This window comes from Chitinophaga sp. MM2321, from assembly GCF_964033635.1.
Classification (GTDB): Bacteria; Bacteroidota; Bacteroidia; order Chitinophagales; family Chitinophagaceae; genus Chitinophaga.
In genome coordinates this window covers 4,152,339-4,267,681 of record NZ_OZ035533.1, presented here as the reverse complement: position 1 = coordinate 4,267,681, position 115,343 = coordinate 4,152,339, and the positions used below count along the sequence as shown (strand labels likewise).

Here is a 115,343-nt window from a genome sequence, read left to right as displayed (position 1 = left end):
GCTGTCATGGTGGCGACCGGGAGGGAATGGGAGCTGCTCCGGCGCTGAAAAATTTATCGCTGAAATATAAACAGGCGGATATTGTAAAGATCATCAAAACAGGCCGACCCGGTATGCCGGCTTTTACACAGATTCCGGAAGATGATGTACAAGCCATCGCTGCTTATCTGCTGGATACTAAAAATACAACGGCGAAAACAATACGGGAAAAAATACCTGTTTTTCAGTCCACCGGTTACATCAAATTCCTGGATGAACAAGGCTATCCTGCCACCGCGCCGCCATGGGGTACACTGAATGCACTGGATTTGACCACCGGCAAAATAAAATGGAAAGTACCACTGGGCGAATACGAAGAACTAACCCGCAAAGGGATTCCTCAAACCGGTACAGAAAACTTTGGCGGATCAATTGTAACCGGCGGGGGATTGGTATTCATCGCAGCAGCGCGCGACCTGAAATTCAGGGCGTTTGATAAGGATTCCGGTAAGGTGTTGTGGGAAGCGCCACTTCCTTATGGCGGCAATGCCGTTCCCAGCACCTACATGGTAAATGGTAAACAATATGTGGTGATACCTGCCACTGGTGGCGGCAAACTGGGTACACCCAACGGTGACGCCTATGTGGCATTTGCATTACCTGATCAGCATTAATCGTACACAAACAAAAAGAAAAATATGAATCTTCTTCGTGCAAAAAAAAGGAATAAGATTTTTACCGGCATAACCGGGATAGCACTGCTATTCGTGTTATGTATCCACGTTTCGCCTGTTAAAGCGCAAAAACGTTCCGGTGGTGATATCTATTCAAGAAACAATCTTGTTGCCTGGTGCATCGTTCCATTCGACAGCAAAAACAGGGGCCCTGAAGAACGCGCACAGATGCTGAAAAAACTCGGCATTACAAAGCTGGCGTACGACTGGCGCGAAAAACATATTCCTTCTTTCGATGAAGAACTGGATATGCTGAAGAAATATAACATCAAACTGGAAGGCTTCTGGTTTGCTTCCGGTCCCCACCCTGAAGACGATAAAAACTTACAGATCATAATTGACCTGCTGAAAAGACATGGTGTAAAAACACAGTTATGGTGCATGTTTGGCGGTATTCCTGCATTTGATAATATGACACAGGAAGAAAAAGTACGCGCTATGGCAAAACCAGTAGCTTATATCGCAAAAAAGCTGGATGAAATCGGCTGTAAACTGGGGCTTTATAATCATGGGGGATGGTTTGGTGAACCCGAAAATCAATTAGCCGTAATAGACTATTTAAAAATGCCCAACATCGGAATTGTATATAATTTACATCATGCAGAAGGAGATCTCAACAGTTTCCCGGTATTCTTCCCTAAGATCCTGCCGCATCTGCTGGCATTTAATATTGCCGGTCTTATAAAAGGCGACCCGGTAAAAGTTGTTCCGGTAGGACAGGGAGATGCAGAGGCAGCCATCATGCGTATGGTGTGGAAAAGTTCCTATCGGGGCCCTGTTGGCATTATTAATGAATCTTTTGCCCCGGATGCCGAAGTGGGATTACAACTCAATATAGATGGATTGAAAAAGGTGCTGGCAGAGATAGGGGATAAAGCCGCACTGAAAACTTACCGGTAGATAATATTATTTAAAATGCGCCGGGGATATGTGTTACAGCATATTCCCGGCGCTTTTTTATTGCATTAAACGGGCATCACATCATCTCCTTTAAATCATATTAATCCTATTTATCCTGGTCTTATTTGCTTACTTACTGATAAGTAAGTATTTTTGCAGCAGTCAACAACAACACATGTCTGAAACAAAAGAAAAAATTGTGGCAATGGCGGATCAGCTGATCCGGGTGAAAGGGTTCAATGCGTTCAGCTATAAAGATATCTCCGATCCGCTGTCGGTAAAGAATGCAGCCATTCACTACCATTTCCCGGTAAAGGCTGATCTGGGCATCAGCGTAATAGATAAAGAGCTGGAGAAGTTTGCTGCACATACCCACAGATGGAAAAATTTGCCGGAAGATGAACAACTGGTAAAATTGTTCGACGTATTCCGTAAGCACAGCCAGGCGCACAATATTTGTTTAATGGGATCGCTGGCGCCGGATTACGGAACACTATCGCCGGATATGCAGCAAAAAGTACAGGAAATGGCAACCGGTATCCTTACCTGGTTAACCCATTGCCTCGAACAGGGACGGAGAAAAAAATTACTTCACTTTAAAGGGGATGCCGGTGATCGTGCGTTACTGGTGATATCAAATCTTCAGGCATCTTTGTTGTTATCAAGAGTATTGGGAGGGGGAATCTGTAACCGGATCACCAAACGCCTCCTGGAAGACTTACGCTAAAAAATAAACTTCATTATGAAAAGAGTTGTCATCACCGGCCTTGGCGCTGTAACACCGATTGGTAATAATGTAACATCATTCTGGGATAGCCTGGTTGCCGGCAAAAATGGCGCAGCAACCATCACCCGTTTTAATGCCAGCCGTTTCAGAACAAAGTTTGCCTGTGAACTGAAAGATTTCAATGCAGCCGATGTACTGGATAAAAATGAGATCCGGAAAACAGACCCCTTCACGCAGTATGCACTATCTGCCGCAGCGGAAGCCATCACAGATGCGGGGCTGGATTTCAGCACCATGGACCCTTTTGATACGGGTGTGATCTGGGGCTCCGGGCAGGGTGGTATGCAAACATTTGAAGAACAGGTAACAGAATATGTAAAGGGAGATTATAATCCGCGGTTCAGTCCTTATTTCGTTCCCAGGCTGATCTCCAATATGGCTTCAGGTATGATTTCCATCAGGTATGGTCTCATGGGCATCAATTATACCACTGTTTCTGCCTGTGCTACCTCTAATACAGCTATCATGGATGCGCTTACCTACATCCGTATAGGAAAGGCCAAGGTAATGATCACGGGAGGCTCGGAAGCGCCCATCACAGCGGCTTCCGTAGGTGGCTTCTGTGCCATGAAGGCGATGTCTGTCAGGAATGACGACCCTGCCACTGCTTCACGTCCTTTTGATACCGAGCGTGATGGCTTTGTGATGGGAGAAGGCGCCGGTGCTTTGGTACTGGAAGAATATGAGCACGCCAAAGCAAGAGGCGCCACCATATATGCAGAAGTGGCCGGTGCTGCCATGACAGCCGATGCCTATCACATGACCGCCACACATCCAGAAGGGCTGGGAGCATACCAGGCTATGAAGTTTGCACTGGAAGATGCCGGTCTGACAATAGAAAAGGTGGATTACCTGAATGCACACGCTACTTCTACGCCTGTGGGTGATTTGAGTGAGATAGCCGCCATCGTAAAATTATTCGGTACACAACCTGCACAGCTGCACATCAGTGCTACCAAATCAATGACGGGCCACCTGTTGGGCGCCGCAGGCGCGATAGAAGCCATTGCCAGCATCCTGAGCATTAAAACAGGTATTATACCCCCCACCATTAATACCATAACACTGGACCCCACCATTCCGGCAGGATTGCAGATTGTACGGAACACCGCCCATCAGAAAGAGGTGAATGTGGCCATGAGCAATACTTTCGGTTTTGGTGGTCATAATGGTATTGTAGTGTTCAGAAAAATATAATTCCGGATAAACAGGTACAGGTAATGGATGCAAATAGTATCTTGGCAGATAATAACCATATAGATGAATAAGATGACGGAACAAATGCCGGTCATCTTGCTAAAACTATAAGCTGAACATGAGAAAATTATTTTTGTGTATGGTGATGTTGATCATTTGCCAATACACGATAGCCCAACAAGCCTGCCCGGTCATTCCTTTACCCGATCAGTACAGCAAAGTGGAGCATGAATTTGTGATCGGTAATCATACTGCATTGGTGGTAAAAGATGCCTCACTGCGCCCGATCGCTGTGTATCTGCAGCAGGAATTACAACGCAGGTACCAGATTCATGTGAATATCCTGTCAAAAAGTAGGGGACCTGCTATTGTATTACAACGTAGTAAACCCGGTACAAACGCAGACGCCTATACGCTGACAATGAATAAAGAAGGGGTATTGGTGAGTGCCCGTCATAACGAAGGTATCTTCAACGGTATTATCACGTTGCTGCAATTAACTACCGGTAGTACCGTAAACAATGCATCACTGGCGGTTGCCTGCTGGAATATTACCGATGCACCCCGTTATCATTGGCGCGGACTAATGCTGGATGAATCCCGCTTTTTCTATGGAAAAGAAAAAGTAAAATCCATTCTCGACTGGATGGCGTTTTATAAACTAAACCGCTTCCACTGGCACCTCACAGATGCACCCGGCTGGCGGCTGGAAATAAAAAAATATCCCCTGTTAACAACTGTCGGTGGTATCGGCAATTTCAAGAACCCAAATGCACCTGCCGCCTATTACACCCAGGATGATATCAAAGAAATAGTGGCTTATGCACAGGAACGGTTTATCACCATCATCCCCGAAATAGATATGCCTGGTCATGCCAGTGCGGCAAACAGGGCATATCCTGCATTTAACGGTGGCGGTACTGAAAAATATCCTGACTTTACTTTTAACCCCGGCAGGGAAGGCACCTATCAATACCTGACGGATATCCTGAAGGAAACGGATGCACTTTTTCCTTCGCAACTGATTCACCTCGGTGGTGATGAAGTCTCCTCTGGCAACGCAGCCTGGGATGCGGATAGCGGGATCGCAAGACTAATGCAAACGCATAAACTGACCTCCCGAAAACAGGTAGAAGATTATTTTATTCAGCGTATGGCCGACACCGTATTGAAAATGAATAATAAGGTAATGGCCTGGGATGAAATAGCCACGGCCACACTGCCCGCCAATAAAACAATTGTATGCTGGTGGAGAATGGAAAAACCGGAAACACTGGAAATGTCGTTGCAGAAAGGGTATTCCGTGATCCTGTGCCCCCGTTTACCGTTTTATTTAGATTTTGTGCAGGACAGCTCCCATAAGATAGGCCGGAGATGGAAGAATGGGGAGTTTAATGAACTGAAATCGGTATACACATTTTCCAGTGAGCAACTGCCCGCCACACACGGGAAGGATAGCCTGATCCTGGGCATACAGGGCTGTTTGTGGACCGAAACCATCCCTGATGGACGCCGGCTTGATTTCATGTTGTATCCCCGCATTTCCGCATTGGCGGAAGCTGCATGGACACAACCAGCCAAACGGGATTTTGACAAATTCACCGCACGGCTAAAACCGCAGATGAAATTATTTGAACAGGCTGGCCTGTATTATTTCGATTTCTTTTCTCCACGCAAACATGTGGAAACAGGCGATGCCTCAGATGAGAAACATTATATTGACTAGCAGAAGCCTTCGTTTAGTAGGCTTCTACAGCCTTTGCAACCTTACGGTATACATAGGAGAAATAAACATGCCGGCGGCAGAACCTTCCGGGTGCATCTGAGTTAATCAGCTTTGTGTAGATGTTTTTGGGTACATCAAAGTACTCATAACTACTACCATCCATGAAATGCAGCTGCAGCGTTTGCTTGGAGTAGGAGAAATTCTCGATAGTGGAAACAGACACCGTTTCAGTATAAGCCGGCAATGCCTGCTCAATCGTTTCCGGTGCTATACTCACTAAAAAATGGTATGCTTCAATCAGTTCTTTGCTTTTCTCTTCTGCTTCGAGTTTCTTTTCGTCTTCTTCCTGGAACTTATCGGGGTGCCATTCTTTCATTAAATTGCGGTAAATGGTCTTTAATTCCTTTACCTCAGTGCCTTTGCTCACGCCTAAAAGCTTCCTGTAATCAACTATTTTACTCATAATGTATTTATTCTCAATATAAACAGGCTGATCACTATGAGCAGGCTACCATTTATTATACCTGAAAAACCGGCAAAGGTAAGTTATTTCGGGATCAGGGCAAGCATTTATTAATTTGTCGCAAATGGCCCTTAACAATGTCGTGTTTACACAGCTTTAATAATAATTAATCCGGGTAAGTTTGTACTGTTAATCAAACAAGCCAAAAATATAGTATTTTATGGAAGCTCAACACAACGTTATGTCAAAAAAAACACGGGCAAATAAATCCATCTGGACCGGGCGTATCATCTCCGCCTTGTGCGTCCTTTTTTTACTGGTGGATGCCATTATGAAAGTGGTAAAGGCTGCACCTTCTGTAGAAGGATCTGTTAAATTGCAATGGCCGGCCGAAATGGTGCAGGGAATCGGCACTGTTTTACTGATAGCTACCATTCTCTATAGTATACCGCGTACCGCTCTTCTCGGCGCTATCTTCGTTAGCTGCTACCTCGGCGGCGCAGTAGCCGTTATGGCCCGTGTACATGAACCTTATTATTTCCCCATTGTTTTCGGTGTACTGGTATGGATTGGGTTGTTCTTACGCGATCCCGCTTTACATACCGTTTTCCCTTTACGCAGGGAAGAAGCATAAAGGAAACTATGCTGTAGTAATTATTTAATAACGATAAAAAATAAAATGATGGCAACAAAAATATTTGTCAACCTACCGGTAAAGGATCTCAAAAAATCAATGGATTTTTTTACTGCCATGGGATATACTTTCAATAAACAGTTTACCGATGATAATGCCGCCTGCCTCGTGATATCTGAAGAAATTTATGCGATGCTCCTGGTTGAACCTTTCTTTAAAGGATTTACCAGCCAGGATATCGCCGATACTTCAAAAGTAAATGAAGTGATCCTCGCCCTCTCTGCCGATAGCAAAGAAGAGGTAGATGGATCGGTAGACAAAGCTGTAAAGGCTGGCGCAAAGGAGCCGAAACCAGCGCAGGATCTGGGTTTTATGTATTCAAGGAGCTTCAGTGACCTGGATGGTCACTTATGGGAAGTGGTGTACATGGACCCCACTGCCATTAATCAGTAATATCGGGGATCATCCCTTTATAAAAAAGAGGCCGGAAGCAATTCCGGCCTTTTTGTGTCTGCTCCGTATTCCATTTATCAAAAAAAACGAATACGCTGATTTTGAATGTTTATTTTCATGCGATTATAGTATATATGAATAAGAGAATAGTTGTCTGGCCCATTTTAGTATCGTTATTATTTGTTTGGCAATTTACGTATGCACAGGAGCGTAGTGCAGATACTTCGCAGCCCGAACTGAAACAATTGCAGACAATCGAGATTTCAGGCAGTAAACCTGTCATACAGAAATCTGATGATAAAACCACTTATAACCTCACTAACAGCGTATCTGCCGCTGGTACCAACATCCTCGATGCTATTGGTAAAATACCGGGCGTCCGTGTGAATAATGGTGAGATCAGTCTCGTAGGAAAAGGAGCGGTTAAGGTGATGATCAACAATCGCCTGGTGCAATTATCCGGAAATGATCTGCTCCGTTACCTCCAGTCTATTGCAGCTAACCAGGTATTAAAAGTAGAAGTGATTTCCAATCCTTCCGCCCGATACGAAACGGAAGGCAACGCCGGTCTGGTAAATATTATATTGAAACACGACAAACAACAAGGCTATTCCGGTAGTTGGCAACTGGCTTCCAAGTTATATGCCCCCGGCGAACCGGAAGTATATGGTATCCAGAATTTTGGTGAGCTTGCCCTGAATGGTAATATCAATTATAACAAGGGACGATGGTCGGCTTATGGAAGTTTAAACCTGACAAAAGACAGGCACCTGGAAGGATTTGGTATTGATATGGACTATCCCGATAAAACATGGAAACAAACCGATACAGGGTTGTATAAGTTCAATAACCTGAGCCTGGTGGCTGGCGTGGATTACAAGTTGAGTAATACAGCTACCATCGGTGCGTCGTATATCGGCGGAAAAAATAATTATGATGGCTCGGATCATGTATTGAATCCCGTTTATGATAAAAAGGGAGATATGATGGAGGTGATGCGAACCTATGCAGATTATTATCCCATCGCCAATTCACATGCGTTTAATTTGCATGCCGACATCCTCCTCGATACCACCGGCAAGAAATTATTGCTGGATGCAGATTATTTCAATTACTACAGAACAGACCGCTCTGATTTTGAAAGCAATCGTTATAAAGCGGATGGCAGCCTGTTCCCCGATGGCCGCACCCGCTATTACGACGATAATGTGCAACATATTGATGTGTACACTTTAAAGGCGGATGCCGTACTACCTTCTCCTATAGCAAAGTTTAATGTGGGCGCGAAGCTTAGTTTTATCAATACCTACAGCAATGCCTTTTATTATGATAAAGCCGACGATAATTCGCTGACATTGAATAAAAGACTCAGCAACGAATTTGACTATAAGGAAAACACACAGTCAGTGTACGGTACCGCTGAAAAGGATTTTGAAAAGTGGAAACTAATGGCCGGTGTAAGGGCGGAGGTCACCCAAACTAACGGCTACTCTTATACGTTGCAACAAAAAACGCCGTATAACTATCTCAAAATTTATCCTTCCCTGCAAATAGGATTTGATCCCGGCGAGGACCACCATTTTGCATTGATGGTCAACAAACGGGTGAACCGGCCAACATTCTGGAATCTCAATCCGTTTAAGTCACTCACTACTGCGGAGAGTTATCTCGAAGGAAATCCTTACTTGCAACCGGCATACACGACCAACTTCGAACTCTCGCATGTATTCCGGGGACACTTTACCACCGCTGTTTTCGCGAACATCACAAGCAACGGATTTACAAATGTAACGCTGGGGCATATCCTCAGTGATACGATCATTACCACACCACTCAACTTCCTCGGTACTTTCCGTATAGGCGTTTCCGAGAATATCGCCTGGCAGCCTACTGACTGGTGGACAAGCAATCAACAGGTTTTAATATACCACACCAGCACCCGTTCATCTTTGGCTAATATCCGCGAGATAGCCGGTTATGGTGCATATCTTGCTACCAACAATGATATTTATTTTAATAAGAAGAAAACATTTGCGGGCACTGCAAATTTCTGGTATCAATTCCCCGAAATAAACCAGCTGGGTAAATCCAATGCCTATTACAAACTGGACCTGGGCGTAAAAGCATCCATCTTACAGAAAAAAGTAGAAGTGGCACTCACTGCCAATGATCTCCTGCGGTCAAGTGCTGTAAAGGTTTCTAGTGTAGTAAATGATATCCCGCAAACATTTTATGGCTTTCAGATCAATCGTTTTTATCAGCTGAGTATCAGCTATAAATTTGGTAATACCGCCGAGAAATTGCGGAGGGAAGCAGGGAATAGTGAAGAACGGAAGCGGTTGTAGGGAGATGGTTGCAGCCCCAAAATAAAACTAACCAAACAGTGTTTAAACTGGATTTAGCCAGAATTTCCCCTGCAAAATACCCACTTGTGATTATTGCAGGAACCTCTTTGCCGCTTTAACTTTGCCAGAATCTGAGCAATAAGAATAAATACTCAGGCTGTAGTAGTAAAATCCAATCACAAAATTGGCTACAGAACTATATACCTATATTTTGATGAAAATAAGTTCGGCTATGAAAACTTTTGCAAAGGCCATTAATAATGGTTTCTTTCTCCAAATTCTGCTGTCATTTCTCCTTATCGTAGTATTTCTCCCTTTCAGTTATAGCCAGGGGAAAGTTTCAATAAAAGGTAAATCTTTTTCGGGAGCACTGTCGCTTTTGCCTAATACTAAATTGGCGGAAGGGCTTCCAAAAATAAGATCTCCCTATCCAGGTCAAACCGATCCGCTCGCAGATCCTGATAAATGGCATGGAAAGGAAGGTGCTATGGCGAGAGGAATGTTGGGCGATGCAGTATTGTGTTTTGAGTGGTGGACTACAGGTGAGACGCCCTTAGAACGGTATAAATTCGACTGGACAAGTTCAGGCTATTTTGAAGTATTATATGCTAACGATAACGGTCTGAATACCTTAAAAAGAATCAATAGGAATGATCTCAAGAAGTACCCGAACTTATTACAGCGATTTGATAATATCACGCCCTTAAGTGTTGATTTTGAATTTAATTTTAATACAGGAGATAAGCCGGAGCAAGAATACTATGATTTCAGAAAGAGATATAATATTATGGAAGATCTGGGTAGTGCCGGATATGCCATAGATTATACAAGAACGCTTAGTGGGACTAGTATTTTGTACAAATTTAGCCGTGATAAGCAGGACTGGACCTCACCAAGTATTGTATACAGTTGGTACGACTTTATCAATATTCCGGAAAACCTGAGCGACAAGAAATCGAGATTTGTAGAGTTGTTTAAAATGGGGAGGTCATTATCGATAACATCTTTCAAAATTGCCCGAATTGAATGGAAGGTGGATGAAATGATTGAGATTGCCCAGAAGTATACCAACTATGAAAATGGAAAAGAAAAGCCTTCCGTATTTGATCAGGTTAAAGAGGGAAAGAATGAAACTAAATCGGGAGGCGGATTTTGGGATGAAACGGATATGGTGGATGCTGATACAGAATCTTTTTATGATAGTAACACCAGACTATATGGAATTAAAACAAGCAAAGGTAGAGTACTTAAAACCCCGGCTTTTGATCACATCGTTAAAAGCACAAAGCAGAAATACTACCTGGCGAGAAAAGGAAATGAAATTTTTTTACTGAATAATATGGGCGCGCAGCTATATGCTAAAATATTGCCGAGTGAACCTTCAATAGGTGCCTGCCCGAATGGACAATTAACAGCCGAGTTCACCACTGAAAAAATTAGTCTTGATGAGCATGATTATAATTTTACTGCGGGAGAATCCCTTGAGTTTGAATCCGGATCATATAAACATACCAGTAAATGGTATTTCGGATCTTCAATTCCAAGGTATTCGTTGGTAGTATCTAATGGAAACGATCAGCGTTCATCTGCTCAAATTGAAGCGGATGATAGGAGGAGAGAGGAAAGACTGGCCCGGGAAGCTAAAGAACTTAGAGGGTTGATCGCACAGGAGGAGTCGAACTTTAAATCAAAAGGGTATAAACCGCGGAAAGAAGTGTACTGCAAATAAATTTAACATGTCAATTTTTTAATATTATGCCATTAAAGTTAATGCTACATCATATTCTATCAAACTTTCAAGGTTTACAAAAGGCGATCTTTTTAGCGATATTTTGTTTTACAGGTTTGACGGTAGTTGCGCAAGATCCAGCAGCATTATATGGATCTGCAAAAAAAGAATTGGAAAACGGAAATGCCTCCTTAGCGTTGCACTATTTAGAAAGTTGCCAAAAGGCATTAAATGGGAGCAATGCTAAAATTGAATCTTTAAAATGCCAGGCACTGATGCTGAATGCCGATTGGGTTAATGCTGCTATTGCCTGTCAAAATTACGAAAACTTGATTCCAGCTGCTGCCCAAAACGGCGAAGCTTATAAGATGATGCTGGATTTTAAAAGTGATATCTGGAAGAATTTAGAATTGCTGGAGAAAGAGAAAAAGGAAAAGGAAGAAAGAGAAAAGAAGGAAGATTTAGAAGCAGCACTGCGAGCAAAAAAAGCAATGGAGGAAAGTGTAGAAAAGAAAGAGGCTTCCATTAATGTAAATAATGAAAAGAAACTATTTGAGACCGCACTAAAATCGAAAGATAAAGATCTGTTGGAACTCTACAAGGAGGTCGGGAAATCTTCTGCTAACCTGAAGACGATTGAAGTTGAAATGGATAAGCAGAAAAACCCTAATAACTATGTTGTACAGGCAGTAGAAGATGGGGGATTGAATGAATTAAGTTATCTGATACAAATAGGAGCGGATAAAAACAGCAGGAATAGCCAGGGTGAAAGGCTGATCCATATTAGTATGCGAAAAAAGCAATCGGCTATTGCAGATTATCTGATACAATCAGGAGCAGATCTGGAAGTTAAAAATAATGCAGGAGAAACTCCGCTACATGTAGCTATTAAAAATGATTTCTATGCTGGTGCCGAAAAACTGGTTTTTAAGCATGCAAATCTTACATCAGTAAATAAAGTAGGCTACTCTCCAGTATATTATTGCCTGTTGCACAACCAACCCAATATACTAAATCTACTCGCAAAGAAAGCAGATATCAATGCACCGCTACAGGTGGCTGAAGGTACCGTAACGCCTTTGTTTTATGCTGTTCATTATATGAAAAGTTTGGAAATGATAACTGTTCTTTTGAAGAATAATGCAGAAGCGAATGCACTTAGTAATACCAATTGGACACCATTAATGGCAGCGGTTTATAATTCCGATAAAAGCGCCATCCAGATATTAATTCAAAACAAGGCAGATGTAAATGTAAAAGGGCCAAATGGTTGGACAGCTTTGCATTTTGCTGTTCGTAACAGAAATGTTGAAATCATTCAGTTATTGTTATCAAATGGCGCCAGTAAAAATATAGAAGATCAGTGGAAGAGAACCCCCACGAAAGTAGCGAAAGAGCGTAGATATAATGAAGTAATTAAAGCATTAAAGACGATTTAATTCAATATAATGAAGAGTATATTAAAACTTTTTGCGTTTTCGTTTGCAGCAATTTTGTTTTTAAATGCCTGTGCCAAAACTGATCTTGAAAATGAAGCGTTGCTGAAAGTTGTGCCAGGTGGTAATGTGAGTTTTAGCTTATCGAATTATACCATAGGCTCGTTTCAAGTAACAAACAATGCTGCATCCACGTACGGGTGTTATGAAGACAAGGGTTCATCAGAAAGTGAGGGTAGTCATTTTCATATTCGGTTTTCAGGTGCCAACAATGGAGATTTATACTATTTCCATGCCGAGGGGCTTGTATCTGGCGCACAGTTGGAGTCGATAAAATCTAATCCGGCTCAGGCATTTTCAATACAAAATTTAAGAGTAGAAATAGATATTATGAAAGGACCAGCCAACTATTTTACTACCAGAAATACAACTAAGGCAAGTGTGCCTGGAACTATGACTATCAGTAATTATGGGCAATCCGGAGACAATGTTCGCGTAAATTTTAATTTTCAAACCAGCATACAAGCTGGCTTTTCTGATATGAACGGAACTGTAGATACCAGATATGTAATCTATAAATTTTAATTCTCTATGAGATTTCTATATACATTATTTATTATTCTTTCCAGCTCATCGCTGCTGGCACAGGATTTTCCTAAAAGTGACTATTTCAGTCCTTATAAATATCCGGCAGCTTATTCGTTTGATGGGGCCTATAATATTTTGGAGATTTATGGCCATATACCTGACGATAAAGGTTATGGGGGAGGAATGATGATTGATTTTAAAAGTTTCAAATTAGGCACGCCCGCAGTAAGACTAAACCTGGGATTTGGCTTGGGCTACCAAACTGTAACCAATAAAATCACTTTTCCCGGCACACCACTCCTGAACGATGGGATTGGGGAGAATTTTCTGAAAGATGACTATCAAATACCACATTTTCAGCTCTACCCAAGATTATGGATCAGGCTACTGAACCCGCTAAATATCAGCCTTGCAGGCGGACCGGCAGCAGGATATATTACAAATGTAACAACCGGCCATTTTTCAGTGCACGATAATAGTGTATGGGAAAACCAGGTACACGTATTGGAACCTGAAGCTAAAAGTTCAACATTCGAAATAGGTTATTTCTATGAGGCAAAACTAATGTTGAACATTAAAAACTGGGGTGTCAGCGCAGGTGTTGGCGCCAATTCTTTAAGAAAGAATACGGGGATGATACCATCAGTCGGTATTTGGTTTGGATTAAATAAACCCTCAGCAGTAAATAATTAAGCGTTGTATCAAATAGTTAAGTGCTATATCAAATTGAAAGTTTGGGCGAACTTAGTGATGTCGTAATTTGACTTTGCATTTAACTTTTGTTTAATATTTCGCCGGTGAGTTTTAACAGTATTCTCTGCTATGTTTAATGCTTTACTTATTTTAAGAGAACTGTCTCCCAATGCGGTATACTTTAATATAAATTTTTCCCGGGCGGTTAATGCTGCGAATATATGGGCGCTTTCTCTGAGCAAAATATTTTCTTCCATTAACCGTTCTACCTTCGCCGTTACATGAAGGTGAACATTTATTGGCATAGCCATGGTTATTGATAACAAGGGTAATCCATTTTCATCTCGCATAAATATCTTTGCACCACTTAAATACCATTCAAAATTTCCATCTTCTCCGGTTCTGACTTGCTGGAAAAAAGTAATTATTTCATCTGAATTATTTTCAGACATCGCTTTAAACTTAGGAAGATAGTTTTCTACATCTTCAATATTGAAAAATTTGATAAAATATTCATCTGAATATCCTCTTAACTCCTCCTGCGTTATTTTTAATTTTTCTAATCCTAGTTTCGACATATAAATCAGCGAAAAGTCGCGCATGTCGTGAATTATAAATACCATAGGTAAGGCATCTTCCAAGGATTCCAGGGTGCTGATTTTATGTAGAATTTGTTTGTAGATGTTGGATTGACAGTTAAAACTTTTTGGCAGTAGCTCTGATGGAAGGGTCATTACTAGAGTTAGTTTTTTAAATCTTAAGGATTGTTATGTAATTAGAATTTTAAACTCAGAGAAGGAATTGAGAATAAATTACTATTGTGCGGGTAAAGTTTAAGAAAAACTTGATCCATTCCGAAGAATCACATGAGTGGCTTTTAGATGATATAATTAAGAAAGGGTAATGCTTTTAAACATTACCCTTCCAAGTGCCCAGAACTGGATTCGAACCAGCACATCCTTGCGAACGCTGCGACCTGAACACAGTGCGTCTACCAATTTCGCCATCTGGGCATCTCCCGTAAAACGGATTGCAAAGGTAAGCGGATTTTTAAATTCTCCAAATTTTTTTGCTGCTATTTTAAGGGAATGAACAAAGAAAGCAATTTGCTGCTTCGTTCTTTCCCTTAAAAACTATACGGCTACATTAAATTCACGGAGGGTGTCGTTCAGGCTGGTCTTCAGGTCTGTAGAGGCTTTGCGCTGACCAATGATCAATGCACAGGAAACCTGGTATTCGCCTGCCGGGAACTTCTTGGTATAAGTACCTGGTATTACTACGCTGCGGGCAGGTACACGGCCTTTGTATTCGATAGGCTCGCTGCCGCTTACGTCAATGATTTTTGTAGACTGCGTCAATACTACGTTGGCGCCTAATACGGCTTCTTTTTCTACATGTACGCCTTCTACCACAATACAACGGGAGCCGATGAAGCAGCCGTCTTCAATGATCACGGGGCTGGCCTGTAATGGCTCCAGTACGCCGCCGATACCAACACCACCGCTCAGGTGTACGTGTTTGCCTATCTGTGCGCAGGAACCAACGGTAGCCCAGGTGTCCACCATGGTACCTTCATCCACATACGCACCGATGTTTACATAGGATGGCATCAGGATACAACCTTTGGCAATGAAAGCGCCGTAACGGGCAATCGCATGCGGAACTACACGCACACCCAGGTCTTTATAATTACTCTTCAGCTTCATTTTATCATAAAACTCAAACGGAGCCAGCGACATCGTTTCCATAGGCTGAATAGTAAAATATAGGAGGATAGCCTGTTTTACCCATTCATTCACTACCCAACCACTTTCTGTTGGCGCCGCAACTCTCAGATTACCCTTATCTACCGCCTCTATTACTTCTTTCACAGCATCTGTGTACTGCGTTTCCTGTAAAAGGCTACGATCAGCCCAGGCAGCGAGTATTTGTTGTTGTAATTCCATCTTTTGCTATTTTTTGCAAACATAATACAAAACATTTAGGGATTTTTTGATTTATGTATTTAGAGATGTGTTCCTGTGGTACATCTTTATCTAAAACAAAATATCCAAATATCCAAATACATACATCCCTAAATGTTTTCTTGTATTTTTGACATATGAAGATTGGTTTTGATGCCAAGCGCGCTTTTCAGAATGATACAGGGTTGGGCAACTATAGCCGTACCCTGATAACTTCTCTGGTAGCGGGTTTCCCGGAGCATGAATATTATTTATTTGCTCCCAGAAAAACGGATATGTTTAAAATGGAAGATCCTGCGGCGCTTCCCGTGGTGGTGCCTGAAAAGACGCTGCATCGTTGGTTGAAGTCTGCCTGGCGCAGCCGCTATGTGGTACTGGATCTGCAACGCTACGGTATTGATCTGTATCATGGCCTCAGCCACGAAATCCCTTTCGGGATACATCACTCCGGTATAAAGTCTGTCGTGACCATGCATGACCTTATTTTTGAGAGATACCCTCGCCAGTACAATCCTATTGATGTGCTGACTTACCGCCGGAAGGCTCGTTATGCCTGCCGTTATGCGGATAAAGTAGTGGCTATCAGTGAACAAACCCGGCAGGACCTGATCACTTATTATCATACGCCTGCAGATAAAATAGCAGTGGTGTACCAGAGCTGTGACCCCGCTTTCGCGGTAACGCACAGCGAAACAGACATCGCCGCAATGCGCGCAAAATACCAGCTGCCCCCGCAATATTTCCTGTATGTCGGCTCTGTAATAGAACGTAAAAATTTATTGGGCATCGTAACGGCCATGCATACACTAAAAGGCGCAGTGGATGTACCGCTGGTGGTGTTGGGTAGCGGAAGCGACTATAAGAAAAAGGTGAAGGCCTACCTGGAAGCCAACGGTCTTTCACAACAGGTGATATGGCTCAATGAGCGGGCCAGGCTGTCACATACCGAGTTGCCGCTGCTCTACCAGGGCGCTGTGGCATTGCTGTATCCTTCTTTATTTGAGGGCTTCGGCATTCCTATCCTGGAGGCGCTGTGGAGTCGCACACCGGTGATCACCTCGCAGGGTTCCTGTTTTGGAGAAACCGCGGGCAACGCCGCATTATATGTAGACCCGCTGAATCCCGCTACCATAGCCGCCGCCATGCAGCGGGTGGTGAGCGATGCTGCATTGGTACAGGATATGCAGCAAAAAGGCTGGCAACATGCGCAGCTGTTCACCCCTGAAAAGTGTGCCGCAGCGATGATGAACGTTTATAACAGCCTGAATAGCTGAATAACAATATAAAAAATCACAAAATTTCCATGATTTTTGAAGATGATATTACAGCAGCTTTGCCGGTACTTCGCAGTGGTGGCCTGATCCTGTATCCTACAGATACTATCTGGGGCATCGGCTGTGATGCTACCAATGAAGCTGCTGTGCATAAAGTATTTGCACTCAAACAACGCAGTGAAAGCAAAAGCCTGGTGGTGCTGCTGGCCGATCTGCGCGACCTGTTGCACTATGTCGCCAATCCCCGCCCGGATATGAGCGATATTATTGCAGGCTTTACCCGTCCTACTACGGTCATTTATGAAGGCGCATTAGGATTGGCGCCCAATGTGATCGGCGAAGATGGGAGCGTGGCTATCCGTATTGTACAGGACCCTTTTTGCCGCCATTTGTTGAAACGACTGCGCAAACCGTTGGTGTCCACTTCTGCCAATGTTAGCGGAGAACCTTCACCAGCGCAGTTTAGCGGGGTATCGCCGCTTATCGTCAATGGGGTGGACTATGTAGTAAAATACCGGCAGCAGGAAGCTGCCAATACGCAGGCTTCCCGGATTATCCGGATCGGAAAGGATGGTTCAATAGCGATAATCCGGGATTAAAAATGTTTATTTATTACATTTGCGCCCTGGTTTCAGAGAAAGGAATAAAATTGAACAGGAATTTATTAATATGATCAGCAGCAAGCCATTGGACATTCCCTGCTCCCTGCAGGAACGGAAAGTGTTGGAAAAGATAGCGATCGCTGCCCGCGACCTGGGCGTGCCCGCCTATCTGATAGGTGGCTTTGTGCGCGATAAACTGTTGGGAAGAAGAACAAAAGATATGGATATTGTGTGTGTGGGAGATGGTATTGCCCTGGCACATAAGGTGGCAGAACGTTTGGGCGACAATATCACCGTAAATTATTTCAAAACATACGGCACTGCACAGATAAAGTGGAATGACCTCGAAATGGAATTTGTAGGCGCCCGCAAAGAAAGCTACCGGCAGGACTCCCGTAATCCTGAAGTAATGGCGGGTACTTTGCAGGATGATCAGAACCGCCGCGATTTTACCATCAACGCATTGGCGATCAGCCTGAATGATGCTGACTACGGCACCCTGCTTGATCCTTTCGATGGCCTCGCAGACCTGGATAAAAAGATCATCCGTACACCCCTGGAGCCCGCGCAAACATTCAGCGATGACCCGCTTCGCATGATGCGCGCCATCCGCTTTGCATCACAGTTACAGTTTACAATTGAAGAAAGCGCCTTTAATGCGATCCGGGAAAATGCAGAACGCATCCGTATTATTTCACAGGAGAGAATTACAGACGAATTTAATAAGATAATGCTGTCGGCCAAACCTTCGGTAGGACTGGATTTGCTGTACAAAGCCGGATTGCTGAAGATCATCTTCCCGCAAATGATCGATATGGTAGGCGTGGAGATGTATGAAGGAAAGGGGCATAAAGATAATTTTTATCATACCTTGCAGGTAGTAGATAATATCTCGGAAAATACCCGCGATCTCTGGCTGCGATGGGCTGCACTGCTGCACGATATCGGCAAGCCGGCTACTAAAAAATTTGAACCCGGCCACGGCTGGACTTTTCACGGTCACGATGCGGTAGGTGGTAAAATGGTCACCCGTATCTTTACCCGGTTCAAATTACCATTACATGAAAAAATGAAGCTGGTAAAGAAGCTGGTGGAACTACACCTGCGGCCTATCAGCCTTACAAAAGAGAATATAACGGATTCGGCTATCCGCAGATTATTATTTGATGCCGGAGATGATCTGGATAGCTTAATGATGCTGTGTGAGGCGGATATAACCTCTAAAAACAAAGCAAAAGTAAAACGTTACCTCGAAAATTTTGAACTGGTCCGTCAGCGTTTAAAAGAAGTGGAAGAAAATGATCGCATCCGTAACTGGCAACCTCCGGTAACCGGCGAAATGATCATGGAAACATTCGGCCTGAAACCGGGAAGGATCGTAGGGGATCTGAAAAGCGCCATTAGGGAAGCTATTCTCGATGGAGAAATCCAAAACACGTACGAAGCAGCATATGCATTTATGTTGAAAAAAGCGATCGCATTTGATCTCACCCCAGTTAAATAAAATTGGTAATTTTACGGAGTCGGAATTATTATTGTAGTATCAGACAGCGCCCTTGACTAAGTGCTGGAATTTTATATATTTATCTAACTTTTAACCAAATTGTCATGCCGGTTTTGAAATTCAGAGTTTACTGGGAAGAAGATGAAAGTGTTTACAGAGACATTTCCATCAAGCCGAATCAGACGTTTTTATTATTTCATCAGGCAATATTGCTGGCATTCGAATTCGATTCTAAACATAAAGCTACCTTCTTCCGCAGCAATGATAACTGGCAACGTGGCCGTGAAATCATCCTGGAAATGGATAAACAGCCGCGTAAGGCAGAGCCCCTGCTCATGTCTGACACGCCTATTGCTGCTGCTGTAAAGGATCCTAATCAGAAATTTATCTATCTCTACGATTTTGCCAAAAACTGGTCGTTCCTGGTAGAACTGATCGGTGTGTCCAAAGACGAAAACAGCAAGATCACCTACCCGGTATGTGTACGCAAAGAAGGTCTCGCCCCCAGCCAATACGGCACCAAAGGCCTGGTTGGCGATAAGCTCGTGGAAATGGAAGAAAAATATGACCTCAATAAAGAAGGGATGGATGCTGATGGCTATGGCGAAGAAGGTGAAGAAGACGCTTTAGGCAGCGATAGCGATGGCGCCGACGAATTTGGCGGCACCGCGGAAGAAGAGAATAGTTTCTAAAGTCAATGCAGAAAACCATTATCATTATAGCCGGTCCTACAGCTTCCGGTAAAACGGCATTGGCTATACGAATAGCACAGCTGTTCAATACGGCTGTTATCTCTGCTGATTCCCGGCAATGCTATCGTGAAATCAGTATCGGTACGGCAAAACCGTCTGCTTCGGAACTGGCTGCTGTACCGCATTATTTCATCAACTCGCATACTATCCGGGAAGAAGTAAATGCCGGCATCTACGAAAAACTGGCGCTGCAATATGCACAGGAAATATTTGCACAAAACGATGTAGCAGTGATGTGTGGAGGTACTGGCCTCTATATAAGGGCTTTCTGCGAAGGAATCGATGAAATGCCTGCCATTCCTGCCGGTATCCGGGAAGCGTTGAATGCGCAATACACACAGCATGGATTACCATGGCTCCAGGAACAGTTGCAACGGCGTGATCCCATATTCTATGCTACCGCAGAAACAAAAAATCCACAACGATTGATCCGCGCACTGGAAGTATTGGAAGCCACCGGGCTTTCTATCACTACTTTCCGCACCGCCCATCGCACACAGCGGGATTTCAGGATCATTAAAATAGGCATTACCTTACCCAAAGAATTATTGCACCAGCATATTCATCATCGTGTAGACCTGATGATGGAAGCCGGTTTGGTGGAAGAAGTAAAGGCGGTACTACCTTACCGCGAACATAATGCACTGCGCACTGTAGGCTACCAGGAAATATTTGATTATCTCGATGGACAACTCTCCCTGGAACAGGCAGTAACAGACATAAAAACGCATACCCGGCAGTATGCAAAACGCCAGCTCACCTGGTTTAGAAAGGATCCCGCATTTGAATGGTTTGATCCCCGTAATAGTGAGGATATCCTGACTCGCATTAAACTAGCCTTTGACTAGCCTTTAACCAGGAGTAAACCGGACCAGGATTAGCAGGATAAAAAAAGATTAAAAGGATGGGCGTTCTGTTTAATAACAAAACACCCATCCTTTTAATCTTTTTTTATCCCTTTAATCCTGGTCAGAATTTGAATCCCATCGTTAAAATAATATTGCTGCGGGTGTAATCCAGTGTGGCAGCATCCGGTGTCAGACCTTCTGTGGTGCTGGTATACAACCGGTACCGGTCATTGCCCTGTGTATAACTGTAAGTGAGATCAGCATACAATCCTTTATTACGGAAACCGAAACCACCACTGTATACTTTGCGGGAAGCATTTACACCTGCATTGTAGCTATCGGTGCTATACGGGTTACCATAAGCTGCAAAACCCGCCCTTACTGCATAAAGGGTGGCGAACTTCAGTTCTGCCCCCACTTTTACATTGGAAACAGACTTGTATATCGCGCCGATATTTGTGTTCAGGTCGCCTTCAAAATTACGGTCATTGCTCATTTTGAATTTGCCGGACGACTGGTTTACATATTCATAATCAGCTGTGATAAAGCCCTGTGTATTGCTTACATGGGTGATGTCGCCAAAAAAGTAGGATACGCCACCCATTACACGCATGGGTGTAACATAATTGTAGTCATTTTCCACTGGGTATCCTTCTGTTACATCGTCAGAATGCGCATACCGGGTGCCGCCATAACTTTCTGTGTTGGCCGTCAGATCAGCGGTGTAGCTGTCATGCAGGCTATAAAAGGTAGGGGTATGGAAAGCGCCGCCTATCCGGAAGCGATCAGATATTTTATAGAGTACACCTACTTTAGCGCCAATACCAAGCCCAGTGCGTCTGAGAAACTGACGATAATCGAAGTAACCAAAATCATTGTTGCCATTATTGCTGGCATCATCTTCCATTACGGTAAAATCTTCCCGGTAGTTTACATTGGGAACATTTACGCTACCACCTATATACAAGCGGTTTCCGTAGTTACCACCCACGGCAAAGGCAAATTCATCCAGTCCGCCACGTGTTTCCAGGATGCCGCGCTGTTGTATCCCATCGGTGAGGCCGCCGGTTCTCCGGTCAGGAGAGGCATTGCTCATGGGTTCAAAGGAGCCATCCGTATTCTGGTAGCGGTCAATTAAGAAGGTCCTGTAGCCCAGGCTGCCTCCTAATGGATAATTATTTTCAATACCAGCGGAATCCGCGGACCACATCTGGTCTACCCAGGTATCTGTATAGGAAGACGCCAGGTTACGACCCGCTACTACAATCTTGTTATTATAATTTGCCAGGCGGTTAACGCCCAGGGAGAAGGTAATATTATTCCAGGAGCTGCTGCCGGTACCTTTGTTGGTAGCAAAGATAACCCCTATGTTAGGGAGCTGGAAGTTGGTTTTATTGCCTTTGTTATCAAGACTGTTATTACCCAGGTAAGAAGAAGTATTGTTGTTGATGTTTACGCCGGCAGAAAAAAGGAATTCGCCGGTTTTAAACATACCAATACCCGCCGGGTTAGTATGGGCGGATGAATAATCTCCTCCAAGGCCAACACCTGCGCCGCCGAGTGCCTGGTTTCTTGCTGTTCCGAAAGGTTGGTTGGGCGAATAAAGCAGCGCGTCTGTTGAGCTTTGCGCCATGGCCGAAACGGATAAAAAGAGGCCTCCTAAAAGAGGGCAAATTCTTTTAATCATAATACTATATACTTAGAATTGAAATGCTGTTCTGCAGGTCGGGCTATGATTGTGCTGACGTGTTCTGCAATAATAGCTATAACGTTGTCAATAGGGCAAAACTTGTGCAATAAAAAAAGATAAGCGTAGTTTTTATGCTACGCTTATCTAGTAAGATCTTTTTATTAACGGCCTCCTCTTGCTGGACGACTGTAGCCGCCACCGCCACTACTACCGCCACTGTTTACGCGGCTACCACCTGAAGGTGCTGAGTAGGTTGGAGCAGGAGTAGAGGGTCTTGAGTATTCTACTCTCTGCGGACGTGAATAGTTGCTATTCTGTTGACTGCTGTTATTTGAAGGTCTGGTGACTGGTCTTTCAGAGTTGGACTGCTGGAAAACCCTGCGTGGGCGCTGTGAAGTAGAAGAAGGATTCACGAATCCACCAGTGTTTCTGCCGCCATTAACAGGCTGAATGTTGCTGCCTCTTGCTGGACGGGAGTAACTGTTGCCGGTAGTACCGCCACTGTTGGTGAAATTTCTGTTTACCACTCTTTCGTTACCACCTCTTACAGGACCGTAAGAGTTAGCCGGACGGCTGGTGTAATACCTGTTGCCGTGGCCATAATATCCACCGCCATAGTATCCGCCACCGTAGTAAGGGGAGTAGTGACCATAGTAAGGATATCCCCAGCCACCACCGTAGTAACCACGGCTCCATGGACTGTAATATCCACCACCAAAGCCCCAACCCAGGCCAATGCTCAGAGAAGGACCCCACATGCTGCCGTAGAAAGGACTGTAACCGAAGCTGCTGTATGGGCTCATCATACCAAAGCCGTAATAATTATTTACATATAGGTTAGAAGCCGCATTGTAGCCATCCCAGTAACCACCACTGTAGCCACTGTTACTACCAAAACGGTTTAAACGGCGTTGGTAATCTCCCTGATCCTCATCCTGGTAAGTTACATAAGTGCCTTCATCTTCATCGGCAGCTTGTGCATAATTAGCGTTCTCATCCTGCACAGAATTGCCATTAGAGCCATCTGTGCCGGTCGTGGATGCATAAGTACGGGCCTGCTGACGCGGCGAATAATATACATCGTCCGGTGTCTGCGCCGCTTTGTATGTACTGGAGCAGGCGCCCAGTGCGAGCGATCCAGCCAGTGCGATATATAATATAGGTTTCATTTGAAATACATTTTTAGCGTGATCTGTATAGTAAATTTACACTTTTTAAACGGATTAATAAGGGATAAAGTTACAATAACAATGGTTGCTTATTTTATTTTAGACCAACTATTTGCACCTTTACTATTTTCATGTACGTTTGTGGCATTTTCTTCTTTAATATGATGACAAAAACTAAGCCAATCTGTCCGGTGTCAGACTTGTCCTGACTTTTATTCAAATGCGACAAATTGACCGTTTAGTCATTAAAAAACAAAGGAATATAAATCAGCTATTTTATTTATGAGTAAAGAGATTACAGCCCGCTCGGAAGATTACGCAAAATGGTATAACGACCTGGTGCTGAAAGGCGGTCTGGCAGATTATTCCGCCGTACGCGGATGCATGGTGATAAAACCATATGGTTTTGCACTGTGGGAAGCTATGCGTGACGTGCTCGACAGCAAATTCAAAGAAACCGGTCACCAGAATGCATATTTCCCGCTGTTCATCCCTAAAAGCTTTTTGAGCAAAGAAGCTGCCCACGTGGAAGGGTTCGCAAAAGAATGTGCAGTTGTTACCCATTACCGCCTGAAAAACGACCCCAACGGCGGCGGCGTAATAGTAGACCCGGAAGCAAAACTGGAAGAAGAACTCATCGTTCGCCCAACCTCTGAAACAATTATCTGGAATACTTATAAAGATTGGATCCAGTCATACCGCGATCTGCCTCTGCTGATTAACCAGTGGGCAAACGTAGTACGCTGGGAAATGCGCACCCGCCTGTTTCTCCGTACCACCGAATTCCTCTGGCAGGAAGGACATACCGCCCACGCTACTTCTGAAGAAGCCATCGCTGAAACAGAACAGATGCTCGGTATTTATGCCGACTTCGCGGAAAATTATATGGCTGTACCCGTAATCCGTGGGGTGAAATCTGAAAGCGAAAGATTTGCCGGCGCAGTAAATACTTATTGCGTGGAAGCCCTCATGCAGGACGGTAAAGCCCTGCAGGCAGGTACTTCTCATTACCTCGGACAAAATTTCGCCAAAGCATTTGATGTACAGTTTTCCAACAGGGAAAACAAACTGGAATATGTATGGGCTACCTCCTGGGGCGTATCTACCCGGCTCATTGGTGCATTGATCATGGTGCACAGCGATGACCAGGGACTTGTTATGCCACCCCGTATAGCACCCATCCAGGTGGTGATCGTGCCTATTTATAAAGGCCCCGATCAGAAAGCTGCCCTCGATGAAAAAGTAAATGTGATCGTTGCCGAACTGAAGCGTGCCGGCATCCGTGTTAAATACGACGATACGGACAATAACCGCCCAGGCTGGAAGTTTGCAGAATATGAATTGAAAGGGGTACCTGTCCGCATCGCTATCGGCGCCAGAGATCTGGAAAATAATGTGGCTGAAGTAGCCCGCCGCGATACGAAAGAAAAAATGAGTCTGTCACTCGATGGTTTATCAGGCCGCATCCAGGACCTCCTGGAAGAAATCCAGCAAAACCTCTTCGATAAAGCAAAAAGTTATCGTGATACACATATTACCCGTGTAGATACTTTTGAAGAGTTTGAAAAAGTGCTGGACGAAAAAGGTGGATTCGTATTAGCGCATTGGGACGGTACCGCCGAAACAGAAGAACAGATCAAAGACCGCACTAAAGCCACTATCCGCTGTATTCCGCTGGACAATCCACAGGAAGCGGGTATTTGTATCCTGAGTGGTAAGCCGTCTAAAGAGCGGGTTTTATTTGCGAGAGCATATTAATACTATTACAGATTACGGAGTGATGAGGAGATAATAATAATTAATCTTCCTTATCTGCTCACCATTCCGTAATTTATAGTTCAGCACCAATCATAGCAATAAACCACTAACTTTATCAGATGCCCTTTATCCGTTATATACTCTTGTGGTTACTGGTCATCTTTTGCACAGGCACAACTACGCTGGCCCAGGGCCTGATGATCCGTAACTATAATGTGAAAGATGGTCTTGCTAATGCTACAGTATATGCTGCTGTGCAGGACAAAGATGGGTTTATATGGTTTGCTACCCCTACCGGCGTCAGTAAGTTTGATGGAAAACGCTTTCGCAATTATGCTAAAAAGGACGGCCTGACTGATAACGATGTCGTGAAACTGGCCGCCGACTCCAAAGGCCGCCTGTGGTTCTTTACCCTCAATGGCAAGCCTTCCTTCTATGCCAATTCCGTTATTCATAACGAAGAGAATGATACCTCACTCGCCTTCAATAGCCGCAGCCACTATATGCAGTACGCTTTTGAAGGGAAAGGCGGCTACATCTGGTTCCTGAATACCAACAACCGCATCGTTCAATACAATGGTAAAAAAACAACCTACGACAAGCTGGGCGCCTCTGGTACCGATCTTTTCTTTTTGATCAGGAACGACAGCATCTTTCATCCCTTACAGAATTCCTTTCATGTTGATAACCTGAAAGATCCCAATAATCCTTCCCAGAAAATATTTCCCGTATGTCCGTACCCGTTGGATGATACCGCGTTGGTAGCGCGCATACGTCAGAACTCTATCGTAGTTCTCCGCAACACGCTGTATTCCTATAAAGCAAAGGATGCGATCTGTTTTTTTAATGGCGCAGACTGGGGCATTACAGACGAGATCAGTAATATGTGCATTGATGATGATAACCTCTGGGTAGGTACGCAGCGTGCATTATTTTTTATGAAAGGTTTTTTCAAGGGAGAGAAAAAAGTGATCAAACTCCTGGATAACCACTACATCACCTCCCTGCTAAAAGACAGGGACGGTAATATCTGGATTACCACTTTTGGTGATGGTGTTTATAATATCCCCTACAAAAATTTCTATTTCAGCTATCTCGATAATACCAACGGGCTGTATTCCCACTCTATCTTTAGTATTTTTAAAGATAAAAAAACGGATTTGCTCCTGATAGGGCAAAACGCCGGTATCCTTAATACGATAGATCATGCCGGGCGTATCCGTCAGTTTACGCTGGATACCCTCAGTGGCCGGAACAGTATCCTGACTATTCTGCCATACCGCGATCGTACGGTACTCATTGGTACAGACAACGGCGTGGTACAGTTTAATACGGCCACACAAAAAGCCTCCCGCCTGAGAGCCGTGAAAATGCTGAAGGATATTGATATCTCACCATCCGGCAAAATAAGGATAGCTGCTAAAAACCAGGTGATCGCATTGGATGATTATGTGATCAACGACCTGGATATGCTGGTTACTTCCATCGCCTGTATCAACGACTCTGCCTATTACGTAGGCACCAATACCGGGTTGTATTATTGTACAGACGGGAAAAGGATACTGATACCTACCGGTGCAGCCAACTTCCGCAAGATGAGTATCAAAGACCTGAAATGGGTCAACGGGCACCTGTGGGTGGGCACCAGCGATCAGGGAATTTACGTGTTGCAGGGAGATACTGTGGTGAAACACTTGTCTACCGCCAACAACCTCGCCAGCGATATTTGTCAGCAGTTATACTACGATGGCGACAATGGCATGTATGTGGCGACCAACAAAGGAGTTTCCATTATTAATGTCAACGACCAGACCCTCATACGTAACATTACTTCCAATGATGGCCTCATGTCTGACGATATCAGGGGTGTTTATAACGATAACGGCCTGCTGTACATCGCTACTTCCAATGGGCTCTGTTACTTTAAAGGCGACAAGCTTCCGGTAGATACCGTGCCACCGGTAACCTACCTGAGCAATATCCGCTATGGCGACAGTACTTTCCTGCCGGCATCATCGTTTGTGCATCTCTACAAACGCAAAGCCTCTTTCGAAGCAGAATTTGGCGCCATTGTTTTTGATCTGCCGGAAATGGTAGAATACCAGTACAACTTTTCCGGTGATACTACCAATGGCTGGGTAACCACCATGTCCAATATTATTCCTTTTCCGGATCTGCAACCAGGCCAGTATAGGCTGCTGGTGCGGGCACGTAAATATAAAAGCAACTGGTCGCATCCCATCAGCATGGAAGTGAACATTTTGCCGCAATGGTACCAGGAATGGTGGGCGAGGGGCGTTCTCCTGCTGGCTGCACTGCTGCTGATCCTGTTTGTGCTGCGCTATATTGTAAGACGAATCAAACAGGCGGAGAAAAGAAAAACGGAATATAACCGCCGTATTGCTGAATTGGAAGCCAAGGCGCTCACCAATCAGATGAATCCGCATTTCATTTTCAACTCGCTAAACTCTGTACAGCACCTGATTCTGGAAAAAGAAGAGAAGCAGGCGCTGAATTTTCTGGCTGACTTTGCTACATTGATGCGTCAGATGTTGAACAATTCCCGTAAGTCTTATATATCTTTGGAAGAAGAAATCGCTTTTCTGACACGTTACCTGGAGTTGGAAAAGATCCGGTTTGCACATTCCTTTACCTATCATTTCGTTATAGAAGATGAACTGAAGGACTATACTGTGTATATTCCTCCCATGATCATTCAACCTATTGTGGAGAATGCCATCAAACATGGCCTGGCTCCAAAAAACAGTAGTGGCTACCTGGAGATAAGATTGGAAATGGTGGATGATCTTCTTTATTGTTCTGTAGATGATGACGGAATAGGTTGGGACAAGTCCAATAGCATAAAGAGTTCCAGACTGATAAAACACGAATCCACTGCTTTAAGTGTGATTAGAGAACGCTTGCAGATTATAAAATCTTTTAATGGAAGTGTTGGAAAGTTGGAAATTATTGATAAATTTAAATCTGGTTTCGGCAATAAGGAAGGTACCTTAGTTGAAATTCTGATTCCCATTGTTAAGATGTTATGAGTAATATAAAAGCTGCCATTGTAGACGATGAAGTCCGCAACATTCATATTTTGCGCAACATATTGGAAAACTACTGCAAAGATGTGACAGTAGTAGGTGAAGCACAAAATATCAATGAGGCGGCAGAAATGATTAAAAACAACCCCATTGATGTACTGTTCCTCGATATTGAGATGCCGCCGCATAATGGGTTTCAGCTACTGGAAATGTTTCCGGTACTGAACTTTGAAGTCATTTTTATCACCGCATTCCAGGAATATGCATTGCAGGCCATTAAGTTTGCCGCTTTGGACTATCTGCTCAAACCTATCAAGGTGAGCGAAGTGGAAGACGCATTGGAAAAAGTGAAGAAAAGTAAGAAAGGAAGACTCAATGAACTGGCCTCTATTCTGAAAGACTACGTAAAGAATAACGACAACGCATTCTCCAAAATAGTTATTCCCGTAAATGACGGTTATAATGTTATTGATCTGAAAGACATCATTTACTGCGAAGCATTTGATAGCTATACCAAAATTCAATTAATCAACAATGTTTCCCATCTCATTTCAAAGTCATTGAAAGAATATGAGGAAATGCTGTCTGATAAAGGATTCTACAGGGTGCATAAATCTTTCCTTATCAATATCCATCACATCGTAAAAATCATCAAAGGTCTGGGTACAGCCGTGGTGATGAGCGATCAGAAAAATATTCCTATCTCCTCCCGTAAGAAAGACGAGTTCTTTACTCAATTAAAGGGAGTTATAAATCTTTAAATATTTTGGGATTTTTTGATTTACGAATTTAGGGATTTAAAATGCAGCGAAGGTCTACGTGAAAATCTTCGCTGCATTTTAAATCCCTAAATTCGTAAATCAAAAAATCCCAAAATATTTACAGGTTCTCTGCGTTTCCGCTACCTGTATTGATGTTGTAATAGTAGATGTTTCCGCCACGTTGTGGGTAGAAGCCTACCAGTTGTACACTTTTCTGTTTATCCAGGACGAGGCTGAGGGCATCTACCGAGTTGACGGTGGTGTTACCGGCTTTAAGGATTACAAATCCCGGCGCCATACTGGTTTGCTTTTTCAGGATTCCGTTACCGATATCCGTTACTTTCACACCACCGCTAACGCCTATACGCGCAGCTTCTTCTTTATTAAGGTCGGATAATTCAGCACCCAGGCGATCCAGGGTGGTGATCTTTACCAGGTCTGTATTACCCTGGAGGTTCCGGAGCATTACATTATCGGCAGTGATTTCTTTATTATCACGGAGATAGGTAACGCTGATTTTGTCTCCTGGTTTGTAACGGGCCACCTGTTCACTCATCTGGGAGGGGCCCGGAACGTTTACACCATTAATTTTGGTGATGATATCCCCGGAGCGCAGACCCGCTAAACCAGCAGAGCTGTTGTCTATTACTTCAGTGATCTGTACCCCGTTTACATCTCTCCGGATACCAATTTCTTTCAGCTGATCATCGCTCATAGAAGCAATGGCAGCGGGGGAAGCATATCTGACACCGAGGTAAGCCCGTTGTACATTACCATATTTCAGGAGATCATTAACCACCTTTTTAATCAGGTTTACAGGAATTGCGTAGGAATAACCCGCGTAAGATCCAGTAGGCGAAGCGATAGCAGAGTTGATCCCTACCAGTTCACCGGCAGTGTTTACCAGTGCGCCGCCGCTGTTACCCTGATTTACCGCAGCATCCGTCTGAATAAATGATTCGATGGCATTGTTTAATCTGCCTACGCCTTTATTGATACCTATAGAGCGGGATTTTGCGCTCACGATACCGGCTGTTACGGTAGCGTCAAGGTTCAGGGGATAACCTACTGCGAGCACCCATTGACCTATTTCTACGTTGTCTGAGTTACCATACATGAGGTAAGGGAGGCCTTTGGCTTCGATCTTTACCACGGCGAGGTCTGTACTGGGGTCAGCACCTATCAGTTTAGCTTTGTAAGTTTTGTTATCGTTGCTGAGACTGACACTGATTTCATCTGCATCCGCGATCACGTGGTTGTTGGTCACGATGTACCCATCGCCAGAAATCAATACGCCGGAACCAGAGGCCATCTGGCCGGGAATGTAGTATTTACGGCCATCTCCACCACCATTGAATTCGTCTCCGAAGAATTCATCTCCGAAAAGATCCTGCAGGATACTGCGTTTCCGCTGAAGGTTATTACCATTCAGTACCTGGCGGGGATTGATTTTTGTTTTGATGTGTACTACACCGGGAACGGCTGCCTTGGCTGCCGAAACAAAATCTGAAGGAGGAACTGCGTTGGCACTCCCGCCTGTTCCGGGCATGTACCTTGCATAATTTACAGGAACTACACTGGAATCATTCTGAAAAACGCCTGCTGGTCCGGATTGAAAATATTTGCCGTACACGAATATGGCGGCAACGGCAGTTACAGCACTGATAAGAACAGTAGTAACAATTTGCTTGAATTTCATATTATAGTGTGTTTAGCGTTGTGTGACTAAATTAATTCTATATGTCCGAATATGATCAATTTGCATGCCCTGCCTACAAATTTAATAGCGGTGGAGCCTGAAATGAATACCTGGCATTTACTTTAACAGATTTTTATGGCAATCGTTAAAGATGGTTTAAAGGCAACAGGTTATGCACCTGCCAGGATAGCATCCGGTACTGTCAATATAACAAAGTAGTGCGACAAAAAGTTACCAGGGTAAAACAGGATATATAATATAAGAGACGAAAAAAGCGGAAAACGTCCTTATCCGCTTTCCGCTTTTTTATCTCTTCAGATCATCAGCATCATAGTGTTGTAAGGAAAGCCATGGTGTCCACACCATCGGCATAGTCCATCAGGGAAGGTTGTTGTGCGTAGCCGAAAGGGGTATAGGACTGGCCTACCAGGCATTGGAGCACTTCCTCTCCTGCGAGGTCCTGCTGCAGCTGGTTTATATCTTTATAATAACCATAGTTCAATACACTGATCGGTGAAAACAGGGATGCTGCTTCATGCAGGAGAATACTGCCGTTGGTCAGGTAAGGGCTGCTGTTCAGCAGGAGCAGGGCCAGGTTATAATCGTAGTTATTCTTGTATTTGTGGTGATCGGCCAGGTGGTCGTATTTCCGGAGGGCGTTCAGTAACGGATCAAAGTTATAGCCTTCCGGTACCAGTATCTTCGTTACATTGCGACAGCCAAGGCCGAAGTACATCATTACATCATCGGCCAGGGCATCCAGTTGTTCCGGTGTTTCTGTGCCGGTGAGTACGGCGGCGGAAGTACGGTTATGACGGATGATATTGGGATATTTTGAAAAATAGTAGGTAAAGTAGCGGGCGGAATTGTTGCTGCCGGTAGCAATATAGGCATCACAATTCTTTAGCATATCCTGCACCTGGGTTTGATTTGCCTGGTCCGGATACCATTCGGCTATCTTTTCCAGGATGTGTTTCATCAGGATTTCATCTTTGGAAGAAAGTTTCAGTTTTACGTGATGACCGCTGATAAATCCGCAAAGCCAGTCGTGGAAGCCTACCATGGGAATATTACCGGCAGCCACGATGCCTACTTTTTTGGGTTCCCAGTCGTTGCCGGCAGCGGGATATTGCTGCAACCACTGATGCAGGGCAGCCGGTTCCAGGAAATATTGGCAGATATTTTCCAGTGCTTTGTCAATAAATGCAGGAATAAACCATCCGTTTGCGATAAAAGCACGTTCTTTTACTGCTGTCAATTCCGGGCTGTTACCCGCCAGGTACTGGCCCAGGCGTACCAGCGCGACTTCTTTTTCTGCTATGTTCATGAAACTATATAAATATTTGACTTAATTAAAGCTGGAAAATTTTTATTTTTGTGTACGAAATTACGGCTTACTACTTAAACAAAAAGTTTACTCTATGGCAATTAAGATAACAGACGAATGTATAAACTGTGGCGCCTGCGAACCAGAATGCCCAAATAATGCAATATATGAAGGCGGTGTAGAATGGGCACTTGCTGATGGAACGACCGTTAAAGGCACCTATACTTTGATGGATGGTTCAGTAATGGACGCCGATCAGCGTAATGCACCTATCAGCGTTGATGCCTACTATATTGTGCCCAACAAATGTACAGAATGCCAGGGATTTCATGAAGAACCACAATGCGCAGCCGTTTGTCCGGTTGATTGCTGTGTACCTGATGAAATGTACCAGGAAACTGTGGATGACCTGATGGAAAAGAAAGCCAGACTGCACATTTAATATATTGAAAAAAAACATCTTTTAAACCGTCCGGGCGTAGCCGGGACGGTTTTTTTATGTAATTTGATGAATAACAAACACAATAAACCTTTAACTTTACCCGCTTATTGTAAAATATCGTATGAAGAAGAATATAGCTTTGGTAGCCGGCGGATATTCCGGAGAATATGTGATATCCGTACAAAGTGCTGTAACCATTGAGAAAAACCTGGATAGCAGCAAATATGCAGTTTACAAGATCATTATAACAAAGGAAGGCTGGCATTATACCGGAGCTGATGGCAGCGTACAGGAAATCGATAAGAATGATTTTTCCCTGACGCTCGCCGGCAAAAAGATAAAATTTGATGCCGTATTCATCGGCATCCATGGCACACCCGGTGAAGATGGCCGTTTACAGGGTTATTTCGAAATGCTGGACATTCCTTTCACCAGTTGCGGCATGGTTACCTCCGCCTTAACCTTTAATAAAAGCTATTGCAACAAGGTAGTAACGGCCTTCGGGAATGTAAATGTGTCAAAATCAGTACATGTGTTCCGGGAGCAGTCGCACGATACGGCACAGATTCTGCAACAACTGCGTTTGCCGGTATTTGTTAAGCCGGCGGAAGGCGGCAGCAGCATCGGCATGTCAAAGGTGAAAACAGCAGAAGAACTACCGGCTGCCATCGAAAAAGCCTTTAAAGAAGACAGCCAGGTGCTGATAGAAGAGTTTATTAAAGGACGGGAACTCACCATCGGCCTGTATCGTGCCAACGGTAATATTACCGTACTGCCTATTACAGAAGTGGTGAGTAGTAAAGAGTTTTTTGACTACGAAGCTAAATATACACCCGGTGTATCCAACGAAATAACGCCGGCCCCGGTAGCTGATGATATTACCAAGCTGGTACAGCAAACAGCTGCAGCATTATATGATAAACTAAACTGCAAGGGTATTGTGCGGATAGATTTTATTTATGAAGAAGCCAGCAGCAAATTATATTTCCTGGAAGTAAATACAATGCCGGGGCAGTCAGAGAACAGCCTCGTGCCGCAACAGGTAAGAGCTGCCGGGAAAACGTTGCAGGAATTTTATGGTGTTCTGCTGGAAGAATGCATGAAGTAACAAATTACGGATTGCAAATTATCACACTTAATACATACATCGTGCTCGATTTTATTACCAAGCGTTCATTCGGATTTAACCTGTTGATTGTTATTGCCTTCTTTTTTTTACTGGCGTTGTTATTTTTCTCCCTGCTGGGTACTATTACCAAGCACGGTCAACAGCTGACAGTGCCTGATGTGCGTGGGAAAAATGTAAAAGAAGCTATTGCCACACTGGAAAAAATGGGTTTTGAGGCGGATGTGAGAGATTCTATTTATATAGACTCCATTCCTCCGCTGGCGGTATGGGTACAAACACCCGACCGGGGCGCACAGGTAAAGGTGGGCAGAACTATTTACCTCACGGTAAATAAAACGGTAGCTCCTATGGTGAAGATGCCTGACCTGGAAGGACTTACTTTCCGCAGTGCTGAAATGATGCTGAAAAGCATGCGCCTGAATGTAGGAGATACTATCTACCGGCCAGACTTTGCCACCAATACGGTTTTACAGCAATTGCTGAATGGCAAAAGGATTAAGCCGGGCACCCCCTTACCGGAAGGTAGTAACCTGACCCTGATCCTGAGCAGTGGCACCGGCAGCATCGAAAACCCGGTTCCTGATTTCGTAGGACTTACCTATGCGGAAGCAAGGGAAATGTTGAGCGCCAGCAATCTCGGTCCGGGTACCATTATTATAGACCCCAGTGTATCGGATACCCTGAATGCTTATATCATCAAACAGGTACCCTCCCGTAAAAATGAGATTGGTGATTTTAATATGGTACGTGCCGGTGAAAGTGTGGATCTGTGGTTGTCTGCCCTCAAGCCTGTAAAGGATTCAGTGGTACATCAGCCAGCAACGCAGGAATAACCGAAAATGATGTAATTTGATTTTAAATACTTTTAACTATGCAAAATATAACAGTAGAAGAACTGAAACAAAGAATAGATAGCGGTGAAGAACTGCATATAGTAGATGTACGGGAGCCACATGAAAGAGCTGAATTCAATATCGGCGGTGTACATATTCCCCTTGGGCATGTACAGGCCATGCAGGTAGATGAGCTGGAAGAGTGGAAAGATGAAGAAGTGATTATATACTGCCGTAGCGGCAACCGCAGTGGTCAGGCTTGCATGCTTCTGGAAACCATGGGCTTTACCAATGTGAAGAACCTGGTAGGTGGAATGCTGAAGTGGCAGGAACCCAGTAAATGATTTTTTGATTTACGATTTTGAGATTTAGCGATTTGGTTTCAGGATAACAACTACCTGAAACCAAATCGCTAAATCTCAAAATCAAAAAATCGTAAATCAAAAAATTCCTACATATTTTCCCCCTTGCAAATAGCCGTGGCTTCTATTTCCACCAGGTAGCGGGGATCAATCAGTTTACTCACTTCCACCATGGTGGTAGCTGGTTTTATGCTTTTGAAAAATTCCCCATGTGCTCTCCCATATTCTTCCCATCTGGAAATATCTGTTACAAACATGCGGGTACGCACTACATCGTGCAGGTTGGCGCCCGCGCTGATGAGGGCTGATTCTATCTTTGCCAGCACAAACTTCGTTTGTTCATAGGCGTTACCTTCTGCTACTACCTTATCATTATCTACGGCCACAGTACCGGATATTTCAATCACATTGCCCACTCTTACCGCACGGGAATAGCCGACTTTATTTTCCCAGATAGCGCCGGAGGCGTAATTGGTACGTTTCATATGGAAAATGTTGAGGAGGTGATAGGATCACCGAATTTACTACATCTTCCTCATTCCGTAGCTGAAGTTGTATCAGTAGGGGGTACAGACCTGAATTTTACCAGTTTTCCCAACAGATCAAACCAGAAAGGCGCACCCAGGGAGATAGCCAGGGCTGTCATTATCCAGCCTGCCAGTATGAGCCAGCCGTTTTGCTGAAAGGGATGGGTAAATCCGCAGCGGATCGTGCGGGTTCCACCGGTTGTATCTGTAACACACTGCCGGCTGATACCCAGCACATTTTTTGCGTCGCCGGCATCCTCGCGTAACATGGCATATACACCGATCAGGGAAGTATCGTTTACGAATACACGCAACGACGTATCCTGCCGGAAAAAGGCGCTGTCTTTGTGGAGTACGTTTTTTCGTATAAGTGTATCCGTTATAGCGGTAAAGGCAGGCGTACGGCTGGCTGCCAGCTGCACCATCTGCTCCCGCACATTTTTATCTTTCATGAGGATGCGCGCGATGGCAATGGAATCCACATTAAATAAAGCTGCAATGCCGATACCGATGACCAGCAGCCAGGTTTGTGTTTGTTTGCGGTACCAGCCGCTTGCACGGGCCATGGTTTCATTGAACCAGGCTTCCATGTTAATACGGAACTTCGTTACATCATGTCGGGCATCTTCAAAAAGGTTCCGTAAATGAGTCAGCGTATCGGGCGCCAGGTGCAGGCGGTTTTCTGACAGGGATTCCCGGATGGCGGCGGCATCTGTAAGATGGTGTTGCTGATCGTTGCCCCGCAGGAGATGCACCATGGTTTGTGAAAAAATAGGCGGACTGATATATGCCGGTTTTGCTGCTGCACTGTTTTCACCCAGACAACGGATAGATGGCGACTGATAGAATTTCCGGAGAAAAGGGCTCTTTCTGAAAGGTGCAAAAAAATACACCACGCTCCAGCCCAATTCATAAAACCAGTTGAAAAAAGTAAATCTCCCAAAAAACCCAAGATCGGTATGATGGTCAGCGTTTTCCAGCATTCTGCGCAACCCTTTGGTGAGTATCCGCGCACGGGAATTAAACATCCGGGCAATCAGTTCCTGTACAATGGAGGCCAGCAGGCTGTACAACAGATAGATGAAAATAAGGCCCAAAGCTACGTCTATGGCTAGGTTACTAAACATAAGGAATCATATTATATTGACATATAAACATAAATGTAAATATTATTGTCAAGATAATAACGGGATACGCAGCCTATTTGTCTTCTGTAAAAAATTATTCTGCTGATTCAAAAAAACAGCAGCTACCGCCTACCCAGGTTTCTTTGTCATTGAATCCTACGCCGATCATCTTTCCTTTACTGATGCGGGCGAGGTTGTGTACAAGAATAGGACGCGCAGTGTCATCCGGCCAGATATACATCATCCTGATTTCGCAGATGGCCGGGCCGGTGGGAGTTTGAATAGCCGGGGCATATTTCACTTTATGCTGGAGGATCCAGTTTTCGGGATCTTTGATCTGATCAATATCTTCGGGTGTTACATCTATCAGCACACCTTTACCGGCAAAAGAAAAGAGGGGCTTCAATACATAATTTTCCAGGTCTGCGGGAATAACAGGCAGCTCATGCAGGAACCAGCTCTTTGGTACAAATTCACTGTGAATAAAGGGCAGCGTGTATTTGCTGATGCGGTAAAACCAATTGGGGTGCGTAATCCATTCTACATCCAGGTCCTGGAACAGGTTTACATGCGGCGCCAGCGAAGCGGCTTGCTTTTGCAGGTCGTCGAAAATGATGCGGTTATAGATGCGCTGGATGGGTGTTTTAATACCATCCTGTTCATAAAACAATTTTTTTCCTTCCTGGATCAATTGGGTGATACACACCGTTTTGATACCGATATATTTCTCTGTACTGTAAAAGTCTATCCGGGTCTTTTGCTCTTCTGGCTTCACTTCCAGCAGGACCACTTCTTCAGGCGGAAGATCGCCGATAATCATTTTACGCAACAGCTGGTAGTAAGATGTTTCATCGAGTCCGTTAAAGAAATTATGTAGTTGTCCGGGAATGTCGAAATGTGTTTTGAATTGCCGGGCCATCACGTCCTGGAAGGCATACATGGAGGGAAAGCCCTGTAGCTCTATGAGCTGGGGCCCCAGTGAACCATCTTCCTGCTCACATACGGCAAAGTCGATCACTATAAAGTGGGGATGATCATTCTCGTGCGGTACTTTCAGTTCCGGTGGAATGGCTTCCCTGGTAATGGTTTTGAAGTCGGGCCGCAGGATCACGTTCACAATTTCCTCACAGGCCTGTACCAGTTTTGCCGTGAGGGCAGCGGGTACAAACACGGGTGTTTCTGCTACACGGAAGGAGGGCGCAATGCCCGCATCCTGTGCGATGCCCTTTAAAAAATCCTGGTATTGGGCGGTAGTAAACTGTTGATTATAGGATGTTCTGACAGCAGGAATCATAATGTTGAAAAATTACAAATGACGCATGAAGATGAAGATTAGAAATACGTGTTTTCATCATCATTATGGACGGGCACTTCCACTAAATGTTTAATCGCCGCCAGTCTTTCAGACAGCGCCCCGTATATAGCATAATCCAGGAAGGCCGTAATAAACCGGTCGTGGGTGAGCATGATCTTATCGGGGCTTGTCAGTTGTTGCAGCATGCTGTGGTATTTTTCAGGGCCATGGTTATCCACTACCTGTTTTTTCTTTTCGTCCTGCAGGAGGTACATGTGCATTCCATCGGCATCCGCTTCCGGATGAAATTGTGTGCCGATGAAGTGTTCATTAAACCGGATGGCCATGGTAGCGCGTTCCAACGGAACATGCGGCCTTTCTTTTTCGAGGGCCAGTACGTGTCCGCCCATGGCTTGCAGGTTTTCGTAGTTCAGTTCTATCACCTGCCAGTTGCGGCTGTCTACAATATAAAACGGATCGGGGAGGGCGCTGAAAACCTGTTCCCGCATACCTGCCGCTGTTTTATGTACGGGGAAAACGCCAAATGCGGGTGACTTCCGCCTGCACACATTGCCGAGTTGGTAATAGCGACACATGATCTGGTAGGAGTGACAGATAAAAAACACCGGTTTTTTCTGTTCCTGGGTGCGGTTCCATTCCAAGAGGTCTTCTACCAGGGAGAAATAAGCGCGTTCCCAATCACTGCCTTCACTGTCTACCGGGCTGCCTGGGCCGCCCGTTGAAATATAAATATCGTAAGAAGTATCCGGCAATTGTTGATGTTGCCGCACCTCAAATTCATCAAATTGTAAGTCCAGCGCATGCATGTCCGCATATTGAGACAAAATTTCCCGGATACAACGCATACCTTCATTTGGTACGCCTTCATACATATCCAGCACTGCCACCTTCCAGTTGTTTTTAATTGGATGCATAGTGCAAAATTAAAACAATTGACCAAGATTAAAGGATTTTAGGATTTAAAAGGATGGGTGTTTTGTTGAATGATTTTATATTTATGATATAATAAGCCTTTCGACAAAATCTTTCAACAAAACACCCATCCTATAAATCTTTTAATCCTTTTAATCCTGGTCAATCCTGGTCACAGCCCTTTAGAAATTGCCCCTGAATAAAATCCGTCACTGCCACGAGGTCGTTGGTTTCCTCAAATTTTTTGAGTTGCCGGTCTGCCCCGGTACCTTTTTCCAGGATATTGGTGGTGGACTGGATTACTTCGCGGCTGCCCAGATCATCCACCACATCATCTACGAAATCGAGTAATTCGTATATGAGTGCCCGTGTGTTCACTTCCATCTCCTTACCAAAGTCTATGAGGTTACCATCAATACCATAGCGGGATGCGCGCCATTTGTTTTCGTTTACCAGCGCGCGGTTGTAGATGATGAAGTTGAGGTTCTGCATGCGCAGCTTGTAAATCTTTGCACATACCGCCTGGAAAAGACCCGCGATTGTGATCGTATCATCGAGTGACATGGGCACATCGCAAATGCGGAATTCCACCGTGTTGAAGAATGGATGTACCCGCAGATCCCACCATACTTTTTTGGCATTATCTATACAATTTGTTTTTACCAGCAGCTTGATGTAGTTATCATATTCTTCAATGCTGGCAAAATAATCGGGGATGCCGGTACGGGGAAATTTGTCAAAAACCTTGGTACGGAAGGATTTGAAGCCGGTGTTACGACCTTCCCAGAAAGGGGAGTTGGTACTGAGCGCAAAAATATGCGGTAAGAAGTATCTAACGGAGTTGGCTATATGAAGTGCCATCTCCCGGTTTTCCATGCCTACATGCACGTGCAGTCCGAAAATCAGGTTAGAGCGGGCGGCATCCTGCATTTCATTTACGATTTCGAAATAGCGGGGATGATCGGTGATCAGTTGCTTTTCCCACTTGCTGAAGGGGTGTGTACCCGATGCGCCGATGCTGAAACCAAGATCGCCGGCTATTTGTGCGATGGTACGGCGTAAGAAGGCCACATCTTTCCGGGCTTCATGTATGTTGGCACAGATCTGTGTACCCACTTCCACTACGGCCTGATGAAATTCTGCTTTCACCTGGTCGTTGATCACTTTATGCGCCTGTTCTACGATCTTTTGTTCGTGTGACCGTAGCTCCCGGGTGCGGGGGTCCATCACCATGTATTCTTCTTCTATACCCAGCGTAAACGCCCTGAACATATTGATAGTTTTTACGTAATAAGGTAAAATTACGTATGAATAACGGAGTTGCGGAGATAAAAGATTTATTTTTCTTTTGACTGTTTTTTAGCGGTAATTTTTTTGGGAGATGTGATCGCTTTCTTTGCGGTTGTTTTGGTTGCTTTCTTTGGTTTAGGCACGGTTTCCTTTTTGGGTTTGGGAGCTGCTTCTTTCCTGGCTCTGGGCGGTGTGCGTTGTACAAATTTGCCCCAGGTAAGATTGTCTTTCCCCGGTTTTTGGGCAATGGCCCTTTCAATGGCATAATGGGCGCTGGTTTCCACCACCCATTCAAAATTTTCTTCTCCAACAGACGGTAGGTCTGCATCGGGTGCGGGATTGCAGAAGTCAATAGCGTAGGGTACTTCACTGCGTACGGCTATTTCCACCGTATTGAAATCATAACCCAGGTACTGATTCAGCGTAAGCACCTGTTCGGTGATCTGTTCCATTAGTGCCGAACTACCTTTAAAATCCGCCTGGTAGCGGAGATTAGGGGTATTCCTTGGATTGTAAGGCATAATGCGTACTTCTTTTCCGCCAATGCAGTAGCAGCGGTAATACTGGCTGAAATCAATTTCTTCCTGCAACATCATCACCAGTTGCCCGGTTTCGCTGTGTTTACGGAAGAAGTCTTCTTTGTCATCTAACTGATAAACATGCTTCCAGCCACCGCCTGCATAGGGCTTCATATAAGCCGGAAACCCGATGTAATCGAAAATGGTGTTCCAGTCGAATGGGTAAACGAGGTTGCGGAAAGATTTATCGGTGGTATTATCGGGTAATGCGTTGGAAGGCAGCAGTACGGTGCGGGGTACATTTACGCCTATTTTTTGTGCCAGTGCATTGTTAAAGAATTTATCATCAGCACTCCACCAGAAAGGGTTGTTGATCACTGCAGTGCCGGCGGCGGCCGCATTTTTCAGGAAGGCGCGGTAAAAGGGTACATCCTGTGAAATACGGTCCAGGATTACGGCGTAGCCGCAATCGGCGCCCTGCAACACTTTATCGATGGTTACAAATTCTGCGAAAATGCCGGGTGGATTGATGCGGTTAACACGATCCACAAATGCCTGTGGGAAGGTGTCTTCCTGTCCGAAAAGAATGCCTATTTTTTTCATAGTCCTTACTTGATGAGTGATAGATAATGCGGCAGCATTTCGCGCCATACGGGCCAGTCGTGCAGGGTATGCGGACGTACGTCCAGCCAGTGGGTGATGTTTTTTGCTGCCAGGATACCCGACATCTGCTCATTTTGCGGGCGGGTTACATCGGTATCTGCTACGCCTAATACGATGCCCATCCGCCATAGGTCTGCCTGTTGATTATCCGTCATAAAGTCTGCCGGATTATTGAAATATACGTTATCGTCGTAATAGCCGTCCATCCGTGGTTTGATGTCGAAAATACCGCTGAGACTAAACAGGTACGATACTTTTTCCGGATGACGGAAAGCAAAATTGGCTGCATGGAAACCGCCGAAACTACATCCGGTGGCCACGATGCGGTTCATACCGGTTTCTGCTTCCATACGGGGAAGAATTTCTTCCAGCAGGAGTTTGTCATAACAGGTATGGTTATACGCTCTGTATTGCGGGGCAATACTTTTGTTGTACCAGCTGCTGGCATCAATACTATCGGGGCAATATACTTTCACGCGGCCTTCCTCAATAAACCAGCTGATAGCATCTATCAGGCCACGGTCTTTACTTTCATAGTAGCGACCCATGGAGGTAGGGAAGAGGAGTAATGGAAACCCGCTGTCACCGAACACCAGCATCTCGAATTCCTTTCCCAGATTGGGCGAATGCCATTTGTAATAGTTTTCTGTCAAGGGAAAGTGTTTAGTTAAATTTAAAAAAGATTATTGGTTTATTGGTAAATTGTTGAGATGAAGATCTTCCATCAACGTTTGTTTTCCAGGTTTATCCTGCGGGAAGTGACTATGGACGTGTATCACCCTGGAATAAGCCAGTTACCGCTGCTATTGGTGAATGACGGGCAGGACCTGCCTGAAATGCTGGAACAGGGGATGCCTGCTGTGTTTATCGTGGCTATCCACGCGGGTCCCAAGCGGCGTCTGGAGTATGGCACCGCTGCGGAGGCGGATTACCTGGGGCAGGGCAACAGGGCTGCGGATTACACCCGTTTTATTATGGAGGAGCTGCTGCCTTTCCTGGAAAAGGAATACAGTAATGTAACCTTTACCCGGCGTGCCTTTGCGGGCTTTTCGCTCGGTGGGTTGTCTGCACTTGATATTGTATGGCAGCATCCCGGTATTTTTAGTATGGCCGGTGTACTTTCCGGTGCATTGTGGTGGCGTAGCCATGAGCTGAATGAAGATTACAACGATCATGACCACCGGATCATGCATCGCCTGATCCGCGAAGGGGATTATCATCCAGGGTTGCAGTTCTTTTTTCAATGTGGTACCGCCGACGAAACGGATGACCGCAACAACAACGGCATTATCGACAGTATTGACGATACGCAGGACCTGATGCAGGAGCTGCAACAGAAAGGGTACCGCATGGATACGGATATTCATTACCTGGAAATAGCAGGTGGTCGTCATGATACTGCTACCTGGAAAACAGCTTTCAATACCTTTTTGCGGTTATCTTATTTTAGTTAATTTTTTTTCGGGAGATAATAGAGCACGATTTCTACTCTCCGGTTTTTTCTTCTCCCTTCAACGGTATTATTGTCTGCCACCGGCATAGATTCTCCCATACCATTCACCTCACTGATGACAGCCCCCGGTTTTTTATTCCGGATATAATCTGCTACAGTGCCCGCTCTGCGCATAGACAGCTCCTGGTTGTATTCACCGGTACCTGTATTGTCGGTGTGGCCGGTAACGGAAACGGCTATACTATCATTTACCGGTATTTTGCTTATCAGGCTGTCCATGGACAGGAGCATATGGACATTAAGTTCGCTGCTGTTTACTTTAAAGAGCAGGTCGGGAATAATCAGGGTATCTGTTCGTATGTCCGGTACCGTTACTTCGGGAGCAGGCTGGCAGCTGACCAGCATGACCAGTTCGCTGGTGTCTCCGTCGGGTGCAGTGCCATCTGCACCGGCAATGGTAAAATCGTCGAAGCTGTATCCCTGCTGATAAACAAAGTATTTGGCTACTTCATTGGCCCGGTCCTGTGCAATGATCTCGTTGTATTTTTTATTCGCCGACCGGTGTGCATAACCGGTGAGCCCTATTTTATTACGTACGTCGTTGTGTGCTACTTTCAACATTTTATCCAGTTGGCCTACATAAGAGGGGTTGATGTTTTTACTATGCGGCAGGAAGAAATCACTTTTCAGCAATAAAGTATCGCATTGGCCACTGCGCTGAAACACCGCCTGTGGTAACGGTGCGCGGGCCGGCATCCGGGTATATGCTTCTTCGGTGGGGCTACTTGTCAGGTAAAAGGAGTGCCGGTTATGGTAGGCATATAGTTGCGCTTTGATGGAATCTGCATCGGCACATATCTTACCGGATAACGGGGTGATGGTAACACTGTCCAGGTAGAGGTAAGATTCACCTTTCGCCGGGTGCGTTTTTCTTTGAAAATTGCCTATGATAAGATGTGTAGCGTTTTTGTCTGCTACGAATGTTTTCTCCAGGATGGTCCAGTTATGGTATTGTCCGGCAATGTTCTTTGAAGTGAGTTGCAGGGAAGGCTTCAGGTTCAGCATACTGGTAGCGTTGCGGAACACGGCAGCGGTATCAAATCGTATATCCGTGAGTGGTAGCTCGTCGTGGTTGTTCCTGGTGTACATGCGCAGCGTATAGGTTTGGCCCTGCTGCAGCGGGCATAGCAGTGTTGTCTGGCAATACGACCGGAAATCCGGGTTAATCCTGCTTTGTGTGGTGAGGGTGAGGTAGTGTTGCCCTTTGTCTTCTTTATAAATTATTTTGCTGATATGCGGTGCTGTTGACTCCCAGGCGCTGGGGGCACAGGGTGCATGGTATTCTGTACAGATATTCACATCCTCAAAGCCCGGATTGGGAACAATGTTCTGTGCAGTACTTTTTATAAAAGGGATCATGCACGTAAAGAACTGCATGGTAAAGCGGATATAGGACAAGGGTTTGGATTTGAAATATAACGGGGAGGGGCATGGTTTTATTGTAAAAAAGAAGCCGCCCCATAATTATGGGACGGCTTCTTCAAAAAAGATATTTAATTACATTAGAAGCTGTAGCGAAGACCGAGCTGGCCTCTCCAGCGGGCAGTAAAGTTGTTAATATAGTAAGGCGTTTCTTCACCATAACCATTTACAACCCTTCTTCTGTCATATTGGAATAACGGGCCGTTAGCATCAGATTTCCTGTATGTGAGCGGAGTAGATGCGTTGTTGGCAATGAAATAGGTTTTACCCCAGTCGCTGTTCAACAGGTTGCCTACGTTCAGGATATCAAAAGTAATTTCTACTTTATGTTTTTTGTAGATAGGTAATACCTGCGCTACTTTGAAGTCGAAGATATTTTCGAACGGCGTACGAATAGCATTTTTAGCGGCATTTTCACCACGATGTTTGCTCAGGTAGCTATCGTTGCTAACCAGGCGTTCGAAGTCTTGTCTCTGTTCAGCTTCGGAACGGGTGTAGATAACTGCACCGGCAGAGTTCCGCTGAGTAATAGGATCAAAGCGCATGGTGCTTATTTCCGTAGCCTTGGGGATATAGATCAGGTCATTGTTACCACTGCTACCCAGGTCATCACCGGTTGGGTCAACACTGTTGAAATATACCCAGGAGTAAGGTATGCCTGACTGACCATTATAGAACAGGGAAACAGAAGTACGGAATTGTTTTTCTTTACCATAGGTAAAGGCTTTGGAAACCACTGCAAGTACGCGACTACCCATACTATAGTTGGAGCGTGCCATTTCAAGGTTATTCAAACCATTGATGTTTGGTCCAAAGCGCCAGTTGGAGGCAGCGGTAGAAGAAGTACCATCATTCACGGAGTAAGAATCACCATAAGAGTAACCTACCTTGAAAAACAGACCGTTGGATGTTACTTTGGTCAGCTCACCGGAAATATTGTAGGTATAACCTTCGTTGGTATTTTTTAACAACAGGATCTGGTCACCGGCGTTAGGATCTTTTTTCTTCCATAATGGTCTATTCACATTACCACCCAGTGCAATACTGTCTCCTGTTTCATATACGTTCAGGTTATTCCAGATAACGTTGTTGATAGTTTTGGTAAAGTTACCTTCCAGTGTAGCGTGCATACCCCATGGCAGTTGTCTTTCAATAGCCAGGTTGGTTTTGAACATCTGCGGGAACTTAAAGTTCTTATCAGACAGGTTGATGTTGGAAGGTCTGCTGCCTACGTTTGCGCCCATTGCAGTGAGGTTGGCCGCAGAGTACTGACCGTAGAAAGGGCTGTTTCCGTCGTAGTTGAAACGGAATGCATCGGGTAATCCGGCGCCGCTCAGGTTCACGTTTGTATATACGTTACCCGTGTTAGCGTACTGGTTGGAAATCCATACAAAAGGTACACGGCCGGTGAAAATACCTACACCACCACGGATAATTGTTTTACCGTCATTCGTTACGTCCCATGAAAAACCAACACGTGGTGCCACCAATAGTCTTGACTTAGGAATGGTGGTGGTGGAATATCCGGCAAAGTTTGGATTTTTGGAGAATGATTCGTTATCAGGTGGTGTGGTTGGGAAGATGGGCATATCTATTCTCACACCATAAGTCAGGGTGAAATTTCTTCTGATATTCCATTCGTCCTGTGCATAAATGCCGATCTGCGCAGCTTTGAAGCCTACACCTTCTCTCAGGGTAGAATCTGCGGTGGTATAGTTGATCTGATACTGTCTGGGTTTCAGGTCATTGATGAATCCTGCGATAGAATCATATACATAAGCACCGAAAGCTGCCTGGATAAAGGTGTTTTTGATTTTATAAATTTCAGCATTGGCGCCAACTGTGATAGTGTGTTTGCCACGGTACATGGTCAGGTTATCTGTGATAGTCCAGATACTCTGATCCAGGGCGTTGGCGGTAGAAGAAAACTCACTGCCTATGTTAATAGTACGACCATTATCGTTAATCGTAACATTGGGGAATGGTTGGCCGTTATATATCCTCCGGTCTTTCACATTATTATATCCTACCCTTAACTCATTACTCAGCTTATTGGAGAAGTTAGAGTTTAATTCAATCACGCTTGAATTACTTTTTGAAGGAAAGGTATAGTAGCTATTAAAGAAAGCAGCGGAGGTATTGGTTCTGCTGTAAACCAGATCGCTGGCATTCAGGTAGTTATGACGCAGGGTCAGTTTATGCACGCTGTTGATATTCCAGTCAATACGACCAAACAGGGTAGTAGCCGGTTTTTCACGTTGCTGATCCGTGTAGCCGCCAAGATCAACATTATACTTGGTTTTTACGAAATCATACACACTTTTCATTTCATCAACCGTTACGTTTGAAGCACCTGCTCCGGGGTTAAAGTCGATGGGATTATGTCTGACAGATCTTTCCGCATTTGCGAAGAAGAACAGTTTATTTTTGATGATCGGACCGCCGAGGCTGGCACCGAAAATTTTATTATTGAAGCTGCCGTAACCCATTCTTGTAGAGTCCGGTGCTTTACCTACCAGGCCCTGGTCCTGGTAATATAAATAGGCGGCGCCGTGTAATTCGTTCGTACCACTTTTAGTGATCGCATTGATACCACCGCCGGTGAAGCCGCTTTGTTTAACATCGTATGGATTCAGTACTACCTGTAACTGATCTATTGTTTCGATGGAAATCGGGTTAGCTCCTGCCTGGCCGCCATTGGTGCCGGAAGCAGATAAGCCGAATACGTCGTTGGTGACTGCACCATCTACCGCAAACTGGTTGTATTTGTTACTTTGGCCACCAAAGGAGATACCCATAGGGGAACCATCTTTACCGTTGGTAGAAACCGCTGCCTGTGGACTCATTTTTACGAAATCCTGTACACTTCTGTTTACCGTAGGGATGTTGTCTATTTGCGTACGGGAGATGTTGAGTGCCGTACCGCCATTACCCTGGGCAATGTTTTTGGTAGCGGTGATGCTTACTTCTTTCAGGCTGGTAGTGCCTTCAGTTAGTTTTACATTCATTTTCAATGGTGTACCCAGGCTTAGGAAGATGTCGTTGTAAGTTTCAGTAGAATAACTGATATAGGATACTTCCAGTTTATAAGGTCCGCCAACACGAACGTTGGGGATTGTAAACTCACCGGCATTCCGGGTGGTAGTACCATATATTGTTCCGGTAGGTGTGTGGGTGGCTTTAACGGTAGCCCCGATCAAACCCTCGCCTTTGGCATCTGTTACAACACCGGTGATGCTACTGGTTGTAACCTGTGCATAAGTAAGGAAGGTTGACAATAACAATGAAAATGTAAAGAGTAATTTTCTAAATCCCATGATGAGAGAAGTTTGTTTTATGCCGCAAAGGTGCCAAAAAATCCTGGTTAAAATTTAACGCCAAATTAACAAATTGTTAAGCCGTGAAAGATAACACAACACTTGATAAAATGTTTTGACATAACAGGGTGGAAACGTGTATTCACAATGCGTTTATTCAATAATTTCTTTAAAAATTATGATCCGTCAAATTTATGTTATTGTTAATGCATGAAACCTTTGTCCACATTGAACTTTTTGCCTGCTGAAGTGTATAATACCGAATTAATATAGATATAACATTATATGTTAAAATTTGTCTGTATAATTAACATATTGCCAGGGTTTTTTTAACGGGAAAAGGTCGGAGTTTAACGTATCATTTAACACCTATATGTCGTAACTTTGCGCAATTCAACATTTCTGACCCGGAGGGAATATAATATGTTAGATAAAATAGAAGCAGCAATAGAAGATATAAAAAACGGCAAGCTAGTAATCGTAGTGGATGATGAAGACCGTGAGAATGAAGGCGACTTTGTTACTGCCGCCCGTAATGTAACACCGGAGATCATCAACTTTATGAGTACATACGGCCGTGGCCTGATCTGTGCACCGCTGGTAGAAGAACGCTGCGATGAACTGGGACTGGAGCTGATGGTACGTGATAATACGGCTTTGCACCAGACACCTTTCACCGTTTCCGTTGATCTGCTGGGACATGGCTGTACTACAGGCATCTCTGCCCATGACAGGGCGAAAACCGTACAGGCGCTGATAGATCCGAACACCCGCTCGGAACACCTCGGTAAGCCCGGACACATTTTTCCGCTGAAAGCCAAAACCGGCGGCGTATTACGCCGTTCCGGCCACACAGAAGCCACCATAGACCTGGCCCGCCTGGCTGGTTTTGAACCTGCCGGCGTACTCGTGGAAATTATGAACGAAGACGGCTCCATGGCCCGTTTGCCACAGCTACGTGAAATTGCCGACAAATTCGACCTGAAACTCATTTCCATACAAGACCTGATCGCTTATCTCCTCAGCACAGAAACGCTGATAGAAGAAGGTGTAAGGGTACAGATGCCTACCCAATACGGCAACTTTGAACTCGTAGCCTTTAAACAGGTAAACTCCGGCGAAATACATATGGCGCTGAAGAAAGGAGAATGGACCAAAGACGAACCCGTACTGGTACGCGTACACTCTTCCTGTGTAACCGGCGATATCCTGCACTCCCTGCGTTGCGACTGTGGTGAACAGCTCCACGCCGCCATGCAAATGGTGGAAAAGGAAGGCAAGGGCCTTATCTTATATATGAACCAGGAAGGCCGCGGTATTGGTTTGATGAATAAACTGAAAGCCTACAAGCTTCAGGAAGAAGGACTGGATACCGTAGAAGCAAACCTGGAACTGGGCTTTAAAATGGATGAACGTGATTATGGCGTAGGCGCACAGATCCTCCGTCATCTTAACATCACCAAATTACGCCTCATCACCAATAATCCACGGAAAAGAGCCGGATTAAGCGGCTATGGCCTGGAAGTAGTGGAAAATGTTCCCATCGAAATACATTCTAACCCCCACAATGAAAATTATCTCCGTACCAAAAGAGATAAGCTGGGGCATGAGATTATGAAAGGCTGACCAGGATTTAAAGATTATAGGATTAAGAGGATGGGTGTTTTGTTGTTTAATATTAAACAGCAAAACACCCATCTTATTAATCCTATAAATCCTGCTTATCCTGGTCCTTTTTATCCTGTTCCTTTAGGGCTGCTGCCCGACGGAGGGAATCTAATAACGGCGTGCGGCTTCTGCGCCTGTTAAATAATTCATTGAAGCGGTTGTATTCCCGGATATAAGAGATGCCTACGCCGGATTTCGTCCGGTTGTTGAGGTTGTACACATCATAATCAGATTTACTGAAGGCATTGATACGGAAGCGCCCATCCGGGGTGAGGAGGTATTCTATGCGGAAGTCGCCGGCAAAACGGTTGGCGTTGGCGGACGTGGAGGTTTTACCCCAGTCGTAGTCGCCACCGGCGTATAGCCTGAACCGGTTATTGAATAAGGTGCTGGTAATGCCGGCGCTCACCTGGTTGCGGTCTACAGAAGAATTGTCCTGCACACCGGGGCCGCCTACATTGTATGCGCGGTAGTTTACGTTTACACCGATACCGCTACCTTTCAGCAGGGCGCCGGTAATATTGTTCAGGATGGCCGATGCCTGCGCGGAGAGTGCCTGTCCTACACTGTTTTTGCCGGTAATACCCACATTGGCTGCTGCATTGGTGGCGGCATCGTCCGGGAGGAACTGGTTAAAGAGTAGTAGTCCATATACCTGTAGCAATGCTTTATTCTGATCGTTGTTGATCTCTTTGAGTTTAGCGGCCACACCACTTTCATAGGAGAGACTCCCTACTTCGGGCAACTCAATGGTATAAGATATATCCGGCTTCAGGAGTGCACCGCGGAGATTAATCAATACATCCACTTTTTCTGTACGGGTGGCCAGTTTATCGTTGGCAGCCATGGTGGCGGCCTGTCCCAGCAGGTTGTAGAGGCTCACCTTTGGTAATGAATATTTGGCCGTGATATTTACTTTTGCTTCCTGCGGGTCGCCATTCCAGGTGATGGTGCTGTTTTTTTCTATATCAAACTTCCAGCTGGTGAGGCGTTGAAACGTAAAGTTGTAGGAACCGTTGTTGATCTCATAGTTACCGAATATGTTGAAATCGCCTTGCGTATTCACAGTGATCTGAAGGTTTCCGGTACCGTTGGCAGAAATAATATCGCCGGTGGTGGCGTCCAGGATCACATCTATCTGTGCATCCGGATTGGCGGCGATGTCCAGTTTAACGGTCAGTTTGGTATTATCTTTTTTCTTTTTGGTATCCTTTATTTCTGTGCCGTATGATTTGAAAGTGATGTAGTCATATTTACCAATATCCTTGCTGTCGGACATGGGCAGATAGAAATGGGTTCCTTTGATAGGACGCGCAACGATGTGCATCTGCATATCATTGAGCGGTCCGGAAAAATATACTTTACCATCTGCAATAACATCTCCATAAAACAAATCGTTATCGGCAGCACTGGTGTTGAGGAAGAGGAATTTTCTTCCTGTTACATCAAAATCAAAATTCAGTTTATCAAAGTGATCATGGCTGATATAACCGCTGGCAGTGCCTGCGGTATTGTATTTATCAACGATGGTGAAGTTGCCGAATTCGATCAGGTTATCATCGATGTTTACATTCAGTTTGGGTATTTTATACCGGGTGCCCAGGTAATCGACGGTAACGGCTACGGTATCCAGTTCCAGGTTGCCTTTTACGCTTGGCTGGTTTGTAGTGCCGGTGATGTTTACTTTACCGCTGACCGCACCAGTGAGATCGGATACATATCCCGTCAGGTACTTACTGAGCAGGCTGATGGAAGTGCCGTTCAGGTCTATGCTGGCGTCGATATCCTTATTGCTGGCAGACAAACCTATTTTACCCTGCGCCAGGAAATTCTTTCCTTCGTTGTCAGACTTCACGGCAAAGGTGGCGGTGCCAGTATTGTGCCGGTAGGTGCCGTCGAAATTCAGTACACCGATAGAGTCATTGTCAATACGCAGTTCCCGCGTTCTCAGGGCGGTATTGATATCGAGGTCCTGGGTAGGATCTGTAATATGAATAGTGCCATCTGTAATACCTTCCACGCGGGTGGCTATGAGCTGCGCCGGTATTACATCTGCAAGGTTCAGGCTTTTGAGTGTGACAATAAATTTGGACTCGTCGGGATTAAATTCATTGGTTTCTACGGTAATGCTTTGATCGTTGCGGGTAACGCGCAGATTCTTTACCGTGAGAAAATGTTTGCTCCAGTATATTTCGTTGCCCGGTGTAACATTCCACTGGCGCTCGTTTACGCTAAAGGCGCTGTTGAGGAAGTTTACTTTTACGCCTTCCGGTACCGTGATTACGCGGGCATAAAATCCATCGAGTGAAGAGGTATCCTGTGCCTGGAGATCTACTTTTACAAAAGAGGTGTCATGCCCTGAACTGGCCAGTATCAGCGGGTTTTGCAGGATAACATGGCTGCCGGACAATACTTTGCCGATGCTGGTACTGATATTTACTTTATTGAAATTGCCGTCTCCTTTTACCTGCAGGTCCTGCACATGATAATTGAGGTAAGCCGCTTCGGGAATGTTGATGTTCAGCGCCAGGTTGCCACCATTCATGGTATTGAGTGCGCCCTGGACGGTTGTGTTATCAAAGCCGGAGAACTGCCTGGTAAAGCCACTTAGCAGCTTTGCCACTTCTCCCAGCTGAAAGGCGAAGGTAAAGTCCTGTTGTATATTGATATTGGGCGGTGCCGTAAAGTAGCTGGGATAATATTTATTCAGCAACAGTTTAAACGCATCCGGGAGGTCCAGGAAGCTGTAGGTACCTTTTACATAACCGCTTACTTCGCTGCCTTCCACGCTCAATACTTTTACCTGGTCCTGGAAGTGGGTGGATACTGTGAGGGAGTCGAACTCGAGCCGCCGGTTGTCTTTGAAGGCGGACACCTCGTACATACGGGCCACCCCATCAAAGTTATCTATGTTGTTTCCGGCGAAGTTCAGGTCCAGCTTGGCTTGCAGGGTAATGGAATCTTCTGTGATATGGAGTGATTTCAGATCAGCCTTCCTGATCTCGGAGTTAAACCTGAAGATGGGGAGGGCTTCGTTAAAATCGATGGTCCCGGCAAAGTCCATATCAAGGTTAGGGTCGTTGGCTGTTAAAGAACCGTTGAAGAATTTACGGCTCATTTCACCTTTTGTTTTGATCTGCTGATAATTGTAGCCAAACAGTCCTATACTTTGTATATCTGCATCTACGCTGGCTTTCAGGGTTTTGAAGTTAAATCCTGCGCCATCTACTTTAGCGTTGAGTGATACATTATTGATATTACTGTTATCGAATAAAGCGCCTGCGTCAAAGTCGGTGGTGGTTAAGCTCCCTGAGTATACGGGTATATCGCGGCTGGTTTTGAAGTTGAGATCCGAGCTGAGGTTTCCCAGGTTGGTCTGGAACTGGCCATAGGCTACAAAGTCATTCACAAAGCCGGTGTAACTTCCCTGGAAGCGGATGGCGTTGAGGCGATCCATCCTGATGGCGTTCACCTCTTTTACAATGGGCAGGATCTGCATTACATCCGCGCCGGTTGTAACCAGTTCTTCCGCGTGGAAGTCGATAAAGGTTTCGTAGATATCAGGGAGGCCGCGCATTTCCAGGCTTCCTTTCAGCCGGGTGGTACTGCCTGCCTGCAATTCTATTTCGGATGCTTTCAGGTTGCTCACAGGGCCACGGGCTTTACCGCTGAGGGTAATTGCCTTTTTCCAGGAGGAGAGTGGCGGCGCAAAAAAAGCAATATCGTCTGATGACAGCTGACAGTTTTTAAAGCGGGCCTGCATGAAAACATCGTTCACATAGTCGCTCATATCGCTGATATCGGAATATTGCATGGTATAATAGTCACCGATGTGGCTGCGGTTTGTTTCCAGGTCGAGATGAGAGAACTCCATTTCCACGGGCGACATTTTAAAACGGCTGGTGAGTTTTTTCACCTCGAAGCCGGAGCGTTCTTTGGTGGTCAGGCTAAGATCCCCTATCACACTGTCTTTCACCAGGCTGGTATTGGTCAGCGACAGGTTGATGCTACCGAAGCGGATATGATGAGGTGCAAAATAACCAGCTACTATTTTGGTGGAATCATCCGGCTGATCTACACCAAAGAGGCCATCATTGATCACCAGCTCTTTTACCAGCAGTTTCCAGTTGCCATAGTTCCAGCGTAGCTCCTGGGAGCGGGTGGTGTCCGGAACAGGGATACCGGTAGCGGCTATACGTCTTTTGGGCCGGAGGGGGGAAGCAGAATAGCTGCGGAGGATAAAGGAAGGTTTATCAATGGTCAGCTCCTGGATATCAATATTGTGTTTTTGGAGGTCCAGGTTTTTGGCATCCAGGTAAATGCGTTTGGCCGATCCGGTCATGTCTTCACCTACCCAGGCATCCACCTGGTTGATGCTGATATTGCGGAGGTCTATTTTTTTCAGGTCCAGTGAAATGCCTTTCGACGGTGTTTTACTGGGTGTTGCCGGTTGGGTGGGGGCAAAGGCTTCTTCCAGGAAATGATAGTTCCAGACAGAGTCGTTGCGTGGCCGGAGCAGGTTTACCCGGGCGTTTTCCAGCCCGATGAATTTGATGATCGGTTTATCCTGAAAGAAGAACCAGTCGGTAATGCGCACATCAAGTTTGCCCGCGTACAGGAGTGTATCTTTATGCTGATCTTCGATAAGCGTGCCTTCCAGCTGCATGCTGTTGAAAAGGCGAAAGTTCACCCGATCAATATCCACACGGGTATTGAGTTGCTCAGACAGCCGGCTGGCCACCTCATGTACGAGGAGGTTCTGCACCACAGGGATGTTTACGAGTATCCCTATCAATATGATCAGGCCTAACAAACACAGTAAAACGACAGATAATATTTTCCGTACTTTTTTCAGGCGCCAAAGTTTATCCGGCAAAAATAATTAATAGTTGGCAGTCAATGCTATTTACCGCAGATAAAAGACAAATAAGGCATTATTTCCATGAAATTGATTTTGAACCAGGGTTTAATCGGTGTCTGTATAGCTGATTTTATAATTATCATGATATTGTAAATGACAGGAATGAGATATTATATTAAATGATTATTTTGTAATACTATTTTAATATTCCTGTTTGATGTAATTTTTATGTAAACCCTTTCCTACAAGACAACTTATTTGTTGGGGCTGCTGTTTTTTCAGCTATCGCTGTTGGAACATTTTTCTTTTTTTCTACATGTCATTTTATTGTCGCAATTAATTTTATTTCTTTTCCTCTTCCTTTAACCTGTCTATTTTTCTGCGGTAGAACAATGAAGTGTATGCAGAAAATGCCATATCGTTAAAAAGATAGAATCTGTTATCAGTGAGCAAACAAAGTGAACAATCGTTAAGCATCAACCAAAATTTAATGATCCAAAAAAGGAATGGTAGTAATGACCAGTTGATCAACCTGAACATTCCAGCTTAAATTTCTAAACCAGAATCTATGAACAAAAAGTTGCTATTACTAGCACTCATGGGATTGCTATGCCTGCAGGTATGGGCCCAGGAACAAAAAATTTCCGGTATTGTAAAAGATGAAAAAGGAAGCGGCTTGCCTGGTGTGTCTATCAAAGAGGTAGGCACCAGTAATGGCGTTGCCACCACACCGGATGGTAAATTCAACCTGGTGTTGAAAGGCGCTTCGCATAAACTGAACATCTCTTTTATCGGGTACGAAACACAAACGGTTACTGTATCAGACAATGGTAATTATAATATTACCATGAAGCCGGATGCTAAAAGTCTGAAAGATGTTGTGGTGATCGGATACCAGGAAGTAAAGCGTAAAACCGTAACGGCAGCGGTATCCAGCGTAAAGGGAAAGGAAATTGAAAACCTGCCTTCCCCTAGTTTTGATCAGCTATTGCAGGGACGGGCTGCGGGATTGAACGTGCAGAACTTTACCGGGGAGCCGGGTGTACGCGGATCATTTGTGATCAGGGGTAGTACCAATATCAGTCGTAATGTAGACAATGCAAGGGCTTTAAGTGCTCCTTTATTTGTGATTGATGGAATCCCCATTTCACTGGACGATGCCGCAGCGTTTGACAATACCGGTACCAATTATATTGCCGGTCTGAACCCAAATGATATTGAATCCATCGACATCCTGAAAGATGCTTCTGCGGCAGCAATCTACGGTTCCCGTGGTGCAAACGGCGTAGTGATCATCAAAACCAGGCGTGGTAAGCCCGGCAAGCCACAGCTCAATTTTTCTTCTTATGCCGGGATGACACAAAAACCAAAATTTGAACAATTTTATGGTGGTGCGGAAGAAAGACAGTTTAAAATGAATTACCTGCAAAATCACCTGGGTTACGGGTTGATGAAAATTGTTCCGCCCATGTTGCTCACAGATAGTTTGAATCCTGCTTTTACAGGCGCACTCGACTGGCAGGATCTTTTTTACCGCAATGGTATTGTGCAGAACTATGATCTGTCTGTTGCCGGTGCCAATGACCTGGTGAATTACCGGGTAAGCGGTAACTACTATGATGAAGATGGTATCATCAGAGGAACCGGTTTTAAAAGATATACACTTTCTGCGGCGATGGGGATGCAGATGTCGTCTAAACTGAGTGTGGATGCGCTCTTCAGGCTGAGCCGGGGTGACCGGTCCCGCGGTCGCGGACAAGCGCCCGGTGAAGATGCGATTCCCTTGTACAGCGGACAGTATCTTTCTTCTCTCTTTAATTTATCAGACATAGAAAGAAAGAATTATACCGGCGACCTGAGCTCCGGCCGGGATAAGAATATCAACGATGATATAACGGCCAGCCTTACACTGAATTATGATATTGTGAAGAACCTGCGTTTCTCTTCTGTCGGATCTATCCAGTCGAGTGTCAACTCCCGCGATATTTTCAGGCCGGGGGAACTCAATATGGCCGGTCTTTCCTATGCACAAAGCAGTAAAAGTCGCTATGAAAATGTAAACCTGGATAATACCCTGAACTATACCACCCATATCCTCAGCCAGGATCATCACCTGAATGTATTATTGGGTAATACGATTAATAATGTAAGAAATGAATATACCGGTATCGGCAGCGGCGCCCTTACCAACGATAACGTGAAAGTAGTGCAGGGATTCAATTTAAATTACCTGGCGCTGAAAGATGTTTATGGTAACCTGATTTCCGGCTCCAACTATGAATCTGCCGGTATGTTATCTTTCTTTGCGCGTGTTAACTATGACTATAAAGAGAAATACCTGCTGTCCTTTGCATGGCGTGCCGATGCCTCGTCCCGTTTTGGTAAGAGCAGCCGCTGGGGATATTTCCCCTCTGTATCCGCCGGTTGGAATGTGATGGATGAACCCTTTGCAGCACCGTTGAAAACCTGGATAGATATGTTGAAGATCCGCGGTAGTTATGGGGTTACAGGTAGTTTGCCTACTGGTTATTACCTGCCTTATAATACATACAGTATCAACCAGGGAACTTATGGCGGTGGTGAAGCCGGCACCTACAACGGTGTAAATGCCGTAACGCCCAACTTCAGCAGTGGTGTGGCACAGGATGGCTTAACATGGGAACAATCTGTTCAGTCCAATATTGGTTTTGATGCAGCCTTCTTCAACAGTCGTTTGAATGTTACCGTAGATGCCTACAACCGTGGTAAAACCAAAACATTGTTTGATCTGCTGTTGCCATCTACCAGCGGTTATGATAAAGTAAATACCAATTCCGTTGGCTTGCGTAACACCGGGATTGAGTTTACGGTTATGGGCCGTTTGCTGCCAGTTACCAGTGCGGTGCAATGGAACTCCCGCCTGATACTTTCTTTCAACAAAAACCAGATCACAGCATTGCCGAACGGTAACCGCGACCTGGTGGTATCTGATGACAACCTGGGCATCACTTATATCCTCACCAAAGGACGTCCGATCAATGAGTTTTACATGATCAAAAGCAATGGCGTATATGCGTCTGAAAAGGATATTCCTTTCAATCCTTACACCGGTGAAAAAACAACCTATTGGAATGGTAATCATACCGTGCAGGCAGGTGATTTCAACTGGGTGGATCAGAACCATGATTACGATGTATGGGACTGGAATGATAAAGTAGAGGGAGGTAATCCTAACCCGCGCGTAACAGGGGGCTTTACAAATACTTTTACTTATAAAAATGTCAGCCTGGAAGTATTCGTGACCTTCCTGCTTGGGCGTGAAATTTATAATAAATATATCTCAAACAAACTGGTTGGTTTGAGAAATGATATGGCCACTATTGCCGGTATGGATCCGGCGAAGATAAACACCTGGCAGAAAGAAGGTGATCAGGCGAAATATGCAGAGCTGTTGCCATACGCACCGGGTTATTACTACCAGTTCCTGCCGTTTTCTACGGCTTTTGTGGAAGATGGCAGTTATGCCAGGATTAAGTACCTCAATCTTTCCTACACTTTCCCCCGTAAAATGCTGGACCGCATTAAAATGCGCAACCTCCAGATCTATGGTGTAATTGATAACCTGAAAATGTTTCAGCGGTCAGGCGTACCTGATGCAGAAGCCGTGGATGAAAGAGGTACGTATACCGGTGGGGGTTATCCATTGCCGAAGAAATTTACGCTGGGTGTAAACATTGGTCTTTAATCTTTAAAAGAAGCAGACATGAATTATCTGAAAAATATATGCACGGTAGCAATGGCAGGGATGTTACTTTCTCCTCTTGTATCGTGTAAGAAATTGCTGGATCAGGAACCGATCAATTCTCCTTATAACAATGTATTCTGGCAAAACCAGCGTGATGCGGAACAAGGTGTTGCTGGCGGCTATGCTATGCTGAGAAGGGCGCTTACCACCAATACGGCCTTTGGCGGCGATATGTCGCATTTTGCTTATGGAACGCTGCCTGCTTATGAATTTGAAAAGTACAATCAGTATGACCTGGGCTTCCTGGTTGATGGCGGACATAGCACAGCTACCGCGGATTTCCTGGGAGATTACCTGGACCCTTTACAAAACTGGACCGCTTTTTACAAAGTGATTACGCAGGCTAATACCATCTTATACAATGTGCCGGACATTCCTGATAATGCATTCACGGAAACGCCTGCACGCACCCGGAATAAATTCCTGGGCGAAGCCTATTTCCTGCGGGCATACACTTATTTCTATATGACCCGTATCTGGGGAGATGTACCCTTGATCACCCAGTATGATACCGACCCTGCACATTCCGGAAACGTAGCGCGTACTAACGAAAAGACGGTGCTGGATACCTGTATCAGCGACTTACGGCAGGCCATCAACCTGTTGCCCTGGGATGCGAAGAACGGTAACGAAAAGGCAGTGCGGGCTTATAAAGGCGCTGCTTACGCATTGCTGGCGCATGTGTATATGTGGAAGAATTTTCTGTTGAAAGGGAGCGATCAGCAGAATATGAAGAACGCCATTGCTGCCGTTGATTCACTGGAGGCCAGTGGCCGGTATCAATTGCTACCGGCAACGATGTATCCTAAAATATTTCATGGCAAATCCGATGAGGGCATCTTTGAAATCAATATGCAGGTAGCTGATGGCGAACAGCAAACAGAAACCGGCTATTATTACAGCACCCTGAAAGATCCGTTTATCCGGAATAAATCTGATAAACCGGATATCCTCAACAAAGAACTCATCGATGATCTGTATGATGAAAATGACCTGCGACTGAAATATTATTTCAACGGGTTGCAGGAAGATAACGTCTCCAAAATTGTGCTGTGCAAATTTGCCGGCCCGCTGGCAGAAAACATCTACTACAAAAATCCCGGTAATTTTTCCGGTGCTGCGGTAGATGCCAATATCATCCTGCTTCGTTATGCAGATCTGATCCTCCTGCGTGCGGAAGCATATGCCGACCTGGGGAATGATGGTGCTGCACTCAGCGATATAAATATGGTGAGAAGACGTGCAGGTGCTGATGATACGGATGGTAACGGGGATGTTAAATATGAAGTATTCCGCGAACGTTCCCGCGAGCTTTATGGAGAGGCACAACGTTGGTACGATATGGTGCGTAACGGCTTTCTGCCAGATGAGAACGGTGGTAAATTCACCGTAAGCCGGTATAATGATGAAGGCTGGAAATGGCCGGTGGGCAGGGCTTTGTTCCTGAATAACAATGTACTGATCCAGAATAAGTATTGGCTGGGTAAAGTGAAGTAATACGATTGCTTACTGATCAAAAAACAAAAATGATGAACAAACTGAAAATATATATAGTAAAGTGTGGCGGAATATTATTACTCGCCACCTTGCTGATCACCGCCTGCAAAAAGGATGATCACTTCCTTGGTGGAAGCCCCACCAACCCGCAATCAGACCTGAGTACCTATGATTACCTGAAACAGAATAATTTGTTTGATACACTTGTATTGCTGATAGACAGGGCAGGTATGAAGAATGAAATTAATGGAGATGTGACCTTTTTTGCACCTACTGATTATTCTATCAAAGCCCTGTTGGATATCCGGACTTCCTTATTACGGGTTGCCAGCAACGACGAAAATGTACGCTATACACTGGATAGCTTTCCGGTGAATGAACTCAGGGATTCTATCAGCGCCTACCTGTATAAAGGTAAAATAGTAAGGGACGATTTGTCGCTCGAAAAGCAGGTCTATAAGAATATGGTAGGAGAGGACTTTATCATAAGGCTGAAAGAAACGACTGATTATAGCGGCATTTTTTCAAAGCCTGTGAAGTATATGTATCTCACAAAAATTATTAACGGAATAGATCCTGATCCTTTGCCGGAAGCATTTCCCCAGGAGAATACAGACAAAGAGGAATTGTTGCAGACCTCCGGTATCCTCACCAAAACGGGTGTATTGCATGTGATTAATAACAACCATTATTTCTATTGGAGATAGGCTCCGGTCATTCAAAAAATTGCGCATTATGTCAAATAAATATAGCATGAAAAGACTACTGGGCGCGGTGCTACTGGTGGCTTTGCTGGTTGCTGGCTGTAAGAAGATTGAGGAAGGTTTTTTAAGTGATGGATTATATGTGCCCGACAGTCCTATCAGAATAGAGCGTGGTAACCCTTTCCAGAAAACATCTTCTATCATTGCAGATGGTACCACTCAGCCGATGACGGTAAAGCTGCTGGATATAAGAAGGGCAGGTACAAAAAAACATGCAGATGAATTTTACCGGGAATATCCTGTCTACGTATATACTACCGCGATAGATCCGGCAGTGGATACTACCATAGAACAGGTAGATGCCAAAAGGGTACTGAAACCTATGAAACCTTTTGAATTCCTGGAAAGCGGCCAGTTTATTTTTAACGGCGCTACTGATAGTCTCCCGGTAGATGTTGACTATGAATATGATGTGGAAGTAACTAATGTTGCCGGTACTAAAACATTTACCAATATTGGCGTGATGAGAACTTTTGATCCGCCGTTGTCCGAGTTGAAAGCGCAGGGCTGTAGCTGGTTCCAGGATTTTGCCACCACCAATGGTACCATGGGGGATCTGAAAGTAAATATTTCAAAGGTAGCAGATACAGGAACTTTGGTGATGGTGAAGATCACAGATCAGTTTGGGGTACCATTTAATCCAAAAAGCGGGGAAATCATTCAGCGCGGCGACCGGCCTACTTTTGAAAGTTATGCAAAATTTCATCCGGTGCAGTATACTGATTCCACGATGATCTGCAACTTTGAGATCACCCCATTCCCGGTAAAGGAAATACCTGGCTATGGCGGATTTCTGATGTATTACAGGATTCCCAGCGATTTTGTTATACTTGATAAAAGTATTCCTAATCTGCCAACGGCTCCCTGTAGTGTAAACCCACGTTTTGGTTTTCAGATCAAGAAGGCGGGATCTTACCTGGTAGAAATCAGGTTGCCGAAAACAACCCGGAAAGCAAAATAGTGTTTGCCCCCTCCCAGCCTCCCCCGAAGGGGGAGGAGAAAGGAAACGAGGGCTTATTTTCGTCGTAGAGGTGGCTATCTAATGTAGGTTGGTAATATTATGATTATGTCATCTGGTCACATAAGGTACTCCGGTATTATCCGTAAAATGGTTGTAATCAAAGGTCAAAATTAGCCCTCGTTTCCTTTCTCCTCCCCCTTCGGGGGAGGCTGGGAGGGGGCAATAGCACTACGCGTAATATCTTTAATTTTTGATGTTGGAATTTTGAGCTGTAATTCATTGCACGCTCAAAATTCCAACATCAAAATATTTATCATTGCACCGGTGCTGTATTGTTTTCCTTCCCTTGTACCACACTGACTCCCGTCACCGGTTCTACCGTATATCCTTCTTTCTGCAGCAGTGTTATTACCCCTTTATCTCCCGGAAGGTGTCCTGCACCTACAGCAAAGAATACTGATCCTTTTGCCAGCTGTGCTTTTATTTTAGGGATCCAGGAAGCATTGCGGTTATACAAAAGCAGGTCCTGGTAATCTTTTAACGCTGGTACTGAGGAGATAAGCTGCTGGATCTTTTGCAGGTCCTGTTGCTTATAAGCTGCGGCCATCTCGTAATAATCTTTGTAGGAGTGCTGGATATCGTGAAGCAGGGATAAGAGCATTTCTCCTTCTACTTTATCAGGAATACTGTCGAATAGTTTTACCTGGTCTTCCACGAGTTCCAGGCCGGATAAAGGTTTATTTTCCCGGATGGCAGTTTCCATCAGTTCCCGTTCGATAGAGATGGCCTGCTTGCAGGGTACGCCTCTTTGCAGCATGATGGTAGTGGTAAGCAGGGGCTTTGCCGATTGCAGCTTTATCAGATCTATGCCCAGGGAGTCTTTAAAATACCGCAGGAGCTCATCGAATTTTGTGCTGTCCATATCATCATGTAAAGAGGGATCTCCCTGTGGGAGCATTAACAGCGAGTCTATTTTTTTGGGGATCTCAGGATCGCTGAGATCCATTTCCATGCATAGCGATGTTGATTCGTGCATGGCGCTGGTAACAGCCGGGGGAATAGAGAATTCGTCTTTACATTGGAGATGCATGGTCCCGAAGAGGTAAGACGGATGCTGGAGATCTTTTCCAGAAATTTTCCAGAGAAGTGCTGATTGTTGGGCCTTTGCGGCATAATTGACGGAGCATAGCAGTGTGAGGATAGCTATGATTTTTGTTGTAACGGACATGGTTGCATATTTAGATTATAGACCAAATTCACTGAGAAACTGTTGCAGTGTTGTCATATCTTTCTGCACATGCAGGGCTGATACAATGGCCCTGTTTACCGGTTTACTATGGGGTTGGGGATAGGGGAAACTGGATATGATCACATCTCTTTCCGCCAGGTAATCCACCAACGCTGGTTGATTGTTTGTTTGGGGCAGCACAAAAACAGGTAGTCCCTGGGGGTTGTGAATTTGTGAGCCTGTTGTAAGGCGCAAAAGGTACGTAATATTTTGTTGTAATGACAAACGTAATTTTTCTATCAATTTGATAGAATTCAGCCATGCGTATGCGTTTGCGGGCATCATTGGGGTGCTCGCTGTAAAGAAAGGCATCTTTTTGATAGCGGCAATATCAGCGGCATGACCGGCTATTACACCGCCTTCAATGCTATAGGCTTTTGCCAGTGAGGCGGTGACAAGATAGCGGAGTTGATCGGTAGCAGGCAGAAAATGAACGCTTCCCTGTCCGGCCGGACCCAGGATACCGATGCCATGTGAATCGTCTATCAGCACCATTACTTTGCGCCGGATATCACGCAGCCAGTCGAAAGAGTGGATGGTGCTGGTAAGCGGGTTTACAGCATCCGTAACGATGACATAGGTATGATCAGGCTGATCATTTATTTTCGATACCGTTTCGCTGATCCAGGCTTCCCTGCTGATGGTGGGAATTACCGGGGCACGGTGCCATAAAGCAGGATGGGATTCCGGGGCGTAAAGGAGCTGTCCGCGGGAGGCGGCATAATGTACCGCTGCCTGTGCCGCCAGGTAGCCGGATGAAAATACTACGCCCGCCTGTTGTTGTAACTGTACACTGAGTGCATGTTCTATTTCTTCGTATAGGGATAACCGTAGGTTGCCTGCACGGGAAGAAGGGAAAAGCGTTCCATATCTGGCTATTCCGGCTGTAACATTGTCTTTGAACTCCGGCTGCTGGTGTAACCCGAGGTAAGAAAAGCCGGAGAAAAAGAGGCAGCTTCTGCCATCAATGAAAACGGTTCTGCCGGGTGTAATGTCTGTATGGAGCATAGCAGATTAATCTTTCCTGGTACATAAAATAAAATGATAATCGCCTGAAACAACTTTCATGTCAAAATAATTATCGTCCAGTTTCTCCACCGTGACCAGGTTCTCCGCTTTCCGGGAGCCATTGGAAGCCGTAACAGAAATTACTTTGCCATTACTGAGCAGGAAATATTTTCCGGAATCCGGCTTGCCCGCAATGGTGGCAACAAATACATTGTCATCGAGGAACTGATAGTAAACATCGCTGTAGTAGCCGTTCTTCAGATCTTTCGCCTGGATGATCTGTGTATTGTTGTAGGGATCTCCCTTGGGCACTTTTACATCATACACCCGCCATTTTTTATGTTGAAGTAGTTTGTTTGTCTTTCCACTGTTACAGGCAGTGAGCAAAACAATAGCGGTTATAACAGTGAGGGCTATACGTAATTTCATCTTATTATTTATTTCCTGTTTTTTCTTTGTTATAAACTTCCGACTGACCTTTTGGAATAGACAGGCTTTCCCAGTTTTCTTTCAGGATCATTTTACCGATGTACACGATTTGCCCTACATGGTAAGGCACATGTGCAAGCTGGCGGTTGATCGCGTCTATCACAGTATGGGGCTCGCTGCGGATGTATACCGTTTTCTCCAGGTCTGCATCCCGGAGGTTGCTGATGGTGTTCAGTAAACAATCCCACCCTTCCTGCCACTGTTGCAGCAGGGTTTCTTTTGTAGCGTCGTCCTCTTCAAATTCCTGGTCGCGGTGACGATTGGGTTTTTCGCCGTCGGTAGTGAGAAAGTCGGTCCACCGCGACAACATATTTCCATGCAGGTGTTTGATGATCAGTGCAATGCTGTTGGGCTGTCCTTCCGGCTGCCAGTGCAGTTGTGCGGCATCCAGTCTTTCTATGGTTTTGGTGCCCAGTTGCAGGTAAGTGCGGAACCGTTGCTGAATGCTGTTTAAATAAATGGACTGAATCATTTCAGTGATGTTTAAATTTATTTAGTATCCTGCGGCGCTATCATCTCCACGTTTATCACCGGAGGCATCCAGGTAGCGGGTGTCGGGTGATCTTTTAATGATCTCTGTGCGGCCGATAGATGACCGCTTCACTATTTTGTACCCCATTCCCTGTAGCGCCTGTATGGTGCTGTCGGGGAAATCGTTTTCCACGGCTACTTCATCGGGCAGCCACTGGTGATGGAATTTAGGCATGTTCACGGCATCGGCGGGTGACAGGTCAAATTCCAGTGTATTCATTAACGTTTGAAATACAGAGGTGATGATGGTAGAGCCACCGGGGGTGCCGAGTGCATACAGCGGGAAATGCTGCTGTAATACAATCGTAGGTGTCATGGAACTGAGCATCCGTTTACCAGGCTGAATGGCGTTGGCTTCTGTGCCTACCAGTCCGTACATATTGGGTACGCCGGGCTTTACGCTGAAGTCGTCCATTTCATTGTTTAGCAGGAAGCCTGCTTTGCCCACCACTGTTCTGCTGCCGTAGTGGCCATTCAGGGTGGTGGTTACAGATACGGCGTTGCCATCGGCATCGATGATGCTGAGGTGCGTGGTTTCGTTGCTTTCCGGTAATACACCTGCTTTTACGCTATCGCTGCTACCGGCTTGCAGGGGAATAAAGTTCTGCATGCGTGTGGCGAGGTATTTTTTATCGGTGAGTTTTGCCACGGGTACTTTTACGAAGTCGGGATCACCGAGGAATTGCGCCCTGTCGGCATACGCCCTTCTTTCCACTTCTATCATCAGTTGTACGGCGCGGGGAGAATGAAAGCCCCATTCCGCGAGCGGATAGTTTTCCACCATCCCCATCATCTGTTGTAAACAGATACCACCGCTGGAAGGCAGTGGCATCGTCACGATCGTATAGCCTTTATATTTAAACGTGCGTGCGGTACGTTCACGGGCTTTATAATTTTTGAGGTCGGCCAGTGTCATGATGCCGTTACCGCGTTTCATTTCTGCTACTATGTGGGCCGCCGTTTCCCCGGTGTAAAAGCCGGCAGCGCCTTTATTCCGTATAAGCGTGAGCGTATGCGCCAGTTCCTGCTGGATGAGGGTGTCGCCTGCTTTCCAGGGTTGTTCTTTTATGAAGACGGTGGGAGCGGTGTTGAGCTTTTCAAAGTCTGCTTTAAAGGCATTGAGATTACTGGCCTCTGCGGCAGTGATGGCAAAGCCTTTGGCTGCCAGCAGGATAGCAGGATCTATCAGTTTTGCAAACGGCAGCCTGGCGTATTTCATGGCAGCGAAGAGGCCAGCGATGGTGCCGGGAACGCCCGCCGCGAGGTGGCCGTCGAGGCTCAGGTGCGTGATGGGATTACCGAGTGAGTCGAGATACATGTCCCTGCCGGATTGGGCTGGTGCCGTTTCGCGGTAGTCGATGGCTATATTCTTTCCGTTTTTAAGATGAGCCACCAGGAAGCCTCCTCCGCCGATATTACCGGCGCCGGGATATACCACTGCCAGTGCCAGTTGCGTGGCGATGGCGGCATCCACGGCGTTGCCGCCCTGTTGCAGAATAATAGCGCCTACACGGCTGGCCAAGGGATGTGCTGATACCACCGCGCCATGCAATACTTTGATATCTTTTTCAACTGAATAATCGTAGGGCCGTAACTGGTCTAACGGTTGTTGGGCGCAGGCCGCAGCCGCGGTACATACGGCTATACCAAGCAAAATGAGGAGACGCATGGGACGAGTGTTTGCGTCGAAATTAAGAAAACAATCCCTATCTTACGTTAACAAAACTTCCTGCTGTCTATGCGTCCATATATTTTACTGGCGTTCCTGTTGTCAGGCTTTCTCCGCATGCAGGCTCAGGTGCCCACACCGGAGCAGTTTCTGGGATATACATTGGGTACGCAGTTTACCCCGCATTACAAGGTGGTAGACTATTTCAAACAAGTGGCGGCAACAGCCAAAAATGTGAAGCTGGAGCAATACGGCACTACTTATGAAGGCCGTCCGCTGATCATGGCGATTGTGGCTTCGGCAGAGAATTTCAGCCGCCTGGAGGAGATTCGGCAACACAGCCTGGACCTGTCCAATGCGAAGACGCCGCAGCCAGGTAAGCAACCGGTGATCGTATGGCTGAGTTATAATGTGCATGGCAACGAAGCGGTATCTACAGAAGCATCCATGAAAACATTGTATGAACTGGTGAATAACGGTAACGCACAAACGCAGCAATGGCTCAAAAATACAGTGATCATCATTGATCCTTGTCTGAATCCCGACGGCCACGAACGGTATGTTAATTTCTACAATCCTGTCCGTAGCCGCAAACCTGATCTGAACCGGTATTCACGGGAGCACAATGAACCATGGCCGGGAGGCAGACCTAATCACTATTACTTCGATCTTAACCGCGACTGGGCCTGGCAAACGCAGCAGGAATCGCAGCAACGCGTCAGTAAATACAATCAGTGGATGCCCCAGATCCATGTGGATTTCCATGAACAGGAAATAGAAGCACCTTATTATTTTGCACCTGCCGCAGAACCTTTTCACGACGCTATCACACCATGGCAGCGTGAGTTGCAGGTGATGATCGGGAAGAATAACGCCCGCTATTTTGATCAGCAGGGATGGCTGTATTTCACCAAAGAACGTTTTGATCTTTTCTATCCCAGTTATGGTGATACCTATCCGATGTATAATGGCGCTATTGGCATGACCTATGAACAGGGCGGCAGTGGCAGGGCAGGTGTGGCCGTGCTGAAAAGGGATGGCGATACCCTCACGCTGACAGACCGCATTGCGCATCACTATACTACGGGCATGTCTACCATAGAGGTGGCCTCGCAGCAGGCAGACCGGATACTGCAGGAGTACAGCCGTTATTTTGAAGCGGCCAAACGTAATCCGCAGGGCGGCTACAAGTCGTACGTGGTAAAGGCTGCGGGTAATACTGCGAAATTGAATAGCCTCGCAGAGCTGCTGCGTAAAAATGATATTATCTTCGGCTTTGGCGCCAATACCACCAATGCCAGCGGTTTCAATTACTTCACGGGAAAGAATGAAAATTTTACGATTGATAAAGAAGACCTGGTGATCAATGCTTATCAACCCCGCTCCAATATGCTGCGGGTATTGTTTGAGCCTACATCCCGTTTATCCGACTCCGTTACCTATGATATTACAGCATGGGCCATGCCTTATGCATATGGCCTGCCTGCCTATGCGGTGAAGCAATCGCTTACACCGGCTGCGGACTCACCGGCGGTGCGTAATAATACACCCCTGGTAGCACAGCAGCCGTATGCCTACCTGGCTACCTGGAACAGTGTGCGCGATGTAAAGTTCCTGGCCGCATTGCTGCAACATAAAGTGAAGGTGCGTTTTACCGAAACACCTTTTACATCCGGTGGCAAAACATTTCCGGCGGGAACGCTGATCATTACCCGTACGGGCAATACCAGCAAGGGGCCACTGTTTGACAACCTGGTCACCAGGGAGGCGAACCGCTTTCACATTACGCTGGATGCAGTGTCTACAGGTTTTGTAGAGAAAGGGACCGACTTCGGTTCTGATAAAATAAGATATATCAAATCGCCTAACGTAGTACTGGTAGCAGGAGAGGATGTATCCTCCCTGGGTGTTGGTGAGATCTGGCATTTCTTTGAACAGCAACTTGATTATCCTATAACGGTGGTGGATGCACGAAATTTGGATGCCATCAGCTGGGATGAAACGGATGTACTTATTTTACCTGACGGAGAATACAAGTTATTCAGCGATAAGGCTGCCACAGCGCGTTTGAAAGACTGGATCAGCAGTGGTGGAAAACTGATTGCCCTGGAAGGCGCCGCTGCCCAGGTAGCAGGCGCCGATCTGGGTATTAAACTGAAGAAAGAAGAAGAGAAGAAGGATGAAGAGAAAGAAAAAGAAAATAAGCCGAAGGATACAAAAGAGAAAGCGGAACCACCCACTACTTATGATGCGTTGAAAGCCTACGCCAACCGCGAGCGGGAAAGTGTGAAACAGTTTATTCCCGGCGCTATCTACAAAGTAGAGCTGGATGATACACATCCGCTGGCATTCGGTTATCCCGGCACCTACTACACCTTAAGACAGGATAGCCGCCTGTATGAATTTATTGACAGCAATGGCTGGAATGTGGGTGTGCTGAAGAAAGATAATTACCTCAGCGGATTTGTAGGCACGGCTACACGAAAACTACTGAAAGACGGATTAATATTCGGCGTGAAAGATATCGGTAATGGCGAAATCGTAATCCTGGCAGACAACCCGTTATTCCGGAGCTTCTGGGAAAATGGCAAACTGTTGTTTAGTAATGCTGTTTTCCTTGTAGGACAATAAATATTTTGGAATTTTTTGATTTACGAATTTAGAGATTTAAAATGCAGCGGAATTTTTACGTAGATCTCCGCTGCATTTTAAATCTCTAAATTCGTAAATCAAAAAATTCCAAAATATTTATTTATCGTCTTCTCTTAATATTACACCCCAGGCTATTGGAACTATTTATAGCCGGGGCTTTGCCTGCCAGCATTTCGTTCATGGCATTTTGCAGCAGCTGTGTTTTAACAGCGTTGGCATTACCGGGGCTATCGTCCAATGCACCTTTATATACGAGGCGGCTGTTTTTATCAAAGAGATAAGATTCCGGTGTATGGCTGGCATCAAAAGCATCTGCCAGTGCTGCATTTTTATCTATAATATAATACCAGGCGTATTGCTGTTCGGCTGCATAGTCTTTCATGGCAGTCAATGATTCTCCTTCTGCGCGGCTGGCTTCATTTGAATTGACCAGCACCACCCCAATATTATTTTTGCGGGCAAAAGTACAGATGCGGTGTAACCTTTCCTGGTTGCGGAGCATGTACGGGCAACGGTTGCCGGCAAATATGACCAGCAGACCATTACCACCTTTTGCGGTGTTGAGTGAAATTTCCTTTCCGGAAATATCCAGCCAGCGGGTCTCCGGTTTGGGTATAGCAGCACCCGGCTCCAGCGGTGTTTCTCCTATAGATTGAAAGGTGGTGAATAATACGGTACAGGTTAAATAGAGCGCGGACTTGAGCATAGCAAACGGTTTTCGTGTCCAGGATAAAAATAATAATGCAACAGGATCTCACTTACCAGGTGTAAGAAAATGACAGAAAGATATAACAAAATATAATAAAATAGAAATATTTATCAAGTGTTATGACAGATCTTCCGGGTGAAGAACGGCTTCTTTTTCCCGTTCCTGTCTTGCATCGCTGAGGGCGCGGATACTGGCATTGAGTTCAAAGCCGATCAGCAGAATATAGGAGTTGAAAAAGACCCATAACATGAGGATCAGGATAGTACCAATGGAACCGTAGATCTTATTGTAGTTGCCAAAATTATTAACAAAGTAAGAGAAGCCCAGGGTGACGAGGATCATGCAGATAGTAGCCACTGCAGCACCTGCTGTAACAAATTTCCATTTTTTTGTGGTAGCGGCGCCAATCCTGTATAGCACAGAATTGATGGAAAAGAAGAGCATGATGATCAGGATCCAGCGGGCTATATCAATCACATTCCGGAGGAGCTCACTTTTTATACCGATGAGGGTAAACAACCAGCGTAGGGTAGCGCCCTGGGCAATCACCAATGCTACTGTGATAAGCAGCAACAGTACCAGGATGGCTGTCAGTTCCAGCGCAATGAGACGGTTCTGCCACCATTTCCTTTTACGAAAACCGGCGCCTTCTATTTTGCTGAAAGAGCGCAGTATACCCATCACCCCATTAGAGGAATAGAAGAAGCCCATCAGAAAGGCGACAGACAATAACCCGTTTCGGTGTGTATACAGGAAATCGTGGATCATTTCCCGCACGATCATATAGGTATTGTAGTTGGGCGTAAGGTCCTGGGCCAGGTCATAGAGTGTTGGCTCGATGTTTTTCACGGGTACATAGGGTACCAATGTAAACAGGAAGATGAAAAAAGGAGGGATAGCCAGGAGAAAATTAAACGAGATGGCCCGGGCGCGGTCGCCTAAGCCCCGGCTTTTGGTTTCCTGCCCGAAATATTTAAGTACATCATACAACGGCAATCCTTCAAATCCTGGCAGGATCAGCGTTTTGCTGCGGTTGACCAGCCATTTGTAAGGGCGTGAACGAAAGATGATGTTTTCGGGTTTAAAGACCAAGATGTTGATTTTTTGATTGACGGATTTTTGATTGACGGATTTTATTTTCAGTGGGGGGTTGGGTTTTAAAAACCAAATCTCAAACAATCTTCTATGGACTTCAACCCCCCAAATTCGTAAATCAAAAAATCCCCCAATATTTAATATCCTCTTTTATTGAGTTCTGCCTGGTATTTTCTTGCGTTGATCAGGTGTTCCGCATATGTAGCTGCAAATGCGTGGTAGCCGGAGAAATCGGACCTCGCGCAAAAATAAAGATAGTCTGTTTCAGGGGAATCCAGCACAGCATTCAGTGTTTTTATAGATGGCGTACAGATAGGGCCGGGTGGAAGACCGTCATAACGGTAAGTGTTATACGGAGAATCAAACTGCGTATGCACTTTAAGGATTCTTTTAAGACCGAAGTCCTGCAAAGCAAATTTTACAGTAGGATCGGCCTGCAGGCGCATGCCTTTACGGTAGCGATTGAGATACACGCTGGCAATCAGCGGTTTTTCATCTGCTTTGTTGGATTCTTCGTCTATGATAGAAGCGAGTACGGTTACTGATTCAGTGGAAAGTCCCAGGGCCTTTGCACGTTCTTTGCGGTCTGCTGTCCAGAATTCTTCTCTTTCTTTTTCCAGTTTTTTGAAGACAGTTTCCGCGCTGGTATTCCAGTAAAATTCGTAGGTGTTTGGCACTACCGCACACATAACAGTGTTGGTGTCCAGCCCGAACTGCCGCAGGTATACCTGGTCCTTCATGAGTGCGCGCAGGGCGTTGGAATCTGCTTCCAGGTTATTGGATACTTTCTTTACGAGATCTTCTTTCGTGCGTAGTTTGTTGATCACCAGTACAACAGGTACCTGTTTGCCGGAGCGCAGCAGCTTCACGATATCGAAGTTGCTCATGCCGTTGGTTATTTTATAGCGGCCGGCTTTTACGCGGGAAGGATACTTCAGTTCTTTGGCCACCCAGTTAAAGCTGGCGCGGTTGCGGACGATGCCCTGATCTTCCAGTCCATCAAGTACATTGGCATACGTGCTGCCGGTACGTACATAAAAATAGCGGGAGTCACCAAATGCTTTTGTATTTGGACCAAATACCCGGTAAGAAATGTATACCAGGGCGCCGGCAGCCAGGCAAGCTGCTATTACGAGTGATCGTTTGAGCCAGATGGAGGTAGGTTTCTTTTTTTTTGCCATAACCCGTTTTAGAGAATTACGAAGTGCGGATTACGAATTGCGGAGCTGTGGAGGAGCGCATAAGATTGAGATATGGTCTGTTGGCTAATTTCCTCCGTGAATCCGTCATTAGTAATTTGTAATCAAGAAAAAACCTCGCTTTTAACGGCGAGGTTTCATTAAATATTATTCAGGTAAGATTATTTCTTATCAGGTGCAGGCAGCGGTGCAGGTGCTGGTAACTGAGCAGGTGCCTGCTGCGGAACCGGTTGACCAGCTGAAGCTTTTTCTACAGCGGTAGGAGCAGAAACTGGTCCTTTAGCCGATTTACCAATAAAGAAAGGTGCGGTCAGGCATAGTATAGCAATAACTACAGCTATGATCCAGGTACCTTTTTCCAGAACATCCGTTGTTTGACGCACCCCAATCACCTGATTGCCTATCCCGCCAAATGAACCGGATAAACCGCCTCCTTTAGGGTTCTGGATCAGCACGAAGAAGCCTAACAAAATACAGGCTAATATGATCAGGATACCGAAAATTAATAACATAAATATTACCGTTTATTTTTATCTGTTTGTGACTTTAATTCTTGTATCTTTTGCGCAAAATAAGCGTTTTTGTCGGGATTAAGCAAACTTAATTTTTGATAAATCCGGATGGCATTTGAGTACTGTTGCTGTCGCACCCAGATTTCAGCCAGTGTTTCAGACACGATATCATTATTGAAAGTGATAGAATCCATAGCCATTCTCTCTACTGTTTCAGATACTTCCGGCTCTTCATCTTCCTCATAAATACGGTGCAACTGTTGGTGATACCAGTCTTTACTCGTTTTCCCCGCAAAACTATCTTTTATTTCCTTTAGCCATGATGTAAAGCTTCTCATTTCTGCCATACCCTGATCATTTAATTCATCCCCTCCGCCAGGGTCTTTCAACCGTTTATAGGCGAAGTAATCGTCTGTGTACAAAGGTTGATAGGTAAGGACAGTTTCTTCTTCTTCAGGTAATGCCAGCGGGAATATTTTAATGGGCAGGGTAGAATCGGGGGTATCCCGGATCTCTGCGGCTGCGCTCGTCGTTTTTCCTGTTTTTTCAGCGGGTGCTTCCGATAAGGTAACAGTAGTGGCATCCACTGTTTCTTCTACCTGTATTTCATCTTCCTGCACTGCGGCAGTCATTATTGTTTCTTCCGCAGGTATTTCTTCCTGTGTAATAGCGGTCATTGTTTCTTCCACCGGCATTTCTTCTTCTTCCACTGCGGCAGTCATTGTTTCTTCCGCAGATATTGCTTCTTCTTCCGCTATAGCAGTCATTGTTGCTGCTACAGCAATTTCTTCTTCTTCCGCTACAACAGGCGCTATTTCTTCCGGGGTTTCTTCCTGCACAGCAGCAACGGTATCCACCGGTAATGGTTCCGGGATGGTAGTTGCTACCGGTGCGTTTGTGATGAACTGATAAAAATGATGCGGCTGTACTGTGTATAACATGGCCTTTTTAACAGCCGCATTACGCAGATCACTGGTATGGCTATATACTTTCTTCGCGAGTAACAGGCGGGCGGTAGAGAAATAGGGGTGTTCTGCCACCAGCTGTTCCATTGCTGCTTCCGTTACCTGTTGCAGGTCAGATTGAAGAAAGACATGTGCTATTATCCTGTTTGCGATCATAGTCCGCTAATGTAATAAAAATTATGGGCCGTTGGAATATTTCTACCAGTTTGCAAAAGAGCGGTTAAACACATCATCCACAATGCCGGGGATAATAGTGCTTTGCAGCAGGTTATTTTCTACGGTGCTGGGAAGCTGGCTGGCAGAGAAGTCTGCGGAGCGGGTAAATGACTGGCTGAACCCTTTCTTATCACCTATACGTTTGATCATGGTAATATTTACGGTCACATTCAAACGGGAAGTGGCAGCCTGGTCAACATTTGTTACCGCCGCATTGGAAAAAGAGTAACCGGTAATGTTGCCTTTTAATTCGTAATCAGCTTTCGCCTCGTTTTCGTTTACCTGGGTAAGACTGGTTTGCGACTGGATCTTATCGCGCAGCTTTTGTGTCAGTTGCTGGCTTAAAGTCGGGTTATTGATAGGCGCCCTGTTTTCAATGAAACGCACATTTACCGTTTTGGCACCCTGTTCAATACTGGCGCCGGTAGTGGAATATTTTACACTGCAACCACTCAGGAGTGCAAAGAAGGCAATGGTGATGAATGCTTTGATAGTAGTGATCATTGTTATAATGATATTAATTCGTTTATTCAGCGATGTTATATTCTTTCAGTTTGCGGTAAAGCGTTCTTTCAGAAATGCCCAGGTCAAGGGCTGCATCTTTCCGTTTGCCTTTATGTTTCTTCAGGGCTTTTACGATCAGTTCTTTTTCTTTATCAGCAATGGACAGCGTTTCTTCCACTTCTTCATGATGATCAATTTTATTATCCTGCAGGATGATCGGCTGTGCACTGTTTATGTTGGTTGGCTGCACATTCATCTCGTTATTATTATTAGACTGATAATTGTGCAGCACATGATTTTCCGGATGATAGTCCGTAGGATGCGTCATATTCGGGTTCTGTAAAATGTCGAAGAACATTTTCTTCACCTCTGTCACATCTTTCTTCATATCAAAGAACAACTTGTACAGGATATCCCTTTCACTGGAAAAGTCGCCACCATGGGATTGTTGCGGCGCCGCCAGCATGGGCAGACGGTTCATTTCCGGTTGTTCGGGCAGGAACCGTTTGAGATCATGGACGGTGACCAGTTTGTCTGTTGATAAAACGGAAATTTGCTCTGCTATATTTTTCAGTTCGCGTATGTTACCCCGCCAGGGATAATTTACGAGCACATTGCGGGCTTCTTCTTCCAGTTGTATAGAAGGTGTTTTATATTTTTCGGAGAAATCGACCGAAAATTTACGGAACAGTAAAGGAATATCTTCTTTGCGGTCGCGCAGTGCGGGAACACGGATAGGAACGGTATTGAGCCGGTAGTAGAGATCTTCCCTGAATTTGCCGTGCTGGGTACGTTCCAGCAGATCGCGGTTGGTAGCGGCTACCACGCGGACGTCGGTTTTCTGTACTTTGGAAGAGCCTACGCGGATGTATTCACCGGTTTCCAGTACGCGCAGCAGGCGGGCTTGTGTGCCAAGGGGCATTTCACCGATTTCATCGAGGAAGATGGTACCGCCGTTGACCGTTTCGAAATAACCTTTGCGGCTGTCTACAGCGCCGGTAAAGGACCCTTTTTCATGGCCGAAGAGTTCCGAATCAATCGTTCCTTCCGGTATGGCGCCGCAGTTGACAGCAATAAAGGGATTATGTTTGCGTGCACTCAGTGTGTGAATGATCTGCGAAAAAACTTCTTTACCTACACCACTTTCACCGTTGATCAGCACCGTCAGGTCTGTATTGGCCACTTGTACGGCCACCTGCAATGCATAGTTCAGTGCGGGACTATTTCCAATAATGCCAAACCTGTTTTTGATAGCCTGTATGTCCATAAGTGCTCGACTGTTGGTTTAATGGTTAAAAATGTTCGTTAGCCGCAGCCAGGATGCTACGCTATCGCTTTCCCTATCAGTGTACCGGAGGTACAGCTTTCTATCTTCACCATTACATAATCGCCCTTTTTAAACTGCTCTTTGGGGAATACGATCACTTTGTTTTGATCGTTGCGGCCAAAGAGTTGTTCAGCAGAGCGTTTGGAGGTGCCTTCCACCAATACGCGGAAGGTTTTGCCTACATCCTTTTTCATGCCGGCTTCCGCGTTGCTGCGATGCAATTCCACTACTTCCGCCAGTCTTCTTTTCTTGACGTCTTCCGGCACATCGTCCTGGTAGCGGCGTTCTGCCAGGGTACCGGGGCGTTCTGAATAGAAGTACATGTAGGCGAGGTCGTAATGTGCAAAACGCATCATGTTCAGGGTTTCCTGGTGATCTTCTTCTGTTTCTGTGCAGAAGCCGGTGATCACGTCGGTAGATAAACCGCAGTCGGGCAGTATTTCGCGGATGCGTGTTACTTTCTTCATATACCATTCGCGGGTATAGGTGCGGTTCATCAGCTGAAGGATACGGTTACTGCCGCTTTGTACGGGCAGGTGAATATAGTTGCAGACGTTTTCATGTTTTGCGATGGTAAACAATACTTCGTCTGTAATATCTTTCGGATGAGATGTGCTGAAACGTACGCGCAGCAAAGGATTGATCAGTGCTACCCTTTCCAGCAGCTGGGCGAAGGTCACTGTTTCAGTGCCTGCGTCGTTGGTCCAGTAGTAGGAGTCTACGTTCTGGCCCAGCAGGGTTACTTCGCGGTAGCCGTTTTCAAAAAGTTCTTCGGCTTCCCGCACAATGGAGTAGGCGTCGCGGCTGCGTTCGCGGCCACGGGTAAAGGGTACCACACAAAAAGAACACATATTATTGCAACCCCGCATGATGGACACAAAGGAGGTAACGCCGTTGTTGTCCAGTCTTACCGGGCTGATATCACCATAGGTTTCTTCGCGGCTCAGTAACACATTCACTGATTTCTGCCCTGTTCCGGCTTCTGCAATGAGTGCAGGCAGGCTGCGATAGGCATCAGGACCTACTACCAGGTCTACCAGCTTTTCTTCTTCCAGCAGTTTGCCTTTAATACGTTCTGCCATACAGCCCAATACGCCTACCAGCAATCCTGGCGTCGCTTTTTTCCTGCTACGGAATTCCGTAAGACGTTTACGCACGGTTTGCTCAGCCTTTTCACGGATAGAGCAGGTATTGAGGAGAATAAGATCTGCTTCGTCCACATTACGGGTGGCGCCAAATCCTTCCTGGTTAAGGATGGAGGCAACAATTTCACTATCATTGAAATTCATGGCGCAGCCATAACTTTCAATGTAAAACTTTTTTATATATGTTTGGGTGCCAGCAGCTTCGGGAGCAAAAGCTTCTCCCTGGCGACTTTCATCATGCACTTTGGTAACCTGGTCCAGCATTCCTAACAAAAATTTTGGATGGCAAAAATAAGCAATAAAAATGACAGAATGGCATAAACAGGATGAAAGGACCAGGATTAAAGGATAAAAGGATTTACCAGGATGGGTGTTTTACTGAATAGACGTTATACAGGATGGTGTTATACAGGACGGGCGTTATATATGATATTTGCGAATAATCTTCGCGATCATCACATATAACGCCCATCCTGGTAAATCTTTTTATCCTTTAATCCTGGTATAGTTTTGCCGCCAGCCAGCTCTCTTTCACCGGTACCAGCCACTTGCTGTCCAGATCTGCCTTGTTGAGTACGGTATTATTAAGGTATAGCGTATCTTCTGTGATATAGCCTTTTTCCAGGGCATAGGATAATTGCGCCATCGGCAGCAACTCCACCTTATCTTTTACGATAAAGCCCAGCAGCAGGCGGTCAAACATATTCACCTGGTATTGTTGCTCAATGCTTTTAATGATCCTTACGGAACTGTCTGTACTGCAACCGCTTACGGCTGTCTGCGATTCGTCTGCTATCAGCACGATCACCTGGTTCAACACCACACCGCCCCAGCCCTTTACAGGCTCGCCGTGGGCATTCCACTGCGCTGTAAACTGGTGAAGCTGCTCGTTGATCTCTACAATCTCCTGTTCATTGAATGGTCTGTTGCTCTGGTATATCCAAACCCTGGAAGCCGGAGAGAAGCCAGGGGGAAAGTTCAAATTGTTCATGGTGCAAATTTAGCCAGGATTCCTTTGATTTTAAAGATTATCCTGATTATGTTTTGTTAAACCGTATCCATGCCGGCTACGATCAATTCCGCAATATCCAGCACTTTCACTTCTTCTTCTTTGCCTGTTTCCTTTACACCATCGGTTAACATGGTCATACAGAAAGGGCAGTTGGACGCAATGATGGACGCGCCGGTAGCTACTGCTTCACGGCCTCGCTCTGCATTGATGCGGGTATTGCCTTTTTCTTCTTCCTTAAACATCTGTGCTCCGCCGGCGCCACAACACAAACCATTGCTACGGCAACGTTTCATTTCTACCAGTTCCGCATCCAGCGTTTCCAGCACTTTGCGGGGAGCCTCGTAAATATTGTTGGCACGACCCAGGTAACAGGAATCGTGATAAGTGATCTTTTTACCTTTGAATGCACCGCCTTCCTTCATTTTTATTTTGCCCTCATCAATGAGCGATTGTAAAAATGTAGTGTGGTGTACTACGTCGTAGTTGCCTCCCAGTGCAGGGTATTCATTTTTGAGTGTATTAAAACAATGCGGACAGGCCGTTACAATTTTTTGTACGCCATACATGTTCAGTACCTGTATATTGTTCTGCGCCATCATCTGGAAAATAAATTCATTGCCCGCTCTCCTGGCCGGATCGCCGGTACAACTTTCTTCCTTTCCCAGCACCGCAAACTGAACACCCACCTTTTCCAGGATGGTAGCAAATGCTTTCGTGATCTTTTGCGCACGTTGATCAAAACTTCCTGCGCAACCTACCCAAAACAGTACTTCAGGGGTTTCTCCGCTTGCGGCATATTCTGCCATTGTCTTTATATGCATGCTCAACTTTTTAAACTGAAACAGGAAACTGAATATAAAGATAAAAAACAGAACAGCACAAATTTGCCTGTAAGGTATTATTTTGTGCAGCGCCCGGAATGATTTAGGGATTTAGGGATTTACGAATTTTGTGATTTTGTGATTTTTGGATTTAGTAGCCCGAATTGGGTCCATGCATTGAAATAAATCCCAAAAATTCCAACATTCCAAAATCCGAAAATATTATAATTAAGATCATGATAAGAAAACACCACCTCCTGCTGTTATTGTGTATATGCGTTACCGTTAGTGTAACGGCACAAACGTCTTTGAAACAGGAAGATTTTATTACCCGCTACGGTAACCTGGATAATGCATTGTATCATATTAAAGTTGATAAAAAGGCCACTGTCACTTTTTTAGGGGGCTCTATCACCAATATGAACGGCTGGAGGGGCCTGGTATGCAAATATCTTGCGGCTACTTATCCGGCTACAGCGTTTACGTTTAATAATGCGGGGATCCCATCGTTAGGCAGTTTGCCGCATGCCTTCCGGTTTGAGAAAGACGTGTTGGAGAAAGGCAGGACCGATTTGCTGTTTGTGGAAGCAGCTGTAAACGACCGGGTAAACGGTACCAATGAAATAACGCAACGCCGCGCCATGGAAGGGATTGTAAGACATGCGCTGGCAGTCAACCCGCAAATGAATATTGTGCTGATGGCGTTTGTGGATGAAGATAAAATGGCCGACTATCACGCGGGCAAAGTGCCGGTAGAAGTACAGGTACACCAGGAGATCGCCAAAAAATATCATCTCCCCTTTATAAATCTTGCGAAAGAAGTAACCAACAGGATTGATGCCGGAGAATTTAACTGGAAAGATGATTTTAAAGACCTGCACCCTTCCGCATTCGGGCAGGAGCTGTATTTTAAAACGATCCGGCAGTTACTGGATGTTGCTTTCAACAAAGCGGCACCGAAACGTCTTGTAGCTGCAAAGCTGCCACGGCCGGCCGATGCATTCAATTATAAAATGGGTGGTTATCTTGATATACACCAGGCCGTAAATAAAAAAGGATTTGCTGTGGATGAATCGTGGCAGCCATCAGACAAGGTAGGCACAAGAGAAGGATTTGTGCACGTGCCTATGCTGGTATCAGACGGGGAGAACGCTTCATTTGAGCTATCGTTTACCGGCCGCACTATTGGCATCGGCATCGTTTCAGGACCAGACGCAGGATCTATCAACTATACCATTGATGGCGGACCTCAACAAAAGCTGGACCTGCATACGCAGTGGAGCAAGAGCCTTTACCTGCCCTGGTATTTAATTTTAGGTGATGGACTATCCACCGGAAACCACGTATTGCATATTCAGACAGGGGAGCCCCATGGCGAAGCAAAAAACAATGTGTGCCGGATCGTTTATTTCCTGGTGAATGGATAAACCGGTCTTTCATAACTGAACAGGCACTGTGCTGAAACCGAACATATTATCTTTATTTATTCTTTTTAGTTTGTTAATCTGCACTGGTTTTGTAATTGGTATTTTTTTGGCGTCCGCATATTGTTGTTAATAATAGATGCGTATGTTCAAGAACTACTTCAAAACTGCCTGGCGCAATTTGTCCAAGAACAGATTTTATTCGCTGATCAATATTTCAGGACTGACAGTAGGATTGGCGGTCGGCATCCTGATATTATTATGGGTGCAGGATGAATTGAGTTTTGACAATTTCCATAAACAGGCACCTGATATATGCCGACTGGAATGCCTGGTGGGTACAGGAACAAGCAAGCAGGTATGGACTGTTACCACTGCATCTATCGGTGTTATGGGGAAACGTGAATTACCGGAAATTAAAGCGGCGGTGCGGATCACCGGAAATTATACGTATTCTCTTTTTAAGTATGGAGAAAAAGTTTTTACGGAAGAAGCATCTGCATTTACAGACCCGTCATTTTTTACGGTTTTTGATTTTCCGTTGATCAGGGGAAATGCTGCCAATCCTTTTCCGGATAATAATTCCGTGGTGCTTACAACGAGTACGGCTAAACGGTATTTTGGTGAACAGGACCCTATCGGTAAAGTATTGACTGCTGATGGCACAACCAGTTTTACGGTCAGTGGTGTTATTCCTGATTTTCCCAAGAATTCCAGCATCCGCTATGATCTGCTGTTACCCATGAGCCTTTTGAAACAGATGGGCAGCAGGCAGTCTCCCGCCTATGATATGGATAATAATTTCACCCAGTTTAGTTTTGAGACTTACCTGTTACTACAACCGGGTACCTCTCTGAAAACTGTAGCGGATAAGCTGCTTAAAATCCACCTGCGGAATAAACCTGATGATACAGATCTTACCTATCTCACCGAGCCGTTAACAAAAATGCATTTATACAATGCAGATGGTACTGACGGGGGGATGGGCACCGTCCGCATGTTTATTATCATCGCCATATTAATACTGGTTATTGCCTGCATCAATAATGTGAATTTATCTACTGCACGATCTATGCTGCGCGCCAAAGAAGTAAGCCTGCGCAAGATTGTGGGCGCTACGCGGTTTCATTTATTTATGCAGTTTGTGGTGGAAACGGCGCTCATCTTCTTTTTGGCCACCGTACTGGCCATAGGATTAATGTACATATTGATGCCGTATTACAACCAGGTGTCCGGAAAGGAGCTGGTGCTCAATTTATCCAGTTATCACATCTGGCTGGTGATCCTTATCACCATTAGCTGTACGCTGCTGGCATCCAGTGTGTACCCGGCCATGCTGCTGTCATCATTTGAACCGTTGAAGGCGCTGAAAGGGAAAATAGCCGGAGGCATCGGAGATGCTGCTTTCCGCAAAGTACTGGTGGTAACGCAGTTTGTATGCTCTATTGTTTTGATTGCCGGCACTTTTATTATCAGTAACCAGTTGAAATATATAAAGTCAAAGGAGCTTGGATACGATAAAAATTATGTATTTGGTTTTTATATGCGTGATATGAGCCGTCATTATGATGCTATCAGGGCTGATTTGATGAGCAGGCCGGGCGTAGCTGATGTTACGAGGGGTAGTGAAAATATTATAAACATGGGAAGAGTAACAGGAGATACTGATTGGGATGGAAAAGGGAAGGAGGAAACCTTTATCGTTCACCCGGTAGCCATTGATAAAGACTTTATACCCTTTTTCAAAATGAAACTGGTGCAGGGTGAAAATTTCACCAATGCACCGGCAGACTCTTTACACTATATCATGAATGAAACGGCGGTAAGGAATCTGGGGATGAAAGACCCTATTGGTAAAAGGTTTAAAATGCATGGTATAAATGGCACTATTTCAGGGGTGGTGAAAGACTTTCATTATACATCCATGAAAGATAAAATTGGCCCCGTTGTATTTTATTATCATGAAGGAAATGCCGGCCGGATATTTATCAGAACCACTGCTAAGGATGCTACGAAAGCTATCCATGCTGCGGAGCAGGAATGGAAAAAATATAATCCTGCTTTTCCGTTTCAATATCATTTCATGGACGAAACGTTTAATGAAATGTACACGTCGGAAATACATACCGGGTTGTTGTTTAATATTTTTGCGGCTATAGCCATCCTGATTTCCTGCCTGGGATTATTCGGGTTGGCGGCCTATACCGCGCAGTTGCGTACCCGTGAAATCGGGGTGCGTAAAGTATTGGGTGCCACTGTATCGGGCATCATTCAGTTGCTGGCAACAGATTTTATCAGGCTGGTGCTGATCGCTATTGTTATAGCCATACCGATAGCGTGGTTTGCAATGGATAAATGGTTACAGCATTTTGCTTACAGAACCGACATCCACTGGACGGTATTTGCATTATCGGGGTTGCTGGCTATTCTGATCAGCATTTTCACGATCAGTTTTCAGTCAGTAAAGGCTGCACTGGCCAACCCGGTTAAAAGCCTGAGAACAGAATAGGTAGGCCATGTTAAAAGCCTGTGCTTACTGCTCAGGTATTCATTTCGCCTACCCATTTGTCGCGGTCATCCATACTGAATTTCCAGGGCGCCATGTTGTTTTCGATGTTGCTGAACATGCCGGTCCATTCTGCCGGTGCGCTGGATTCTTCCATCACCAGGTGGCGCCGCAGTTGCAGGATAATATCGAGCGGGCTGATACTTACCGGGCACTCCTGTACACAGGCGTTGCAGGTGGTACAGGCGCGGAGTTCTTCTTCTGAAATATAATCGCGTAGCAGTGTTTTGTTGTCGGGGGTGAAAGTGCCGTTGGCTTTTATGTTGCGGCCCACTTCTTCGAGGCGGTCGCGTGTATCCATCATGATTTTACGGGGCGACAGCAGTTTGCCGGTGGTAGTAGCCGGACAGGCGGCGCTACAGCGTCCGCATTCGGTGCAGCTATAGGCATCCAGCAGATTTTTCCAGCTGAGATCCGCTACATCTTTAGCGCCGAATTTGGGCATTACATCCGATGCGGGGGTATTGGCAGCCAGCTCCGGTTGCAGCATCAGCTGTACCTCATGTTGTACGGAAGGCATATTTTCCATTTCACCTTTTGGTATCAGTGAGGCAAAGTAGGCGTTTGGAAATGCCAGTATGATATGCAGGTGTTTGGAGTAAGGGAGATAATTTAAAAATGCCAGTACGCCCAGGATATGCAGCCACCAGCAGGTGCGTTCCAGCGCCATAAGGCCGCCATCGGACATACCGCTGAAGATAGGCGTAAGCATACCGGAAATCCAGAAGTGGCCGGTATCGGTATAGTGTGCTGCGCCCCTGAGTTGCAGTTGCTGGTCTGCGGTGTTCATGGTGAGGAACAACAGCATCAGGGCTATTTCCGTGAGCAGGATATAGTTGGCATCTGAACGGGGCCACCCATCCAGGTCCTTGCTGATAAAGCGTTTCAGCTTTAATGTGTTTCTGCGTACCAGGAATACAGCGCAGCTGACAGTAACCAGTACGGCGAGTATTTCAAATAGACCAATTAATACAGGATACAGGCTTCCTAATACGGGAACGAATAAACGATGTGTACCAAAGATCCCGTCCAGGATGATTTCCAGTATTTCCAGGTTGATGATCACAAAACCGGCATAAACGAAAAAGTGGAGTACTGCCACCAGGGGATTACGAAACATTTTTTTCTGACCAAAGGCCAGCAAAAGTACATTTTTCCAACGCTGGTCGGGATGATCATTGAGATCACTATCGCGGCCCAACAGGATGTTCCGCCTTATCTGGCGCACCTTCAGGGAAAAAAGATATACCGCTACCCCAAAGGCGATAATGAATAATAACTCTTGTACAATTCGCATTAGCTCAGATTTGACTCCCTAATTTAGGTCTTTTTCGCTTATCTGCTTTTAGCCGTTAATCTTTCGCCTGAAAATTTATTTCCTACAGAACGAATACCTTATTTTTGCGTTTATGGAAAGCAGGAACATTATTCTAACGCAGGACGTTATTCAGAAAAAGATTGAGCGCATCGCTTATGAAATTTATGAGCGGAACAGCGAAGGCACAGCTATCATATTAGCTGGTATCTGGGACAGGGGAGTGATCATTGCCCATAAGATAGCAGCTATCCTGCGGCAGATCTCACCGCTGAACATCCATATTATAGAACTGCGGCTGGATAAACAACATCCTGCGGAGGTAACTGTTTCGGAAGAAATTGATTTCAATAATAAAGTAGTGGTGGTGGTAGACGATGTAGCCAATTCCGGTCGTACCATGCTCTATGCCCTGAAACCCCTGCTTTCCTATCTCCCTGAAAAAATACAAACTGCGGTACTGGTAGACCGTAAGCATAAATCTTTTCCGTTGTCAGTGGACTTCGTGGGTTACTCATTAGCTACTACCCTGCAGGAGATGGTGATGGTAGAGATGGCGGGAGAAGAGATTGTATCCGCCTATTTTGCCCCCTGATCATTAAAAATAAACTGCATGCACGCGGGCTTTGCCCTGTGAATTAATCTCCAGTGCAGGAGCAGGAAATTTCAACATATTCAGCACCTGGAAGATCACGCGAACGCCTTTCCTTTTTGTGGGGATCTTTGTAAAATCAATGTCGGGCGACAGGTAAAACTGGCGTACCCGTTGTATCTGTGAGTAATCATGTGGCATGCCGTGGTTGTCAGTCCAGGTATTGTCGCGGCCACCATACATGCCTTCGGCGCCGTAGCCAGCGGCTATGTTGAGCCATTTGGGGAGCCAGGTATTTTTGTTGAAAGAATAGAGATTGACGGATAACCAGTACGTCTGGCCATTATAATCTTTGAGGGTCCTTTCCCAGAAGGTGGTACCAAAAAGCTGATCAGCTTTTTGCTGCAAAGCATCGTTCCCGTGTTTTTCAGGATGTGCGGAGAATTTGAGTTGAATGCGTTGTTCATTCCAGGCGAGTTCCTGGCCGATCATGAGTGCAGAGCCGGCGGCATTGGCGGCCATATCGCTCCAGGAGAATCCCCATTCCGTTGAAAAGCCGTCGAGTATTTCAATAACAGACTGGTAAGCGAATCCGCTCAAACCACCGATCCATATTTGCTGGTTGCGTGGAAGTCCGGACCAGCGCCACATTTCCCGGCTGTATTTACCTTCGAAGTAGGCACTGAAAATGTGCCCGGCTTTATCTACCTGTTTCCATTCCCCGGCATCATTAAAAAAGTGAAACGTTGATTTTGGATAGCCTTTATACCAGGCGGAGTTGAGCGCGGCGAAACCACCGCCATAGGCTGCGAGGGTTACCCCGCTGAGGATCCATACGCGGTTATGAACCGTGGTATCCGGCAGGGAAAACAAGGGTATTCTTTGTTGGGCTTTGCCAGGAAAAGCGGTAAGCAGCAGCAGGAGGGCCGCCACGGCTGCCATCCGGGCCCTCCCCGGTGAGGGGAGGGCAACCAGTGCAGAATGCTTTGTGGTATTACGGATAGTGATTAGTTTATAGTGATATGGTGCATGTCCTGATTATTTCAGGTGCATGTCCTCAATAATACCTTTAATCTTCTGATCCAGTTCCGCCGTTACTTTGTCGAAGTTAGCGGCATTGTCCAGCGGAGCGTTTACGCTGAAGTAGAATTTGATCTTGGGTTCGGTACCGGAAGGGCGGGCAGATATTTTGCTGCCGTCTGCCAGTACAAATTGCAACACATTGGATTTAGGCAGATCCAGCGATTTTATTTCGCCGGTATGGATATCCTTGATTTGTTGTAACTGGTAATCATACAGGGTTACGACGGTGGATCCGTTGATCGTTGCCGGCGGATTTTCGCGGTAGCCACGCATCATTTCATTGATTTCCTCGCCTCCTTTCATTCCTTTTTTGGTGATGGAGATCAGGCTTTCCTTGTAATAACCGTATTGTACGTAGATGTCGATCAGTTGTTCGAACAATGATTTGCCCTGGCTGCGTGCGTAAGCGGCCATTTCGCAGATCATTGCTACAGAAGAGATGGCGTCCTTATCCCGCACATTATTGCCGATCATATAACCGTATGACTCTTCTCCTCCGCATATAAAGTTCTCCTGTGGCTCTTTCCGGCGGATCAGGTCTGCAATCCATTTGAAGCCGGTGAGTACATTATAGCAGCGGATATTGTTTTTAGCGGCAAATACATCGATGAGGTCGGAGGTAACCACTGTTTTGGCGATATAGTCCGATGGTTTGGCCAGTCCTTTTCTGCGGCGGCCTTCGATGATGTAGTTAAAGATCAGTACAGCGGTCTGGTTACCATTTATCAGGGTCCATTCGCCTTTCAGGTTTTTAACGGCAATGCCTACACGATCCGCGTCAGGGTCAGTACCCAGGAGGATGTCAGCATCCAGTGCTTTGGCCATTTTAAGGCCCAGGCTCATGGCTTCCGGCTCTTCGGGGTTAGGATATACCACGGTAGGGAAATTACCATCCGGGGTAGCCTGTTCGGTGACGATGTTTACGTTGGTAAAGCCGAACCGCTTCAGGGTTTCCGGTACCATCGTGATGCCGGTGCCGTGGATCGGGGTATATACTATTTTAAGATCGTGCTGTTGTTTATTGATGTCCGGGTTGATGGAAAGGCTTTGCAGCTCTTTGAGGTAGGCTTCATCCACCTCTTTGCCGATCAGGGTGATATTGGCCTCGCCGCCGCTCCATTTCACATCATCGGGGGAAGTGATCTTGTCCACTTCACGGATGACATTGGTGTCGTGCGGGGGTACCAGCTGGGCGCCATCGTTCCAGTAGGCTTTGTAGCCACTGTATTCCTTGGGGTTGTGGGAGGCGGTTAATACCACGCCGCCCTGGCATTTGAGGTGACGGATCGTGAATGAAAGTTCCGGCGTAGGACGCAGGCTTTCAAACAGGAATACCTTGATGCCGTTGGCCCCAAATACATTGGCCACTGTTTCCGCGAAAAAACGGGCATTATTACGGCTATCGTGTGCAATGGCTACTTTTATTTCCCCCTGGAAGGCTTCTTTGAGGTAGTTGGCAAAGCCCTGGGTAGCCATTCCGATAGTATATTTATTCATGCGGTTGGTGCCCACACCCATAATTCCCCTGAGACCACCAGTGCCAAATTCGAGGTTACGGTAAAATGCATCATTGAGATCATCGGGGTTGCCTTCCTGCATTTTCTTCAGTGTGGCAATGGTTTCGGGGTCAAAGTTACCGTTGAGCCACTGCGCTACTTTGTTTTGAATATTTATATCCATAATGGTGTTCTTTTTGTGCGCCATTGCGCGCTAATGCATTGTAAAGTAAAAATAAAAAAACGAATGTGGGAAATTCCGGTGTTTTAAATTCATTGAAAATCCCCTGTAAAGGTTAATTTTGCGGCCATGAGGGGGTATGAAGATACTTATAAACAAAAAGGATTACGCAAACAACTGGTTGATAGTATCCGTCAGAAAGGTATTACAGATGAAAATGTGCTGGCGGCAATCGGTAATATTCCCAGGCACTTTTTCCTGGATACAGCTTTCGAGAGTATAGCCTACGACGACAGGGCCTTTCCTATCGGGGAGGGACAAACGATTTCCCAACCCTATACGGTAGCCTATCAAACCCAGTTGCTGGAAGTAAAGCCTTATGAAAAAGTGTTGGAAATAGGCACCGGTAGCGCCTATCAGGCGTGTGTACTGGCAGAACTGAAAGCCAATGTACTGACCATTGAACGACAGAAACGCCTGTTTGATGAAGTAAAACAGTTCCAGTTTAAAACCAAATACCACAACCTCCGCTTCTTTTACGGAGATGGTTACGAAGGACTGGCATCCTATGCGCCGTTTGATAAAGTGCTGGTAACAGCTGCCGCACCACATATCCCCGAAAAGCTGGTACAACAGCTGAAGATAGGCGGTAAGATGGTGATCCCTGTGGGAGGTAACGAAGTACAGCGTATGCTGCGTATCACCAAAGTAAGTGACACAGAAACTGAACAGGAATTGTTTGATAATTTCTCTTTTGTACCGATGCTGGCAGGGAAGAAATAACTGTTTATAGTCTTCCCCTGTCCTTTAGCCTTTCTTCTTCTTCCGGCTTTTCCTCTTCTTCTTCTACGGGTTTCTTTTTCTTGAACAGATTAGGATCCATCTTGCCAAAACGGTAGCGGACATTGATACGTATAAAACGGGTCACGCGTTTGCGGTCGTAATCCTGGATAAACACGGGCGTTTCGTAATGTGAATGGAACTGTTGTGTATTCAGCAAGTCGGAAACATTTACCGCGATGACCAGTTTTTTCTGCAGCACGTCTTTGCGCAAGCCGAGGTCCATACCATTCATCGCCCGGAATGTACCCTGGGGCTGGATACTGGGGGAGCGGTAATGACCACTGAGTTCTATATGAAACCTGGCAGGTAAACGGAACTGCGTATTGGCATTAAAGCCATAACTGACATTTTCATTGTTGACAGTGGCGCTGGTGAGCTTATTATATCCCAGGTTCACGTTGGCGTTGACTTTCCACCATTTATATATATTCAGGCTGTAGGAAAAGTTAGCCCCCATATTTTGCTGGGTAGCCAGGTTCATGGGCCTGGTGGTAGTAATGCCGGAAATAGTGTCCAGGGTACTGATGCGGTCAATGTTGTCATTGGTTTGAGCATAGTAGGTACTGGTACTCAGGTAATCATTGGATTTCGGATAATATACCGAATAGCTCATTTCAAGTTTATGCGCCAGGGCCGGTTGTAGTTCCGGGTTTCCGATGCGGATGTTCTGCGGATCGGAATTGTTGACATACGGCAGCAACTGATCAAAATTTGGCCGGTCTATCCGTGTGGAGTAGTTAAATACCAGGCTTTGGTTCTGATTGCGCGGCATGTTATATTTCAGGAACACGCTGGGAAACAGGTTAAAGAAGCGGTTATCTACCGTTGTATCCTGTGTGTAGGAATAACCTTTCAGGTGCGCCTGTTCCGCCCGTACGCCCACCTGGTAGCCCAGGTTGCCGATAGCATGGGCGAAGTTGACATAGCCTGCATTAATATCTTCTTCATAATCATACTGGTTGGAGAGCGTCGGACTTATTATATATTCATCCTCCCCGTAGTCAAACAGCAACGCCGTATAGTCGTTAGTGATACTCCTCATTGTACTTTTTATCCCTGCTTCCAGCTTACCCTTTTTACCCAGCGGCGTGGTAAAATCTGATTGCATATTCCAGAAGCTGTTTTTGTTTTTGCTCTTGTTATGCTGCATGTTCGGATCGGGAAGCGTATCCACATTCATTTTGCGGTACTGTGTGTAATAATCGCTGATGCTGTTGTATTTGTTGCCACTATGACTGACATAAGCGGTCAGTTCCTGGTTGGGTTTCTTAAAAAGATGTTTATAGTTAAAGTTGGTGTTGTTATTATTATTGTTATTCCGGCTCGTGTTATCACGGTTGCCATCACGAACAGCTTCCCGATGTTGATCCAGGTAATCCAGGAAGATGTGATTTTCATTTTCATTTTTGTTGTAGTTCAGCCCCTGGGAGATGGTGAACGTATTATGATCATCCAGGAAATAATCAAAACCGAAGCGGGCGCCGTTGTTGGTATTGCGGTTTTTGTTATTGCTTTCCTGGGAGAAGAACGAAGTGCCGCTGCTATCCGGTACCAGGTTCTGACGGAAACTGTAACCGCTGCCACTTACCGCTTCGTAGCGGCTGTTGTAATTTCCGAAGAAATTAAAACGACGCATCCGCAAACTGGCGTTTACACTTCCATTGATTTGTCCCTGGGTAGCGGCGCCGGCGTTGAACATCACGTTGTATCCGATGGCTTTATCTTTTTTCAGTACGATGTTGATAATACCACCACCGCCCTGGGCTTCAAATTTTGCGGATGGATTGTTGATCACTTCCACCCGGTCGATGCTTTCTGCGGGAATCATTTGCAGGGCGGTTTTTGCATCACCGAAAGGAGAGGGTTTGCCGTCTACATAAATGGTTACGCTTTGACCACGCAGGGTGATGTTATCATCGATGTCTACATCCACACTTGGAATATTTTTTAGTATATCCGTTCCCGTGCCTCCTTCCGCATTGATCATGCTGCCGGCATCAAATACCTGCCGGTCTATCTGCATAGAAAAGGAAGGCTTCTCTGCTTTTATTTCTACCGCATTCAATACTTTACCTGCTGTTTGCAAATGCAAGGTTCCTGCGAATGTATTTTTACCTGCTACCACTCTTACGGCTTTTTCCAGTTTTTCGTAGCCCATGAAGGTAACGCGTAGTACATAGATGCCGGGCGCTACATTGCTGAAGCTGAAATTACCGGCAGGCGTTGTGTACATACCTGATACCATAGAGGAATCTGCCTGGCGTAGTAATACGACAGAGGCATATTCCACCCCTTTCATGGAGACAGCATCCGCTACTTTACCCGATACCTTCTGGATAACTGTATTTGTCGTTTGTGCGTTAACGTTATATATAACAACGAACAGGAAGAATAAGAGAGTTGAAAACTTTCGCATGCGTGGCTTTAGCAAATAATAACATCCAATAATAATATCCAATACAATACAGTAAAAGTAAGAGCCAGTATATTAAATGTTGACTAATTATGATGAATGGTACATCAAAAAAGATAGCCGGCAGTGCGCAAGGGCGCGACCTACCGGCTTTTGGTTTGCATTCACCGTCTTTAATATGATTAGAAACTTTGCATCTGGTCGCCCATCTGCATATCGTTACTTTGTGTTTTTTTCTTTTTAAACAGCGACGCATCAAATTTGCCGAAGCGATAGCTGAAATTCAATTTCAGGATACGGGATTCACGCTTCCGGATATAGTCCTGTACAAATTCCGGTGTAGCCTGATTGAGTTCATATTGCCGGGTATTGAAGATGTCCGACAGACTGAGTGTCAGTGCAGCAGCCTTGTCTTTCAGGAAATCTTTTCTTACGGCGAGGTCTACGGTGCTGAATCCTTTGATCGTACCTTGTGAAGATGCAGGGATCATCATAAATCCACCACCACGACCACCACCACCGGAAGGTAATGCAATCGTAGGCGCCTGATAGGTAGCATTTACCTGCACTGTGAAGTTAGCCGGCAGCTTGGCAGAGGAGTTGATCTTCGCCAGCCAGCTGAAGCCGCTGTTATTAAGGTTTTGCCCGTTGGCATTCACCTTCATGTCTGTTTGATACAGGTTCACATTTGATGTTACATCCCAGCCTTTGAGTATTTCGTTCTTCATCGTAATCTCTGCACCATAGGAATTGCTCCTGTTGGCATTGATGAACTGTGTGAGCAGGGTATCACGACCTATGGGCGTACTGATGGTAGAAATCAAGTTGTTGGTGTTACGGAAATAGATACTTCCCAGCACATTACTATTCTTCCAGGTTTTCATGTAGGAAAACTCCAGGCTGTTGGTATATTCCGGTTTTAGGTTAGGATTTCCTTCGCGCTGATTCTGCGGATCGCTGTAATCCCTGTAAGGAATCAGCTGGAAGAAGTTGGGCCTGTTAACACGGCGCGAATAATTCAGTTGCAGTTCCTGTTCTTTTTCCAGTTTCTGTGATAAATAGATGCTGGGAAACAGGCCGGGCACAGCTTTCGTGGGTTTGTAGTGCACGCCTTCATTCTCTCCTGCGTATTCATATTGTTCAATACGTAATCCTGCCTGATAGCCGAAGTTGCCCGCTGTATTAGAGAAGTTTGCATATCCTGCATAGATCTTTTCGTTGTATTTATAGTTATTGGACAACAAGGCATTGGGCACATATTCACCGGTGATGGTGTCTTTATCAAACACATCATACTTACTGGAATAATCGCGTAACGTTACTTTGGCGCCTGCTTCCAGTTTTCCGTTCTTGCCAACGGGATTGGTATAATCCGTTTGCATGGTGAGGAAAGTAGTTTTGCCGGCGGTTGTATTATTCTGGTATAAAGCCTGTCCGAGTGGCTGCCCCAAAGGGTTTTGCGCCTGTGTGATATAATCGCCGTTGCGGCCATTGGAGCTTTGGTTATAGTTAAAGTCAGCAGACCATTCCTGGTTGGGTTTTGCAAAAGTATGCCTGTAACCCAGCGCGGTAGTATAGTTGCGGAAATTGAACTTATTGTTGTTGAGGCGGTCACTGATACCGGTGATATTTTTGTTATTGTCGGAAAAAGTGCTTCTCAGGTCCTCATAGTTTTTAAAGTCGCCGGCAACAATATTTTGCGACAGGGAGATGGTATTGCGGTTGTCCAGCGTATATTCGAGGCCGAAGCGTCCGAACTGGAACAGCGGTTTGCTGGTGCTGTTACTGTTTTGGAAGAGATAGTTGCTATCAGTAACAATTCCTTTGTTGCTGAAGTTGCCACGGGAGGTGGTACCTTCGCCCCAGCTGCGGTTGGCATTGATATTATAGTTGGCAAACACGTTGAATTTACCCTGACGGATATTGATATTACCGCCGCCATTATATTTACCGCCGGTACCAACACCTGCTTGTACAGCGCCATTGAAGCCTGCCTTCCTGTTTTTCTTCAACACTATATTGAGGATACCGGACATTCCTTCTGCATCGTACCGCGCAGAGGGATTGGTAACCAGTTCTATGCTTTCAATCGCGTCAGCGGGAATCTGATCGAGGGTGAGTGTAGAAGGTTTTCCATCTACAAAAATAGTAGGAGCAGCATTACGTACGGTTACATTACCATCCAGGTCTACGTTTACGGAGGGTACATTTTTTAATACATCCGTCGCCGTACCACCTACGCTGGTGAGGCTCCTGTCTACATTAAATACTTTTTTATCGATGCCCATCGTAAACGCACTTTTTTGTGCGGTTACTTCCACACCTTCCAGTGTTTTTATATTCGGCTTCATTTTGATGTTGCCGAGATCCTGTTCTATCGTTTGTGGAGTGATCGTTACTTTTTTCTGCAAGCCGGTATAACCCATAAAATTGATCCGGACAATAAAAGGACCGAAAGGGAGGTTTTCCAGGTTGAAGTCACCGTTTGTTTTGGTGAGCATACCCGTCACTACGGAGGAGTCGCGTTGCCGGAGCAATGCCACGGAAGCATAGGGAATGGGCTTGCCGGTACTGGCTTCCACCAGTTTTCCATATAGCCGTCCGATCTGCATTTCAGCCCTTGCGTTTTGTCCCTGCTTTTGTTGTGTGGCCGGCGCTTTACCTGTGTTCGCATTTTGTGCGTTGGCTTGTGCCTGCCATATTAAGATACCCGCTATTATTGCGTAGCATTTTTTCATCCTGGTGATTTTTTATCCGGACTGCTTGTGAATTCAGGACAAATGTATCGGCAGGGAGAGATGAATGGTTTGATATTGTGATGAGTGGGGGTTTTATCAACAGGAGGTTGCAAAATTGACAGCCAAAAGGTCTTAACAGTAGTTAACAGACCCTTATTATCTTATCATCATGGCCACCAACCCGGTTATCAGTCCGGTGAGGGCGCCCAGTAATTTAAAGCGTGTCAGTTCCCTGTGAAGGAGTTGGTGGGTGAGGTCCTCCATTTTTTCGGCGGAGATACCGGCTATTTTCTGGGACACTATTTTTTCAAAGTCAAGTTCCTGTTCGATATTATCGAGGTATTTATTGATCATTACCGGAAAGAGGGTATCGAGTTCTGCTACGAGGTGTGTTTTGATCTGATTTACGATGCTATCGCCGATGAACATGGAAAGTACCGGCATTGCTTTGGGTAGTTTTTCCCGTAGGAAGATGTCCAGGTGTGCTTCTACCAGTGGAATGATGTTTTTGATCTTCTCCGGATCGGTCAGTTTTGTTTTGATTTCGGCAAAAGAAAAGAGTTGTTGTCCTACCAGAGCGCCCAGTTTATTGGCTAATGCCTGCTGTCTTTTTGGGAAAAGACCATGCAGGGTAATAAAGCCCAGTTTTACAGGATTACGTGGGTAGAACAGCATTTTAACGGCCAGGCTGTTGATCAGCCATCCAATAAGTGCCGCGATAACCGGAAGAAAATAAATCATCTGATGTTTGAATGTTTTGAGATGTTACTAATGTCGGGAAAATGTCTGATTGATTGTATTTCTTTTTGTAAATTGATATCAGAATCTTCTCCTATAACATAGTATCCTTCTTCTATGTCTCAAAATAACGAACAGGTAAGATCCAGTACCAGCACCGGTTATCCGGCAGCCCATCATGTTTCCTTATCCGGTATTTCATTACCGGCTGTGTCCTCTTTTCAACAGGTGGAAGAAGCACCGTCTTATGGAAAATCGCTGATTCAAAGAAAGGAGGATCAAAAGGACTACCTGCAAATGAAACCTTTTGAACCGCAAAAAGGTGCTGTGCAATTATCAACTATGACAGCAGATATTCATCTCCAGGGTAAATCTATGCTGCAAAGACAACCTGTTGAGGAGGAATTATCATTGCCGGAGAAAGCACCCTTTCAGTTAAAAAGAAATGATACGGGTTTACCGGATAACCTGAAATCAGGAATAGAAAGCTTTTCAGGCTATGCGATGGATGATGTAAAAGTGCATTATAATTCGGATAAACCGGCGCAACTTCAGGCGCATGCTTATGCGCAGGGAACAACTATTCACATAGCTTCGGGGCAGGAAAAACATTTGCCGCATGAGGCCTGGCATGTGGTACAGCAAAAGCAGGGCCGTGTAAAACCCACCATGCAAATGAAGGGATGGGGAGTGAATGATGATAGTGCGTTGGAGAAAGAAGCGAGCCTGATGGGGGAAAAGGCCCTGGCAGGGCCGGTTGGGCGGTTTAATCCCGTTGCCCTTTCTGGTAGTGCGCCCGCTGGGAGCAGTGCCCAGTTGCCCGTTCAGAGAGAGGTGATCTTAAAAGACGTAGATAATAACATTTACGAAGACTCAGAAACAAATAAAGAAGTAGGTTATTTGGGTAAAAGTGGCAGGAATGTACATTTTTTTGCAGACTATGATGGCCTGTTAGCTTTTCTTGAAATGCACCAGAATGCAACGGAGGTAGTACCGGGTATTTCTACGGAAATGATAGTGGGTAATATCCGGAGCATCCAGGACTACAATACGAGCTTTGGACAGATATGGCAAATGGATGGAGATGGAAATCTGAAAAAGGTGAAACCTGCATTGCTCTTTCTTCAGCAACGTTTAATTGAAGTGGCGAACCTGGGAGGGCCGAAATATTGGGAAGGGGGAAGCAGTAACAGAAGCCCCAGGGCTGTTGGTAAACTGGCTTTGGAAGAGGGACAGTCGAAAGAAGACCTGCTGAAGAAAGTAGGTGTTGATCCAAAAGATTATGCTAAATATAGTGATGTGAAGGTGCTACATAGGGATGCTGAAAGCCTTGAGCGGATCCGGCAACAGGTATTGCATGATCAGGAAAATGTGGTGACGCTGGATGATGCTGTATATTTTTCTGAACAAAGATTGCGGAGATCAAAGAATGCACGTGTAAGAGCGGCAAGTAAATATCATAAAGATGATTTCGGTGGCAGGGATATGGCATCATTGGAGGAATCATTTAAGAGCTTACCCCAACCGGGTTCAGAGGGATGGGTGAGTAGTTTTGTTACGAAAGGACGAGGAGAAGGACAGGCAAAAGCCATGAATAACTGGAATGCATTAGGTGCAGCAGCTTTTGCCAACCAGTTTTATGGTCAGAAATTTGATTTATCGCAAAACTGGGAATGGCTGCACATCAGGGCGTCGCAGATAGGTGGAAAAACGCAAGGCGGCAATCTCGTAGCGGGGTTATATGCTGTTAATTCCCACATGATACCATATGAAAACCAGATAAAAAAATGGGAGAAAGAGGATGTCGGCAAGCTCCGGGTCCGGTTTTATACGGAAGGAGCATACCTGCGCGTATTTGCAGAGAAGATCATTATTGATATTGCTACCCATGGTGCACATAAATCATTGGGAAATATTCCCGATACAAGTCCTATCAGGGTTAGTTTTTATACCTTAACAGGGAAGGTGGTGGATAAACTGGCCAGCAAGATAGAGACCGTAAAGCTGGAACGTCAGCTTCAGCAAAATATCGGAGGTAGTGCCGTCAATAATGACCGGGCGCTTCTTCCGGCTTACAGGTTATACCAGGAAGATGCACCTGCGCGGTTCCTGGAATCCTTCAGAAATCCGGTATATCAAAACATTGCGTTGACGGTTGTAAATAACTTTGCATCAAATCCTTTTGCATCAAATACACAAGCTGCTTTTCAACAGCTATTACAGTTTTTGCCGCCTACCATAGTAATAAATATCTCCTCGGAGCGGGATGAGGGCGTATTCGCAGGTACCTATAGCGGACAGCAGTCCAACACACCTGTACTACTACCGCTGGGGCCCGTACCACAACCATCTTTATCACTGCCGCCAGGACCTTCATTACCAGGGTCAGACCTGCCGCATTACCGCATAGCTGTAAAGGGTGGCAGAGCAGGCAGACCGGGAGCTATCCCTTTAGCAGGTGAAAAAAGAATTAGGAAAAAATGGAGCCAAAGTAACAAAAGCAGGAAAAACAGGAAAGTGCAAATATCTGTAAGATATGGAGGCCGGGTGATTAAAACCTTCCGTACCGAAGACCAGCCTAAATAAAAAAAAGGCTTCTTTTTACAGAAGCCTTTTTTACTTTTCGGGTGATTGAGGGGTCTCGAACCCCCGACCCTCAGAACCACAATCTGATGCTCTAACCAACTGAGCTACAACCACCGTTTTCGTCCCTTTTTCGAGTGTTATTTCGTTGTTGGGAGTGCAAAGATAACGCAAACCTTTTTTAAATTCCAAATACTTTCAGAAATATTTTTTCAGGGGGTTATATATGAAGAAAAACAACAAGTGAGCCCTCTTTTTTCCACTGTTGTAAAAACAGTTCAACCAGGCTTCCAGGTTTTTGTCCTCTTCGTGAAAAGTGGTATCTTTGCGCACTTCCCATTACAATTCCCATTTTTATAAGTTATTGAATATCAGCATGATGTTATGAATGTGGCATCGGACAAAACCTGGTTTCAGGCTTTCTATGTCCTGCAAAGGGTCATGTGTTGACCCGGATGCAAGAAAAAATGACATTCCCCTTAGAAGTCGTGTTTTTAAAAAGTATTTAACTATTAATTGTATACATATTATGGATCAGCTTAAACTGAAATTACAGGAGTACTATCAGCGTTACCAGCAAATGGACCAACGGGTGAAACCTGGAAAAGAGGAGCCTGGGAGTGAGGATGTGCTGGACCTGGAGAATGATATTCTTACACAGTTTGGATTACCTACATCGCGCCGTTTTGTACAAATTCTGCATGATTTTGTACATCATAGTCATGTGAGTGACCAGCTATTGGATTACGTAAGTAAAAAACTACGGTCGGCCGCGCGTAAATATCTGTTGGCACCTGTTATGTCTGATATAGAGTTACTGGAAAGTGCAAGAGAGCAAAAAAGAAGTCCTTATGATGTGCTCCCGGAACTGGGCTACCCGGCGCAGGAATACGCGTTATTCCTGGTAGGAGAGCTATATTATCGCCGTACCATGGCCGCAACTGATATCCTCGAGGAACTGAAAAAAATGCATCATTTCCACAGTTGGAATGACCTGACGCTGTTGAGTAAAATGAATAATTACTCCACACACGAGTTATACGCCAAACTGAAAAAACATGAACTGCGTTTCATCGATGATTATATTCAGCATACCCGCAGACAGGAAACAGCCAGACTGGTCAACAAACGCGCTACACCTTCCGAAGAAGGCTACAAACCCGATTATAAAACGATCACCAAAGTACAGGTGGAAGACATCATCTTTGATGAACAAACTACACCGAGCCTTTTTGGAAAGATCAAAATCGGAAGAAGTTATACCCGCATTACCATCAGCCTGGAATTTTCTGAACTGAACCAGATCCTGATGAGCAGTGATGAACTGGGTGTGGAAATCAGTAACCATATTAAAAAACGCCTGGCCAATCCCGCAGCGGAAAAGCCTACAGTGATTGATATCCGTGCTGAATTCGGATCGGTATTGAAACTGGATAACTGCTACCTGGAAGTATATAAACCGCAACATCGCGACGGCAACAAGTGGGTAGAAGATAAAGATAACTTCTACTTCGTCGATAAAATTCTCACTAAAAAAGAATTTGAAAAACGTACTAAAGACGCCGAAGTGCAACGCAAAATACAAGAGTGCCTGGAACTGATAGGTGGCTCCTATGTATATTATCAGCGTTTACGCCGGTTAGGTATTACCGACGAGGAAGCCAAGCTGCGTGCAGGTTTGCAGGACGAACTATTATTTAAATTGTCCTTCTTTCTGAATAAAGTAAAGGAGTGATTTACGATTTACGATTTTGGAATTTAGAAATGCAACGGAGATTAAAATTTCAACTTGTATCACATTTGATCTTCGCTGCATTTCTAAATTCCTAAATTCCAAAATCGTAAATCAAAAAATATTCAGTGTAAAATGATGCGCCGAAATATAATAGCCTTGTTGAAAGTATAAGCGGTGTGCAGGTGCCAGACTATGCCCTGAGTCCAGTTGCACTACCTTTAGTCCTTCGTTTGCGGCTAGTTCCCGGATATGATAGAGGAGTAACGATGAATAGCCCTGTTTACGGTACTCCGGTAAGGTGGCGAGGTCGTCTATATAAATAAACTTTCCTGAATGGAGGGTTTGTTTATGCCGATAACCCGCGAAGGCCACCACTTTTGATGGATCATCATCCGCTGTAAGATAAATGATCCGGTAGCCTGTTTGCTGCATTTCCTTTATTTGTACTATCAGCGTTCCTGGCTGGATATGTGGCCGTAATGTGAGGATTACATCCTGGCATGCCAGCAGAGACGCATCATCAGATGCTGTCTGAACAGATCTCATTTTGACTGCATTTTAATAGTGTTCACCTGGAATCCTGTGGGAAGAAATGCCGATGCGGTTCCAGGCATTGATAGCGATAATTGCCATGATCAGTTGCGCCGTACCTTCCTGCCCGAAGTGATGCACGGCCTGTTCATACGTTTCATCTGTAAGCCCTTTCTGACTGATGAGTGTAACCTCTTCTGTCATCGCCAGGATGGTTTTTTCTGCTTCGCTGAACTGAGGCGCCTCCCGCCAAACGCTTAACAGGTACAGCCTTTGCTCTGTTTCTCCCAGTTTACGGGCATCTTTTGTGTGCAAGTCAAGGCAATAACCACATCCATTTATTTGTGATGCTCTTATTTTGATCAGTTCTTTATGCAATGGATCTATGCCCGTTGTAGCGATGTATTTCTCCATTGCCATCATAGCGGTAAAGGCCCCGGGTTGCACTGTTTTCATGAGAAATCGTTCTTTCATTCCTAATTGATTTATGTGTTGAATAATTTACCATGTAAAAGTAATTATTGCGGAAGTAGGCGTACTAGTCCACTTTTAAATTGGTCAATAGTCCAGCTGTTATCCGGTCATAAATTTGGGGCTGTAGCTATCGTAAGTAATACTTATGTTTGAAGAAAAAAAAGATGGAAGAACTAACACTCGGGATCGGATCAAGGGTACAACATGCGCATTTTGGTCCGGGCGTGGTTGTGGGCGTAAAGTATGCGCAATACCGTGTGGCATTTATAGACCATGGTATTAAGATGATTGATAAAACAGATCACCTGTTTGAAGTGCTGGTGGCAGAAAATGAAACGCCGGAAGTAGAAACAACATCAGATGTGGAAACGTCTTTGTTGAAAATACTGCGCCTGTGGGGCGGTATTACAGAGGTAGTGCCGCTGGGCGACCGCTGGAGAAACGGTACGCTTGTATTACAACCCGGCGACACTACGTTGAAAGCAAAGGAGTTGCCTATTGAAACCTTCTTTCATAAAATTGTGATGCTGCGTGACCGGCTGCGTGTACTGGAACAGAACATCAACAGCCACAAAGTGCTGACAGATGAAGAGAAGATCAATATGCAGCAATACATCACCCGTATCTATGGTTCCCTCACCACTTTCAATGTATTGTTCAGAGACAAGGAACACTGGTTTACCGGTGATAAAAGCGGCAACGATTAGTTCGGATCTACCTGATAAATCTGTTGCAATAACCAGCGGTAAGGCGCCGGCATATGATGTATGAAGATGTGATTGCCGTCTGTTTTAAATTTTTCATCATAGCCCGCTACGGGGTACAAGATAACTGGTGAACCTGCGGGGGTATAATTGTGGCTGTTTACAAAAACGGGCATCTCATACTCCGGCAGGACCTTTTTTACGCGGGTATACACCATTTTGCCCAGCACACGCTGCATGCGGCGACTGGCCCTTTTAGAGGGGCGGTCCAATCTTCCGTAGGCGTATCCCAATGCTATATGTACGGGGAATTTCTGTTTTTTTATGGCGCCTTTAATATTTGTGAAAGGATTTGCGGTGTTGAAGTCTTTTGTTGTTTGCAGGGAGAAGGGCACTTCCGGTACCCAGTCGCGCGCATTTACCACCCGCAGCCCCCAGCCATCGCGGGTTATAAAGTCAAAGTCGTATGCGTAGAAGAGATTGCCCGGTTTAGGTGCTGCACTGCAATAGGTTTTAAATACAATATCTTTTGGCAGGTCATCCAGGTATTGAAAGTAGGAGCGTGCGAGGAAGGCAATAGCGCCACCCTGACTATGGCCGGCAATCACAAATTCGTGTATCCCTTGCCGGTAGCAGTCCTTTATCTTGTTGACCATTTCCGGCGCCATGGCTGCCAGCCCCAGCATCCAGCCTGCGTGTACATATGCTTTGCTGTCTGCTGCCACTTTATAAGGGAAGTTAGTACTGTCGTCCAGTTTTAATGTGCCTTGTGCACTGATCATGCCTGCGTAGAAGTTTTCCATCCAGGAAGTTGTCGTGTTATCAGTACCCCTTATCACGATAAAGCCTATACGTTCTTTTTTATTCAGCCAGAGATCCCAGCGGTTAGCAAGTCCTGCTTCTGCGGAACGGTATGTCAGTTCGCAGTCCCGGGGTGCGGTGGAGGTAACTTTTGTCCAGGGAGTATCGCCCAGGCGATCTATCATTTTCAGTAGCTCTCCATATTCTGCTGCGTGGAAGTAAGGAGTCAGATGTTGTGCGAAGATTTTATCTCCCAAAAAAAATAAAAACAGGAAACTGAGCAGTGAAATTCGGAACATCATAAATAAATGGCGAGATTGCGGGTTGGTAATGATCGTATGATCGATTTGTTTTAAATGAAATTACAAAAATTATTCTGATGGCCGTATTTAAACCATTTAACTTTTGGCCCTAAATTTTATGTTATGTCGAAAAGGATAGAGTCTGATTTCCTGGGTGAGAAGGAACTACCGCAGGATGTTTACTATGGCATTCAAACACTGCGTGCACTGGAAAATTTTCATATTACCGGTATTCCGCTGATGGTAGAACCTATATTTGTGAAAAGCCTCGGCTATGTGAAGAAAGCCGCTGCTATGGCTAACCGCGATCTGGGGGTGCTGGATAAAAATATAGCCGGATTTATTATCAGGGCGTGTGATCGTGTTATCAACGGAGAGTTTGATAACCAATTTCTGAGCGATCTTATTCAGGGGGGCGCTGGTACTTCGGTGAATATGAATGCCAATGAAGTTATTGCGAATGTTGCACTGGAAATGATGGGAAAGGAAAAGGGAGATTATGATTACTGTCATCCAAATAATCATGTGAACTGTTCACAGTCTACAAACGATGCTTATCCTACTGCCTTCAGAATCGCTCTTATCCTTAAGTTGAATGTTTACAAAGATGTGCTGGGCGACCTGTCGCTTGCGTTTAATACCAAGGGAGAAGAGTTCAAGGATGTACTTAAAATGGGTCGTACCCAATTACAGGACGCTGTGCCTATGAGCCTGGGCGATGAGTTTCATGCATTTGCTATTAATCTGCATGAAGAGTTATCGAGGGTAGAAGACAGTAAGCGCCTGATATCCGAAATAAATATGGGCGCTACAGCTATTGGTACGCGCGTAAATGCACCGCATGGATATGCCGAACTGGTTACGGAATACCTGCGGGAAGTGACCGGACTGGATCTTGTGCTGGCCGAAAACCTGATCGAAGCCACCAATGATGCCGGCGCGTATGTGCAATTATCCGGTGTGTTGAAACGTACAGCCGTTAAGGTTTCTAAAATATGTAATGATTTAAGACTCTTGTCTTCCGGTCCACGGACAGGGCTACACGAAATTAATCTGCCGGCTATGCAACCCGGATCTTCTATCATGCCTGGTAAAGTAAACCCGGTAATTCCGGAAGTGGTTAATCAGACCGCCTATTATGTGATTGGCGCCGATCTTACGGTTACCATGGCTGCGGAAGCAGGACAGTTACAGCTGAATGTAATGGAACCGGTGATCTCTTTTGCACTCTTCACAGCGATTACTTATATGACGAATGCCTGTCGTACACTGAAAGAAAAATGTATCCTGGGCATCACTGCCAATGCAGAACATACCAAACAGATGGTGATGAACAGTATTGGTATTGTTACACAACTGAATCCCATCCTGGGTTACGAAAAATGTGCGCTTATAGCACGGGAAGCACTGGAGTCAGGTAAATCAGTACACGAGCTGGTGGTAAAAGAAAAGCAACTTATTACCCAGCAGAAATGGGATGAGATCTATACGTTTGAAAATATGATCAGACCACAGTTTATTCAATAGTAGCTATATAGTATAATTTCTGATGATATTGAGTATCTTCAGCCATACATATTTTCAATATGATCTGGTTGGAGTTTGCAATTTTATTGGCAGCTATTCTTGTGGGAGCCCGCATGAAAGGCATTGGACTTGGTGTAATGGGGATGGTGGCGCTGGCGGTCTATATCTTTGTTTTCAGGATGCGGCCGGCTGATCCGCCGATTGATGTGATGCTTATTATCCTGGCGGTGGTAACTACCGCTGCTACGCTGCAGGCCGCAGGAGGTATGGACTACCTCGTGCGGCTGGCAGAAAAGATTCTGCGCAGTAAACCTTCCCTGATTGTATTACTCGGTCCACTGGTAACGTATTGCTTTACCCTGTTTGCCGGTACTTCCCATATTACTTATTCCTTACTTCCCGTTATATCGGAAGTAGCCACCAAAAAGCGTATCCGCCCTGAAAGGGCGCTGAGCATTTCAGTGATCTCTGCACATCTGGCTATTACAGCCAGTCCCGTTTCTGCTGCTACGGCGGCTTTGATCACAATTCTGAACGGACAGGCAGATCTGCTGTATATCCTGAAAATATGTATACCGGCCACAATCATCGGTACGCTGGCAGGTGTGGCGGTGTGCTGGAAAAAAGGGAAGGAGCTGGACAAAGATCCGGTATTCCTGGAACGCATGAAAGATCCTGTCTTTGCCGCCGACATCAATACTGACATCCGGCAAAGCGATGGGCCTTTGAAGCCAGGGGCTAAATTATCTGTACTGATCTTTGCTACGGTAGTGCTGCTGATTGTGCTGGTGGGTGCATACCCCAATCTGCTGCCTTCTTTCGAAGCAGGTAAAAGCAACCTGGCAATAGATCTGAAAGGTCATGTAAAAATGGCCACCGTAATAGAGCTGTTGATGTTATCGGCAGCAGCAGCTATCATATTGTTTTGCAAAACCACGGCAGCGGAAGTGGCCAAAGCGCCGTTGTTTACTTCCGGCTCGCAGGCGGTAATAGCTGTTTTCGGTGTGGTGTGGATGAGTGCTACGTTTATGCAAACCAATACCCTTGTTATAGAGCATACGCTGGGTGATATCGTGCGGGCAGCCCCCTGGACTTTTGCCATCGCCTTATTTGTGTTGGGAATCTTACTCTTCAGCCAGGCGGCTACCACCAAGGCGTTGATGCCGCTGGGGGTAGCCCTGGGCATTCTTCCGCCGCATCTGGTGGCGATGTTTCCGGCGGTAAATGGTGACTTTGTTTTACCCGGGTATCCTACGCTGCTGGCGGCAGTCAATTTTGACCGCACGGGCAGTACTCATTTCGGGAAGTACCTGCTGAACCATAGCTTTATGATACCCGGGCTTGTTAGTGTAGCCGTTTCCGTAATAGCGGGTTTCTTTTTATCAGGGATATTAGGATGACGGGTTCGTCTCCTAATATTCCTGCTCCAGTCTTCCTACGGTGCCTTCATCCGTAATACCTTCCACGACTAAACGAAAACGTTTGGAGAAATCGTTGTTATAGAATTCTACTTTAGCCGTATGTGTCAGCGTATCGATGGCTACATTCGGGTTCCAGTAAAGGGTGAGGCGTCTGTCTGGTAATGCGTGTACTTCTTTTTTAACGCTGTAATCCGGTGTATAGAATTGTTTCACTACGGAATACCCTGCTTTCTTGTACAACTGGAATCCTTTGATACTTGGATCAGGTGTAGCAGCATTGTCGCCGCCTTTTTTGGTGTATACCGCAATGGCGCCGTTAGCACCGCCGAAGCCACCCATAAACGGAGGACGGAACACTTTAATGAGTGCAATGTCATTGATGGAAAGGGTGCTGAGCATACTTACATCCGACTGCATTTCGTTGAGGTACAAACCAGGTTTGCCACCGCGCCATGACAGGGATGGATTGCTCATATCACCGGTGATATTCAGTCCTGCCACTTTGGATTGGAGGTACTGGAAGATATTGTAAGAAGTAGGTGTTTCCTTGGTGAGGTCAAATGTATAACCATCGCCGCCGGAGAACATACCGGATGCATATCTTTGTTCTGTTGTTTCTACCGGTTTAATTTTTTTCGCATTCACATTTACTTCCTGGAGATATACCGTTTTGTTGTTGATAGCGCGGTTTACCTTATTGCTTTCTGATGCACCGGCCAGGAAGAGTTTCAGTGCGGTATTATCTACTGCCGGCGGTACGCGCAGGGGATAAGGTATTTTTACCTGCGTAGCGCGGTCGAAGAAATGGCTATCGAACTTTACGCTCACATCCACTCCTTTTTTCACGAGATCATTGCCCTGGTAGTAGATATACGCTGTATCCGGGAACACCATATTGGCCATACTGAATTCACCCTTTTCATTGATCGGGGCAGAAGCAAACATGGAAGAGCTGTCCAACGGCAGTTTGATGATCATGTCCAGCTTACCGTTTACCAGCGGCCGGCCGGTGGGCAGAGTAGCGATGCCTTTCATGAGCAGACCCTGTTCGTAGGGGAATTTGATTTCCGGAAATTCATTGCTGGCAATTTTTTCCCAGCTGAAACGCCGCCATCCGTTGGTCATCATCACGAGGTCCAGCGCCTGGAGGGTAGCAGGATCTTCATCCCGGAAATACCAGTTAGGATTGTATACATATCCTTTGATATCGGAAGTCAGCAGGAAAGTGGATACGATGCTGGCGGCATTTTTATCTGCCGGTACGGCATCAGCATCTGTAATGGACACGGAAATACTGGATTGCAGGGTATCGGGCAACCGCAGTTCAAAGGTGCTTTTTGCCCTTGGCTCTCTATGAACGTCGGATTCCAGGACATCCAGCGGCATCAGGTCATTTTTGCGTATGAAGGCGAGTCTTTCTGCCAGTGGCAGTCCGTTTTTACCAAACAGGGTTACCTGGAGGATACCGGAGGGAAGCCTGTCTGCCGGAATAAAGCCGCTGATACGGCCTTCACTTACATCCAGCGATGCTTTGTATACCATCTGCTGGCCCATCTGTGCGATCACCACCAATTCATTCAGGGAAGTATCATTGTCGCTGCCCGGCACTGCCTGATAGAAAATGCGGGCGCCTTTGTTGTATACTTTAAGAGACGCACCTGTTGATTGTGCAGCAGGGAGCGTGATTGTTTTGCTTTGTCCTTTGGCGCTTTTTACCACTGCCTGGAAAGCATCCTGGGTGGAGCCGGGTGTTACTTCAAAGGTGCCCATTCCGTCGTGCAGGGTTTTAATGGCTACAGCTGCGCCTTTGCCGCCTTTTACGGAGCCGGTCACTTCAATAGGGTATCCATTGTTATCGATGGCCTTAAAGGCAACGAGATTGGCCTGCCCGGTGATGAAGTTACCACCTTCGGGGAAGAACTGTACGGAGAAATCCTGGGCAGTTGTATCACTTGCGGGCTGCGTTTTCTTGGCCGGGTCAAATATTTCTATTGTTCTGGAGTAGGTAAAAGCCGGGTCAAAGTTGAGCATCCACGAGGTATAAGCGCGGAGCTGGTAGATGCCGGCCTTTTGGGTTTCGGGGAGATCAAAATTACCCGGAGCACCCGCATTACCAATAGCGAATAACTTCTTCTGTACAATATTATTGTTCTTATCAAGCAGTTCTACATACAGGTTGGTAGCCTGTACAGCGGGGAGTCCCTGTAAGGTTACATAGCCTTTGAACCAGATGGTTTCGCCGGCGGCATAATAATCTTTATCCAGGTGGAGATAGACTTTTTCCTGTGGGTAACGGGTATTGAACTGTTGTAACGCCTGTACAAGACGGTCAGACCAATCGGTGGGTGGCGGCAGGATAGCCAGTGCACTCATTACGCCGGTCAGCAGGGTAACAGGAATCATCCATTTAAGATGCCGTCTCATTTTCTTCTTATTGTGCAATTGCATGAAATCTATTTTGAGCCGATATAATATTATAACAAAAATATAAACTTCGGAAGATTAAACGATAAGATTACGGCAGGTTTGTTATTATTGCGTGTTCAAGCAAAGGTTTTAACAAGATTTTAATGAGTTCGATCCAGAAAAAGTTAGTGGTGGCCGGCGGTGGTGCTGCCGGTTTCTTTTGCGCGGTGAATGCGGCGCGCTTATGTCCGCAGCTGGAAGTAGTGCTGCTGGAAAAGACGGGCAAGCTGTTATCCAAAGTGAAAGTGAGTGGTGGCGGGCGTTGTAATGTTACCCATCATGCGCCGGATATTCCGTATATGGCTAAACGTTATCCCCGCGGACATAATTTTGTAAAGAAGACTTTCTCCCGTTTTTTTGTAACAGATACCATTGCCTGGTTTGCAGACAGGGGCGTGAAACTGAAGACAGAAGAGGATGGACGCATGTTTCCGGTAACGGACAACTCACAAACGATCATCGATTGCCTGCTGCGGGAAGCCGATAAATACCGGGTGACCGTAGAAACCAATAAAGAAGTTACAGCACTGGAAAAGACAGACAGTGGCCGCTGGCAACTGCAATTGCAGGATGGCCGCCACCTGCTGGCCGATTACGTTTGCATCGCTGCAGGCGGTTATGCCCAGGCCGGCAAGTTTAGCTGGCTGGAACAAACAGGACATACTATTGTGCCTCCGGCGCCTTCTCTCTTTACTTTTAACATGCCCGGCAACCCCATTACCAGTTTGATGGGTGTAGCCACCGATGCACAGGTGAAGGTAGCCGGCACCAAACTACAGGAAAAAGGTCCGCTGCTGATCACACACTGGGGCATGAGCGGCCCGGCCATCCTGCGTTTATCAGCCTGGGGCGCCAGGGAACTACAGGCTATCCAGTATAATTTTACAGCTATTATCAACTGGTTGCCTGCCTATAATGAGCATTCCCTCCGGGAAGACTGGCAGACGCTGCGCTTTGAGCTGGGCAAACAGAAAATATATAATAAGAATCCTTTTAACCTGCCACAGCGACTATGGCATTTCCTGTTACAACAGGCAGGCATACACGAAGATATCCGTTGGGCAGACCTTCCTGCCAAAGACCAGAACCGTTTGCTGAAACTATTGGTAAATATGGAATTCCCCGTGAAAGGGAAAACAACCTTTAAAGAGGAATTTGTTACCTGTGGCGGTATTACTTTGGGTGAAATAGATCCATCTACGATGGAAAGCCGGTTAGTACCCGATCTGTTCTTTGCCGGCGAAGTAATGGATGTAGACGGTATCACGGGCGGTTTTAACTTCCAGCATGCCTGGACCAGCGGGTTTGTGGCGGCAACGGCAATAGCAGGGAAAATTTAGGGATTTTTTGATTTACGAATTTAGGAATTTGAAATGCAGCGAAGATATATTGGTAACCGGGGATAAACCCCGGGATATATGATAATCTTCGCTGCATTTCAAATTCCTAAATTCGTAAATCAAAAAATCCCTAAATTTTTATTATTTGGCATGCGCCGGCATCTCTACTGTTACGCCGAGGCCCTGTGCTATAGCCATTCCCCACTGGATGTCAGCACGGAAGAAATGACATAGCTGCCTGTTGATGATTTCATCTTTTTTAGGACCATCGATACCTTTCATACTGGTTACCACATTATGAATGGTGTTTTGTTTTTCTTCTGCGGTCATGAGACGGAACAGGTTGCCGGGTTGTGTGTAGTGATCATCTTCACCGGGACCGTTACGGTCGTACCAGTCGGCAAACAAGGCGTCTACATCCTGGCCGGGTTCTTTGTAAGCAGGATCGGCTACAATGTTATCGAAGCTGTTGGGGAAGTAGTTAGGATTACTTTCACCGTTACCATCTACACGCATCGCGCCATCTCTTTCATAATTATTTACGGCATAAGGGCACCTGTTTACCGGGATCTGCTCATAGTTTACACCCAGGCGGTAGCGATGTGCATCGGGGTAGGAGAGCAGGCGGCCTTGCAGCATTTTATCAGGAGAGTAGCCAATACCATCCACTACGTGTGCAGGTGCAAATGCAGCCTGTTCTACGTCTGCGAAGTAGTTACGGGGGATTTCGTTTAGTTCCATCACGCCTACATCTATCAATGGATAATCAGCATGTGGCCATACTTTGGTAAGGTCGAACGGATTCCAGCGATATGTTTTCGCTTCTGCTTCCGGCATCACCTGGATTTTCAGGTCCCAGCGGGGGAAGTCTTTACGGTCAATGGCTTCCACGAGGTCGCGTTGTGCGTGGTCAGGATCTTTTCCTCTCATTTCCCCGGCTTCAGCATCGGTGAAGTTTTTGATGCCTTGTTGGGTGAGGAAATGGAATTTCACATAGAACCTTTCGTTTTTTGCGTTGAGGAAAGAGAAGGTATGGCTGCCAAAACCATGCATGTGACGGTGACTGAAAGGTGTACCGCGGTCGCTCATGAGGGTGGCTATCTGGTGCAGACTTTCGGGGTTCAGGCTCCAGAAGTCCCACATCATGGTCGCACTTTTGCAGTTGGTGCGGGGATCTCTCTTTTGTGTGTGGATAAAGTCACTGAACTTTTTAGGATCTTTTATGAAGAATACCGGTGTGTTGTTGCCAACCAGGTCCCAGTTACCTTCTTCCGTATAAAATTTCAGGGCAAATCCGCGTGGATCACGTTCGGAATCAGCAGATCCTTTTTCACCGCCTACGGTGGAGAAGCGGGCCAGCATGCGGGTTTGTTTGCCTATTTTATTGAAGATTTTTGCTTTGGTGTAAGCCGTAATATCGTGGGTTACTGTGAAGGTGCCATATGCTCCTGAACCTTTTGCGTGCACTACTCTTTCTGGTATCCGCTCTCTGTTGAAATGGGCCATTTTTTCGTGTAAAATGAAGTCCTGCAACAGGATCGGGCCACGTGGACCGGCAGTCATGGAGTTTTCGTGTTCAAAGTAGGGGATGCCGGCAGCAGTGGTGAGTTTCTTTTTTTCTTCAGCCATAATATTCTTTTTAGTAGTGATGAAATAGCGTGACCAGGAATTAAACAATTGAAAAAAGAGAATGTTGCCAGTCTTTTACCGGGGAGATAATTTTCCAATCGAATATAACAAATGTAGGGGAGTTAATCAATAGACGGAAATTATAATTCCTATTTCTATATAGATAGGATCTATTCTGTTGATTTACGATTTTGGAATTTTGGAATTTAGAAATGCAGTGAAGACATAAGCGAAGATATATTGGTAGAAAAAATGGCCCGGGGCTAAAGCCACCGGGCTACCAATATATCTTCGCTTATGTCTTCACTGCATTACAAATCCCTAAATCCGTAAATCCCTAAATCCGTAAATGCTTAATCCAGTTTAAGGTAGTGCACACCGGGGTCGTACTCTTTTTCCAGTGCCAGCAGCAGGTTTTCGAAAGCCTTTGGTTGCCGGAGGAAATCTGTTTTGGTGGTATCTACTACCAGGGTACGTACGGGGTGTTGTTTGATGTATTGCATGTACATATCGTGTACACTGAGGAGGTATTCATCGGGGATTTGCTGTTCGTAGGAGCGGTTGCGGTTCCTGATATTCTCCTGTAGTTTATCGACAGGCGCATTCAGGAATATCAGCAGCTCAGGTTGCACCAGCTGCGGATTGATGATATCAAAGAGTTTCTGGTAGAGCGAATATTCTTCTTCCGGGAGATTTATTTTAGCGAATAACAGGCTTTTGATAAAGAGATAGTCGGAGATGACTACATCGCTGAAAAGATCCTGTGTCTGCAACATTTCTTTGAGTTGTTTATAGCGTTCGGCCATAAAGAACAGTTCCAGGGGGAAAGCATACTGTTGCGGACGATCATAGAAGAGCGGCAGGAACGGGTTGTCTGCAAATTCTTCCAGGATCAGTTTAGCAGCAAAGTGTTGGGACAGCATATTCGCCAGCGTGGTTTTGCCGGCACCGATATTGCCCTCTATCGTGATGAATTTATAGCGCATGTAATATTTTTAAGATAGTATTATATACCGCAACCGTTCCATCAGGTTAATCTGTAAATCTGTTTAATCCTGGTCCTGGTTTACTTTAAGTGCGCTGAGTTCATCCGCACATTCGCGCAGCAGTTCATCTACTGTTTTATGCAATACGGGATGTACGTAGTCAGGGATGATCTCCTGTAACGGTACCAGTACAAATTGCCGGTGTTGCATTTGCGGATGCGGTATTTTCAGTTCCGGCAAAGCTATTTTTTCGTCATTAAAAAAGATCAGGTCGATATCAATTACACGTGAGCCCCATTTTTCCTGGCGGATGCGGCCTATCTTGCGTTCTATCTCCAGGAGTGTATGCAATAGCGTTAGTGCATCCATCTCTGTACTGATCTGAATACCCTGGTTGAGGTAGTCCGGTTGGTCTACTGATCCCCAGGGAGCTGTCTGGTATAAGGAGGAAATCTTTACGATATTCCCGGCATTTGCAGCAATCAGTTGTACCGCCTGTTGCAGGTTCCTGGTACGATCGCCCAAATTGCCACCTATAAGTAATATTGCTGTATTCATGTATATTCCGAACGGCAAAAGTAGCCATATTCCTTATTTTTGAAAAAATGTATCTTTCCACTTCCCTTTCACTTAACTAAAAAGTATGCGTTTCTTTAAAATTTTCTTTGCCTCCCTCCTGGCATTTGTCGTTTTCACCGCGCTTTGCTTCATTGTGCTGCTGGTGATCATAGGGAAGGCCATCTCCTCCGAACCGGTCACCATTGCTCCTAATGGTGTATTGGTACTGGAAACGAACCAGACATACAATGAACAGAAGCTGGTTAACCCCCTTGGCGCCCTCATGAAAGATGAAGCAGGAGAGATTCCCGGATTGTACCAGACGGTCCGCCTGATTGAGAACGCTGAAAATGATGATAACATCAAAGGCATATATCTAAAGGTAAACGGAAATGCCAATGGTTTTGCCAGCAACGAAGAATTACGCAACGCCCTGATTCATTTCCGGCAGTCAAAAAAATTCGTGTACGCATACGGTGAGGTGATGGACCAAAACGCCTACTACCTGGCCACAGCGGCGGATAAGATATACCTTAACCCCAAGGGAATGGTGGACTTTACCGGCTTCTCCAGCCAGATGGCCTATTTAAAAGGTACCCTCGAAAAACTGGAAATACAACCCGAAATATTCTATTGCGGTAAATTTAAGAGTGCGACCGAACCTTTGCGTGAAACGCAGATGACGGAGGCCAACCGTATTCAGACCAACCAGTTCCTCGGGGACTTATATGGCAACTTCCTGCAAGGTATCAGCAAAGTACGGCGTATAGATACGGCTACTTTACATGGCTATGCCAACGAAAACCTGATCCAGGAACCTGGCGATGCGCTGAAATATAAGCTGGTGGATGGTTTGAAGTATGATGATGAAGTAGTGGAAGAATTAAAAGGTAAAACCGGGATTAAAAATGACGAGAAAGTTAACCTGGTCACCCTGTTGAAATACAACGCAGCTACGGTACTCGATAATGGCAGCGGTGACAACAGGATCGCGCTGATCTATGCCCAGGGTGATATTATAGGTGGTGAGTCTGACCGGGATAACACCATTGCCAGCGAAAATTATATCCGCGAAATCCGTAAGGCAAGGGAAGATAAAAAGGTGAAAGCGATCCTTTTCCGTGTCAACTCCGGCGGCGGTAGCGCCCTGGCGTCAGAAGTGATCTGGCGGGAATTGTCGCTCGCCAAAAAAGTGAAGCCGGTAGTGGTTTCTATGGGCGATTATGCCGCATCCGGCGGGTATTACATCTCCTGTATGGCCGACAGCATCTTTGCACAACCCAATACCCTCACCGGTTCTATCGGTGTATTTGGCGTGATGTTTAATATGCAGAACTTCTTCAAAAATAAACTGGGTGTAACTTTCGACGGTGTTAAAACCGCGCAGTATGCCGACCTTGGCAGTGTTGGCCGTCCTTTAACGGAAGCAGAGAAACGCTTTATACAAAACGGGGTAGACAGCACTTATGCCTCCTTCAAATCCCGCGTGGTAGCTGGCAGGAAACTGGACCCCGCCATTGTGGACAGCATCGCACAAGGACGGGTATGGAGCGGCACGGATGCGCTGCGTCTCGGCCTGGTAGACCGTATCGGTGGTGTAAACGATGCCCTGGCATGCGCCGCTAAACTGGCGAAATTGTCCACTTACAAGCTGGTGGAATATCCTGAAGTAAAAGACAAGCTATCCAAACTCCTGAAAAGTGTGAGCGGTGAAGTAGAAACACGCACCCTGAAACAGGAACTGGGCCTCAACTACAGCCTTTATCAGCAAGTAAAGGCGGTACAGGGAATGCATGGCGAAATACAAGCGAAGGTTCCTTTTACATATCGTTTCAACTGACCAGGATTAAAGGATTATTAGATTTACCAGATGGGTGTTTTGTTGTTTTTAATTTTTAAACAACAAATTTTAAACAACAAAACACCCATCTGGTAAATCTAATAATCCTTTAATCCTGGTTCTTTTGTGTTAGTTTTACGCGGTTTTTAAAAACACAGCTCAGATGAATGGAGAGAAGTACAGCCAATGGAGGGCCATGTTGGCCATTACGAAAGGAAGTTTAAGAGGAATATTCAGAAGTCCTTCCGCAGTAGTGTTCAGCCTGGGTTTCCCATTGGTATTTATCCTTGTATTTGGATTTATAGGCAGCAGTAGTGTTTCTGTGAAAGTGGGGGTAGACCGGCATACGGATATCAACAGCCAGTTTTACAAGGGGCTGACGCAGGTGAAAACGCTGAAACTGATTACTGATCAGCCGGCGGAAGAGATGGAAGATGATCTGAAAAAGGGGCGTATTATCGCTATACTCAATATCCTTCCCAAAACCGGGGCCGACAGTGTACCCGGCTATACCGTACATATCAAAACTTCGACCGCTTCCGATGTCAGTAAAAAAGCAATCCTGCTTTCTGTGCTGAAGAATGTAACCGGCGTGCTGGACGAAAGAGCTTATGAGCGGCCAACTGTGGCTACTTTTACCACGGAAGAAGTACCGGGCCGGGAGTTCAAGACCATCGACTTTATTTTGCCCGGACAACTGGGCTTTGCTTTAATGAGTGCGGCCGTATTCGGTACCGCCTTCCTGTTTTACGGCATGCGTCAGACATTGGTGCTGAAGCGTTTCTTTGCCACCCCTATCAAGCGTACTTATATTGTACTGGCCGAAGCCCTGAGCCGGATGACCTTTCAGCTGATCAGCTCCGTGGTGATCATCGGACTGGGACATTTTGCCTTTGGGTTTACACTGGTGCATGGGTTTGCTACCTTCCTGGAAATGCTGGTATTGTCTGTTTTTGGGCTGCTGGTATTTATGGGTTTCGGTTTTGTGGTGAGCAGTATTGCTAAAAATGAAAGCACCATTCCACCGCTTGCCAATATTATTACGCTGCCGCAATTCCTGCTGGCAGGTACTTTTTTCCCGATAGATTCCTTTCCTGCCTGGTTGCAGCCGGTTTGCAAGATTATGCCGCTGACTTACCTGATCGATGCGCTGCGTAAAGTGGCCTTTGAAGGGCAGCACCTGTGGCATGTGGGTTGGGATATTGCCATTCTGACCTTATGGGGTGTGGTGGTATATGCCGTTGCCGTAAAAGTATTCCGTTGGGAGTAGCCTGGTTTTTTGTTAGCTTTGGCTAACCTAAATCCAGCTACATGCAAGCCTTTTTTATTATCCTGGGGGCATTGATCGTCCTTGTACTGGGGCTTTTCATTTTCAGCTTCTTTTTATCCCCTGTAGTAAAAGTAGAACGTTCCCTGGTGGTTCCTGCACCTGTTACCAAGGTCTTTCCCTTAGTGAATGTGGTGCGTAACTGGGAGCTGTGGTCACCCTGGAAAGAACAGGACCCTTCTGTTAAGATCACTTATGGAGAGAAGGAAAGCGGTATAGGCGCCAGTTACAGCTGGGAAAGCACCAACCGGAATGTGGGCAAAGGCCATATGACGGTTACGGAGTCAAGGCCGGATCAGTACATCGCTACAGACATAGATTTCATGGGGATGGGCACCGCAAAAGGCGCTTTCCGGTTTGATCCGGTAGCAAGCGGTACACTGATAACCTGGAGCATGACCTGTAATATGGGACAACATCCGCTGCGGAAAGCAATGGGACTCATGATGGATAAATGGGTTGGTAAAGATTTTGAAAAAGGTCTGCGGGCCATCAAGGGGTTAGTCATCCACTAATCCGTAATACAAATTAAGATATGCGGTTTTTAAAGTTGTTTTTCCTGAGCATCGTGATGCTGGGAGTTTTTGTATTCCTTTTATCATTGGTCTTTCCTTCTACTGCGGTGGTACAGCGTACAGGGGTTATTTATGCACCGATGGATACCGTATATGCGCAGGTAAGTAACCTGAAGGCATGGGAAAACTGGAATCCCTGGAGCCGCCCGGATAGTACGGCTACGCTGATGTATACGGATACTGTTGCCGGGGCCGGCGCGAGCTACAGCTGGGCGGGCAGGATTAACAGTGGAAAGGTGGCCATACTGGATAGTGAGCCCGGTAAAGGCGTGTATTACCTGATGAATATCGACAATATGCGGCCCGTGAAAGGTGGATTTGAACTCAAGCCCACTGCCGATGGCGCAGGTACGGTCATCTTCTGGCATATGGAGATCAAGCTGGGGATGTTGCCCTGGTGGAAACTACGGGGCTTTGTATCCGACAGGATCTACGGTCCTTCTATGGATGCCGGGCTGACAAAGCTGAGTGAAATCTGTGAGCGGAAATAGGGAATAGTTATATGGATGTATTTTGCCATTTATCCAATTAAATTGTTTGCACCGGATTTTAAGTTTTAAATTGTTATACGATCTCAAACTGCACTTTTTCCAACAAACATTTAAATCTGAAAAATGAAACATCTCTTATTGGCAACCTTTTTCTTAGCCGCTACCAGCTTGGGCTTTGCCCAGGAAAAAGCGCCTAAGAGCCCAGAAGTAACGGTACAAAATAAGGACATTAAAGTGGTATATGGTCAACCTTCCAAAAGAGGCAGGGTGATTTTTGGTACCCTGGAACCTTTTGGTAAAGTATGGCGTACCGGCGCTAACAAGGCTACAGAAATCACTTTCAACAGAAACATGATTTTTGGTGGCAAACCTGTAAAAAAAGGTACTTATACACTCTTCACCATTCCTGATCCTAAAACATGGACTGTCATCCTGAATGGCAAACTCGGTCAGTGGGGCGCTTTTGATTATGATAAGAATAAAGGGGAAGATGTATTATCCGTAAAAGTACCACGGGTACCACTCACATCATCTGTAGAAAAACTCACATTCAGCCTG

At 45.5% G+C, this 115,343-nt stretch carries 91 protein-coding genes, 2 tRNA genes and 1 pseudogene (2 of these 94 cut by a window edge); 47 read left to right on the top strand and 47 right to left on the bottom strand.

Features of this window, described 5'->3' with window-relative positions; all coding sequences use genetic code 11:
* The 5 genes from ABQ275_RS16495 to ABQ275_RS16475 all read left to right on the top strand — a co-directional run.
* Positions 1 to 653, top strand: partial view of a PQQ-binding-like beta-propeller repeat protein gene (locus ABQ275_RS16495; protein ID WP_349314249.1) — the final stretch only. It extends 1,462 nt beyond the left edge of the window; 653 of the gene's 2,115 nt are visible here — the last part of the coding sequence; its start codon lies off the left edge, out of view; the stop codon is at positions 651 to 653.
* Between the two features lie 24 nt (positions 654 to 677).
* Positions 678 to 1,613: a TIM barrel protein gene (locus ABQ275_RS16490; protein WP_349314248.1), complete on the top strand. Its 936-nt coding sequence runs from the start codon at positions 678 to 680 to the stop codon at positions 1,611 to 1,613.
* Positions 1,614 to 1,788: 175 nt separating this feature from the next.
* Positions 1,789 to 2,340, top strand: coding sequence for a TetR/AcrR family transcriptional regulator (locus tag ABQ275_RS16485; protein ID WP_349314247.1), 552 nt, complete (start codon positions 1,789 to 1,791; stop codon positions 2,338 to 2,340).
* A 15-nt stretch (positions 2,341 to 2,355) separates the two neighbouring features.
* Complete coding sequence (gene fabF / locus ABQ275_RS16480; RefSeq protein WP_349314246.1) at positions 2,356 to 3,597, top strand: beta-ketoacyl-ACP synthase II; 1,242 nt, start codon at positions 2,356 to 2,358, stop codon at positions 3,595 to 3,597.
* Between the two features lie 118 nt (positions 3,598 to 3,715).
* Positions 3,716 to 5,323: a beta-N-acetylhexosaminidase gene (locus ABQ275_RS16475; protein ID WP_349314245.1), complete on the top strand. Its 1,608-nt coding sequence runs from the start codon at positions 3,716 to 3,718 to the stop codon at positions 5,321 to 5,323.
* Positions 5,324 to 5,336: 13 nt separating this feature from the next.
* On the opposite strand, the gene ABQ275_RS16470 is transcribed toward ABQ275_RS16475, so the two are convergent.
* Complete coding sequence (locus ABQ275_RS16470) at positions 5,337 to 5,786, bottom strand: KTSC domain-containing protein (protein WP_349314244.1); 450 nt, start codon at positions 5,784 to 5,786, stop codon at positions 5,337 to 5,339.
* A gap of 241 nt (positions 5,787 to 6,027) precedes the next feature.
* Between ABQ275_RS16470 and ABQ275_RS16465 the strand changes: the two genes are divergently transcribed.
* The 7 genes from ABQ275_RS16465 (at position 6,028) to ABQ275_RS16435 (ending at position 13,664) form a co-directional block, all read left to right on the top strand.
* Positions 6,028 to 6,420, top strand: a complete 393-nt coding sequence (locus ABQ275_RS16465; RefSeq protein ID WP_349314243.1) for a DoxX family protein — start codon at positions 6,028 to 6,030, stop codon at positions 6,418 to 6,420.
* A 45-nt stretch (positions 6,421 to 6,465) separates the two neighbouring features.
* A complete protein-coding gene (locus ABQ275_RS16460) occupies positions 6,466 to 6,873 on the top strand; it encodes a VOC family protein (protein WP_349314242.1) in 408 nt (135 codons plus the stop codon).
* Positions 6,874 to 7,007: 134 nt separating this feature from the next.
* Entirely contained in the window at positions 7,008 to 9,218 is a 2,211-nt protein-coding gene (locus ABQ275_RS16455) for an outer membrane beta-barrel protein (protein WP_349314241.1), read from the top strand.
* 232 nt (positions 9,219 to 9,450) lie between these two features.
* The gene (locus tag ABQ275_RS16450) at positions 9,451 to 10,947 is read left to right on the top strand and encodes a hypothetical protein (protein WP_349314240.1); all 1,497 of its coding nucleotides are present in this window, start codon (positions 9,451 to 9,453) and stop codon (positions 10,945 to 10,947) included.
* Positions 10,948 to 10,973: 26 nt separating this feature from the next.
* A complete protein-coding gene (locus ABQ275_RS16445; protein ID WP_349314239.1) occupies positions 10,974 to 12,386 on the top strand; it encodes an ankyrin repeat domain-containing protein in 1,413 nt (470 codons plus the stop codon).
* 9 nt (positions 12,387 to 12,395) lie between these two features.
* Entirely contained in the window at positions 12,396 to 12,968 is a 573-nt protein-coding gene (locus tag ABQ275_RS16440) for a hypothetical protein (protein ID WP_349314238.1), read from the top strand.
* A gap of 6 nt (positions 12,969 to 12,974) precedes the next feature.
* Complete coding sequence (locus ABQ275_RS16435) at positions 12,975 to 13,664, top strand: hypothetical protein (protein WP_349314237.1); 690 nt, start codon at positions 12,975 to 12,977, stop codon at positions 13,662 to 13,664.
* Between the two features lie 23 nt (positions 13,665 to 13,687).
* On the opposite strand, the gene ABQ275_RS16430 is transcribed toward ABQ275_RS16435, so the two are convergent.
* The 3 genes from ABQ275_RS16430 to ABQ275_RS16420 form a co-directional block, all read right to left on the bottom strand.
* A complete protein-coding gene (locus ABQ275_RS16430; RefSeq protein WP_349314236.1) occupies positions 13,688 to 14,398 on the bottom strand; it encodes a helix-turn-helix transcriptional regulator in 711 nt (236 codons plus the stop codon).
* A gap of 195 nt (positions 14,399 to 14,593) precedes the next feature.
* Positions 14,594 to 14,677 (bottom strand) — tRNA-Leu (locus tag ABQ275_RS16425).
* 120 nt (positions 14,678 to 14,797) lie between these two features.
* Positions 14,798 to 15,610, bottom strand: a complete 813-nt coding sequence (locus tag ABQ275_RS16420) for a 2,3,4,5-tetrahydropyridine-2,6-dicarboxylate N-succinyltransferase (protein ID WP_349314235.1) — start codon at positions 15,608 to 15,610, stop codon at positions 14,798 to 14,800.
* A 155-nt stretch (positions 15,611 to 15,765) separates the two neighbouring features.
* Here ABQ275_RS16420 and ABQ275_RS16415 point away from each other — a divergent pair, with 155 nt between their 5' ends.
* From ABQ275_RS16415 to miaA, 5 genes are all read left to right on the top strand, one after another.
* Positions 15,766 to 16,902 carry a glycosyltransferase family 1 protein gene (locus ABQ275_RS16415; RefSeq protein WP_349314234.1) on the top strand — a complete coding sequence of 379 codons (1,137 nt, stop codon included), beginning with the start codon at positions 15,766 to 15,768 and terminating at the stop codon, positions 16,900 to 16,902.
* A 29-nt stretch (positions 16,903 to 16,931) separates the two neighbouring features.
* Entirely contained in the window at positions 16,932 to 17,501 is a 570-nt protein-coding gene (locus ABQ275_RS16410; protein WP_349314233.1) for an L-threonylcarbamoyladenylate synthase, read from the top strand.
* Positions 17,502 to 17,520: 19 nt separating this feature from the next.
* Positions 17,521 to 19,008, top strand: a complete 1,488-nt coding sequence (locus tag ABQ275_RS16405) for an HD domain-containing protein (RefSeq protein ID WP_349314232.1) — start codon at positions 17,521 to 17,523, stop codon at positions 19,006 to 19,008.
* A 104-nt stretch (positions 19,009 to 19,112) separates the two neighbouring features.
* Positions 19,113 to 19,700 (top strand): IS1096 element passenger TnpR family protein, encoded by a 588-nt coding sequence (locus tag ABQ275_RS16400; RefSeq protein ID WP_349314231.1) that lies wholly within the window; start codon positions 19,113 to 19,115, stop codon positions 19,698 to 19,700.
* Between the two features lie 5 nt (positions 19,701 to 19,705).
* Positions 19,706 to 20,608 (top strand): tRNA (adenosine(37)-N6)-dimethylallyltransferase MiaA, encoded by a 903-nt coding sequence (miaA, locus tag ABQ275_RS16395; RefSeq protein ID WP_349314230.1) that lies wholly within the window; start codon positions 19,706 to 19,708, stop codon positions 20,606 to 20,608.
* A 121-nt stretch (positions 20,609 to 20,729) separates the two neighbouring features.
* Here the strand turns inward: miaA and ABQ275_RS16390 are convergent, their stop codons facing one another.
* Together ABQ275_RS16390 and ABQ275_RS16385 are read right to left on the bottom strand one after the other, a co-directional pair.
* On the bottom strand, positions 20,730 to 22,241 hold the full coding sequence (locus tag ABQ275_RS16390; protein ID WP_349314229.1) for a hypothetical protein: 1,512 nt from the start codon (positions 22,239 to 22,241) through the stop codon (positions 20,730 to 20,732).
* Between the two features lie 218 nt (positions 22,242 to 22,459).
* Entirely contained in the window at positions 22,460 to 23,467 is a 1,008-nt protein-coding gene (locus tag ABQ275_RS16385) for a hypothetical protein (RefSeq protein WP_349314228.1), read from the bottom strand.
* A 282-nt stretch (positions 23,468 to 23,749) separates the two neighbouring features.
* Here ABQ275_RS16385 and proS point away from each other — a divergent pair, with 282 nt between their 5' ends.
* The 3 genes from proS to ABQ275_RS16370 all read left to right on the top strand — a co-directional run bounded on the left by proS (position 23,750) and on the right by ABQ275_RS16370 (position 29,033).
* On the top strand, positions 23,750 to 25,225 hold the full coding sequence (proS, locus tag ABQ275_RS16380; RefSeq protein WP_349314227.1) for a proline--tRNA ligase: 1,476 nt from the start codon (positions 23,750 to 23,752) through the stop codon (positions 25,223 to 25,225).
* Positions 25,226 to 25,344: 119 nt separating this feature from the next.
* Positions 25,345 to 28,275, top strand: coding sequence for a histidine kinase (locus ABQ275_RS16375; RefSeq protein WP_349314226.1), 2,931 nt, complete (start codon positions 25,345 to 25,347; stop codon positions 28,273 to 28,275).
* Positions 28,272 to 29,033, top strand: coding sequence for a LytTR family DNA-binding domain-containing protein (locus ABQ275_RS16370; RefSeq protein ID WP_078672331.1), 762 nt, complete (start codon positions 28,272 to 28,274; stop codon positions 29,031 to 29,033). The genes ABQ275_RS16375 and ABQ275_RS16370 overlap by 4 nt, the downstream gene beginning before the upstream one ends.
* 118 nt (positions 29,034 to 29,151) lie before the next feature.
* On the opposite strand, the gene ABQ275_RS16365 is transcribed toward ABQ275_RS16370, so the two are convergent.
* Both ABQ275_RS16365 and ABQ275_RS16360 read right to left on the bottom strand, forming a co-directional pair.
* Positions 29,152 to 30,732, bottom strand: coding sequence for a trypsin-like peptidase domain-containing protein (locus tag ABQ275_RS16365; protein ID WP_349314225.1), 1,581 nt, complete (start codon positions 30,730 to 30,732; stop codon positions 29,152 to 29,154).
* Positions 30,733 to 31,060: 328 nt separating this feature from the next.
* Entirely contained in the window at positions 31,061 to 32,059 is a 999-nt protein-coding gene (locus tag ABQ275_RS16360; RefSeq protein WP_349314224.1) for an acyl-CoA reductase, read from the bottom strand.
* Positions 32,060 to 32,153: 94 nt separating this feature from the next.
* Here ABQ275_RS16360 and ABQ275_RS16355 point away from each other — a divergent pair.
* The 5 genes and pseudogenes from ABQ275_RS16355 to ABQ275_RS16335 all read left to right on the top strand — a co-directional run.
* A pseudogene (locus tag ABQ275_RS16355) lies at positions 32,154 to 32,198 on the top strand (ferredoxin); the annotation flags it as partial.
* 24 nt (positions 32,199 to 32,222) lie between these two features.
* Complete coding sequence (locus ABQ275_RS16350; RefSeq protein WP_349318797.1) at positions 32,223 to 32,501, top strand: ferredoxin; 279 nt, start codon at positions 32,223 to 32,225, stop codon at positions 32,499 to 32,501.
* Positions 32,502 to 32,622: 121 nt separating this feature from the next.
* Complete coding sequence (locus ABQ275_RS16345; RefSeq protein ID WP_349314223.1) at positions 32,623 to 33,609, top strand: D-alanine--D-alanine ligase; 987 nt, start codon at positions 32,623 to 32,625, stop codon at positions 33,607 to 33,609.
* Positions 33,610 to 33,650: 41 nt separating this feature from the next.
* Complete coding sequence (locus ABQ275_RS16340) at positions 33,651 to 34,463, top strand: PASTA domain-containing protein (RefSeq protein WP_349314222.1); 813 nt, start codon at positions 33,651 to 33,653, stop codon at positions 34,461 to 34,463.
* 38 nt (positions 34,464 to 34,501) lie between these two features.
* Positions 34,502 to 34,807, top strand: coding sequence for a rhodanese-like domain-containing protein (locus ABQ275_RS16335; RefSeq protein ID WP_349314221.1), 306 nt, complete (start codon positions 34,502 to 34,504; stop codon positions 34,805 to 34,807).
* A gap of 107 nt (positions 34,808 to 34,914) precedes the next feature.
* On the opposite strand, the gene ABQ275_RS16330 is transcribed toward ABQ275_RS16335, so the two are convergent.
* The 7 genes from ABQ275_RS16330 to ABQ275_RS16300 all read right to left on the bottom strand — a co-directional run bounded on the left by ABQ275_RS16330 (position 34,915) and on the right by ABQ275_RS16300 (position 41,830).
* Positions 34,915 to 35,310 carry a RidA family protein gene (locus ABQ275_RS16330; RefSeq protein WP_349314220.1) on the bottom strand — a complete coding sequence of 132 codons (396 nt, stop codon included), beginning with the start codon at positions 35,308 to 35,310 and terminating at the stop codon, positions 34,915 to 34,917.
* A 50-nt stretch (positions 35,311 to 35,360) separates the two neighbouring features.
* Positions 35,361 to 36,479 (bottom strand): hypothetical protein, encoded by a 1,119-nt coding sequence (locus tag ABQ275_RS16325; RefSeq protein WP_349314219.1) that lies wholly within the window; start codon positions 36,477 to 36,479, stop codon positions 35,361 to 35,363.
* A 94-nt stretch (positions 36,480 to 36,573) separates the two neighbouring features.
* Positions 36,574 to 37,773: a hypothetical protein gene (locus tag ABQ275_RS16320; protein ID WP_349314218.1), complete on the bottom strand. Its 1,200-nt coding sequence runs from the start codon at positions 37,771 to 37,773 to the stop codon at positions 36,574 to 36,576.
* Between the two features lie 38 nt (positions 37,774 to 37,811).
* On the bottom strand, positions 37,812 to 38,708 hold the full coding sequence (locus ABQ275_RS16315; RefSeq protein ID WP_349314217.1) for a glutamine amidotransferase-related protein: 897 nt from the start codon (positions 38,706 to 38,708) through the stop codon (positions 37,812 to 37,814).
* Positions 38,709 to 38,868: 160 nt separating this feature from the next.
* The gene (locus ABQ275_RS16310) at positions 38,869 to 39,978 is read right to left on the bottom strand and encodes a carboxylate-amine ligase (protein WP_349314216.1); all 1,110 of its coding nucleotides are present in this window, start codon (positions 39,976 to 39,978) and stop codon (positions 38,869 to 38,871) included.
* Positions 39,979 to 40,043: 65 nt separating this feature from the next.
* Positions 40,044 to 41,117, bottom strand: coding sequence for a hypothetical protein (locus ABQ275_RS16305; protein WP_349314215.1), 1,074 nt, complete (start codon positions 41,115 to 41,117; stop codon positions 40,044 to 40,046).
* A 5-nt stretch (positions 41,118 to 41,122) separates the two neighbouring features.
* Positions 41,123 to 41,830, bottom strand: a complete 708-nt coding sequence (locus ABQ275_RS16300; RefSeq protein WP_349314214.1) for an alpha/beta hydrolase-fold protein — start codon at positions 41,828 to 41,830, stop codon at positions 41,123 to 41,125.
* A 57-nt stretch (positions 41,831 to 41,887) separates the two neighbouring features.
* On the opposite strand from ABQ275_RS16300, the gene ABQ275_RS16295 reads away from it, so the two are divergent.
* Positions 41,888 to 42,631 carry an alpha/beta hydrolase-fold protein gene (locus ABQ275_RS16295; RefSeq protein WP_349314213.1) on the top strand — a complete coding sequence of 248 codons (744 nt, stop codon included), beginning with the start codon at positions 41,888 to 41,890 and terminating at the stop codon, positions 42,629 to 42,631.
* Here ABQ275_RS16295 and ABQ275_RS16290 read toward each other — a convergent pair.
* Both ABQ275_RS16290 and ABQ275_RS16285 read right to left on the bottom strand, forming a co-directional pair.
* Positions 42,628 to 44,067 carry an OmpA family protein gene (locus ABQ275_RS16290; RefSeq protein WP_349314212.1) on the bottom strand — a complete coding sequence of 480 codons (1,440 nt, stop codon included), beginning with the start codon at positions 44,065 to 44,067 and terminating at the stop codon, positions 42,628 to 42,630. The genes ABQ275_RS16295 and ABQ275_RS16290 overlap by 4 nt on opposite strands.
* A gap of 125 nt (positions 44,068 to 44,192) precedes the next feature.
* The gene (locus ABQ275_RS16285) at positions 44,193 to 47,429 is read right to left on the bottom strand and encodes a carboxypeptidase regulatory-like domain-containing protein (protein ID WP_349314211.1); all 3,237 of its coding nucleotides are present in this window, start codon (positions 47,427 to 47,429) and stop codon (positions 44,193 to 44,195) included.
* A gap of 423 nt (positions 47,430 to 47,852) precedes the next feature.
* On the opposite strand from ABQ275_RS16285, the gene ABQ275_RS16280 reads away from it, so the two are divergent.
* Complete coding sequence (locus ABQ275_RS16280; protein ID WP_349314210.1) at positions 47,853 to 49,055, top strand: bifunctional 3,4-dihydroxy-2-butanone-4-phosphate synthase/GTP cyclohydrolase II; 1,203 nt, start codon at positions 47,853 to 47,855, stop codon at positions 49,053 to 49,055.
* Positions 49,056 to 49,137: 82 nt separating this feature from the next.
* Here the strand turns inward: ABQ275_RS16280 and ABQ275_RS16275 are convergent, their stop codons facing one another.
* Positions 49,138 to 53,973, bottom strand: a complete 4,836-nt coding sequence (locus ABQ275_RS16275; RefSeq protein ID WP_349314209.1) for a translocation/assembly module TamB domain-containing protein — start codon at positions 53,971 to 53,973, stop codon at positions 49,138 to 49,140.
* A 553-nt stretch (positions 53,974 to 54,526) separates the two neighbouring features.
* On the opposite strand from ABQ275_RS16275, the gene ABQ275_RS16270 reads away from it, so the two are divergent.
* From ABQ275_RS16270 to ABQ275_RS16255, 4 genes are read left to right on the top strand one after another with little or no spacing between them, the layout of a single operon-like run.
* Complete coding sequence (locus tag ABQ275_RS16270; protein WP_349314208.1) at positions 54,527 to 57,682, top strand: SusC/RagA family TonB-linked outer membrane protein; 3,156 nt, start codon at positions 54,527 to 54,529, stop codon at positions 57,680 to 57,682.
* An 18-nt stretch (positions 57,683 to 57,700) separates the two neighbouring features.
* Positions 57,701 to 59,239 carry a RagB/SusD family nutrient uptake outer membrane protein gene (locus ABQ275_RS16265; RefSeq protein WP_349314207.1) on the top strand — a complete coding sequence of 513 codons (1,539 nt, stop codon included), beginning with the start codon at positions 57,701 to 57,703 and terminating at the stop codon, positions 59,237 to 59,239.
* Positions 59,240 to 59,268: 29 nt separating this feature from the next.
* Complete coding sequence (locus ABQ275_RS16260) at positions 59,269 to 59,946, top strand: hypothetical protein (protein WP_349314206.1); 678 nt, start codon at positions 59,269 to 59,271, stop codon at positions 59,944 to 59,946.
* A 46-nt stretch (positions 59,947 to 59,992) separates the two neighbouring features.
* Positions 59,993 to 60,964 carry a DUF5007 domain-containing protein gene (locus tag ABQ275_RS16255; RefSeq protein WP_349314205.1) on the top strand — a complete coding sequence of 324 codons (972 nt, stop codon included), beginning with the start codon at positions 59,993 to 59,995 and terminating at the stop codon, positions 60,962 to 60,964.
* A gap of 313 nt (positions 60,965 to 61,277) precedes the next feature.
* Here the strand turns inward: ABQ275_RS16255 and ABQ275_RS16250 are convergent, their stop codons facing one another.
* Genes ABQ275_RS16250 through ggt form a run of 5 tightly spaced genes read right to left on the bottom strand, consistent with a single transcriptional unit; the run spans position 61,278 to position 65,949 of the window.
* Positions 61,278 to 62,192, bottom strand: a complete 915-nt coding sequence (locus tag ABQ275_RS16250) for a TraB/GumN family protein (protein WP_349314204.1) — start codon at positions 62,190 to 62,192, stop codon at positions 61,278 to 61,280.
* A gap of 15 nt (positions 62,193 to 62,207) precedes the next feature.
* Positions 62,208 to 63,260, bottom strand: coding sequence for an aminotransferase class I/II-fold pyridoxal phosphate-dependent enzyme (locus ABQ275_RS16245; protein ID WP_349314203.1), 1,053 nt, complete (start codon positions 63,258 to 63,260; stop codon positions 62,208 to 62,210).
* A gap of 6 nt (positions 63,261 to 63,266) precedes the next feature.
* Entirely contained in the window at positions 63,267 to 63,689 is a 423-nt protein-coding gene (locus ABQ275_RS16240) for a hypothetical protein (protein ID WP_349314202.1), read from the bottom strand.
* Between the two features lie 4 nt (positions 63,690 to 63,693).
* Complete coding sequence (locus ABQ275_RS16235) at positions 63,694 to 64,221, bottom strand: DUF1572 family protein (protein ID WP_349314201.1); 528 nt, start codon at positions 64,219 to 64,221, stop codon at positions 63,694 to 63,696.
* Between the two features lie 21 nt (positions 64,222 to 64,242).
* A complete protein-coding gene (ggt, locus tag ABQ275_RS16230; protein ID WP_349314200.1) occupies positions 64,243 to 65,949 on the bottom strand; it encodes a gamma-glutamyltransferase in 1,707 nt (568 codons plus the stop codon).
* A 69-nt stretch (positions 65,950 to 66,018) separates the two neighbouring features.
* Between ggt and ABQ275_RS16225 the strand changes: the two genes are divergently transcribed.
* Positions 66,019 to 68,580, top strand: coding sequence for a M14 family zinc carboxypeptidase (locus ABQ275_RS16225; RefSeq protein ID WP_349314199.1), 2,562 nt, complete (start codon positions 66,019 to 66,021; stop codon positions 68,578 to 68,580).
* A gap of 121 nt (positions 68,581 to 68,701) precedes the next feature.
* Here ABQ275_RS16225 and ABQ275_RS16220 read toward each other — a convergent pair whose 3' ends face one another.
* The 10 genes from ABQ275_RS16220 to ABQ275_RS16175 form a co-directional block, all read right to left on the bottom strand.
* Positions 68,702 to 69,307, bottom strand: coding sequence for a redoxin family protein (locus ABQ275_RS16220; RefSeq protein WP_349314198.1), 606 nt, complete (start codon positions 69,305 to 69,307; stop codon positions 68,702 to 68,704).
* A 120-nt stretch (positions 69,308 to 69,427) separates the two neighbouring features.
* Positions 69,428 to 70,402, bottom strand: a complete 975-nt coding sequence (locus ABQ275_RS16215) for a YihY/virulence factor BrkB family protein (protein WP_349314197.1) — start codon at positions 70,400 to 70,402, stop codon at positions 69,428 to 69,430.
* A 140-nt stretch (positions 70,403 to 70,542) separates the two neighbouring features.
* Positions 70,543 to 71,586: an endolytic transglycosylase MltG gene (gene mltG / locus ABQ275_RS16210; RefSeq protein WP_349314196.1), complete on the bottom strand. Its 1,044-nt coding sequence runs from the start codon at positions 71,584 to 71,586 to the stop codon at positions 70,543 to 70,545.
* Positions 71,587 to 71,765: 179 nt separating this feature from the next.
* On the bottom strand, positions 71,766 to 72,116 hold the full coding sequence (gene secG, locus ABQ275_RS16205; protein ID WP_349314195.1) for a preprotein translocase subunit SecG: 351 nt from the start codon (positions 72,114 to 72,116) through the stop codon (positions 71,766 to 71,768).
* A gap of 5 nt (positions 72,117 to 72,121) precedes the next feature.
* Entirely contained in the window at positions 72,122 to 73,237 is a 1,116-nt protein-coding gene (locus tag ABQ275_RS16200) for a hypothetical protein (protein ID WP_349314194.1), read from the bottom strand.
* 42 nt (positions 73,238 to 73,279) lie between these two features.
* Positions 73,280 to 73,801, bottom strand: a complete 522-nt coding sequence (locus ABQ275_RS16195; RefSeq protein WP_349314193.1) for an LptE family protein — start codon at positions 73,799 to 73,801, stop codon at positions 73,280 to 73,282.
* Between the two features lie 22 nt (positions 73,802 to 73,823).
* Positions 73,824 to 75,068, bottom strand: a complete 1,245-nt coding sequence (locus ABQ275_RS16190; protein WP_349314192.1) for a sigma-54 dependent transcriptional regulator — start codon at positions 75,066 to 75,068, stop codon at positions 73,824 to 73,826.
* A 56-nt stretch (positions 75,069 to 75,124) separates the two neighbouring features.
* Positions 75,125 to 76,537 (bottom strand): tRNA (N6-isopentenyl adenosine(37)-C2)-methylthiotransferase MiaB, encoded by a 1,413-nt coding sequence (gene miaB, locus ABQ275_RS16185; protein ID WP_349314191.1) that lies wholly within the window; start codon positions 76,535 to 76,537, stop codon positions 75,125 to 75,127.
* Positions 76,538 to 76,766: 229 nt separating this feature from the next.
* Entirely contained in the window at positions 76,767 to 77,264 is a 498-nt protein-coding gene (locus ABQ275_RS16180; RefSeq protein WP_349314190.1) for a hypothetical protein, read from the bottom strand.
* 56 nt (positions 77,265 to 77,320) lie between these two features.
* Positions 77,321 to 78,106, bottom strand: a complete 786-nt coding sequence (locus tag ABQ275_RS16175; RefSeq protein ID WP_349314189.1) for a (Fe-S)-binding protein — start codon at positions 78,104 to 78,106, stop codon at positions 77,321 to 77,323.
* A gap of 236 nt (positions 78,107 to 78,342) precedes the next feature.
* Between ABQ275_RS16175 and ABQ275_RS16170 the strand changes: the two genes are divergently transcribed.
* Together ABQ275_RS16170 and ABQ275_RS16165 are read left to right on the top strand one after the other, a co-directional pair.
* Entirely contained in the window at positions 78,343 to 79,533 is a 1,191-nt protein-coding gene (locus ABQ275_RS16170; protein ID WP_349314188.1) for a GDSL-type esterase/lipase family protein, read from the top strand.
* A gap of 142 nt (positions 79,534 to 79,675) precedes the next feature.
* Positions 79,676 to 82,039: an ABC transporter permease gene (locus ABQ275_RS16165; protein ID WP_349314187.1), complete on the top strand. Its 2,364-nt coding sequence runs from the start codon at positions 79,676 to 79,678 to the stop codon at positions 82,037 to 82,039.
* A gap of 31 nt (positions 82,040 to 82,070) precedes the next feature.
* Here ABQ275_RS16165 and ABQ275_RS16160 read toward each other — a convergent pair whose 3' ends face one another.
* The gene (locus ABQ275_RS16160; protein ID WP_349314186.1) at positions 82,071 to 83,393 is read right to left on the bottom strand and encodes a (Fe-S)-binding protein; all 1,323 of its coding nucleotides are present in this window, start codon (positions 83,391 to 83,393) and stop codon (positions 82,071 to 82,073) included.
* 112 nt (positions 83,394 to 83,505) lie between these two features.
* Here ABQ275_RS16160 and ABQ275_RS16155 point away from each other — a divergent pair, with 112 nt between their 5' ends.
* Complete coding sequence (locus tag ABQ275_RS16155; RefSeq protein ID WP_349314185.1) at positions 83,506 to 84,006, top strand: phosphoribosyltransferase family protein; 501 nt, start codon at positions 83,506 to 83,508, stop codon at positions 84,004 to 84,006.
* 3 nt (positions 84,007 to 84,009) lie between these two features.
* Here ABQ275_RS16155 and ABQ275_RS16150 read toward each other — a convergent pair whose 3' ends face one another.
* On the bottom strand, positions 84,010 to 84,945 hold the full coding sequence (locus ABQ275_RS16150) for a DUF2279 domain-containing protein (protein WP_349314184.1): 936 nt from the start codon (positions 84,943 to 84,945) through the stop codon (positions 84,010 to 84,012).
* Positions 84,946 to 85,041: 96 nt separating this feature from the next.
* Entirely contained in the window at positions 85,042 to 86,766 is a 1,725-nt protein-coding gene (locus ABQ275_RS16145) for a phospho-sugar mutase (RefSeq protein WP_349314183.1), read from the bottom strand.
* A gap of 126 nt (positions 86,767 to 86,892) precedes the next feature.
* Here ABQ275_RS16145 and ABQ275_RS16140 point away from each other — a divergent pair, with 126 nt between their 5' ends.
* The gene (locus tag ABQ275_RS16140) at positions 86,893 to 87,546 is read left to right on the top strand and encodes a protein-L-isoaspartate(D-aspartate) O-methyltransferase (RefSeq protein ID WP_349314182.1); all 654 of its coding nucleotides are present in this window, start codon (positions 86,893 to 86,895) and stop codon (positions 87,544 to 87,546) included.
* A gap of 4 nt (positions 87,547 to 87,550) precedes the next feature.
* On the opposite strand, the gene ABQ275_RS16135 is transcribed toward ABQ275_RS16140, so the two are convergent.
* The 3 genes from ABQ275_RS16135 to ABQ275_RS16125 all read right to left on the bottom strand — a co-directional run bounded on the left by ABQ275_RS16135 (position 87,551) and on the right by ABQ275_RS16125 (position 93,498).
* Positions 87,551 to 90,022 (bottom strand): TonB-dependent receptor, encoded by a 2,472-nt coding sequence (locus tag ABQ275_RS16135; RefSeq protein WP_349314181.1) that lies wholly within the window; start codon positions 90,020 to 90,022, stop codon positions 87,551 to 87,553.
* 179 nt (positions 90,023 to 90,201) lie between these two features.
* On the bottom strand, positions 90,202 to 92,757 hold the full coding sequence (locus tag ABQ275_RS16130) for a TonB-dependent receptor domain-containing protein (RefSeq protein WP_349314180.1): 2,556 nt from the start codon (positions 92,755 to 92,757) through the stop codon (positions 90,202 to 90,204).
* 156 nt (positions 92,758 to 92,913) lie between these two features.
* Complete coding sequence (locus ABQ275_RS16125) at positions 92,914 to 93,498, bottom strand: DUF445 family protein (RefSeq protein ID WP_349314179.1); 585 nt, start codon at positions 93,496 to 93,498, stop codon at positions 92,914 to 92,916.
* Between the two features lie 114 nt (positions 93,499 to 93,612).
* Between ABQ275_RS16125 and ABQ275_RS16120 the strand changes: the two genes are divergently transcribed.
* The gene (locus tag ABQ275_RS16120) at positions 93,613 to 96,081 is read left to right on the top strand and encodes a DUF4157 domain-containing protein (RefSeq protein ID WP_349314178.1); all 2,469 of its coding nucleotides are present in this window, start codon (positions 93,613 to 93,615) and stop codon (positions 96,079 to 96,081) included.
* A 40-nt stretch (positions 96,082 to 96,121) separates the two neighbouring features.
* Here ABQ275_RS16120 and ABQ275_RS16115 read toward each other — a convergent pair.
* Positions 96,122 to 96,195, bottom strand: a tRNA-His gene (locus tag ABQ275_RS16115).
* A gap of 412 nt (positions 96,196 to 96,607) precedes the next feature.
* Between ABQ275_RS16115 and ABQ275_RS16110 the strand changes: the two genes are divergently transcribed.
* Positions 96,608 to 97,813 (top strand): hypothetical protein, encoded by a 1,206-nt coding sequence (locus ABQ275_RS16110; protein WP_349314177.1) that lies wholly within the window; start codon positions 96,608 to 96,610, stop codon positions 97,811 to 97,813.
* Positions 97,814 to 97,924: 111 nt separating this feature from the next.
* On the opposite strand, the gene ABQ275_RS16105 is transcribed toward ABQ275_RS16110, so the two are convergent.
* Together ABQ275_RS16105 and ABQ275_RS16100 are read right to left on the bottom strand one after the other, a co-directional pair.
* The gene (locus tag ABQ275_RS16105) at positions 97,925 to 98,359 is read right to left on the bottom strand and encodes a GNAT family N-acetyltransferase (protein WP_349314176.1); all 435 of its coding nucleotides are present in this window, start codon (positions 98,357 to 98,359) and stop codon (positions 97,925 to 97,927) included.
* A gap of 12 nt (positions 98,360 to 98,371) precedes the next feature.
* Positions 98,372 to 98,818, bottom strand: a complete 447-nt coding sequence (locus ABQ275_RS16100) for a carboxymuconolactone decarboxylase family protein (RefSeq protein WP_349314175.1) — start codon at positions 98,816 to 98,818, stop codon at positions 98,372 to 98,374.
* A 149-nt stretch (positions 98,819 to 98,967) separates the two neighbouring features.
* On the opposite strand from ABQ275_RS16100, the gene ABQ275_RS16095 reads away from it, so the two are divergent.
* Positions 98,968 to 99,525, top strand: a complete 558-nt coding sequence (locus ABQ275_RS16095; protein ID WP_349314174.1) for a hypothetical protein — start codon at positions 98,968 to 98,970, stop codon at positions 99,523 to 99,525.
* Here the strand turns inward: ABQ275_RS16095 and ABQ275_RS16090 are convergent.
* Complete coding sequence (locus ABQ275_RS16090) at positions 99,522 to 100,625, bottom strand: lipase family protein (protein WP_349314173.1); 1,104 nt, start codon at positions 100,623 to 100,625, stop codon at positions 99,522 to 99,524. The two genes, ABQ275_RS16095 and ABQ275_RS16090, sit on opposite strands and share 4 nt — an antisense overlap.
* 123 nt (positions 100,626 to 100,748) lie before the next feature.
* Between ABQ275_RS16090 and aspA the strand changes: the two genes are divergently transcribed.
* Both aspA and ABQ275_RS16080 read left to right on the top strand, forming a co-directional pair.
* On the top strand, positions 100,749 to 102,152 hold the full coding sequence (gene aspA, locus ABQ275_RS16085) for an aspartate ammonia-lyase (RefSeq protein WP_349314172.1): 1,404 nt from the start codon (positions 100,749 to 100,751) through the stop codon (positions 102,150 to 102,152).
* Positions 102,153 to 102,211: 59 nt separating this feature from the next.
* The gene (locus ABQ275_RS16080) at positions 102,212 to 103,552 is read left to right on the top strand and encodes an anaerobic C4-dicarboxylate transporter (protein ID WP_349314171.1); all 1,341 of its coding nucleotides are present in this window, start codon (positions 102,212 to 102,214) and stop codon (positions 103,550 to 103,552) included.
* A 12-nt stretch (positions 103,553 to 103,564) separates the two neighbouring features.
* Here ABQ275_RS16080 and ABQ275_RS16075 read toward each other — a convergent pair whose 3' ends face one another.
* Positions 103,565 to 106,021 (bottom strand): MG2 domain-containing protein, encoded by a 2,457-nt coding sequence (locus ABQ275_RS16075; protein WP_349314170.1) that lies wholly within the window; start codon positions 106,019 to 106,021, stop codon positions 103,565 to 103,567.
* A 122-nt stretch (positions 106,022 to 106,143) separates the two neighbouring features.
* Here ABQ275_RS16075 and ABQ275_RS16070 point away from each other — a divergent pair, with 122 nt between their 5' ends.
* On the top strand, positions 106,144 to 107,379 hold the full coding sequence (locus ABQ275_RS16070; RefSeq protein WP_349314169.1) for an NAD(P)/FAD-dependent oxidoreductase: 1,236 nt from the start codon (positions 106,144 to 106,146) through the stop codon (positions 107,377 to 107,379).
* A 141-nt stretch (positions 107,380 to 107,520) separates the two neighbouring features.
* On the opposite strand, the gene ABQ275_RS16065 is transcribed toward ABQ275_RS16070, so the two are convergent.
* The 3 genes from ABQ275_RS16065 to folK form a co-directional block, all read right to left on the bottom strand.
* A complete protein-coding gene (locus ABQ275_RS16065) occupies positions 107,521 to 109,008 on the bottom strand; it encodes a catalase (RefSeq protein ID WP_349314168.1) in 1,488 nt (495 codons plus the stop codon).
* A 353-nt stretch (positions 109,009 to 109,361) separates the two neighbouring features.
* Positions 109,362 to 109,994 (bottom strand): deoxynucleoside kinase, encoded by a 633-nt coding sequence (locus tag ABQ275_RS16060; protein WP_349314167.1) that lies wholly within the window; start codon positions 109,992 to 109,994, stop codon positions 109,362 to 109,364.
* Positions 109,995 to 110,057: 63 nt separating this feature from the next.
* The gene (gene folK / locus ABQ275_RS16055) at positions 110,058 to 110,552 is read right to left on the bottom strand and encodes a 2-amino-4-hydroxy-6-hydroxymethyldihydropteridine diphosphokinase (protein ID WP_349314166.1); all 495 of its coding nucleotides are present in this window, start codon (positions 110,550 to 110,552) and stop codon (positions 110,058 to 110,060) included.
* An 85-nt stretch (positions 110,553 to 110,637) separates the two neighbouring features.
* Between folK and sppA the strand changes: the two genes are divergently transcribed.
* The 5 genes from sppA to ABQ275_RS16030 all read left to right on the top strand — a co-directional run.
* Entirely contained in the window at positions 110,638 to 112,392 is a 1,755-nt protein-coding gene (sppA, locus tag ABQ275_RS16050; RefSeq protein ID WP_349314165.1) for a signal peptide peptidase SppA, read from the top strand.
* A gap of 163 nt (positions 112,393 to 112,555) precedes the next feature.
* The gene (locus ABQ275_RS16045; RefSeq protein ID WP_349314164.1) at positions 112,556 to 113,662 is read left to right on the top strand and encodes an ABC transporter permease; all 1,107 of its coding nucleotides are present in this window, start codon (positions 112,556 to 112,558) and stop codon (positions 113,660 to 113,662) included.
* Positions 113,663 to 113,703: 41 nt separating this feature from the next.
* Positions 113,704 to 114,234, top strand: coding sequence for an SRPBCC family protein (locus tag ABQ275_RS16040; protein WP_349314163.1), 531 nt, complete (start codon positions 113,704 to 113,706; stop codon positions 114,232 to 114,234).
* Between the two features lie 20 nt (positions 114,235 to 114,254).
* Positions 114,255 to 114,785, top strand: coding sequence for an SRPBCC family protein (locus ABQ275_RS16035; RefSeq protein WP_349314162.1), 531 nt, complete (start codon positions 114,255 to 114,257; stop codon positions 114,783 to 114,785).
* 123 nt (positions 114,786 to 114,908) lie between these two features.
* Positions 114,909 to 115,343: the 5' portion of a DUF2911 domain-containing protein gene (locus tag ABQ275_RS16030; protein ID WP_349314161.1), read on the top strand. Its footprint extends 60 nt past the window's final position; only the first 435 of its 495 coding nucleotides appear in the window; its start codon is at positions 114,909 to 114,911; the stop codon falls past the right edge of the window.

What these genes read in the sequence shown, in the direction of transcription:
- ABQ275_RS16335 (WP_349314221.1), top strand. Translation starts at nt 34,502, where the DNA reads ATGCAAAATATAACAGTAGAAGAACTGAAACAAAGAATAGATAGCGGT.
- ABQ275_RS16435 (WP_349314237.1), top strand. Translation starts at nt 12,975, where the DNA reads ATGAGATTTCTATATACATTATTTATTATTCTTTCCAGCTCATCGCTG.
- ABQ275_RS16370 (WP_078672331.1), top strand. Translation starts at nt 28,272, where the DNA reads ATGAGTAATATAAAAGCTGCCATTGTAGACGATGAAGTCCGCAACATT.
- fabF (WP_349314246.1), top strand. Translation starts at nt 2,356, where the DNA reads ATGAAAAGAGTTGTCATCACCGGCCTTGGCGCTGTAACACCGATTGGT.
- ABQ275_RS16270 (WP_349314208.1), top strand. Translation starts at nt 54,527, where the DNA reads ATGAACAAAAAGTTGCTATTACTAGCACTCATGGGATTGCTATGCCTG.
- ABQ275_RS16420 (WP_349314235.1), bottom strand. Translation starts at nt 15,610, where the DNA reads ATGGAATTACAACAACAAATACTCGCTGCCTGGGCTGATCGTAGCCTT.
- ABQ275_RS16415 (WP_349314234.1), top strand. Translation starts at nt 15,766, where the DNA reads ATGAAGATTGGTTTTGATGCCAAGCGCGCTTTTCAGAATGATACAGGG.
- ABQ275_RS16365 (WP_349314225.1), bottom strand. Translation starts at nt 30,732, where the DNA reads ATGAAATTCAAGCAAATTGTTACTACTGTTCTTATCAGTGCTGTAACT.
- ABQ275_RS16175 (WP_349314189.1), bottom strand. Translation starts at nt 78,106, where the DNA reads ATGCATATAAAGACAATGGCAGAATATGCCGCAAGCGGAGAAACCCCT.
- ABQ275_RS16145 (WP_349314183.1), bottom strand. Translation starts at nt 86,766, where the DNA reads ATGGATATAAATATTCAAAACAAAGTAGCGCAGTGGCTCAACGGTAAC.
- miaB (WP_349314191.1), bottom strand. Translation starts at nt 76,537, where the DNA reads ATGCTGGACCAGGTTACCAAAGTGCATGATGAAAGTCGCCAGGGAGAA.
- ABQ275_RS16330 (WP_349314220.1), bottom strand. Translation starts at nt 35,310, where the DNA reads ATGAAACGTACCAATTACGCCTCCGGCGCTATCTGGGAAAATAAAGTC.
- ABQ275_RS16225 (WP_349314199.1), top strand. Translation starts at nt 66,019, where the DNA reads ATGCGTCCATATATTTTACTGGCGTTCCTGTTGTCAGGCTTTCTCCGC.
- ABQ275_RS16315 (WP_349314217.1), bottom strand. Translation starts at nt 38,708, where the DNA reads ATGCATCCAATTAAAAACAACTGGAAGGTGGCAGTGCTGGATATGTAT.
- ABQ275_RS16305 (WP_349314215.1), bottom strand. Translation starts at nt 41,117, where the DNA reads ATGAAAAAAATAGGCATTCTTTTCGGACAGGAAGACACCTTCCCACAG.
- ABQ275_RS16285 (WP_349314211.1), bottom strand. Translation starts at nt 47,429, where the DNA reads ATGGGATTTAGAAAATTACTCTTTACATTTTCATTGTTATTGTCAACC.
- ABQ275_RS16445 (WP_349314239.1), top strand. Translation starts at nt 10,974, where the DNA reads ATGCCATTAAAGTTAATGCTACATCATATTCTATCAAACTTTCAAGGT.
- ABQ275_RS16490 (WP_349314248.1), top strand. Translation starts at nt 678, where the DNA reads ATGAATCTTCTTCGTGCAAAAAAAAGGAATAAGATTTTTACCGGCATA.
- miaA (WP_349314230.1), top strand. Translation starts at nt 19,706, where the DNA reads ATGCAGAAAACCATTATCATTATAGCCGGTCCTACAGCTTCCGGTAAA.
- ABQ275_RS16290 (WP_349314212.1), bottom strand. Translation starts at nt 44,067, where the DNA reads ATGCAGTTCTTTACGTGCATGATCCCTTTTATAAAAAGTACTGCACAG.
- ABQ275_RS16125 (WP_349314179.1), bottom strand. Translation starts at nt 93,498, where the DNA reads ATGATTTATTTTCTTCCGGTTATCGCGGCACTTATTGGATGGCTGATC.
- ABQ275_RS16345 (WP_349314223.1), top strand. Translation starts at nt 32,623, where the DNA reads ATGAAGAAGAATATAGCTTTGGTAGCCGGCGGATATTCCGGAGAATAT.
- ABQ275_RS16295 (WP_349314213.1), top strand. Translation starts at nt 41,888, where the DNA reads ATGAAGATCTTCCATCAACGTTTGTTTTCCAGGTTTATCCTGCGGGAA.
- ABQ275_RS16110 (WP_349314177.1), top strand. Translation starts at nt 96,608, where the DNA reads ATGGATCAGCTTAAACTGAAATTACAGGAGTACTATCAGCGTTACCAG.
- ABQ275_RS16320 (WP_349314218.1), bottom strand. Translation starts at nt 37,773, where the DNA reads ATGATTCCTGCTGTCAGAACATCCTATAATCAACAGTTTACTACCGCC.
- ABQ275_RS16190 (WP_349314192.1), bottom strand. Translation starts at nt 75,068, where the DNA reads ATGGACATACAGGCTATCAAAAACAGGTTTGGCATTATTGGAAATAGT.
- mltG (WP_349314196.1), bottom strand. Translation starts at nt 71,586, where the DNA reads ATGGCAAAAAAAAAGAAACCTACCTCCATCTGGCTCAAACGATCACTC.
- ABQ275_RS16240 (WP_349314202.1), bottom strand. Translation starts at nt 63,689, where the DNA reads ATGAAATTACGTATAGCCCTCACTGTTATAACCGCTATTGTTTTGCTC.
- ABQ275_RS16160 (WP_349314186.1), bottom strand. Translation starts at nt 83,393, where the DNA reads ATGCGAATTGTACAAGAGTTATTATTCATTATCGCCTTTGGGGTAGCG.
- ABQ275_RS16130 (WP_349314180.1), bottom strand. Translation starts at nt 92,757, where the DNA reads ATGAAAAAATGCTACGCAATAATAGCGGGTATCTTAATATGGCAGGCA.
- ABQ275_RS16150 (WP_349314184.1), bottom strand. Translation starts at nt 84,945, where the DNA reads ATGGCAGCCGTGGCGGCCCTCCTGCTGCTGCTTACCGCTTTTCCTGGC.
- ABQ275_RS16040 (WP_349314163.1), top strand. Translation starts at nt 113,704, where the DNA reads ATGCAAGCCTTTTTTATTATCCTGGGGGCATTGATCGTCCTTGTACTG.
- aspA (WP_349314172.1), top strand. Translation starts at nt 100,749, where the DNA reads ATGTCGAAAAGGATAGAGTCTGATTTCCTGGGTGAGAAGGAACTACCG.
- ABQ275_RS16140 (WP_349314182.1), top strand. Translation starts at nt 86,893, where the DNA reads ATGAGGGGGTATGAAGATACTTATAAACAAAAAGGATTACGCAAACAA.
- ABQ275_RS16200 (WP_349314194.1), bottom strand. Translation starts at nt 73,237, where the DNA reads ATGATCGCAAACAGGATAATAGCACATGTCTTTCTTCAATCTGACCTG.
- ABQ275_RS16045 (WP_349314164.1), top strand. Translation starts at nt 112,556, where the DNA reads ATGAATGGAGAGAAGTACAGCCAATGGAGGGCCATGTTGGCCATTACG.
- proS (WP_349314227.1), top strand. Translation starts at nt 23,750, where the DNA reads ATGAGTAAAGAGATTACAGCCCGCTCGGAAGATTACGCAAAATGGTAT.
- ABQ275_RS16430 (WP_349314236.1), bottom strand. Translation starts at nt 14,398, where the DNA reads ATGACCCTTCCATCAGAGCTACTGCCAAAAAGTTTTAACTGTCAATCC.
- ABQ275_RS16220 (WP_349314198.1), bottom strand. Translation starts at nt 69,307, where the DNA reads ATGCTCAAGTCCGCGCTCTATTTAACCTGTACCGTATTATTCACCACC.
- ABQ275_RS16075 (WP_349314170.1), bottom strand. Translation starts at nt 106,021, where the DNA reads ATGCAATTGCACAATAAGAAGAAAATGAGACGGCATCTTAAATGGATG.
- ABQ275_RS16310 (WP_349314216.1), bottom strand. Translation starts at nt 39,978, where the DNA reads ATGTTCAGGGCGTTTACGCTGGGTATAGAAGAAGAATACATGGTGATG.
- ABQ275_RS16455 (WP_349314241.1), top strand. Translation starts at nt 7,008, where the DNA reads ATGAATAAGAGAATAGTTGTCTGGCCCATTTTAGTATCGTTATTATTT.
- ABQ275_RS16080 (WP_349314171.1), top strand. Translation starts at nt 102,212, where the DNA reads ATGATCTGGTTGGAGTTTGCAATTTTATTGGCAGCTATTCTTGTGGGA.
- sppA (WP_349314165.1), top strand. Translation starts at nt 110,638, where the DNA reads ATGCGTTTCTTTAAAATTTTCTTTGCCTCCCTCCTGGCATTTGTCGTT.
- ABQ275_RS16325 (WP_349314219.1), bottom strand. Translation starts at nt 36,479, where the DNA reads ATGTTTAGTAACCTAGCCATAGACGTAGCTTTGGGCCTTATTTTCATC.
- ABQ275_RS16470 (WP_349314244.1), bottom strand. Translation starts at nt 5,786, where the DNA reads ATGAGTAAAATAGTTGATTACAGGAAGCTTTTAGGCGTGAGCAAAGGC.
- ABQ275_RS16070 (WP_349314169.1), top strand. Translation starts at nt 106,144, where the DNA reads ATGAGTTCGATCCAGAAAAAGTTAGTGGTGGCCGGCGGTGGTGCTGCC.
- ABQ275_RS16090 (WP_349314173.1), bottom strand. Translation starts at nt 100,625, where the DNA reads ATGATGTTCCGAATTTCACTGCTCAGTTTCCTGTTTTTATTTTTTTTG.
- ABQ275_RS16035 (WP_349314162.1), top strand. Translation starts at nt 114,255, where the DNA reads ATGCGGTTTTTAAAGTTGTTTTTCCTGAGCATCGTGATGCTGGGAGTT.
- ABQ275_RS16440 (WP_349314238.1), top strand. Translation starts at nt 12,396, where the DNA reads ATGAAGAGTATATTAAAACTTTTTGCGTTTTCGTTTGCAGCAATTTTG.
- ABQ275_RS16375 (WP_349314226.1), top strand. Translation starts at nt 25,345, where the DNA reads ATGCCCTTTATCCGTTATATACTCTTGTGGTTACTGGTCATCTTTTGC.
- ABQ275_RS16280 (WP_349314210.1), top strand. Translation starts at nt 47,853, where the DNA reads ATGTTAGATAAAATAGAAGCAGCAATAGAAGATATAAAAAACGGCAAG.
- ABQ275_RS16100 (WP_349314175.1), bottom strand. Translation starts at nt 98,818, where the DNA reads ATGAAAGAACGATTTCTCATGAAAACAGTGCAACCCGGGGCCTTTACC.
- ABQ275_RS16165 (WP_349314187.1), top strand. Translation starts at nt 79,676, where the DNA reads ATGTTCAAGAACTACTTCAAAACTGCCTGGCGCAATTTGTCCAAGAAC.
- ABQ275_RS16155 (WP_349314185.1), top strand. Translation starts at nt 83,506, where the DNA reads ATGGAAAGCAGGAACATTATTCTAACGCAGGACGTTATTCAGAAAAAG.
- ABQ275_RS16135 (WP_349314181.1), bottom strand. Translation starts at nt 90,022, where the DNA reads ATGCGAAAGTTTTCAACTCTCTTATTCTTCCTGTTCGTTGTTATATAT.
- ABQ275_RS16180 (WP_349314190.1), bottom strand. Translation starts at nt 77,264, where the DNA reads ATGAACAATTTGAACTTTCCCCCTGGCTTCTCTCCGGCTTCCAGGGTT.
- ABQ275_RS16385 (WP_349314228.1), bottom strand. Translation starts at nt 23,467, where the DNA reads ATGAAACCTATATTATATATCGCACTGGCTGGATCGCTCGCACTGGGC.
- ABQ275_RS16065 (WP_349314168.1), bottom strand. Translation starts at nt 109,008, where the DNA reads ATGGCTGAAGAAAAAAAGAAACTCACCACTGCTGCCGGCATCCCCTAC.
- ABQ275_RS16450 (WP_349314240.1), top strand. Translation starts at nt 9,451, where the DNA reads ATGAAAACTTTTGCAAAGGCCATTAATAATGGTTTCTTTCTCCAAATT.
- ABQ275_RS16245 (WP_349314203.1), bottom strand. Translation starts at nt 63,260, where the DNA reads ATGCTCCATACAGACATTACACCCGGCAGAACCGTTTTCATTGATGGC.
- ABQ275_RS16410 (WP_349314233.1), top strand. Translation starts at nt 16,932, where the DNA reads ATGATTTTTGAAGATGATATTACAGCAGCTTTGCCGGTACTTCGCAGT.
- secG (WP_349314195.1), bottom strand. Translation starts at nt 72,116, where the DNA reads ATGTTATTAATTTTCGGTATCCTGATCATATTAGCCTGTATTTTGTTA.
- ABQ275_RS16105 (WP_349314176.1), bottom strand. Translation starts at nt 98,359, where the DNA reads ATGAGATCTGTTCAGACAGCATCTGATGATGCGTCTCTGCTGGCATGC.
- ABQ275_RS16170 (WP_349314188.1), top strand. Translation starts at nt 78,343, where the DNA reads ATGATAAGAAAACACCACCTCCTGCTGTTATTGTGTATATGCGTTACC.
- ABQ275_RS16255 (WP_349314205.1), top strand. Translation starts at nt 59,993, where the DNA reads ATGAAAAGACTACTGGGCGCGGTGCTACTGGTGGCTTTGCTGGTTGCT.
- ABQ275_RS16485 (WP_349314247.1), top strand. Translation starts at nt 1,789, where the DNA reads ATGTCTGAAACAAAAGAAAAAATTGTGGCAATGGCGGATCAGCTGATC.
- ABQ275_RS16465 (WP_349314243.1), top strand. Translation starts at nt 6,028, where the DNA reads ATGTCAAAAAAAACACGGGCAAATAAATCCATCTGGACCGGGCGTATC.
- ABQ275_RS16360 (WP_349314224.1), bottom strand. Translation starts at nt 32,059, where the DNA reads ATGAACATAGCAGAAAAAGAAGTCGCGCTGGTACGCCTGGGCCAGTAC.
- ABQ275_RS16265 (WP_349314207.1), top strand. Translation starts at nt 57,701, where the DNA reads ATGAATTATCTGAAAAATATATGCACGGTAGCAATGGCAGGGATGTTA.
- ABQ275_RS16060 (WP_349314167.1), bottom strand. Translation starts at nt 109,994, where the DNA reads ATGCGCTATAAATTCATCACGATAGAGGGCAATATCGGTGCCGGCAAA.
- folK (WP_349314166.1), bottom strand. Translation starts at nt 110,552, where the DNA reads ATGAATACAGCAATATTACTTATAGGTGGCAATTTGGGCGATCGTACC.
- ABQ275_RS16235 (WP_349314201.1), bottom strand. Translation starts at nt 64,221, where the DNA reads ATGATTCAGTCCATTTATTTAAACAGCATTCAGCAACGGTTCCGCACT.
- ABQ275_RS16475 (WP_349314245.1), top strand. Translation starts at nt 3,716, where the DNA reads ATGAGAAAATTATTTTTGTGTATGGTGATGTTGATCATTTGCCAATAC.
- ABQ275_RS16195 (WP_349314193.1), bottom strand. Translation starts at nt 73,801, where the DNA reads ATGATCACTACTATCAAAGCATTCATCACCATTGCCTTCTTTGCACTC.
- ABQ275_RS16120 (WP_349314178.1), top strand. Translation starts at nt 93,613, where the DNA reads ATGTCTCAAAATAACGAACAGGTAAGATCCAGTACCAGCACCGGTTAT.
- ABQ275_RS16260 (WP_349314206.1), top strand. Translation starts at nt 59,269, where the DNA reads ATGATGAACAAACTGAAAATATATATAGTAAAGTGTGGCGGAATATTA.
- ABQ275_RS16250 (WP_349314204.1), bottom strand. Translation starts at nt 62,192, where the DNA reads ATGTCCGTTACAACAAAAATCATAGCTATCCTCACACTGCTATGCTCC.
- ABQ275_RS16400 (WP_349314231.1), top strand. Translation starts at nt 19,113, where the DNA reads ATGCCGGTTTTGAAATTCAGAGTTTACTGGGAAGAAGATGAAAGTGTT.
- ggt (WP_349314200.1), bottom strand. Translation starts at nt 65,949, where the DNA reads ATGCGTCTCCTCATTTTGCTTGGTATAGCCGTATGTACCGCGGCTGCG.
- ABQ275_RS16390 (WP_349314229.1), bottom strand. Translation starts at nt 22,241, where the DNA reads ATGGCGCAAAGCTCAACAGACGCGCTGCTTTATTCGCCCAACCAACCT.
- ABQ275_RS16460 (WP_349314242.1), top strand. Translation starts at nt 6,466, where the DNA reads ATGATGGCAACAAAAATATTTGTCAACCTACCGGTAAAGGATCTCAAA.